Source organism: Bacillus sp. SRL543, assembly GCF_984799205.1.
In genome coordinates this window covers 432,672-546,169 of the sequence record NZ_OZ481794.1, presented here as the reverse complement: position 1 = coordinate 546,169, position 113,498 = coordinate 432,672, and the positions used below count along the sequence as shown (strand labels likewise).

Sequence of the window (113,498 nt, the reverse complement as noted above, 5' to 3'; positions counted from 1 at the left end):
CAGATCCAGCCTTCTCTGCAGCTGGTTCTCGATCTGCGAATACGCTTTGTCCACATCTTCTTCTGCATTTACAAATCCATTATAGCTGGATCCCAGCATCATAAAAATGATAACTAAGGCCACAACGGCAATCGCTATTCCTGCAAAACCCTTTTTCAAGTTGTCCACTCCCACTTCGTAGATGATTTAGTCTGCTTGGAGGTTATTTTTCCTTCTTTTACAGAAAGCTAAACTCTCCTGCTGAGAATGGACGATGGCATATTCAGGATAATCCTTTTCCAAGCTGGCGAAAAAAAGAAGCAGCCCCTTTTTCAGGACCGCTTCCTCATATCTCTTTTGATGAAAATGGCAGCAGTAATTTAATGCCGCGTTTATTAAAAGGGAGAAATTTCATATCGGTGACAAGATGGCTGACGTAGGCTGCCATACAGGTCTTAAAAACGCCTTCGATGCCAAGGGAGGCATCAAGCTGATAGGCAATCACTCCGAAGAAAATCAGGCCTGCCGCTGAATGTGTGTAGGTCCTGTGGGAGACAAATGATGCTGCAATGATGTATATGCCCAAAAGCAAAAGCCAGCTTTCCTGAAGAGATAAGCCGCCGGCCGCTAGCCCGATTCCGGTAACCGTCAGCATCCTCCGCTTCGTAATAAAAGAAGCAAGGACAACAATGGCTGCACCCGCTCCCATCCCGAGCCAGCGCTCTTTGCTTCCGCCTTCCAGGAAGCTGTACAAGCACATCAAAAGCCCAATTGTCTGGGCAATCGAGCGGATCGCTTTGTGTGATATGGTAATTTTATTGCTGAGCTTGCCGTCGATATCAGCATCCGGCAAAAGGGCCGAAGCTGTGCCGATACCCACTAGCAATAGAGTTTCCGCCGGGCTTGATTGCACGGCATTAGCTGCCATAAAGCCAATTACGGCCCCGACTGTCATATGCGCTGTTCCGTTCATGCTGTCATCCTGTCTAGTTTTAATATTAATTAATATACTAACATAATAGAACATATGATTGCATGGGGAATTAGTTCTTTTCAGGAAAGCTGTGTTAAACATTGTTGCCGATTTTGGGCACATGCGAGTGAAATTCGTTTTCACACGCATGATTCTAAACTCAGCGTGGAACACTAACAGAGCCTTCAGAAAAAATATAACCTTATTTTCTATAAATAAATTTACAGCTTTCATTCTTTTAACGTATATTTAGAATAGTATAATTATGGCCGGGCCAGACATCGCAGCTTCTATTTCCCACCTCCCTCGGCTGAATATTTCAAAGGAGGAGGACATGACAATGCTAAAAGATACCCGAACCGGGCTAGTGATTTCAAGGATATTCGATGCACCGCGCGAGCTTGTATTCAAAGCATGGACAGAAGCAGAGCACCTCAAGAACTGGTGGGGCCCAAAAGGTTATGCCATGAAGGTCACCATGCTGGAACTCCATCCAAAAGGAATGTTCCACTACAGCCAGAAGTCTCCCGAAGGCTATGAAATATGGGGACGGTTCATATATGATGAAATTTCCCCTCCTGATAAACTGATATTCATCAACTCATTTTCAGATGAAGAAGGCAGTGCGGTCCGCGCTCCTTTTAATTCAGGATGGCCCCTTGAAGTGGTCAACCAAGTAAACTTCATCAGTCTGGAAAATAAAACAGAGATAGAGCTGCTGGCATCCCCTCTTAACCCTGAAATCCATGAGCAGCAGAGCTTTGAAGCTGCATTGGATGGATTGCACCAGGAATATTCCAGCACCTTCAGCCAGCTTGATGAATACTTGAATATGATTAATTAAACCGGCATTCTCTCCATTCACAATAATGGGGAGTTTTTTTGCTGTAAACGATGTTGCCGGGATTCAGAAGTTTCTATTAAATAAACTTAAGCCCAGTGTTTAACCTCCTGCAAATAGTGAAAAATAATACAATACAAATGCAGGTAATAAAGGAGCAGATGCTGATGGCAATAAACGGACAGATTCCGCATGATAAAAGTCTGGATAACAGCCTTGCTTTAATGAACGAAGGCTATGAATTTATTCCTAACAGGAAAGAACGGTACGAATCGGAGATATTTGAAGCCCGGCTGCTTGGGCAAAAAGTGATCTGCATGAGCGGACAAGAAGCGGCGCGGCTATTCTATGATACAGACCGTTTTCAAAGAAACGGTGCCGCTCCCAAACGGATACAAAAAACATTGTTTGGTGAAAACGCCATCCAGACGATGGACGGTGACGCCCATATCCACAGGAAGCTTTTGTTCATGTCCCTGATGACCCCGCCCCATCAAAAAAGGCTTGCCGGGATGGTCATGAATGAATGGAAGGCAGCGGCCGCCAAATGGCAGGAAGACGGAAGTGAAGTTGTCCTGATGGAAGAAGCCAAGGTCATTCTGTGCCGCTCAGCCTGTGCGTGGGCGGGTGTTCCGCTGAAGCCGGAGGAAGAAAAAGATAGAGCGGAAGAGTTTGCCGATATGGTAAACGCCTTCGGGGCGGTCGGCCCGCGCCATTGGAAAGGCAGGCACTCGAGAGGCAGCTCAGAAGACTGGATACGGGGTATCATCGAGGATGTCAGGGAAGGTAAGCTGGCTGCAGAAAAAGGTTCAGCCCTGTATGAAATGACCTTCCACAAAAATCTGGATGGCACCCATCTGGACTCACAGATGGCCGCTGTCGAGCTCATTAATGTCCTCCGGCCGACTGTAGCCATTTCAACTTTCATCGTCTTCTCAGCTCTTGCGCTTCACGGCCATCCCCGCTATAAAGAAATGCTGCAAACAGGGAACAGCCGCGAGCTCGAAATGTTCGTCCAGGAAGTGCGGCGCTTTTATCCTTTCGGTCCGTTCCTTGGGGCGATCGTACGCAAAGACTTTATCTGGAATGAGGCGGAATTCAAAGAGGGCATGCTTGTCCTTCTCGACATTTACGGAACCAACCACGATTCCCGGCTTTGGGAGGAACCGTTCGAATTCCGGCCGGAGCGCTTCGAAGATTGGGACGGCAGTTTTTTTGACCTGATCCCTCAAGGCGGCGGCGATGCCTCGAAAGGCCACCGCTGCCCAGGAGAAGGCATAACTATTGAGATCATGAAAGCAAGCCTTGACTTCCTCGTGAACGAAATTGACTATTCTGTCCCGGAAGACCAGGACCTGAGCTTCAGCCTTTCAAGAATGCCGACTTTTCCAGAAAGCGGCTTTATCATGAGCAATATAAAAACAAAATGATGCATCAATAGGAAAGGACATCATTCCCCCCGGGTGATGTCCTTTTATTATGGGGCATGTAATGAGAGTTTGTTTAATTTTTTCCACAAAAAAACAGGCACTCGATCGAGTGCCTGTTTTCAGCTTTTCACGTAATTATGCTTTAACTACGTTAGAAGCTTGAGGTCCGCGTTGACCTTCTTCGATGTCGAAAGAAACTTCTTGACCTTCGTCAAGAGTTTTGAACCCTTCGCCTTGGATAGCTGAGAAGTGTACGAATACATCTTGACCTTCTGAAGTTTCGATGAATCCGAATCCTTTTTCTGCGTTAAACCATTTAACTTTACCTGTAGCCATGTTTGTTGCCTCCTTGCGTGTAAACACACATTGTATTACTATTCTTGCTCAAAGTTATCAGGCGAAAAGTATCAAAACTGTTCTTTCCTTATATACCGAACAAAAATAATTTCACTTTATGATAACAGATATAGGTAAGATACGCAAATTTATTAGTTAAATAAATGAAAACGGTGACATTCCGATAAATCTCGACAAATTTCCCGATGCACCAGGCACGCCAGATGTACAAATGTCCATCCGGCGTGCCTGACACCCTTCTGGTCAAGTTGGGAAAATCATGAAATATTTGTTTTTTTTATGTTCTGAATTTTTAAATTGCTATATAATTAGGAAATAGGTTTGTGGCAGTTAAGCTGTTTGACTTTTTAAGACAGGCATTTTATAACAATCGCGGGGAAGGGGTCCAAATACCAATTATGCAAAAGGCGCGATTATTTATCTTTTCTATTTTTTTCACTTCACTTGCTGTTGCTTTCCAGGCGGAATGGACGGTCCCTGACTGGAATGTGTATCTTCTTGCACTTGCTTTTTACTGGGTGTTTTCCAGTTCTTATTTCCACTTGGGGACACATAGCAAGCTGGGCAGCTCGACCATTGACTACGGCATTACCTACAGCCTTTCAATCGGGCTTTTCGCCGGGCCGGCGGGACTGCTGATATTTGAATCTCTTTACCGTCTTACGGTTTACTTTACAAAAATCAAGACAAAAACTGCAGATCCCGATGAATTCATCCACACCTTTTACAACATCGGCGCCTTTACACTGAATAACAGCATTGCCTATTTCATCTTTCAATCTCTATATCCCCGGATGGAAGGCATCCCATTCGGCTTCTGGCTGCTGATGCTGCTTCTTATAACAGTTACAGCGGCACTGTCCGACCTTTATTTAATTATTATCTTCTCGTTCTACGGAGAGATCAATACACTCAGGAAGGCAATCGACTTTATTAAAAGCAGAAGTGTCCTTGATATGGGCAAAATTGCCTTCACGAATGGATTTCTCCTTCTTTTCCTCCAGCAGGGGAAGTGGGATATGCTGCTTGGCCTGTTTCTGCTGAATTACCTTGTAAGCCGGTCATTTCTGTCCAAGTCCCAAAGCGCACAGCATAAGTATGAGCGCGATAAATTTGAGCAGATGGCTTATACTGATTTCCTTACCGGCATCCATAACCGGGCCTTCATGGACCAGAAAATGAAAGAGATCGACCAGGCACAGGAGACGGTCGGAATCATTGTGGCTGATATAGATAAATTCAAGCATATCAATGATTCCTATAATCACGCTGTAGGAGACTGCGTCATCAAGCATTTCGCAAATGCCCTGAAAGTGGAGCTTACAGAAGAAGATATCCTCATCCGGAGCGGCGGAGAAGAATTCACCCTTTTCCTCCGCGGAAGAGATTTTAATCAATGCAGCAAGCTGATTGAAGATATTAACCGGGGACTTGTGGACAGGCCCGCAGAGGCGGAATTCCACGGAAAAAAAATCCAGATCGTCTATACAGCCTCTTTCGGTCTTTATTATGGAAAAGTAAACGCAGAAACCCCGATGGAAAAAGCATATATCCTGGCAGACCAGCTTCTTTTTCAGGCCAAAGACCTTGGAAGGAACCGGGTTTCGGCCAAGAATGGCCTGGTCAGTCTGGAAGCCATAGGATCTTAGATATACAAAAAAGGCAGCGGTACAACCCCGCTGCCTTTCTTATTAAATAAGCTGCCTTTCCCAAAAGCGGTGCTGGGCGACTGCCCGGATGAATTCCTCTGTAAAGCTTTCCGCTCCATCTCCTATTATGACTCCCGCAGCCTTATTTTTGCCGCTGTTTTCAAGCCATTTCCTGCCTTCATGAGTCGCGCCGATCGGCTTAAAGTGAGAGAAGGCTTCATGGATGAAATAAGCTGCGTCCTGCTGGAATTTCTTCGTCTCTCCCTTGCCTCCAACGGCATATAAAGCATCAACTAAGACCGATTCTGTTGTCAGGAAGGTATCCTGGACTTCGAGCTCACTTCCATCGGATCCTTTGATCATGCCCTGCCGGTCGCTGATGATTACAGGCATGATGCCTTGTGCCTTCATAGCCTCCAGCACTTTCACAGCCTCCCCGTCAAACCCATCGGCAGCGATGACACCGACCTTCCGGGTCGCAGGAAGTCTCTTCGTATTTTCCTGGCTGAGCGCAGGAGAAGACTTTGTTACAGAAGAACCGCCCGCTTCAGGAGGGACTGCCCCGATGTTCTTTGCAAATTCCTTCGTCATTTCAAGGTCCACATTGGAGAACATATCTACAACCTGCTGCTTGATCGACTTGCTCTTCACTTTGCCGAGCTCAAAGCTGAACGCATCGATGATATGCTGCTTTTCCGGTCCGCTCATGCTGTTCCAGAATAACTTTGCCTGTGAGAAGTGGTCTTTGAAGCTGTCGCTCCTCGCCCTGACCTTGCGCCCCTCGACCTTCTCCTGGTAATGGGCATACCCGCCCTCTGCCTCCGACGCTGGCGATGGGGTATTATGGGCGATCGAATTATTATGGTAGCTCACTGGCCCCTTATTGATGGTCTGGCGGTGGAAGCCATCCCGCTGGTTGTTGTGGAAGGGACAAACCGGACGGTTGATTGGGATTTCATGAAAATTTGGCCCGCCCAGGCGAAGCAGCTGTGTGTCTGTGTAGGAAAATAAACGCCCCTGCAGAAGCGGATCATTGGTGAAATCGATCCCAGGCACCACATGGCCCGGATGGAAAGCGACCTGCTCTGTCTCGGCAAAGACATTGTCCACATTCCGGTTGAGCGTCATTTTCCCAATGATTTGGACAGGAATTTCCTCCTCCGGCCAGAGTTTCGTCGGGTCAAGAATGTCGAAATCAAAAGCGAATTCGTCTTCTTCTTTTATCACCTGGATCCCCAGCTCGAATTCCGGGTAATTGCCCTGTTCAATGGACTCCCAAAGATCCTTGCGGTTAAAATCAGGATCCTTCCCGGCTATTTTCTGCGCTTCGTCCCAGACGAGGGAATGGATCCCAAGCACCGGCTTCCAGTGGAACTTAACAAAATGAGAGATCCCTTCCTCATTTACAAGCCGGAATGTATGGACGCCAAACCCCTCCATCATGCGGAAGCTTCTTGGCAAAGCGCGGTCCGATAAGGCCCACATGATCATATGGGCTGATTCCTGGTTGTTGGCGACAAAATCCCAGAAGGTGTCGTGGGCAGCAGAGGCCTGCGGCATTTCATTATGCGGCTCCGGCTTGATTGCATGAACAAGATCCGGGAACTTGATCGCATCCTGGATGAAAAAGATAGGCATATTGTTGCCTACCAGGTCATAATTGCCTTCTTCTGTATAAAACTTTGTCGCAAACCCGCGCACATCCCTGACAGTCTCGGCTGACCCGCGGAAGCCGACGACTGTTGAAAACCTTACAAACACAGGCGTTTTCGCACCAGGATCCTGCAGGAACTTTGCCTTTGTATACTTTTTCATAGATTCATACACCTGGAATTCCCCATGGGCTGCAAAGCCGCGTGCATGGACGACCCGCTCCGGGATCCGTTCGTGGTCAAAATGAGTCATCTTTTCCCGGAAATGAAAATCCTCCAGCAAGGTTGGCCCCCGGACACCGGCTTTAAGAGAGAACTCATCCTCTGATACCTTGACTCCCTGATTGGTTGTCAGCTTTTCCCCGCGGTCATCTGTCCTGAATTGCTCAAGCTGTTCGTTTTTGCTGGATCCATTTACATTGCGGTTTTCTTTCATTCAGTCTCCTCCTTAGAATGGCTCATGCTGACTGGCAGCTATGTACAAGTCCCTTACCCATTCCCAGAAGAAGAGAGAGCTAAACAGAGAAAGCAGAACTAAATGTTTCAATTTTTTGAACAGTGATTATTTTAATGTGGATATGGAATGACGACAGCCCTGCTGCACGCCACTCTCCAGCCGTTCTCCTTCTGCCAGAAGGATGATCCTTTTCATGCGGTCTGTCATTCTCATTTTTCATATCCTCCTTCTGTTTTTAAAAAATAGGGAACCTTTTTCCATCTCCTCCGTATTAATTAGTAAAGCAAGAAGCAAAAATCTTGGACAATGAGAGGACGGAAAACTATGTGGCTTGACCTGTTATTTATCATCATGTTCCTCATCGGATGCTACTACCTGCTGCAGCTCCGCCTTCGTGTAAAAAAAGCGGCCGACCTGTCGGGACAAGCATTATTCCCACGCACGCAGGAAGAATACTCAGGCATCCTGCTGCCAGGCGAGTGGAAGGAAATGGAGCCAATCACGAAAAATACTAAACCCTATCAGTATATAAAATGGGGAACGCTATATGCTTTTTTCCTTATGGCAGGGTTCCTCTTGCTCCTGCTCACAACAGATTGGTTTGACCCAGCCTTCCTCAGTGCTGCTTATATATTCCTGGCGATTGCCAGCTTCATCCGCCAGCCGCAAAATCTCTTTATCATGAAGGACGGCATCATATTGCACGGAAGATTTTACAGCCAGAGCGAAATCCGCTCTTATGAAACAGAGAAAATTGTCCGCTGGCATCCTCTTTACGGGCTGGACTCCCGCGCAGACAATGGCTATCAATTAAAGCTCAAGGTGAAGAATCGTTTGTTTCAGCCAGGTCTCATTGCTGTGCCGGACAAAAAGCACTTAACAGCAATAGAAAATCTGCTTGAAAATATGGGAATAGAAAGAATCAGTTCAAGTGAATATGAAGGAAAAAAAGAATCCTCCAGCAGGGCATAATGCTGGAGGATTCTTTATGGTTCCTGTCACCGGACACTCTTTTTCCACATCATCACTGCTCCAAACAGGCAGGCGCCGGCTGCGAAGGTCACAGCTGCTGACCAGGGGGAAGGCGCCGGCCCAAATGCAGCCGAGGCCGGTGCTGAGGCAGCTTCATCCCAGGCCTTGTCCATATCAGGTACATAGTTTTTCGTTATGATATAGCCTTTGACAATAAAATAAGCAGCAAAAATCAGATGGCATGACGCTGATAGGATACATGCCTTTATAGCCAGCTTCATCGCTTCATCTCTCCTCATCTTGATTTTCCTGCTGCATAAATGCTGAGCTATAATCATCCCACCCATACACACAAAGCTCCTGCTCCCGGCCGGTGCCGATTTTCATTGTGAGAGCATCCTTCAGCAGTCTTGCACCCGTATGTTCATAAAAGCGGCAGGCATCATTTTCCTTCAGCACTTTGACGACAGCAGAACCTATTCCCTCTTTTTGAAAAGCATGAAAAAGCTCATGCAGAAGTGCCTTTCCAAGGCCAGTTCCCTGATGCTCTTCAAGCACATAAAGACAGGTGACATTCCCCTTAAAGCCCTCATACTCGCCTGTTTCCTCCCGGCTGCCGTCCGCAAAGCCAACTATCCCGCCATTTTCCTCTGCCACAAGTACGATGTTCCCGGATTTTGCTATATTCCTGTGCCACAGCTCGGTCCTGCTTTCCACGGAAAGGGCTGCAAGATATTCATCATCAATAATGCCTTTATATGCAGTCCTCCACGTTTCCACATGGACTTTGGCGATTCCTTCTGCATCCTGGTCCTCTGCTCTCCTGATTTTCAATCCGATTCCCCCCTTGTCTGTTATGCTTCTGGGTAGGTGTCCCTTAGAAATTGCATCGATTGGAGAATTAGCTTCCTTAAAACGGCTTCATCGACATCTGCCAGCTTATTTATGTACACACAGGCCTTGCCTGCTGTATGCTTGCCAAACCGTTCAAGCAGCTCCCCTCTTTTGCTGTCCCCAGTGGCAAAATACAGGCTGATCTTCGCCTTCCTCGGTGAAAAGCCGACAAGCGGGGCATCTCCTTCGTGGCCGGTTTCATACTTATAATGATAGGAACCGAACCCGATAATACTGTCCCCCCACATCTTTGCCTTGAATCCGCTCGTTTCTTCAAAAATCTCTATCAGTCTGTATGCATCTTCCCGTTTCTTTGGATTATCCACATTTTCAATGAACTCTTCTACACTCTTATCATTCTCTTTCGTCTTTTGCTCGTACATCATTTCCCTCCTAATGTCCCTATATTTATTAATGTACATTTCTACAAGAGGAGATAATCTCCTTCCTGAAAATGCTTATCAAAATACAAAAGGCCCCGCCGGCAGCCGGCAGGGCCTTACCTTTTCATTATTCACTTGAAGAATTGTTGCTGGATTCGGAGTCTTTCTTCTTTTCAGCTTTATAGGCTTTCTTGAAATCACTGCTGTAGTTCACTTCCTGGGTATCGGAGAGCCCGTTATTCTGCTCTGTGTTAAATCCTTTGTAAGGTGCTTTCTTGTCTGCCATTTTAGCATTCTCCTTTCCAATTTATATTCATTATTCTTTTACCCTCCGGACATTCCTGCAAACGGAAAGTTTAGAATCCCCCTCTAATTAGGTAAACAGAGAACAGAGGTGATGAAGATGACATTGAAAAAGATAGGAACGCTTCCCGAATTGGTGAAGGCGGCAGAAAATGCGGCCGATGCCCGTTTATACATCAGCCAGGAGGAATCCTCTCATCCAGGTGCTGTTCTCGGAGACGAAGACAGTCCCAGCGGCTCCTCGATGGGTCTGGAGCTTAGTCTCCTTCTCCAGACTGGCTCTGAACAGCTTTACTACAGCAATAAATACGATGAAGAGGACCTTTATGAAGCCGATCTTGGTTTCCTGGAAGGATTGAAGAAGCATACAGATTATACCCTCCTCTCCCCCTCAGATTTCAGGAAAAGGCTGGACCGGGCTTAATAATAGGCTCGAATCAGCTGTTTTAGCGGTTATGACATGATCATAACCGTTATTTCCGGGTGTGTTTGTGAATCTTTTCACAAAACTGCAACAGAGTTTGTGATTTATTTCACATTTTTAATATATAATAAAAGTATCTTAAATATCCGCCTCGCGAAATATAAGCAGACATATGACTTTTACAATTGAAGGGAGAAATTCAGGATGAAAACAAATAAAGTGAACAGGGTTGTTGTAATCGGCACTGGAGCTGTGGGCTGCAGCTATGCATACTCAATGGTCAACCAGGGTGCAGCAGAAGAAATTGTCCTGATTGATGTAAACGAAGCTAAGGCCGAAGGTGAAGCAATGGACCTTAATCACGGGATGCCGTTTGCACCTTCACCAGTCAGGCTGTGGAACGGAACTTATGACGACTGCAGGGAAGCTGATCTTGTTGTCATCACTGCAGGCCTGCCTCAAAAGCCAGGCGAAACCAGGCTTGACCTTGCAGCGAAGAACACCGGCATTTTCAAAACTATTGTCAAGCAGGTTATGGCGAGCGGCTTTGATGGCATTTTCCTGGTCGCAACAAATCCGGTTGACATCCTGACATATGTGACGTGGAAAGAATCCGGCCTCCCGAAGGAAAGAGTCATCGGATCCGGCACCGTCCTTGATTCAGCAAGGCTGCGCTTTAAGCTGGGCGAGTATTTCAAAGTGGATACAAGGAATGTCCATGCAGCCATCATCGGCGAACATGGAGATACGGAATTCCCTGTTTGGAGCCATAGCAGCATTGGCATTGAATCTCTTGGCAGCTTTTTGAAGCGCAAAGAAGACGTGAACCCGGACTGTCTTGAAAAAATATTCGTCAATGTACGTGATGCAGCCTACGATATCATTCAAAGAAAAGGTGCGACCTATTATGGGATCGGAATGTCGCTGGCCAGGATTACGAAAGCAATCCTCCATAACGAAAATTGCATCCTGACCATTTCTGCTTATTTGGACGGCGAATATGGAGAAAAAGACCTTTATATAGGTGTTCCCGCCATCATCAACCGGGAAGGCATCCGTGAAATAATTGAAATCGACCTGAATGAAAAAGAAAAAGAGCAGTTCAGCACCTCTGCGAAAGTATTGAAGGAGATTATGGCCAATACACTTTAATCAGAATGACGGAAGCCGGATGTGCCCCATGCTGGCTTCTTCTCTTTTGGAATCATTCTGCCTGCTCTTCTTCCTTCTTACCTTCTTTAAGCAATTCAATAATTTCCTGATTTTGTTTCACTGTCTTCCTCAGATTCACCTCAATGGACAACAGTGAGATAATAGCGGCAATCATGATTAATAGGCCCATCAGATCCCTCCTTCCATAATATCATGTTAGATACCCTTTATTTACCATATTATAACTCATTCTTAATACAAGACTTTGCAAATAATAGACCATATCATTAGAGATGAGATGAAGGAGGCCACAGCATGGACAGCGAAATGGGCAAAAAAGTAAGCACACTTGATTGGGAGGTACTTCATCAATCTTTGGATGAGGATGGATTTGTAAAATTAGGCACCCTCCTATCCCCTGCGCAATGTGAATCTGTTATCGAAATGTATCATGAGGAAAGCCTTTATCGAAGCACCATCAATATGGAACGCTACCGTTTTGGGAAAGGTGAATACAAGTACTTCGCGGATCCGCTTCCCCCTCTTTTGCAGGAGCTGCGCACGGCTTTTTACCCTGAACTTGCGAAAGCTGCCAACCGCTGGCTTGTTATGCTTGGCAAACAGCCGGCCTATCCCGGCACATTGGAGGAATTCCTGGAAGAGTGCAGGCAGCATGGCCAGGAACGGACAACCCCGCTTATTTTGAAATATGAGCAGGGGGGCTACAACTGCCTGCACCAGGATCTTTACGGAGATGTGTTTTTTCCTTTCCAGGTATTATTTACATTGAGCAGAAGAGGGCAAGACTACACCGGCGGTGAATCTCTTCTCTTCGAACAGCGGCCAAGGGCGCAAAGCCGGGGTCATGTGATTACGCTCGAACAGGGCGAGGCATTGATTTTCCCAACAAGCAGCAGGCCGGTCCAGGGGAAAAGAGGCTATTACAAGAACACTGTCCGCCACGGTGTCAGTACACTCTCCTCAGGTACCAGGTATGGATTGGGAATCATCTTCCATAATGCAAAATAAGGATGATTAAAATGAAAGCGAATATAGCTTATAAAACACCCAGAACGATTTTGACAAAAGGCACCGGGTTCCTTTCCGGCTACAGCCACTCGCTTAACCCTTATACAGGCTGTGCCTTCGGCTGCTCTTACTGCTATGTCAGGGAAATGCCCGTCTCCATCTTCCGCAGCGAAGAATGGGGCAGCTGGGTCGACGTAAAGCAGGGTGCCGCAGAACTGCTGGACAAAGAAATAACAAGAGCCAAAAAGAAAGGGCCAGTGACCATTTTCATGTCTTCCAGCACAGATCCCTATCAGCCGGCTGAGCATTCAGAAAGGATCACCCGCTCCCTCCTTGAAGCAATGGCAGAAAACCAGCCGGATTTCTTGTTTGTCCAAACTAGAAGCCCCCTTGCTGCACGGGATGCTGATCTGTTTCAAAAGCTTGGAGAAAAGGTGCGGATCAGCATGACAGTCGAAACGGACAGCGAGACAATTAGAAAGCATTTCACGCCCTCCGCCCCGCCGATCCCGGCAAGGCTGAAGGCCCTGCGGGAGCTGAAGGAAGCAGGCATACCCGTCCAGGCTACCATTGCCCCTTTGCTCCCCAGCAGTGAGAGTTTCCCGGAATTGCTTCTCCCCATTGTAAACAGGATCTGCATCGATGATTATTTTATGGGAGATGGAAGCGGAGGAAGACGAACGGAAAAGATCGGCATCCCTGCTCTTTACGAAGAGCTGAACCTGAAGGAATGGTACAACCGGACCGCATACAGGAAAGTATATAAAAGATTTACAGAAGTATTTCCGCCTGGACAGGTTCTGATCAGCAAGGAGGGCTTCCTTCCGGGATGAGGCTTTTCAGCCGCTGCTGACCCCAGAAAATAGTTGCGATCTGTCCCTGAAAGATTGCCTGAATTTCTGCTAATCTTAGCTATGAAAATAGACGGATGGAGGGCTTTCTATGGGTTTGGAAATGAGAAAAGCATGTGAAAAATGTGATGCACCATTGGCCTTGGATGGCACAGCTTTTATCTGTGTATATGAATGCACATTTTGCCAGGAATGCACTGAGGGTATGAATAGAGTCTGCCCCAACTGCGGCGGCGAGCTTGTTCAGAGGCCAAGAAAGACTGCTGTTGGATGAAGAACGCTGTTTTTCCGGCTTGGACAGCGTTCTTCAAGCCGGTTTTCAGGCATTATGGAGCTGGGAGAGCCGGCAGCCGGCCCCTTTTTGGGCTCATTCTATTAATCGGCGTGATAATCTACCAACTTCGCCGGTTATTCTACCGATTCAGAGCATAATCTACCAACTTCATACGTTATTCTACCAACTTCACGAATTATTCTACCAACTGCCTCTTTTTATTCTTTCCCCTCTAAAAACTTCTGTGCCTCTTCCACCTCATTCGTTTCCAGCACAAGCTTTTTCATTTCGCCTCCCCCGGTCTCAAAAACGAGTATCGCCGGAGTTTCTTCAAAAGAATACTTCGGAAATTCTTTACGCGCTTCCTCAGGATCTGCAATATACCGGAGCTCGCCAACCGGCCCGCCATTGCCGGTAAAATCGCTGAATGCTCCGCTCAATGTCTCATCTCCCCCGATGATAAGGACTTGATAACTTCCGGAGGATTGGCCGGATGCCCCGCAGGCGCCAGCCAGAACGGCAGCGGCCGCCAGAAAGAGAAACAGCACTATTTGCTTCATATTTTGCCTCACTCCTTTTTGTTAGGTTTCAGCAGGAATACCATACAGATTATGGAATTGTTATAAGAGATTAATGTTGAGGAGAATTTCTTTCATGAAATATAAAAAAGAGAAACTGGTTCTTGCCGGTATTGTGATCATTTTCCTGCTGCTGCATTCAACCCCTCACCTTGCCCTCAGGACCCATGTTTTGATAAGCGGCTATCCTGGTGCTGCTTTGACATCAGGGATTATCGAGGATCACTATCATAACAAAGCAGATTCAGAGAAATTTGCCAGACTAAACGGCAAAGCTTATACCCTTACCGAGCCTCCCCTTGAAAAAGCAACTGCCGGGCAGTTAAGAAACTATCTTGTAAGGAAATTCGGTTTCCTTTATTTTGCTGAGTATTATGGTGAAACTTAATGCCCTGCCTCATTAAGGTACGATAAAAAAAGGCAGGATCCCGCATCCTGCCTTTTTCTTATGCTCTAAAATGCTGAATGATGCTTCCATTTCCATCCCGGGCTTCAATCTCCGCGTATGCTCCGTTGATCAAAGTGACCTGCGGAGGGACATGGCCGCAGTCGATGTCATAAATAACAGGAACATCGAGCTCAGCTGACAGCTCCCGGTATACATCCTCTGCAGTATACCCGCCAACTGCTGTGTTGGCGCTGCTGCGTCCAAACATGATTCCCGCACAGCCTTCAAACCAGCCGGCCAGCTTCATATGGACCAAAGTCCTGCGCAGGTCGGTTGTCGTCATTTCACAGTTCTCAAAATACCAGACAATAGGATCCCCGCCAAGGTGCTCCCGCTGAAATTCACGGACACGGCCGTAAGGGGTGCCGATCAGATGCCTGATAACATCAATGCATCCGCCAAGCAGCCGGCCTTCCATCCTCTCCGGACTGCCGGATATGGTTTTCCAGCTCGTCGGCTCTGTTAAATGAAATACATATGGTGAAGGATTCTCATGCTGCCATTCTTTCTGATAGTTGCTGGAAGATTCCTGTTGGACCGATCCGCCCTCTTCTGTTTTCAAAACATCCAGCCACCTGGCTGTTGTTTCATCCATTTGCTCACCGCGCAGGTCGGCAAGATTGGTTCCATGGGCTGTCGCCATCCCGGTCATCAAAGTAGCGGACAACAGCAGCAAACTCGTATCTGAGTAGCCTAATATCCACTTTTCCTCCATACTCGAGAAATCCACTTTATCCAATATTTCTACTAAAAGCTCCCCTCCCCACGGAGGAATGATTAAGTCTATCCCGCTGTCTGCCATCATTTCATTAAATTCATCCGCTCTGACCGAAGCCGGGGCCGACTTTGCTTTTTCCTGTGTCCACAGTGTGTCGCCGCATTTCACACGGAATCCCCTTGATTCCATTCGGCTGCAGGCAGACCGGATCATATCGTGAAGCTCCTCCGGCACCCCGGACGATGCTGCTGTTACGCCAATTACGGCGTCTTCCTTTAAAATCGGATAACTGATCATGTTTTCATTCCCTTTCTAAAGCTGCATGTGAAGCACATACTGCTCGCCCTTTTTTCCGGTGAGTCGAAGTCCCTGGTCAATAAAACCAGCTTTTTTATAAACATGCTGGGCTGCCCGATTGCTGTGATTCACACCCAGGACGATTTCATTTTTATCCGGAAAATGCTTCCTTGCAAAATCAGGCAGAAGCCTTAATGAGTCGCCCGCAATCCCTTTCCCCTGATAGCTGGAGCTGATCGAGTAGGCGCGAAGCAGAATCGCCCGGTCATTCGGGCTGTATTTGATGGCCCCGCCCTTGCCATGAAGGACGAAGAAGCCAGCTATATCCTCTCCGTAATTAATGATAATAGGATGCCGGTCATCCTCCTTCAGACAGGCCTCAATTGCCGGAATCGGCAAGCTGGTAAAAGCAAGCTGCTCTTCCGGGAGCTGATAGCCTTGAAGCCGCACTTCATCTTCGTTTTTATAAAATGCCAGGGAAACTTGTTTTTTCACTGCTGTTTTTTCCATGTAAGATCACCTTCTATCTTTCAGGCTCTAATGCCGCAAATTACCTTTGCTATTCAGCCTTTCAATAAAGAACGTATATTCTATTATGCAGGCTCTTATTCCTGCCTGGTCCTCTATATTTTTCAAAAAGTAAAACCTCCATTCAGCTATGCACGCAAGAACCAGCATCGTTGTGTGGCACTGAAAAATGCTATAAACAGGAGTAACTTTTATGAATGCAGAAAGAGCCTAAAATAAGAAAGCATATTTTAGGCTCTTAATTTAATTACTTTTTAAAGCCCCCGTTTATTCAATAAGCCAAATGTGCGGTCATTCAGGAAAAGCTATTTAAGTCTCCCACGCCCAGCCATAAAAGAGCGGACCTTCCCGGACCTGAATGAGGGCAGTGACAGGTTGAAAAATAAGCGGAGGAATTCCCCCTAATTACGAAAAAACTCTAATAATAGCTCAAATAGACGGAGAAATTCCGACTATCGACTCAAAAAACAGTAAAATGGGCAACTTCGCTCCGCTTACCCGGAAATTCTCCGCTTATTTACACCCATTCGGGCCATATTCAGCATCCTAACCGGAAAATCTCCGCTTATTATAAGGCTTGCTGGCCACTAGGAATACCTGTTTTTTTAAAACCATTCCTTCACTATCCTGTCTCATTTTCGGAATAAGAAAAGCCGCCTGGTTTTTGGCTGCTGCTTTGAACATAGGGGTTTCTACCCATAAATACAATTATTGTTTAATGGTTAAAATAGAAGCATTACTTTTAAAGGGAGATATCGATGAGTTATCCCACTAAAGATGAAATTAACAAAGTAGATAATCAGCTGACAGAATTGAGGCTAGAAAACTTTATTCACGAGGATTTTTTAAGTCCTCAATGGTGGTTTCTATTAGCTCTTACTATTATGCCTTGGATATTGTGGTGGATATTGGTAGACAAAACAAGAATCAAACAAATTTGGCTTTATGGTGCATTAATAACCATCCTTATTATCTATTTGGATGATATAGGAAGTGAACTGAATTTATGGAATTATCCATATAAACTCGTCACCATTGTTCCACGGCTAAATCCAGTAGATATAAGTGTACTTCCTGTAATGCATATGCTTGTTTATCAATATTTCTCTAAATGGAAGCCTTTCATAATTGCTAATATTATCGTTTCACTTCTCAATTCTTACATAGCCGAACCCCTTTTTGTTAAATTTGGCATTTACGAATTAACTCATTGGAAGTACTCATATTCAGTTCCAATCTACATTATTAAGGCAGCTGCAACTAAATTTGTCCTTGAAAAAGTTATACAAAAAAGCAAAGGATATTAGTAATCCTTTGCTTTTTAATGTATAAAAAATAATGGTTTTTTTATTATCATGTGTATGCTATACCATTTTCTCTATTCTGGTATAGATCCTTTCTGTCATTGTAATCCAAATGCTATTTTGGCGGCTTCCTGCACATATTTCCTTTTGCCCCGCTAGTTAAGAAGAAAAGCTGCCTGGTTTGGCAGCAGGTTGGAACAAAGCACCGTTAAAAATTGTGTTTAATGACTGCAGTAACTAACTCACCCCGGAGAAATCAATTAGTGTTGCCACTCAGTTAATGACTGCCTTCATGCCCCGGAAATGTGATGCTTGTTATGACGGGATCTTTATTTCCATACCATTCATACACAATGTCATACGTTCCACCCGCTTCGATCAGATTCCAGACATTTTCGTCCTCAACCACCAGCTTCCGCCCATCAAGGAGAACATAAAATTCTGTGCCCTCTTTTCCTTTATCTTCAACTGCCGCCGCTTCTGCTTCTTCTGTATGTATGATGAAATGGTTTCCGGCAAGCAGGAAAGTGATGATCAGAATAGCAGCTATAGCCAGCACTTTATACCTTTTCATTTAAAACCCTCCCATACCTTTCCTTAATATACGGGCAGAGCTCAACGAAGGTTTCAGCCTGTACACTCAACGTGGAACCTTCTCCTGTTTTAAAATACAATGAAAGATATATATGGCCGGCAGGAGGATCTATTATGAAAATAATTATTAAGATTGCATTTATCATTGTTTTAGCTGTTATCCTCGCGGGTGCCGCAGGATTTTACATTTGGTCCCAGGCAACGTATAAACCGTCAGAAGAACTCTTTGATTTAGTCGGGGAGGAAAATATCCGGCATGAGAAGGATTGGATTGTCTTTAATCCGGGTGAGGTGAAGAAAGCCGGCATCATCATTTATCCTGGAGCCAAGGTCGAGCCAGAGGCGTACAGCTATGTGGGCAAGCGGCTTGCTGAGAATGGGTACCTGGTGCTGGTGCCTGAAATGCGCTTGAATTTTTCTATTCTCGAAGGAGATAAAGCAGACGAGCTGATCTCCCAATATCCAGAAATAGAGAGCTGGTATATTGGCGGGCATTCCCTCGGGGGAGTATCGGCGGCTTCTTATGCGTTTAACCATACGGACCTGATTGATGGAGTCATCCTTCTCGGCTCCTATCCAAGCAGCGGCTCTGACTTTTCAGGTTCCACGATGCCTATGCTTTCGATTTATGCGGAAAATGATGGACTGACCACACCCGGGAAGATTGAAAAAACGCGGCATTTGCTTTCTGATGCGGCAGACTTATATGAAATAGTAGGTGGCAACCATGCACAATTCGGCATGTATGGTGCACAAAAAGAGGACAATCCAGCGGCTATTCCGCCTCAAAGACAGCAGGATTTAATAGTAAATGAAATTTTGGGTTGGCTTGCAAATTAAACGGTTCAAATAAAAAGGGCACCCATGCCCTTTTTATTTATATAACACCATACTCCTTCAGCTTCAGCCGGATTGCTTCTTTATGGCTGTCCGGATCGAACATTGTATTATTCATCACAGCCTTTTTCATATCCAGATGCCGGATAATATTCAGCTCCATCTGCCGCCTTGCCTCCAGCACCTTCACTGTTCCTTCAAGTCCCTTCAAGCCTTGGCTGAGTCCGTACCCTTGGCCAGTATAATAATCGGTAAATCCCTGATACCACTCTGCGGGCCTCTCTTTCACAGCATTTCTGAAGGCTGACTCAGGATCGTCCTGCTCCAGATAGATCAAAAGCGGATCAAGTTTTTTAATAGTCTCTGCAAGCCGCTGCACATATGCCGTTATTTCTTCAGCCGGCTCATTGTACTTGATCATTCCGATGCTCATGGGATTTTGGATGAAGCAGCATTCAAATATGTATACAGCATCCTCATTGGCGGCTCCCTCTGCAAAGCTGCGCCAGCTGGTCTCCATCAGCTCCATATGCAGCTTCATCGGCAGTTCGTAAATATCAGTCCGGATAATAGGTTCCAGCAGGCCTTCAGGAAATGCAGCAGGATATTTCCGCTTCATTTTTTCATATTGAACTAGATAATAGCCTTCTTTTTCAATTGTATATTGTTTTATAAGGTCTGCCTGGCCGCCAGCTTCCTTCAGCAGTTTCTCTATCTCTTCTTCCGCTGCATAAGCGACTCCATCATAGTCGGCAGGATGGTCGAGATTGCCTTCAAGGAATAACCTTGCCTCAACTCCTGCCTCCTCGAGTATCTCTTTTGCATATTGGGCAGTTGTTGACTTGCCGAAGCCGGGAAGCCCCTCAACGAGTATTAGTTTGGTTTTCATTCTTTGCACCTCTGTTGTCTTGAGATAAACTTTTGCTTTCTCCTATTCGCCGCCAGCTGACATTTTTCCTTTTCAGCAGGCCATTGGGGGCAGGTTATTTTTCCGCCGGCTGGATAACCTATCCTTATATCAACTTATAAGAGGGTTAAAGAGATGCAGTCTTCATTTGTGTTATTCTTCATTATTATTGGCATCGTTTTTGGAGTTTGGAGAAGTTTTGCCCAGTATTATAGCACGCTTTTGTACTGGATCATTGCCAATCTGATTTATGAACTGCTATTATCCAGCTTTCGGGTCTGGGAATTTAAGCCTGTCGGAATCGACCATGTTCTTCTGCCGACTCATAACGCTATTTCCATGGCCATTGCTTTTATAATCTACCCTTTTGTGCTGCCTGTCTTTCTTGGAAGGCTTCCGGAAAAGCTGTGGGGCAAGGCAGGGTGGATACTGGCCTGGTCAATTCTTTTTACAGGTGTGGAGCTCATCGCCTATATAAATGACAGCATTATCCATCATCATGACTGGTCCTTCCGCTGGTCCTTTCTGTTCAATATTGTGACGTTCACACTTTTGATTGCCCATTATCGCAAGCCGTGGACCGCCTGGCTCATGGGTGGGATTTTTATAGCAGCTCTCTATCTTATATTTGATGTTCCGAACCCCTATTAAGGAAGACCGCATGCAGTTTAGTTTATTAATTGTAATGCTGAGGTTATAGTATACATACAGACTATAACGATAAAGCGGTGAAATAATGACAAACGAGTCCAGCCATTTAAAGCTTGAAAATCAGCTTTGCTTTCTTCTTTATGCTGCTTCAAGAGAAATGACGAAGCAGTATAAGCCACTATTAGATAAGCTTGAAGTCACCTATCCTCAATACCTTGTCCTTCTCCTTCTTTGGGAAAAGAAAAGCCTGACTGTAAAAGAACTGGGGGAGTTTCTCTACCTCGATTCCGGCACCCTTACACCCATGCTGAAGAGGATGGAGCAGCAGGGCCTTCTGAGCCGGAAGAGATCTGCTGAGGATCAGCGCTCTGTTTTTGTGACACTGACACAAAAAGGGATTTCCCTTCAGGAACAGGCAGAATCCATCCCCGGGAAAATTTTTGAAATGAGCGGCGCCAATGAAGAAGAATATAATTCACTGAAAACCTCCCTTTTGCAGCTCCTGCAAATCCTTCATCATAAAGATGAGCAATAAGAAAGGATGCCCAGCCAAGCGGGCATCCTTTTTTACTTTATTGAATGATTTCGAGCTGAACCTCAATATTCCCATTCACAGCTTTTGAATATGGGCAGACACCGTGGGCTTTCTCCACCAGTTCATTCAGAAGGCTATCTTCTATGCCTGTTCCTTTCACCTGCAGAACAACCCCCAGCTTAAAGCCCTGGTCGCTTTCATCTTTCAAAAGACTCACATTTGCAGTCACTTCCGATTGAAAAGAAACTTTTTCTTTCCTTGAAACCATCTGCAGCGCACTGTCAAAGCATGCTGCATAGCCTGCCGCAAACAGCTGCTCTGGATTTGTTGCTTCAGGAACTTCTTTTTTCCTTGGAGTTCCCGGCATGGCTACATCCAAAGCTAAATTCCCTTCTGCTGATGATACTCTGCCTTCTCGTCCGCCGATTGCTGTTACTGATGCAGTGAATAGTGGTTTTGTCATGTGAATCACTCCTATATATTAATTGTGCACAATTTAATTTTATAAAACCAACTATAAAACAGCAATATTTTTGCTCAAAAATAAAAACCACAGCAGGCACTGTGGCTTTGGGATGATATTAATCAGCAAATCTTTTTACAAGTACATATTGGATGATCGGATACGTAATATAAGCGATGCACAAAGCGATGAACAGTGTGTAATTCTCTCCCTTGCTCACAAGGAAGAAGTCGATGATCCATAACAGCAGAAGTGCAGTTAATACAACATAATAGCTGACTCTGGCACTGTCCTTAATGATCTGCCTGCCCATCTCATCTTTCTGAACTTCCTTCCTCGTTCCCCATGTAATGAACTGGACCCATCCAATCAGCAGGGCGATGATCACGAGCAGCTCTGCTGACCCAATGGATGCTTCATCGATTTTGATATAGCTGATGAAGGTTCCCCCAAAATAAAGTGTTGCCGCTATCAGAAACACAAGCGCTGCTATTTCTTTTCCTTTCATCTCTCATTCCCCCTGCTCCTAAAATGAAATAACTGATCCACTGTCATGCCAAGGGACTCTGCCAGCTGAAAGGCAAGTGCAAGGCTGGGATCATATTTGTTGTTCTCGATTGCATTAATCGTCTGGCGCGAAACGCCGCATGTTTTGGCCAGCTCTTCCTGAGAAAGGCCGCTGCTTTTTCTCACTTCTTTGATTTGATTATCCATTCACACCACTCTGCCGTATTTTTGTCAAACATGTTTTACATCCATAGCATAACATGACATTTATTTACATGTCAAACATGTTTTACATCCATCTTAAAAAAACTGCAAAGATGAATGCTCTTTGCAGCTGTTTATCCATTAAGGGCTTCTTCTTCCACTTTTTTCAGGAATTCCTGCACCACTTGCTTATTGCTGGTCTGTCCTCCCAGCTTTAACATCGCTCTTCCTACAAAATTAACTCCTTTATTATGGCCCTCATAAATGAACCTTGTTTGTCCCTCGTTCAATTTCACCAAATTAAATGAAAGGGATATCTCAAATGCCTTGCCCAGCACAAATTGAATCTGCTTCCTCTTTTCACTTTCTTCATCTTCGTATACAAGTGTTTCAACCATATAGGTTTCAGTCCTCTTTCCTTCCCTGTAAGTCTGGCGGTGCCTGGCACCTGCTTCTTCTTCCGTTTTCTCGATCAGCACATGTTCCTCCACCTTTGGCATGATCCTTTTGATATTCTTGTCCTTAAATAAATCCCATACTTTTTCAATATTAACCGGGATAACTATTTCTTCCTTCCATTCAATCATTCTTCATTCCTCCCTGCCTGAAAGCAGAAACTGATCGATCTCCTCCTCTTGCTCCCGAAGATCATCTATCTGCTTCCTGATTTTAGCTTTTTTCTTGAGGAGCAGCTGCTCCAGATTCTGAAAAGATTCATCCTCCATCACCAACACCATTTCCTGGATGGTGAATCCCAGCTTCCTGAGCTTTATTAACAGGACTGCCAAAAAGTAGCTTCCATCGTCATAATAGCGATAGTTGTTTTTCGGATCTATATAGGCCGGTTCAAGCAGCTTCACCTCAGCATAATACCTGAGTGTTTCCCTGCTCAGCCCCGTTAATTCAGCAAATTCGCTAATTCTATACATGCTTTCCTCCTTCCTGCATCATAAACCAGGGGGTGCACTGCATGGTCAATCTTTATTTAGTTATTTTAATGGTTTTTATTGGCGGAGCAAAATGGATGCAACAAAAAAAGAACCGTGGCGGCTCTTTTTATTAGAAAATATTCATATGCACTCCTAAAATTAAAGCTAGAATTGGTTAATATCAGAAATGATATTCCTCAATACATCTATCGATTGGATAGGATCACCGCTAAGTTCCAGCCTATGATCGCCACCCTCCACCACCTTAATTGAAAGATTGGGATTCTCTTTAACCTTTTCAATGCGTTCCCAAGTGAAATAAGGATCCTGATCCCCAATGATACAGAGCCCCTTATGGCTGCCAGCCTCCATGCTAGTCAATACAAACTCTTTTTGAAGCAAAGGGGTCATCCATACTGCTTTCGCATCCAGAAAGCTTTGATCCTTCAATAGATAAGGCAGCGCCATGGTTCCAATGGATTTAGCAACGATATAATAATGGTCATACCCTTTATCTTTCAGAGCATCCGCAATAGAAAGCCGGATAGCCTCAGCCAGGCCTTCTCCAGATAAAGCCGACTGCTCTTCACGATTAAAGCTGTAGTTGAGATGAAGGACATCAAAGCCCTTCGAGTAAAATAAACCTGTACAAAAATGAAGCAGCGGAGCCTGTGTCGTATACCCTGCTCCCGGCAGAATAATGGCCAGGCTGTCTGCCGTTTCTTTTTGCTCTATCAATCTGGAAGAAATTTTAGCATGATTTACTTTGTTTGCTGATGTCATATTGACACTCCTCCGCAAGCTATGATATTTACATAAAAAACTGCTCTGAACTGTCTGCTGACTATCAGTAGAACAGGCTCTTTTTAATATACAAAGAACGCCAGAATGATGAAAAATAAAACAGTAAGAATGATCCCAAACAACAGCTGCCATAATAATTGTCTAAACTTATTATCGTCGGTTTGAGCTTCTTCCCCGTCCTTAAGAAGAGATAAAATACCAGAGGTGAACATGGCATCCCAGAGCTTCCAGGTTTCCCGCTTTTTCTCTCTCAAGAGCTTCCCCTTTCTTAACACACAGATTCTCTGCCCGCTGATTGCAGTGCTGCTATATTATCTGCAAATTCATTTTTTCCATATACCCTATTCTATAAATACTTCTTAAAACCCTTGCTCACTGCCCCATCATAACCCTCACTTTCAAAAAACTGATGGGCCATCTGTCTCTTTGAGCTGCTTAACAGCATAATTCTATGGCAATCCAGTGATCTGCAATACTCCTCTGCATATTTCAGCAGCTTCTGCCCAACGCCGCGGCCACGATGATGTTCATGAACCACAATATTCTCAATTACTCCATAAGGCTTTAGCCCATGCAAGGCTTGCAGGCATATATTGAGTGTCAGTGTTCCGAGAATTGTTCCTTCTTCATCGTAAACAAGCAAGAAATTGCCGGGGTCCATTTTGATTCTTTCAATTTGCTCCACTAACACATTCCTTTTCCGGCTATGGGGAACCAGCATTCGATAAAGTTCGGAAATTTGCTTCTGATCGGCTGCTCCGGCTTCACAGATCAACGAAACTCCACACCGCCTTTCCAAGGTTTTACCAGTCGGGCTGTATAATTGTTTCCATAATTATACATCCGTTACTTTCACTGTGTAAACCCATAAAAAAACGAAGGCTGCCTCTTCAGCAGCCTTCGTTTTTTCGCACATTATTCAGGAATATATGGCAGCTCCAATGTCTTCGGAATATTGATGACATGCACTTCGAGATAGGATTTCAGCCCTTCTTTGCCGTATTCGCGTCCAACCCCGGACTGCTTGACGCCTCCGAAAGGAAAGCGGACATCAAGTCCCTGTACGGCGGCGGTATTGATCATGGTGGTGCCGGCCTCAATCCTGCGTGCAACCTTAATCGCTTCTTCTTCGTCTCCCCAGACAGAGCTGGTCAGTCCATAAATGCTTTCATTATGAAGCTGGATCACCTGCTCTTCGTCATCATAGGGAATGATCGGGACAGTCGGGCCGAATTGCTCTTCCACTACAATCGGATCGTGCGGATCTGCACCGAGTACCAGTGTTGGCTGCAGGAAATAACCGTTATCCATCAGGTCTTGATCAAGGATCTTCCCGAGCTTTATGACTTCTGCCCCTTTGCTTTTGGCATCCTCAACCAGGCTTTTCACATATTTGACTTGTCCCGGATTATTGACCGGCCCGACGGTTACTTCCGGGTTGAATGGATCGCCCACCCGGATCCATTTATCTGCTGCTTCTCTGTATTTCTCCACAAAACCTTTATAAATGGATTGATGCACATACACTCTTTTGGCAATCATGCAGATTTGGCCTGAGGTCAGAAAGTTGGAGATGACCATGCGGCGCATTGCTTTTTCATCGTTTACATCAAAGCTTGGCAGCACGATTGCTGCATCATTCCCGCCCAGCTCAAGCGTCATTTTTTTTATCGTCTCAGAGGCAGCTTTCATAATGCTTTTAGCTGTTTTGGTTCCGCCAGTAAATGCGATTTTCGCCACCTTCGGATTGGATGTAAGCTCAACCCCGACATCTGCCTCCCCATGAACAAGATTAAGGACTCCCGGCGGAAATTCGGAAGCAATGATCTCCACGACCTTGCTGACTGCAAGAGGCGCAAATGGGCTTGGCTTCAGTACCATTGTATTTCCGGTCAGGAGGGCAGGGGCGATTTTAATGGTTGATAAAGAAATCGGATAATTCCAAGGTGTGATGGCGGACACCACTCCGATGGGATCATATGTAATAAGGGTCCTTCCGTTATCATGCTCCTTTATCTGCGGCTCGGTTACCTCTTTTACATTCTGGCAGGCGAATTCCATCCACATCAGGGAAACGGCAATTTCTCCTTTAGAATCCCACAATGCCTTTCCATGTTCGCGGGATAAAAGCTCTGCAATTTCCGGAGTGGCATCTTTAATTTTCTGGATGGCGCGCTCCATCCGCTCCACCCGGTCTTCTACCTTGCTGACTTTCCACACGCTGAATGCATCATAAGCCGCATCAATGGCCCTGATAGCTTCTTCCTTTGTATTCACTGGTGCATATCCTGCAGTTTCTTCCGGGTGTGCAGGATTTTCACGGGGAAAGTTTTTCTCAGTCGGTGCTTTCTCTCCATTGATGATTGCGTCAATCTTTACTGGCTCCCTGTTCATCAAAGCTTAACCTCCCATAATCATAGATAAGCCTTAGTATGATGAAATCGGCAAAGATATATTCCAAAATTTGAGAAAGCAAGGAACCGGAGTCCCTTGCTGTTATTCCTTTGTTTTCAGTTTCTCCAATTCAAGCTCCACTTCATCTGCCAAATGCGGGCTGACAGCCGGTTTATAGGCATTTGCAGAGAGCAGCTTCCCTGCCTTTATATAAGATTCCTGTTCAAGTACCTTTTCTTCCATTCTGGCAAACCCGCTGAGCGCCTGGTCCGCTTTAAAGGAAACCGTGCTTTCCTGGATGTTCTTGATGGCCGCTGCTGCCTGATAGCGGGCTGCCAGCTCATTTTTCTTCAGCTTGAGCTCTTCATATTGCCTGTGGAGCGCTTCAAGCTGCCCTGCCAGTTCATTGGTTTTTTCCTGGATCATTTCATATTGCTGGATGTAGACCGAGAGCTTCCGTTCGCTGACGATCTTCTCCTGAAGGGCGAGCCTTGCGATATCTTCCTCACCCTTGGATACAGCCAGATCCGCCTGTCTTTTGCGCTTCTCTGCCGTTTCCTGCTCTGATGCAATCAGCAATGAATATTTCTGTTCAACAGCATACTGCTGGGCCAGTGCCTGCTTTCCTTTTTCCAGCTGTTCCTCCACTTCCCTTATATACTGCTTCAAAAGACTTATTGGGTTCTCCATTTTATCAACTGCATCATGCAAGTCAGCAGTGACGATGCGTTTCATTCTTTTTAATACGCCCATTTTTCCTATTCCTCCATTTTTGTTTTCTTTTCCCACTCATCCAGGAAGTCTCTGTTTCCCTGAAAGCCGGGGCTTGTCCAATCATATGAAAAGGCGGCCGGCTCCTCATTGCTGCGGATTTTATAGATCGTGTACAGTCCGATGAGCGCCATTGGAATAAAAACAATCTTAGGAAGGAGCAGGAACAATCCCAGACCGGCGAGAAATATGCCCGCCCATTTCTTCAGCCCCCCATTTTGAGCCGTTTTCCATAAAAGGAAGCCTGCTGCAATCAAAAGCAGCTGCAGGATAACCGCCATAAAACTGCCTGCCTGCATCCAGGAATGAGGGTGCACGGCTGGTGTAAACTCGATCACATTCTGGTGGAATCCTCTGCCCCGGTGATGGGGAGCAAAGTGGATCTGCCCCTCTGCTGCCATCGGCCTTGAAGCTTGTCCATAGAACCCTTCTGCTGCTTTATAATTGGCATATACCGCGGCAGCGCCGATAGCGCCTCCGATAAGCATCTTCATTTTCACTTTCTTCACCTCCCTGTTAGTTGATGGCTGCAAAGAGAATATTATAGTGCTAAGGAGAAAATCTGGTGAAAAAACAGGTTTTTTCAGGTGATATAAAAAAAGACCACTCTGGTCCTTTTTCTGCCGCAAAAGTGATTTGCCTTTATTATCCTTGCGAACGCCTAAATACAAGATATATTTTCCTAGAGCAATAGTCTTATTTGTTAGTCTCAGGAATATCTTTTTCCCAAAAGGAAGAGAAGGAGGCACAAAAATGAAAGCCATCATATGTGAAAAATATGGCTCGCCCGAAGTACTTAAATTAGCAGAGATTGATAAGCCTGTTCCTGGAGATGATCAGGTCCTGGTTAAGATACACGCTGCTTCCATCAACTTTGGCAATTTGGTTTTATTGAAAGGGGATCCGTTTCTTGCGCGTTTTGCCTTTGGGCTTTTCAAGCCGAATTATCCCATACCAGGCGGGGATGTGGCCGGGGTGATAGAAGCAGCCGGCAAAAATATTAAAAAGTTCAAGCCAGGCGATAAAGTGTTCGGCGACCTTTCCGGGAGCGGCTGGGGCAGCTTTGCTGAATATGCTGCTGTTCCGGAAAGTTCATTAGCCTCGATGCCTGCAGGACTATCCTTCACAGAAGCAGCCGCTGTGCCAATGGCAGCTGCCACTGCCCTGCAAAGCCTGCGTGATAAAGGAAAAATAAAAAAGGGGAATAAAGTGCTGATATACGGAGCATCCGGGGGTGTCGGAACTTTTGCCGTACAGATTGCCAAGTCCTTCGGAGCTGAGGTGACCGGAGTATGCAGTACAGGGAATATAGACATTATACAGTCGCTCGGCGCTGACCAATGCATCGATTATAAGAAGACGGACTTTACTGTACTCAATAATCAGTACGACTTGATTCTTGGCGTTAACGGATCTAATTCAATAAGAACGTACAGGCGTGCATTGAAGCCAGAAGGGCAGTTTGTCCATGTCGGCGGATCTGGCAAGCAGATGTTTCAGGCTCTGATGATGGGACCATGGGTTTCCTTAACAGGGAAACAAAAAGTGGGCAGTTTTCTTCAAAGGCACAATCAAAAGGACCTGATATCTTTGGCCAAACTTATTGAAGAAGGCAAGGTGCAGCCAACCATTGACCGCACCTACAGTCTTGAAGACGTTCCGGAGGCATTCCGGTATTTTGCTGAAGGGCATGCCCGGGGAAAGGTTGTCATATCTATTTCCCAGTCCCCCAGTGCATGATTTCTTTCAAAAAGTGCAGGGCTTTCCATCTACTGAATGGAAGCCGATATTTCTTTCATTTTCCTCTCTACCAGCGGGTAAAAGCTTTTCTTGGCATCCTCAGTGGAATTCCCGCCGAAGAATTCTGTCCCGGGACAAGTCTTGACTGCATGTCCGCTGCTTTTATCCAGCACTTTCTCACCGGTGTTGATGTCCCACCAATGATGATAAGTAATGGTGTTCACTGATGGAGAGAGGCCGTATTTCAGCATAAGGAGGGCAGTGACTGCTGTGATGGTCTCCTTTTGCTCTTTTGTCATTTTGTTTTTGTCAAAATTGCCGACATTTTCGATTGCTATGCTATCTGCCTCAATCCGGTGCATGGCGGCTTCATTCTGCAGTCCGAATGACCCTTCAGGTGCAGTGTTGAATGAGCGTCCGACAGCTACCTTTCCATCCGGGAAGGTGGTCAGGTGCTGGCTGATATCACTCCAGCCCATCCCTGTCACATGGTACTCCTTCATGCCTTTCAGCATGGAAAAATGATTACTGCCGTTGAATTGCTCGTAGGAAGGCTGAAATGTGTGATGCTGCTGGACCTTGCCGACCTTCCTTGTGAATTTCTGATTGAAAATCCAATCCTGGAATTCTTCTCTTGTCATGAGGACAAACTGGCCATTCATCGTAAGGTTTTTCGGCGGTATCCTTAATTTCTGCCCCACAGTAATGTGGTCGCCTGATAGCCGATTCGCTTTTTTCATGCCCATGACAGTGGAGCTGAAGCTCTGGGAAAGCTTCCATAATGTGTCTCCTGATTTCACTTCATACATAATGGGCACCCGCAGTTTTTGGCCCGGCAAGATCAGAGCGGTCTGCAGCCCATTGATTTTTTTCAATTCTTCCGGTGTCGTCTTATAGGTGCCGGCGATTTTCCACAAGGTATCTCCCCGCTTTACATCGTACATGTTTCGGGGATTATTCGCTGCACTGGCCGGGACAGCCAATGCCGCTGCCAATAGGAGGCAGCTGATTAAAACAGCTAGTTGTTTTTTCATCTGTGATGTCCTTTCATTGTGATTCCATCCTTTCATTAGTTTGGTTGTCAGCAATGAAATTATTCCCCAGCCTGTGACGCTGCTTTATACACAAATAAACCCCCGCCGCAGGCGGCGAGGGTTTTATTCTCTATTGTCCAATTTTGACAATCGGCTTGATCGCAAGGCCTTTTTTAGAATCTTCAAAGGCCTGGTTGATGTCGCTGAAGTCATAAAATTCCACTAGTTTATCAAATGGGAACATGCCGTTTTTATAATAATCGACCAATTGAGGGATGAATAATTGAGGCACAGCATCTCCTTCGATGACGCCGACCATTGTTTTGCCTTCTGCCATGATTTCTTCATGAACATTGATTTCCATTTCCGGTGTCACACCGACAATTGCCAGCGTGCCAAGCGGACGGAGAGCCCTAAGCCCCTGGCGCACCACAATCGGAACCCCGGTGGTTTCAAGTCCGTAATGCACTCCGCCCTTTGTAATTTCTTTAATGCGTTCAACAACATCTTCATTTTTGCTGTTGATGACGTGTGTAGCACCAAGCTCTTTTGCTTTTTCCAGGCGGCTGTCATGGATATCAATGGCGATGATATGCCTGCATCCTGTAATCTTAGCTGCCATAACGCCGCTCAAGCCTACTGCTCCTGTTCCGTAAACGGCGATGGATGTTCCAAATTCCGGCTTCAGCCGGTTCAATACCGTTCCGCTTCCGGTTTGGATGCCGCAACCTAGAGGCCCCAGCAAGGCTAGATCCACATCTTTGTCTACCTTTACCACATTTCGCTCATTGGCAACTGCATATGTACCAAAAGAAGATTGCCCAAAGAACGTGGAAAGATCGTGATCATGCTGGTGCAGCCGGTGGGTTTCATCTTCCATTTTTCCGCCGAAGTTAAGATCATTGAATTCGGTGCAGACCGTTGGGTGGCCTGTCAGGCAATTTTCGCAATGTCCGCAGGATGCAAAAGACAGTACAACATGGTCTCCCGGCACGATTGTTTTTACGCCGGCGCCTACTTTTTCAACAACTCCGGAGCCTTCATGCCCCAGTACAACCGGATAAGGTGTCAGGCCCAGATCACGCGCCACTGCATCTGTATGGCAGACGCCGGAAGCAACGATTTTAATCAGGACTTCATTTGCCTTCGGTTCAGCCAGTTCTACTTCTTCAATCTTGAAGTCTTCTCCCTGGCCATGGGTGACAGCTGCTTTGATCTTCATAAGATGTTCATCTCCTAAATAAATGGTATATTATTTTAATATCTCCACTTCAAAGTATCCAGCTCAGACTATTTACTTTTGTCACGTCTGTATTTTAAAGTACCCAACACCCAACCATAGTTATATCGAAATACTAAAAAAGCAGGTACTCATGTACCCGCTTTTTAGTATGGCAGTTAAAGAACCATTTCAATCATTACTTAATTGTTTTATTCGCACGGTATTTCGACCCGGAATTCGGTTCCTTTCCCAGGTTCACTTTCCACAGTGATCCGCCCTTTATGAACATCTGCAATCCACTTGGCGATTGAAAGTCCGAGCCCATGTCCGCCTTCCTTGCGGCTCCTTGCTTTATCAGCCCGGAAGAAGCGGTCAAATACCTGGTCCTGCTCCTCCCTGCTCATTCCGATCCCAGTATCTTTCACTGAGAGAACAAAAATGCCGGACTGCCTATCCATCTTCACACCGAGATTCACGCTGACTTCTCCTCCAGAGGGGCTGTACTTAATCGCGTTATCCACCAGTATATATAAAAGCTGGACAATCATCCCGCTGTCGGCATGGGCCATCACCTGTTCAGGAGCGTGGAGTGAGAGCCTGATCTGTTTTTCAGCCGCAAAGCTTTCAAAAGAATCAAGGACTTGTGCGCTCAATGGACGCATGTCCTCCCATTTCCGATCCAGCACCGCAGCTTCAGCAGAATCTGAACGGGCCAATGTCAGGAGGTCATTGATCAGCTTTGTCATCCTTTTTACTTCATGCTTCAGTCCATTCATCATTTTCCTTGTAAAAGGATCAGGATCCTCAAGCTCCATTTCAATCGCTTCAACCGAAGAAAAGATAACACTCAGCGGGGTCCGGAGTTCATGGGAGGCATTCGCCACAAATTCACGCTGCTGATTATAAGACTTCTCAATCGGGATGAGCGCCCTCCTCGACATCATCCGGCTCAGCCAGATTCCAATGCCGATAAAAACGGCGGCCAGGCTGCTTAAAACGATGACCACCCATTTAAAAATGGTATTTAAATTAGATATATCCAATCCGATATACATCATCCCGGCTGTCTGTCCATTTATAATGACCGGCCTGGCAAGCATAAGGACCCTGATGTCAAAGTCCCTGAACTGGCTGTAGCCGGCATCATCCCCGGGAATCTGGAGCGTCTTCTGCCTGATTTCACTCTGGCCGGGTGTCCAGTTTTTTACAAGGTCCAGAAACAATGGCCGCAGCGGGCCAAAGCTTTCACTGGCACTGACCAGGCTGCCATCCCCGGCAGCAACATAATAGAACAGCTGATTCTCGCTGAGAAACACCTGCTTGTCTCCTTCTCTTAGCTGAGGCCTGTGCCGGCGGAAGCCCTCTTCCTGAAACTCATTTGTTTCCCGGTTAGCCAGCTCCGTAATTTTCCGTTCCTGGTCGGCATAGATGACACCGTATAAAATAAAGAGGACAATGATCACAAATATAATCAGAAAAAGAGTGATGATGCCGCTGTAGAACAGTGTCAGGCGAAGGCTTGTCTGGCCAAACACCTCCTGAGGCAGCTTCTTTTTCCATCTATCCAGGAAACGTCTAGGCTTCAATTTTATACCCCGCTCCGCGAATGGTTTCAATCATGCTATCTGTGCTGTGCTTATCAATCTTCTTTCGCAGCAGCTTGACGGTCGCATCGATCGTTTTCATTGAAACATCTGATTCAATGCCCCATATCCGGTCTAAAATCATCTCTCTTGTCAGGACCTGCCCTTTATTGCGCAGGAGCATTTCAAGAAGCTGATACTCCCTCGGGGTCAGGAAGATTTCTTCTCCGTTCAGAAATAGCGTATGACTCGTCCGGTTCAGCTCAAGACTTTTCCATCGGATGATATCCTCCTGAAGCGGAGCAAGCATCCTCCGTGATAAAGCTTTCAGCCTGGCTGCCAGCTCATCAATTTCAAACGGCTTGATCAAATAGTCGTCAGCACCGGCTTCGAGCCCTTCGACCCTGTCAGATACGGCATCCCTCGCAGTCAGCATCAGGATGGCCCCGCTGTATCCTTCCCGGCGCAGCCGGCGGCAGACGGAAATGCCATCACCGTTCGGCATCATCCAATCCAGGATAAGCACATCATAATAGGAAGCCTTTGCATATTCATAAGCATCCTCGCCTTCCATCACCCAATCTGCTTTCCCAAACCCTTTCTTCTTCAGCAAGTGGACGATCAATTCACCCAGATATTCATCATCTTCTGCAAGCAGTATTTTCAATATATCCACCTTCCCGCATTTCGTTATGATTAAGATACCATACGCTGGTGAAAATCGAGTGAAAAAACCAGCCTCCTTCTGCCTTAATGTCCAAAAGAAAAAAGACTCTGCTGTGTTTGAGCCTTTTCTGCTTTCAACCATTATTATTTGCCCTAGCTTAACAGCTTTCCGATAAAAATGATATAAGCTAAGACACCGGAAAGTCCCACTGTTATTACAAGCGAAGCAATACTCCTCGCCAGGCCCTTCCAGTTCTGGATGCCGCCAAAGCCCAGTACAGCAAAAACAAAGGCCGACAGGGCCAGGTATAACAAAAATCTGAACGGGTCAAGGCCGATGATAGAATAATCAATCGATCCTGAAAAAGCAGCCTCCGTAAACAACAGGATACAAATGATAGAGAAAATGAAGGACCAGACATTTACTTTTTGCATAGAAACCTCCCAATTAAGAAAAGTGCAAGCTTGCAAGCTATGAATTAGTACGGAGTAACACATATCCTTATATTACCAAAATTCAAGAAGCAATAAATCCTCTAATATTTTATTCTTTTTTATTTTCACCTGTTTTTCACCAAAGCCCCCTATAGTGAAGCATGTACACAGCTTGACGATCAAAAATTTTAATAAAAACGGAGGTATTTATTGATGAAGAAAAAATGGGCTGGATATGCACTTACAGGAGCATTGTCGCTAAGCATCATTGGCGGCACGGCATTCAAGGCAATGGCCGCAGAGGAGAGCGGGACAGGAACTGCACCTGCTTCTCTTTTAGAAAAGGCCGGACAAGTATTGGATGACAGCACCAGGGCTAAGGTTCAGGATATCATGGACAATATGAAAGAAGAACTGGCTGCGATCGGTGTTGAGCTTCCTGCAAAAAGGGAAAAAGAGGAACTTTTTGCTAACCTTGATGAAAAGGCAAAAGCAAAAGCTCAGGCCATTCAGGATCAGGTCAAGGATGGCTCCCTTACCCGCGAAGAAGCTGATGAGCAGTTAAAGGCTCTCGGCATCACTCTTCCTGAGAGGCATGGCAAAGGAGATCCGTTCGCTGACCTCGATGAAGAAACGAAAGCTAAAGTGCAGGCCATTCAAGATCAGGTCAAAGATGGCTCCCTCTCTCGTGACGAAGCTGATGAGCAATTAAAGGCTCTCGGTATCACTCTTCCAGAGCGCCATGGCAAAGGAGATCCTTTCGCGGATCTGGATGAAGAAACGAAAGCTAAAGCCGACAGCATTATGGACTCTGCCAAAGAAGAATTGGAAGAGCTTGGTGTAGACAAGCCCCTGATGGGCGGACACAAATTTTAATAGTACAGGGACCTTCATGCGGAGGTCCCTCTTCTTTTTAAAAGCAGGAATTTACTCTGGTCAGAAAGAAGAGAGAGGGTGATAGCTAATTAAGGGGGCAGCTTATGAGAAAAGAAGAGATTATTGAAGAAAAATCGGCATTCATTGACTGGGTGCAATCGCTGGCACAAATGGAGGATGAACTATGGTTCCTCCCTTTCCGTGAAGGCTCCTGGGGAACAGCTGATGTGGTTTCCCACTTTATCACCTGGGATCGATTTGTCATCAGCCGGCGCATGCCTGCCCTGCTGAGCAAAGGAGAAATTCCCTCCGAAAATATTGATGCAGATGCAATGAATATGGAAGCGAGACACTACGCGAGGTCAGGAATCAGCAGGCAAATGCTGATCAGTGAGTTTGCTGAGGCAAGAAGAGAGCTTCTCTCACTATTGGAAAAACTGGAGCCGGAAAGATTTCAGGAGCTGTACCCCGGGAGAGACATGACAATCGGCCAATACTTTGCCGGGCTGATTGAGCATGACCACAAGCATAAAAAGGAAATTGAGGATCATTGGGACCGTTATGTGAAGCAGACCAGCCGGCAATAGGCCAGTCTGCTTTTTTATAATCCATTTTAATTTCATTAAATCTGTTGCTGGAATTTTAGATGTCTATAAACTTAATCACTCTCGCCGGGTTACCGCCGACTACCGCATTGTCAGGCACATCCTTTGTTACAACTGCACCTGATGCGATGACGGCATTATTCCCGATTTTAACACCCGGATTAATGACGGCCCTGCCGCCGATCCAGACACTGTTCCCGATGGTGACAGGCTTCCCGAACTCAGGGCCGGCATTCCGCTCATCCGGATTCAAGGGATGTCCTGCCGTATAAATATGGACGCCCGGGGCCATAAAGCAGTTATCGCCGATTTTCACTTCACAAACGTCCAGGATGACACAGTCAAAATTGGCATAAAAATTCTCGCCAACCTTGATGTTATAGCCATAGTCACAGCGGAAGCTTGGTTCAATATAAAACTTCTTTCCAGTCGATCCCAACAGCTCCTTTAATAGCTCTGTCCGTTTCTCATCTTCTGTTTCTTCTGTCAGATTGAACAGCCGGGTCAGTCTGCGTGCATTCGTCCTTTCTTTTATAAGGATTGGATCTGCCGCATCATATAGCTCACCTGCAAGCATCTTTTCTTTTTCAGTCAGCATTTTGGTTATACCCCTTTCAGATTAAGAGCTTACCCTTATTCTACCTGCCTTTGGGGCAAGGTGCCAGATGCATCCTGTTGCGGAATAGCCAATTTTCCCAGTGTATGCTACCATTTATCCAACAAACTGATAGTGTGGTGATGCAGGATGGACAATGGGCAGCCTACAAAGGATTCTAAATATATCCAGCAGCATTTGGCCAATGAGCGGACCTATCTGGCCTGGGTCAGGACAAGCATCACAATCATAGGAGTCGGCTTCCTTATCACAAACCTTCACTTTTCCACCCTGCCTGCTGCTTCGATGATAGGAGACGCCCTGCGCAGATCATCGGACTTGCTTCCATTATTGTGGGTATATTGACGATCATCATGACCACAATCGGGTATTTCAGAAAAGGGCATGAAATCAACAGCCAATCATTCATGTTTTCTAAAAAGATGATAATTCTCCTCTCAGCTCTTTTGCTGCTCATCTTCGCCGTGTTCGGGTTTTATTATATGTTCGTTTGGGGAATCCTTTGATGCGAACTTGGTTTGAGTTGCCAACAAGAAATTAATAAGCGGAGTTTTTCCGGTTAGATTGATAACTTGCCTCGAATGGGTTCAAATAAGCGGAGTTTTTCCGGTTCAGCGAAGCAAAATGGTCCATTTTGCTTTTTTTCGGGTTGATAACCGGAATTTCTCCGTCTATTTAAGCTGTTTTTAGAGATTTTTTAAAATTAGCCGGAATTTTTCCGCTTATTGGTTAACCCGAACAGAACCCCATCCTGTCCTTGGAAGCTCGGCTCTTTTAGGCCAGGGTGGACAGGGGAAAAATTGCTCTTTTAGCAGGCAGTCTTGACTCACAGCCAACACACTGGTGCTTATCTTCAACAACCTGCTATCTCTATAAAAAGCTCAGAGCATAATGGCCCTGAGCTTTTTTGTGTGCTAATTTCATGCTAAGAGTCTGCGAAAAGCACTGCCAATCCGCACTTGGTATCTTAAAACCGAACCCGTTAATCACCTTGTGCCTGGCTTTTTGTTTATTTTACCCATTTTTCAAGCAGAGGGCCTGTATCGCCATAAACCGGATCAGTGGCAGGCACCGGTACACTGCGGATTTCTGAGAGAGATTGTGCACGCCCTCCCGGATCCTTCTTTTTCAAATCATGGCTCATTCCGTCCGGGTAGGCTCCTACAACCTCAAAGTCTTCTGAGCTGTCAACATTCTTATGGCCTGTCCCTGCTGGCAGGACAATGACATCCCCTGCTTTCACTTCAACTCTTTCTCCGCCGTCCCCGCCCAGCAGAATCGTAGCGCGGCCCGATCGGACTCCAAGGACTTCATGAGAGTTGCTGTGATAGTGATGGTAGTCGAACACCCCGCCCGTCCATGTGCCGAGCCAGTTGTGGCGGGTGAATGTCCCTTCTATTGTATTGGCATTGTCACTGAATATTCCTTCATAAATGATGACAGGCAGTTCTTGATTGTTCGGGATATCACCATTGTCCTGCAGGAAAAAAGATCTCACTTGCGTACTCATGTGCATCCACTCCTTCTTAAGTTAAAGATTGCGGGCGCTGAACGTATCGCCGCCCTCTATCGTTCCATTCTGGAAGCCCCTATTGAACCAACGCTTCCTCTGTTCAGAGGTGCCGTGGGTGAAGCTTTCCGGCACTGCATAGCCCTGCGCCCTTTTCTGGATCGTATCATCGCCGACTGCATGGGCAGCCTGGATCGCTTCCTCCAGATCACCTTGCTCTAGATAACCCATTCCCTGTGCATGATGTGCCCAAACGCCGGCATAATAATCAGCCTGAAGCTCAAAGCGGACCTGATATTTATTGAATTCCTCCTGGCTGAGCTTTTGGCGGAGAGGCATGACCTCATCCGTAGTGCCCAGGAGCGTCTGGACATGATGGCCGACTTCATGGGCAACCACATAGGCCATGGCAAAATCGCCAGGCGCCTGGAATTTCTCCCGCAGCTCCCTATAGAAGCTTAAATCAATATAAAGCTTCTGGTCTCCCGGGCAATAGAATGGCCCGACCGATGCTCCTGCTGCACCGCAGGCAGACTGGACGCTGCCAGTATACAAAACAAGGGTCGGCTCCCTGTACTCCATCCCCCGCTCCTGGAAGATCTCACTCCAGACTTCCTCCGTATCTGCCAGCACCACTGACACAAAATCCGCCAGCTCCCTTTCCTCGGCAGTTTCTTCATAAGGTGCAGGCGACTGCTCCTCCCCGGTCATGCCCAGGCCTCCGAGGAGCTCGCCGGGATTGCCTCCCAATAATGTGATAATGAGGACAATGACTATTCCTCCGAGGCCTCCCCCGACGAGCGTTTTGCCGCCCATTCCCCTTCTATCCTCAACATTGGAGCTCGCTCTTCTTCCCTTCCATTTCATGGTTTATCCTCCCTGCTGCCATTTTCTTACGTTGAAATCATATCTTTTAGTCATATACCCGCACAGGACAGGAATTATCTTTAATTAGAGCCGGAATTTTTTACATATAGGAAAGGCATGATCTTCCTGTTTCTTACATAAGAATGGATATTTACCGATTCAGGAGGCCCTTTTATGCAAAAACCTTTCGTAAGGCCCTATTTGACCACCCATAGCCTGCAGCCAGAGAATCAGGAATCACCCATTGCGTTCATTTCAGGCAGAATGGTGGGAAATTCCCTGTTTTACCGGCGGAATCATTTTACTTATCCTTCGCTTTCAGCTTCTGCCTTTTGGCTTCCTGTCAAAGGCAAAGTTTCTTCACCCCTGCTTTATTCCCTGACCGATATAATGAATCTCCCATCAAGGACCGTGACCGCCGTTTTGGAATGCGCCGGTAACAAGAGGAGTTTTTTTGAACCCCTAACGTTCGGTGAGCAATGGGAAAAAGGTGCGGTCAGCCAGGGAAGCTGGAAGGGTGTTCCGCTTGCCTCCCTCCTCGAGGGTGCGGGCATTCAGAACGGAGCGGCGGAAATCGTTTTTGAGGGATATGATTTTGGAGAAAGTACCGATCTTGATGGAGTTTATTCTTTTACAAGAAGCCTTCCCCTGGAAAAAGCCCTGCACCCGGATACACTGGTTGCCTACGAATACAACGGAAAGCCGATTCCCTTCAAGCACGGCTTTCCATTAAGGCTTATCGTTCCCCAGTGGTACGCGATGGCTTCCGTTAAATGGCTCAAGAGTATCACCGTTGCAGATGCTCCGTTTACAGGGCCTTTCCAGACAATTGATTATGTCTATTTTCCTTATAAAGAATCCGATGAAGAAGCAGTGCCAGTAACCAGGATCCATGTCAACAGTTCCATCCGACACCCATTGGACGGCCAGCTCCTTCAGGCCGGCAGCCATCCTGTCAAAGGCATCGCCTGGACAGGTAAAGGGGGAATTGAAAAAGTGGAGGTAAGCATTGATGGGGGTGAAAACTGGAAGGAAGCACGGCTTGAGGATCCGGGTGCTGGCTTTTATGAGTGGCAGCCATGGACGTACGATTGGGATGCAAGCGAAGGAGAATACATCCTGATGTCCAGAGCATATGATACACACGGACGCACACAGCCCGCTTCCCCAAATTGGAACAGGAAGGGATATGGGTATAATGCGATTGACCGGGTTAGTGTTAAGGTAGAATGAATCATAGCCAGGCACCTTGGAAGGTGCCTGGCTATGATCATGGCAGTTCTACTGTAAATGCTTCAAACATTTCCGGCTCCGGCATGATAAAGGCTTTGAATCTCAATTTCTTGCTTCCTGATGCCTTAAATACTTGTTTATATAGGTTTCCTTCTACCCTTTCAGCAAACGGTGCCTTCTCGATAGTGAGGTCTTCCCCATCAGCCGTCTCAAGGATGGTTGGATTTTTCGTCAGCTGATCATCATAGGCAAATTCACTGTCCACTTTAAAAAACACGGTGGTGCTTTTCTTTGTCCTCTCTATGTCCGTTACCGTTATTTTGTCTCTGCCTCCCTTCCCGAGTATAGCTGGAAGACTGCCCTCATCAAGAGGAATCATCACTTCTTCGGGAGCACTATGCTGATCCGGCAGCTTATAGGGGATAATGCTCAAGGATTTTGTCCCCTTTTTTACCGGGGAGTATAACATACTAAGCGTTGCTTTCTCCTTGCCGTCCACAGTATCACCATGCCCGCTGCCAGACAGCTGCCTGAGCGCGAACCCCCGGTCATCGACAATATTGAAATGCAAATCTGTATAAGGATCCAGCTTTGTTTGTTCCAGATCGGCTGTCAGACTGACTGAAAGATCCGTTCCTGCAGGGCCGAGCTTAACCGACTTCACATTCACTTCCAGCCCATTAATATTTTGGGTTTTTTTCGGCCGGATGACCGTCACTTCCCCCGACTGTTTGACCGGGAATTCAAATTCCCATTTCCCTGGCATAAGGCCGACCGCATCTACCCTGAACTTCATGGTGAACTCCTCAGGAAGCTCTTCTGTCGGATTGATATCCAGGATCCCCTGGTATTTTGCCGGTGTAACAAACTCCCCTGACGATCCTGAGCTAAAATTGATTTCCTTGCCATCCACATAAATGGCCGGCCGCTCCATTTCTCCGATTGCCAAAAGCGATTCATGTGTAAACCCAAAGGCCAGCCTTGTTCCATCATAAAAAACCTCATTGATGGTCAAAGTGATGCCTTTATCTGTTGCCGATTTGCCAACCTTCTGGGTAAGGCCTTTTGCACCGGCGACTTCCAGCCCTTCATCTCCCGAACCGCTGAAAAAGGTGCCCACAACCGGGATTTCTGAAGCAATTTTTGCGAGAGCAGGAGAATATATAGCCGAACCGATAAATAAGGCAAACCCTGCAGCAGCTGCACTGATTGTGTAAAACGCTTTCCGCCTGAAGGTTCTTTTCGTCTTGGTTTCGCTTATGGCCCTGCTTATAATTTGATCCAGCTTATCCTCCGGCACAGCTATCTTTTCCATTTCTTCCTTGAATTGAGGGAATTCGCTATTCATTGACACACTCCTCCTTCATCTTCTCCCGCAGGAGCCCGATTCCGCGATGAATATTTGTTTTCACAGTTCCTTCCGGACATTCGAGGAAATCCGCAATTTGCCTGACTGAATAATCGCGATAATACCGGAGGATCAAAACGGTCTTATATTTCTTCTCCAAGCCCTTTATCAGCTCCAGTAATTCAGAGCCGCCGTCTCCCGGCACATAGGGGGAAGTTCTATCTTCCAGCGCTTCTCTTTCCATCGGGATGACCCTGCTTTTCTTTTTCAGCTGGTCCATGCACGTATTAATCAGGATCCGCGCCAGCCAAGTTGAAAAATACTGTTCTTCCCTTAGGTTTCGAATGGATATGAGTGCTTTATATACCGTCTCCTGAAAAGCCTCCAAGGCATCCGCCTCATTTTTCATATATAAGTAAGCCATCTTATACAGCTTCTCTTTTTCAGCCTCCAAGAGGTCCTGGAAGGCCTTCTTATTTCCCTTTTTCGCCTGCTTCACTTTTTTTATATCCATGCCTGCCCCTCCTTTCTTTCTGCTTGTTAGAGTGCTGGGAGATGGGAAACGTTTCAAATATGGAAAATTTATTGCCCTCTCAATTAAAATAATTGATGTCGTGAATTGCCAGCAGAGTCTTTAAGATTGTTCCTGGACAAAATAAACCGGCAGGATACCCCTGCCGGCCAGCTGCCGCTATTCCTGCGGCTCTTCTATTTTTTTGTTGATTTCGACGCGTTCTTTCCCCATAAAGAGGATGGTCACTGCCGCAATTCCGATCGGGATGAGGGCCAGCATAAATATGATGGTGATGCTGTCTGACATCCCCGCAATGATTTTTTCAAGAACCGGGGCCGGGATTTTTGCCCGCTCCGCCGGTTCGAACAGCTGCTGCGGGTCGCCCATCGGCATTGCCCCGCTGCCCTGCATGCCTTTAAAAGCATTCTGCAATTTATCAGCAAACACATTCTGCTGGACGATTCCGAAGATGGTAATGCCAAGCGTCATGCCAAGCGAACGTAAGAATGAGTTCGTTGAGTTGGCTGAACCGCGGTATCTCGGATCCAGGTTATGGATGGATGCTGTCGGTAGCAGTGAAAACGAGAACCCTACGCCAAATCCTGTGAGAACCATGAAGATGGTCAGAGCCCATCTGGCTGTATCCGGCGTCATATTGCCAAGCAGGAGCATCCCGGTAAAAAAGGAGATGACCGAGATGACCATCAGATTACGGTAGCTGGTTTTCGTCTGGAAAATACCGCCAATGGCGCTGCCTGCCACAGATCCAAGCATCATCGGCGTCAGGATCAGCCCTGCGTTTTTAGCTGATCCGCCGTACACTGCCTGGACAAAAATCGGGATGTACACGGCCAGGACAACAAAAGTGCCTCCATAAAGAAAAGCAAGGATCTGGGAGGTTGCGAAAAGGCGGCGCTTGAACATCCAGAAAGAAATGATCGGTTCATCCGCTCTCGTCTCCACCCATAGAAATGCAAAGAAGAAGATGACGAAGCCGGCAAACAGGCCGATGATCTGGAAAGAATCCCAGGCGAATTCCTTTCCGCCAAGCTCAAGGCCGAACATAAGGCTGACAACTGCAGCCACCAGGGTGAAAGCACCGGCCCAGTCGATTCTCTGCTTTTGATAGTCATTGGATTCATGATAGTACTTGATGATCAGGAAGAAAGAAACGATCCCGATCGGTACATTTATGTAGAAAACCCAATGCCAGCTGATCCAGTCGGTAATGAATGCTCCGAGCAGCGGGCCCAGGACACTGGCTGTTCCGAACACAGCCCCCAGCAGACCGGTCATTTTCCCCCGTTTTTCAGGCGGGAAAATATCAAATACAATCGTAAATGCAATCGGCATGAGGGCTCCTCCGCCAACCCCCTGGATGGCCCGGTATACGCTGAGCTGGACCATCGACTGGGCAAGCCCGCAAAGGGCAGAGCCGATCAGGAATACGGCCAGTCCAAAAATAAAGAAGCGCTTGCGGCCGTACATATCGGAAAGCTTCCCAAAAATCGGCATGCCCGCCATGACGGTGACCATATAGGCTGAAGTGACCCAGACAAACTGTTCGAATCCGCCCAGGTCTGCCACAATGGTTCCCATCGCTGTGGCAACAATCGTGTTGTCCATCGCTGCCATCAGGATGCCCAGCAGAAGCCCGGCCACTACCAGATTTATATTCTTTTGTTCTGCCACGTTAACCCTCCGTTAAAACTGAATTAGTATAAAGATGAAATCTATTCAATTTTAATTTTTATTCTACTAAACATCAATACTGCCCGTTCGACAAACTCTTCCATCGGGGCACTGCGGCATCTTATTCCCCGTTAAGAAACAGGGTTGCACTCACATATTTCTTTGTGAGTGTCTTATAGTAGGCTGACAGCACGGTAAGGGCTGCGGTTGTCAGCACATTGGATACAAGCTCCTTTTGAGATCCGGTCAATTCTGTTAATACTTCCACCGCTTCCGCTGATTCTCTCCGGATTTCCTGCTCGACCTGAAAATGTGCAGTGCCTTCAGCCAGCTTCCGGGGATGCACTTTTTCAAAAATGCCGGCGTATCCAGCATAGAAGACGATCGGGTCGATGACATCATCTGACCTATCTTCCGGATTATTAAAAAGAAGAGTCAAAATCTTGCGGATCGAACCGAAATCCAAAGCCGACTTCAGATCCTCCACAATAAAAAGAATGGCCGCCTGGTCTATGGTATATTTCTTCCCCGCCTGGGGCGCTCCGACCAGCTCGCGCATTTCCCTCTTCACCCAGTTCTGCACAGCTGTGGATGAGAGGCTGGTATACTCGATCTGATTTCCGAGCGAGACAATCTCGTTGACACTGAAGCCCGGAACCGGCGGAGTTTTCCTCATAATTTTTTCAAAAACCGCCGGCAAATCCGCCTCTGTGAAAATCTCCAGCTTCTTCCCATATATATTGGTCAGGCGGCCCGACTTCCACGCTTCCTGCAAAACTGCCTTCGGATTCTTCTCCCCTTCCCCTCTGAGGGCAAACAAAAGCTCCGCCATCCTGGCCCTCGACAACTGAAACAACTCCATACTCACTCAACTCCCGACCGATACTTTGTAACCCTATCCTAAATCTTTCCTCTGACACCGTCAACGGTGCTTCAGCGTGCCAGGCACCCTCCGTGGACAAAAATGGCGGTTTTGTTTTTTTGCGGTGCCTGGCACGAAGTTTTTGGCAAGGTGTTTTATACTTGCTTATTTGCGCATAATCATATAAAATAAGGTCAAGTTACAAGTTCAAATGACCTTAAAATTTTATATAAAAAGGATGAGAAAAATTGGGTAAAAGGATATTTTACTTTTTATTGACCAATGTGCTGGTTCTGTTGACCATCTCGATTATTTTTTCACTGATCGGCGGCGGAAATTACATCAATGCACAGGGCGGGATTGATTTTGCTTCCCTGCTGATACTCAGTGCTGTCATTGGTTTTTCCGGATCCTTCATCTCTCTGGCAATGTCGCGCTGGATGGCAAAGCGGATGATGAATGTCCAGGTGCTGAAGCCTGAAGGGTCTTTATCTCCTTCTGAAAGGCAGATTGTTGAAAAAGTCCACCGCCTCTCAAGGGCAGCGGGACTCACACATATGCCGGAGGTCGGAATCTATCATTCCCCTGAGGTTAATGCATTTGCGACCGGACCTTCCAAAAAACGTTCATTGGTTGCAGTATCGACTGGCCTGCTTCAGGAAATGGATGACGATGCCATTGAAGGCGTCATTGCCCATGAGGTTGCCCATATTGCGAATGGCGATATGGTGACCATGACCCTCCTTCAGGGTGTAGTGAACACTTTTGTCGTCTTTCTGGCGCGTATTGCTGCCTGGGTGGCATCACGTTTCGTAAGAGAAGAAATGGCGCCGATTGTCCACTTCATCGCCGTGATAATCTTCCAGATTGCATTCTCGATTCTTGGAAGCCTCGTCGTATTCGCCTACTCAAGGCATCGCGAATACCACGCTGACCGCGGCGGCGCAGACCTTGCCGGCAGGGATAAAATGACTCATGCCCTGCAGATGCTGAAAGCCTACTCTGCCCGCATGAAAGGCGAAGAGCAGACAGCGATATCCACCTTGAAAATCAATAATAAAAGCAAACGATCTATATTCTCTACTCACCCTGATCTGGATGATAGAATTAAACGTTTAAACAGCTGATATACCTGATGCTGGCTCGTTAAAGGCCGCCCTTCCCCCGGCGGATTTAGCGGGCCGGCATTTTTTGCTTTCCGCTTCCCTCAAACAGAAAAAGCACTGCTGCTGCAGTGCGTCTCCTATCCTTCCTTTCAACTGCACATTTATTATTGCGTTCCCCGCTTAAATTTTTTTAAAAGAGAACCCGCTATAAGAAAGATACGGAGTTTTCTTCTTAATCAAACGTTTGATTAAAGAGGCTTAAACACTTGGGGCATCTGCATTCTTCGGTTCTGAAGCCTGGATGGGGAATTGCCGGATGACTTTCCTGATAAAAACGGAAGAATATCATAGTACCTTTCTTCAGGGAGAAATTATTTTTGTTTGCCATATAAAAAAGTTCACAAAATGTTCACTTACGAGGCGGTTCCTTCTCTCCCTATAATAACTGGGTATCAAAAGAAGGGATGATGAAAGTGCCGACAACGAAAAAAGAAAGCCTGCAGTTCGGGCTGATGATGTGCCTGGGAATGGTGGCAGCTATGACCACTTATAATCTCGTAATCAATGGAATGATCGGTGAAATACCGTTCTCTTCGTTAATCTTTCAGTATATCACCGGCTTTGCTGTGGCGATTGTACTGGAAATATTCATCGTAGGTCCTGCTGCCGGAAGGATTGCTTCTATGCTGCCATATGACAAATCTAATAAATTTTTCAGCATTGTTTCTATGTCATTATGCATGGTAGCGGGAATGGTTCTCCTTATGTCTTTATATGGACTCATCACTGCCTATTTCACCGGACACCTGGCTGGGGGATCATGGGTGCAAAGCTACGGATCAATCGCTCTTAAAAACTTTATCTTCGCCCTGCCCCTGCAGCTTCTTATCATGGGGCCGCTTGTCCGTTTTCTTTTCGGGAGGTTTGTTAAAGGCAAAGGGATGGCTGGTTCGGCAGTTTGATAGCTTGGCCAATAGAAAAAGGGCGGTGAATCCGCCCTTTCTACTTTATTGCCTTTAGATGAAACACACAAGATTGGTAATCTCCGCCGCGCTCGGCAGTCCTGCCGTTGGCCCCGTTGAATTCAACGGGAAGCTGCAGTCCTGACTGCATAAGCTCATCGCCATAATACCTTATGCTGCTTCCAGAGACCTGGTACATCACTGAAGGCTCCAGCCCTGAAAGCTTCAGGGTCTGCTGCTTTGGAGGGTTCGCTGTTGCCAGTACCTTATACCAGCCCACAAGCGCCTCTGTCTTGTCTTCATTGACTGTCAGCCAGGCTGTTTCGTTCCCTTCAAAAGGACTCAATAATCTAGTAAAAATGCCATCCCGTATTAAGCTCCGATGCTGCTTATAAAAAGAAACCTGCTCTGAGACACTGACGCGCTCTTCTTCTGATAGATTGAGCGGATTCAGCTCATAACCGAATGTTCCGAAGAAGGCCGCATTGGCCCTGGAAGATAGCGGAGTCTCTCTTAAGGTCTGATGATTCGGGACTGCTGATACATGTGATCCGATGCTGTACAGAGGATAGGCAAGAGAGGTCCCATACTGGATCTTCATTCTTTCCACTGCGTCTGTGTCATCGCTCGCCCATGCCTGCGGGGCATAAAACAGCATTCCGGGATCGAACCTGCCGCCCCCGCCTGCACAGGACTCAAATAAGACCTCAGGGAATTCTGCTGTCAGCTTTTCGTACAAGCGGTACACTCCAAGAATATAACGGTGGAAGAATTCTCCCTGCTGTCCGGCAGTGAGCTTCCCCGAAAAGGCTTCCGTTATATTTCTGTTCATATCCCACTTTATATAGGACAATCCTGTTGTTCTTATGATGCCTGACATTTTTTCATATAAGTATTCAACAATTTCCCCGCGGGAGAAATCCAGCACCAGCTGATTCCGCCCCAGCGTATTGCCTACCGCCCAATCAGGATGCTTATCATACAGGCGGCTGTTCGGACTGATCATTTCCGGTTCGAACCAAAGCCCGAATTTCATCCCGGTATCTCTTATTCGTTCTGCGAGCTTACTCAGCCCATTCGGAAGCTTGGCTTCGTCTGTTTCCCAATCACCGAGAGAAGTGGTGTCATCATTCCGCTTGCCAAACCAGCCATCATCCAGGACGAACAGCTCGATGCCCAGATCGGCGGCTGATTTTGCGATATTCACGAGCTTTTCTTCGTTAAAATCAAAATAGGTGGCTTCCCAGTTATTGATCAGGATCGGCCTTTCCTGGGTACGCCATTGCGCGGGGATCAAATGCTTCCGGTAAAGGTCGTGGAAGGCCTGAGACATTCCGTTCAGCCCGCTGTCAGAGTAAACCATCACCATCTCCGGAGTCTGAAAGGACTGACCTTCTCCAAGCGACCAGTGAAACCCGAAAGGATGGATGCCTGCCGTCAGCCTGGTCACATCATAATGGTCCACCTCTGCCTGGATGATGAAGTTGCTGCTGTAGACAAAATTGAAGCCAAACACCTCGCCGCTATGCTCCGTTGCATCAAGCCGCGCTAATGCGGCAAACGGATTATGGTGATGGGAGCTTGCCCCCCTAATGCTTGATATCGCTTGAATTCCGGCCTCCAGCCTTCTTTCCTTAATATGGCGCTCCCTTGACCAGGTACCTGCCAAATGGAGGAAGCGGAAGCTGCTATCAGGGAAATCAATCGATGCACCCATCAATCGGTCTATTCCGAGTGGCTCTCCCCCTTCATTTATGAGCATTGCGCTTCTTGTAACCACCGGCAGATTCTTGAAAATAGTGTAATTCAGTACAAGCTCGGCCTGCAGCTTTTCATCCCTTAAAAAGATCTGGAGTGTGCCCGCTTCCCCGCTCTCATCTGTATAGGTGGCCGGAAGCCCCTCAAGCCGGGGCTTTCCTTCCATCACCTGAAACCGGTCAAAGCGAAAATCCGGAATATGATTCAGGCCATCCTTTTTGACAAGGATCGCAGGCTCCCTGAAGTCAGAGCTCCCGTATACTGGATATTCCTGGCGTATTGTTTCCAGTGAGAATGCCGGATCATCCTTATAGGGATGGCAGCTCGCCGGGGTCGGGACATCATAGACCTGAAGGTGGGAAAAATCCTCCCGGTGCCGCAGCGCCTTTCCATAATATAGATGGCCAAGCTGGCCGTTTTTCATGACGTGGAAAATATAGCTGACCTGCCCATTTGTCAGATGGAACTGTCTGGTCTCTTTATTTGCATGTATTAGCATAAAATCACCTGCTTCAAAAAATTCTTACACCCGCTCAATGACAAACTCGAATACCATGTCTTTCTCCGGCTGGATTATATGTTCGCTGTGGACAGGAGCCCCCCAGCTGTCATCGCCGCCCACACCCATCTGGCGGCCGGCAACGGTCACCACTGTATAATGGATATCAGGCAATTCATAGTGATGGTTTGCATGCTCCAATTCAAATGCCGTGTATGGAGAGACTGTACACTCAACCGGCTCCCCTTCTGCTGAGATCCTGATGCCTGAACCGTTATGATTGGTTATGTCCACTGTGCGGACGCCGGTCCGGTTTCCGGACTCCTGCGGCATCACATAGCCGGAGACATTATCCTTCACTGTGTTCTGGAATCTTCCAAGCCTGGCTCCCCGATTACGGTCATCATAATTTTCTTCCGGCCCAAGGGCGTACCAGTCAAGCTTTTCATATTCAGCCGGCACCTTGAAGGAAAGGGCGAAAATTGGCATTTGCGGGAGGTTGTCTGCCCCGCTATAAACGGATTTTACATGCAGTGAGCCATCACCGCGGACTGTATAATGGACCGCTGTGTTCATTTCTTCACTGATGGAGAATTGATAGCGGAATACGATTTCCGCATAGCCCGCTTCTTCCTTCACTTCAACCGCTGTACACCGCCTTGCCAGGCTGGCCGCATACCACGCCCCTGATGTAAATCCTTGTGCAAATCCCCTGTCATTGTCGGTAGTGGCTCTCCAGAACAGTGGGAAGACCGGATAGGAAATCATTTCTTTTCCGGCATATTTCAGCGAGACAAGTGTTCCAGCCTGCTTAGAGAATAAGATGGAAAAATCGCTTCCATGGACACCGATATTTACGTCTCCTTCTACAACCCTTAGTTTCCCAAGCACTGCTTCAGCTTTTTGCTCACCTACCACCTCAAAAATATATTGGCCGAATGCAGTTTCATGCCCCTGCTCAGCCCATTGCTCCGGCTCTCTGAGGAGAAGAGAAGCTGTAATGCAGTACTCACCAGCCTTCTCTCTGATAGATTCAGGCCATTCGAAGGCTGCATATCCTTCTTCTCCTGGATTTGCGGACAAGGACGAAAATCCTTTGAAAATCTCTTGTCCCTCATGCTGCAGTGTATATTGCAGGTCGTACCGATCCAGATTCGTAAACAAGCTTTCATTTTTAATCCTGGCACCGGCCCATTCTACTTCCAGCTTAAAGTCCTGATACAGGAATTTCACTTCCTGCATTTTCGGGGACAGCTCGCGGTTGGCATATACAATGCCGTTCGTGCAGAAGCCATAATCGGTCGGCCGGTCGTCAAAGTCCCCGCCATAGGCCAGGAATTCTTTGCCGAAACGGTCTTTTTTCACCAGTGACTGATCAATATAATCCCAAATAAAGCCGCCCTGGTACATCGGGTATTTATTTTCCAGATCAGTATATTTGTACATGCCCCCAAGCGAATTGCCCATCGCATGCATATATTCACAGCTGATGTATGGCTTTTCAGGATCTTCGGTCAAGTATTTTTCAATATCAGCCGGCTTGGCATACATCCGGCTTTCCATGTCGCTCGTTTCGCTGTAATTGCGGTCATAAAATACCCCTTCATAATGGACGAGCCTCCCGGGGTCCTTTTCCTTGAAGTATTTTGATACATTCAGGATTACGTCACCTGCATATGATTCATTCCCGCAGGACCAGATCAGGATGGATGGATGGTTTTTGTCGCGCTCATACATGGAATTGGCGCGGTCCATGACGATATCCTCCCATTCCAGCAGATTGCCCGGGATATTCCAGGAAGGCTCGACTTTGCCCATCTTCTGCCACGACCCATGCGTTTCAAGATTCATTTCATCAATAACGTAAATTCCGTATTCATCACAAAGCTCATACCACAGGCTCTGGTTTGGATAATGGGAGGTGCGGACTGCGTTGATGTTATGCTGCTTGAGCGTCTTTATATCCCAAAGCATATCTTCCCTGGTGATGGCCCTTCCCGTGCGGCAATTGAATTCATGCCGGTTGACGCCCTTAAAGACAATCCGCTGTCCGTTCAGGGTCATGATTTTCTGTTTCATTTCAAACCTTCTGAAGCCGATTCTTTCCGGCACAACCTCTTCTACGCTTCCGTCTTCTCCATATACCGTAAGATAGAGCTTATACAAGTTAGGCTGCTCCGCACTCCATAATGCAGGAGAGTCGAGCCCAATCGTGAATTCCCAGCTCCCGCCGCTTTCAACTGCCTCTCCTGAGGAAACCAGGTTCCCAAGGTCGTCATATAAATCTGCTGCAATCCGTGACGGTACATCACTGCCCTTCAGCAGGTCCAGCCTTCCCTTGAGCGTCCCCTTGGTAAAATTGTCATCAAGCTCTGTCCTGACATCCAGGTCGCGGATGTGAGTGCCAGGCACCGTATACAGATACACATCCCGGAAGATGCCGGAGAAGCGCCAGAAATCCTGGTCCTCCAGCCAGCTTCCTGTACTGCGCTGGAATACTTCAACAGCCAGCTTGTTTTCCCCATCCTTAAGGTATGATGTCAGCTCAAACTCGGCCGGAGTAAAGCTGTCCTCGCTGTAGCCGACGAATTCTCCGTTCAGCCATACATAAAAAGCGGACTCCACTCCCTGGAATGAAATATAAAGAGGCTTGCCCTCCATGGTGCCAGGAACAGTGAATTCTTTTACATAGCTCCCGACAGGATTAACGTCCTGCGGAATTTCCGGCGGACGGACATCAGCAAGCCCGTCCCATGGATACATCGTATTTGCATACTGAGGCTTGCCATAGCCCTGCAGCTGGATATGCCCAGGGACATTGATATAATCCCAGCCATCACACGAAAAGCCTTGTTTATAAAATTCGGAAGGCCTCATAGCAGGATTGATTGAGTAATTGAACTTCCAGCTGCCATTCAAGCTGTGTCGCATGCTCATGGATGAACCAGCCTTGGCTTCTTCCAGCGTTTTGTAGTATTTATGATCTGAGTGTGCGGGGAGGCGGTTCACCGCAAACACACTTACATCTGAAAGCCAGTCTATAGTAGGAATTGAAGACATTTTTCCGTACACTTCCTTTTATAAAAAGTTTATTTAACCGATCCCATCATCCCTGCCACGAAGTGCTTCTGCATAATGAAGAAAATCAGTGCAGACGGGAGGGTCGCAATGACGATGGCTGTCATGATTACACCATAGTCAGGCGAATAGCTTGAGCCTAAGTTTGAAATCAAAAGCGGTATCGTCTGGTTCTCTGGCGACTGAAGGACAACCAGCGGCCAAAGATAGCTGTTCCAGCTTGCCATGAAGGTGATGATCGCAGCTGCAGCATATGTTGTTTTCATGGTTGGCACATAAATGCGGAAAAAGATGCCCAGCTCAGAAAGACCATCGATCCGCCCGGCTTCGAGAATATCACGCGGAAACATCTTTGTGCTCTGCCTGAAGAAAAAAATCAGGAAAGCCGTTGTAATTGTCGGCAGGACGGCTGCCGTCAGGGTATCGATCCCGATCATCGGCATGGTCTGCGAAATGGTTCCGAACATGCGGAATAAAGGCACCATTAAAGCAGCAAATGGAATCATCATGGATAAGAGCAGGATGTTGAACACGATATCCTTCGCCTTGCTTCGGTAAATCTCGAACCCGTAGCCTGCAAGTGAAGCAATCAGAAGGGCCAGCAGGGTCGTAGAAATCGATATTTTCGCTGAATTCATCAAAGCCGGCACTAAATCAACCGTATTCAGGAGATTTGTAATATTTTCTATAAGATGGCTGCCTGGAAGCAATTTGCCTTTCGTCACATCGGCTGACCTGTTTGTTGAACTGACGATCATCCATAAAAATGGAAATATAGAGATGATAGAAGCCGCCACCAGCACGGTATACGCTATTATACGATTCGATTTACTCATTCTTATCACCTGCCACTCTAAACTGAATGATGGAGAAAATGACGATCAGAATGACAATGGCATATGAAACCGTTGCAGCATAGCCAAAGTCAGGTGTGTACTTAAAGGAAAGATTATAGATATATTGAGAGATTGTCATTGTTGCGTTTGCAGGTCCGCCCGCAGTGATATTCATGACCTCGTCAAACAGTTGCAGTGTCCCGATTGTCGATGTAATAGATGTAAAGAGAATGATCGGCTTCAGCATGGGCACCGTTATTTTAAAGAACTGCTGGAAAGAAGAGGCGCCGTCCATTTTGGCTGCTTCATAGATTGACTGATCCACGTTCTGCAGAGCCGATAAATAAAAGATCATATTATATCCCGTCCACCGCCAAGTGATTGCCACAATGATCGTCACTTTTGCCCAGAAAGGATCGGTGAGCCACGAAATCGGCTCTGCAATGATCGCCATCTTCATCAGCATAATATTGATGATTCCGTCCTGGCTGAAAAGGTACTTAAAGATGACCGAGTAGGCAACCAGTGAGGTCACACACGGCAAAAAGATCGCTGTCCGGAATAATCCCTTCCACTTAAGCGTTTTATTATTCAGCAATACAGAAAGGAATAAAGCCAGGATAATCATCACCGGCACCTGGACGATCAAGAAAATCACTGTATTTTTAAGCGTCGTCAGGAAAGTAGGGTCCTTCAAGAGCCGGGTATAATTATCAATTCCGGTGAATTGAAGGTTTGCGCCTGTCCCTGACTGAAACGATAGAAGCAATGCCTGGATCATCGGATAAAAGTAAAATAAGCAAATCAATACCGCTGCAATTGTGATAAACGACCACCCAACTGCCCCATTCTTTATTTTAAGCCTTCTGCTTGGCCTTGCTGTGCCAGGTCCCTGCCCTGGCTTTGCTGCTGCCGCTGTCTGGCTGGCTTTTGCCGGCATCATATTCATCAGCTCCCAACCTTTTTCTAGTAGGAAAAAGCCCCGTTCATCCGCCTGATAATCAGTTCGCTCCATTAAACCGAAAGGAGTAGCCGGCGAATTCCCGAGGCTTAATTTTATTTAGTTTTATTGAATCTGCGCTTCTGCCTGTGCCTGTGCATCTTCAAGTGCCTTATCCAAATCTTTGCCCTTCAGATAATTCTGCATTTCAACTGCCAGGATATCTTCAATGGCATAAGTGTGCAAACCATAGTTTACTTGAGGAATCTGCTCTGTCCATTGAGCAAAGTCAGAAATAACCTCCTGGCCGCCGAAGAAGTCGTCGCCTGATTTATACGCCTCTCCCTCTGCTGCCGGCTTGTAAGTTCCGATTGCACCGATCTCCGTGTTCAGAGTCTGATAAAAATCAGCATCGGATCCAAAAGTCTTTGTCAGGAATTCTGCTGCTTTCTCTTTACCAGGGATATTCAGAACGTACCATGAGCTTCCCCCGAGATTTGAGGCATTTACTGATCCTGAAATGCCTGACTGCTTCGGCTGAGCCGCTACAGTCCATTTTCCGGACTGGTCTGCTTCGGCTTTAATTGATGCCGTGATCCAGTTGCCTGAAGGCACTGTTGCCACATCCCCGCTGTTAAAGCCTGCAACAAACTGGCTCCAGTCTGAAACCGGCTTAACAAGGTCCGCATCCAGGATTGCCTTGTATGTCTCAAAAGCTTCTTTCAATGCTTCATTGTCTGCCAAATCAGGTGTCTTTCCATCTTCTTTCAAATACCATGATCCGCTTGACTGAATCATTGTGCGGATCAAGCCCAGATCTTTCGGGTCTTGAGTCAGCATATGCTTGCCTGTAGCTTCTTTCACTTTTTTGCCGATTTCAATATATTTGTCCCAGTCAATGTCTTGAATATCTTCAGGTGTATAGCCGGCCTGCTCCAGGTAATCTGTCCTGAAATAGAGCCCTGTTACACCTGTATCAAACGGAAGTCCATAATTCTTGCCATCAAGGCTTGTCGGAGCGATTTTATATTGTGCGAAATCATCTGCACTGAATGAATCTGTCATTTCGTAGAACATATCAGGATAAGCCTGCAAGAAGCTTTGTGCGCGATAGTCCTCAATCAGGACGATGTTCGGAAGGCCTTTTGTCGTCCCTGAGCTCAAGCTTGTGTTCAGCTTTTGGATGATGTCAGCCTGTGCATTTTCAACAATTTTGACATCAAGCTCAGAGTCCTCTTTCTGATAGGCTTCCTTTGCCAGTTCAAGTGCTTTGATGTTGAAGTTTGGATCCCATGCCCACACTGTTATTTCATTTGTATCTTTCGATTCTCCTGAAGCATCTTCAGTATCTGACCCGGAAGAACAGGCAGACAGCATCAATACTCCGATTAATAAAAAGGCCAGCAGCTTTTTCATTGATTCCCCTCCGTCCATTTTTTGTAAGCGTTATCTTTCTGTCTTTATCCTAGCATTTCGAAGGAAGGAAGTATTAGGAGGATTTTTCTTAACATTTGTAATATCTTTGTTTTATGAATGCGTTTTCATTTACAGATCCTTGGATTTTTTTTAGAAACTTGGACGATTTCAAGCTTTTAAGAGCGGTATCATAATGCGAATGGTTGTCCCGTCTCCCGCTTTACTGGAAATAGATACACCTGCATCATCCCCATAAATGAGCTGCAGCCTTTCATGAACATTCCTCACGCCTATACCGGTGAAAAGCTGCTGCTTGCTTTTAGCAGGCATTTGCTTATCTTCCTCAATCTCCATTCCATCACCGTTATCCACTACCTCGCAAATCAGGCTGCCGTTCTCCTTCCAGATCAATACATTGATATAGCCTCCGTCCTTCCGATTGAACGCATGGAAAAATGCATTTTCCATAAAAGGCTGGAGGATAAGGTTGGGAATAGGCTCATCCAGACAGTCCGGAGAGGCAAAATAGTTGGTTTTGATTCGGTCCCCATAACGCTTTTGGTTAATAAAAGCATAGTTTTTAAGATTTTCGAGCTCCTGCTTGACTGTTACCGTTTCACTTGGAGAGCCGATTGTATTTTGGAGCAGCGATATAAGCGCCATGATAGTGTTTTCCGCCTCCTGCCTGCCGCCCTGCTGGACCATAAATCTGATTGATGTGAGCGTATTATATAAGAAGTGCGGGTTGATCTGCTGCTGAAGCGCGGCCAGCTCGGCGTTGCGCTTTTCCTTCTGCGTCTGCATCAGTTCCTCGACATAGTCATGAAGCTCGTCCAGCATACTGTTGAAGGCATGGGCGATTTTCTTTGTTTCATAGGTACCTCCCACAGTCACATACTGGACAAAATCATGCTTGGCAGCTCCTGAAATCTGACTTGCCAGGGTTGAAAGAGAATTTGTCAGCCTCCGGGAAGCAAAAAATACAATAAATAATATGATGATTACAATTAAAATAACAATCTGGGCAATGTCGCTTTTATCAACCAAATCTCCGAACGCCACTTCTTTATCAATGATATTGAACAGGTATAAGTCAAAGGAAGGCAGGTATTCCATCAGGATAATGTGTTCCTTTCCCATGAAATCTCCTACTTTATAAGGCTCAGTTCCTTCCAATTCCTCAGTATAGCGGCGGAGATCAGCCGATGTCCGGCCAATCAAATCCGATCTGCTGCTGGAAAAAATAACGCCCGATTTATTTGTGACGAACACATTATTTCCCGGGCTTGTATAGCTGGCATAAAACTTCTTGAATTCTTTTTCCTGGATGGCAAAATACAGCTCCCCAAAATCCCTTCCTGAAATCGGCTCCCTGATTGCCCTTGATGCGACGATGAAATTCCTGTCATCCGATTCAATGTCCTTTCCGGGCCTGTAGTCATACTGATACATAAGCCTCTTAGGATTCCGGAGCGTATTCTTCCGGATCGCGCTCCTTCTCAGCTCCTCGTCGGTTATGGGCCAGTAGGGCCGGTCGGTTGCATAATCCATCCCATTTTTGCCCGTCACCACAATGCCTATCTCATAAGCATCCAGATATGATGTAATCCGGTTCATCTGCTGATACATATTAAAAAAGGAAATCATCTGTTCATATTCCGTTTCTCTTTCACTCAGTATCCGTTTGACAGCCCCATTTTGGAGCACTTCATTTGAAGTATTAACGATAGAATAGTGAAAAGATTCAAAGCTGTCCTTCACCTGGTTCATTACCTTTGAATTAGTGATGCTGAACCTGTCGATAAAGAACTGTTCAGACATCCGGACCACTGTCACAGTCAGCACAGCCGAAACCGAAATGATAATGAACACTGTGAAAAGGAATTGTTTCATAAAAAGTCCGTTAAGTCTCATAAACTCTCATCTCTTATCCCATAAAGTATTTTCGTTTATATTGGCTCGGCGACAGCCCCGTCCTTTTCTTAAACACCCTGCAGAAATAGCTGTGATCAGAGAAACCGACCAGCCCGCTGATTTCTGATATTGTAGCCTCCCCCTTCAGCAGCAGCTTTGAGGCTTCCTCAATCCTGATTTTATTCAGCTGCTCAATAAAGCTTCCCTCGTTATGGGCGGAAAAGTAGCTGGATAAATAGGAAGGATTAAAATGAAAGTGCCTGGCAGCTTCCGTCAGGGTGATAGGCTCTGCATAATGTTTTTTCATATATTCAATGATTTTTTTAATAGTGATGCTGTTTTGTTTCTCAGCAGGAATAAGGGAAGCATCCACCTCTCCGATAAAGCGCTCCAGGACATCAAGCGCCTCCTTTGCAGTTCCTGCATCTTCAACAGCCTTAAAATATTCATATTTTTTCTTTTGGAGATCTCCGGCTTCAACATCCATATTCCCAAGAATGACCGTAATATTAAAAATGATATTTCCCAAAAATGCTTTAAACTCAAAAGGCTCGATAGATCTGCCCTTTGCCAGGTAAGCCGCATGCTCACTCAAGTGGGCCAGGGCAGAATGGACATTTCTGCTTTTGAATTCCTCTGTAAACCACTCCAGGCTGAACTCGATCCTGCCGGAAGAAGCAGCAGGCAGCTCTTCTTCCTGTAAGATCCCCTTATCGGGAAAATAAAAATAATAGGGAAGCAGCTTCAGGATGCTGCCCTTCCACACAGCACCGAGCTCGGAGAAACTCTCAAATTTACGGCTGAGCGCGAAGGCAGCTGTATTTTCGGAAGCAGCAGCTTCCTCAATCGCAAGGAGAATCACTGCCTCATCTTCCTCTTCCATATTGATTAAAATCCCTGCTATACTTTCGTCCGTGAAAAATGGCACTGCAGCCGCATTAAATGCCTTTTCATGGATACCTGCTTTGACTTGGCGGGCAAGCTCTGCTGCAGTCTTCGCTGCACGCTTAGCCTCTATTCCCAGCAGATAAAAGGCCGGGAAGGGAAAATTTTCTTCTATAGCCGGCTGGTCTAACTTCACTTCATAGCCGGCAGCCAGCTTTTCTATCACTGATTCTATCGAATGGCCTCTGGTTCCCTCTGGCTGCATGAGGGAGGGAATTTTGCCGGCAGCTGTCTGGAGCACTTTCAGCAGTGCTTCCGCATCGAGCTTTGGTTTTAAGATATAGTCAACTGCCCCATTCTGGAAGGCCGTCCTTACATAATCGAATTCCCCATAGCTGCTCAATACAATAATCTTTATATCAGGATAGCGCTCCGTCACTATCCTTGTCAGTTCCTCGCCATCCATAATCGGCATAACAATGTCTGTCAGAATGATATGCGGCCTTACTGCCTCAATCATGGCCAGCGCCTCCTGCCCGTTCGAGGCTTCACCCGCAATCTTAAAGCCGGCCTGCTCATAATCCATATAATGCTTGATTCCCTGCCTTATCAAAACCTCGTCATCCACGATAAGTACTCTGCACAGCTCTTCCTTCAGCATAATTGACCCCTCCATGCAGGAATTTGTGTTTTTCTTTATTATAAATTATTACCGGAAACGTTTTCATATTTATTGAAGTTAGTTTTGAATGTGTCAAAGCGATAGATTATCTGAAATGAATATGATTCCACCAAATTTTTTAAAGTTTCTACATAAAAACTGAATTATTCTACATAAATTCTGCTTTTTTCTACATAAAAACCGCTGGATTCAACAAAAGTACATTTTAAGGAAAAAACTAAAAAGCGCCGGTCCTCTCAGGACCAGCGCTTCCCTACGTTCATTTTTATTTATCTTCCGCAACCTTCACCAGCTGCTTGCCCATATTCTTTCCTTCAAAAAGGCCAAGGAAGGCATCAAGGATATTATCAAATCCTTCTGTTATGGTTTCTTCGTACTTGAGCTTCCCTTCACTGACCCATTTGCCAAGATCGGCAGCTGCTTCTTTGTAGCGGCTGGCATAATCTCCGACTGTGAAGCCTTTCATGAGGGCGCTCGTTTTGATCAGCTGGCCCTGGACACGCGGACCTGTGTCTTCGCCCTGTTTGTTATACGCTGAGATAGCTCCGCATACCGGCACCCTTGCAAATTTGTTCAAAAGGCTGATGGCTGCATCGCCAATTTCCCCGCCGACATTTTCAAAGTATACATCAATGCCGTCCGGACAGGCCTTTTCCAAAGCCTTGCGGATATCGCCAGCTGTTTTGTAGTTGATGGCTTCATCGAATCCAAGCTCATCCTTCAGATAAGAAATTTTCTCATCGGACCCTGCAATCCCAACAACACGGGCACCCTTGATTTTAGCAATCTGGCCGACCGCCGACCCTACGGCTCCTGCCGCGCCTGAAACAACAACTGTTTCGTTCTCCTTCGGCTGCCCGATGTCTAGAAGCCCAAAATAGGCAGTCAAGCCTGGCATTCCTAAAATACCAAGGTGAGTAGAAATGGGGGCAAACTGGGAATCGATTTTGCGGACTGCCTTTTCTGAAGCGATGGAATACTCCTGCCATGGCAGCATCCCGACAATATAGTCCCCCTCATGGAAATGTGCAGAATTGGACTTTACAACCTTGGCCACTCCTCCGCCGTGAAGCGCCTCATCGAGCTTGAATGGCTCAACATAAGATTTTGCATCAGACATCCGCCCGCGCATATAAGGATCCACCGACAGATAAATCGTCTGAAGCAGAACTTCCCCTTCCTTCGGCTCCTCGACCTTCATATCGATAAACCGGAAATCATCCTTCACAGGGGTTCCCTTCGGACGTGAAGCAAGCTGAATTTGCTGCTGAGTATTCGGTAGCATGGTCATCCTCCTCTTAAATGATAATTGCACTTTACCATAACAGTGAATGGTGATTCAATCTTGAAGGGCCAGCATCCGTACATCCCGACGAAATACCCAGCGCTCCTCCCGCCGTGTCAGGCACCGTAAAGAGACAGTTTCCGGCCTTTTGTCCACGGAGGGTTGCTTAGGCACGGTGAAACCAAATGCCTGCTCGTTCGTATATAATCATAAGGGAAAATATGTAATCACAATCATTCCATCCCCGCGATAACTTTAAATGAGGTGAACCCCTGTGCCGACCTTACTTGTTGTTAATCTTTGTATTGTTTTATTTCTTTCTGCTTTTATATCCTATATTACGAAGGACGGAGAAAAGAAGGACAAGGGATTTAATTTATCTTATTATCAATTGAGCCATAGGAGAAAAGTGATTCGCTCCTTATGGGAGCTGCCTTTCCTCATTCTCCTCCTGACCCTGATGTTCTATCTCACGGATTTTGAGAATATCTATAAGCTGTCCCTTTCCGCCCTGCTGATCTTCGTTTTCATTGGCCAGTTCTGCTACAACTACTATAAATGGAAGCAGCAGGAAAAGGCATGATCGGTTGAGATCATGCCTTTTCCTCGTTCCGCGTGCCTGGTACCGCAAAAAGACAGATACCCGCAATTTGTCCACACACGGTGAATGACACTGGCAGCATCCTTTTAGAAAATGGTCCCCTTAAACTTCTCCGGCTTTGTAACATAGCTTTCAATTATGTACCCGCAGCCAGTGCAGATGATATGCTCAACTGTTGATCCAAAGCTCATCTTATTTTCAGGGCTTATGGCTGCATAGCCGTTCTGCTTGCCTTTCCCCAATTCCTTTTCTCCGCATTTCGGACATTCCCTGGCTATTTTTTTCATCAGGACTCCTCCTTCTTTCATCTTTCTTTTATTAAAATACGAAAGAGGCATGATAAAGTTTCACTATCTGGAGTCACTTCTCTATCCCAAAACGCTTCTCTTCAGGTCCTCCGCCCTTGGCTTCCAAATCATGTGATGGGCACCACCGCCCCAATAATCCTTCATCACAACATCAGGCTGGCCGAATTTCCGCTTCCATATTTCCTGCGCTCTTTTATACCCGCTGTCCAGACAAAACTCCTTTATTCCCTTTTCATGAAAGACTGGGTACAGGCTGCTCAGCAGTCTGCTGCCAATACCCTGTCCCTGACAAGCAGGATGAACAAAAACAGTGCCAACTTCAAATAAATGGCTGTACCCCTGATTGGTGTGCTCCAAAATCAGCCTGCTGGCCGGCCCAAACTCAACAGTCCCAATCAACCTTCCTTCCGCCTCTGCAAGCAAAAAATAACGGCCCTCTCCCCGGCTTGAAAAATCCTGCTGCACGTACTCTTTTTTTGATTCAATCTCTTTTTCCATACCTTCGGAAAGTCCGCCAATGCCTTCCTTGATAAATGTATCGGTGATGACCATTCTGAAAAAATCATTTAACCTTGCTATATCTTCGCAAACAGGTCTCCTAATCTTTATCTCTATCATCTTTTTGATAACCCCAATCTATTGATAAAATGCCGCTGCTGCAAGGCCAAGGCAAACTGCTGATGCTATAAATAAAGCAGCTGAAGCCCCCCGGCTTGCCTTAAGCTTTATCCCCCAGGCACCGAAGAATACCGCAGCCGAAATTTTAGAAGTTCCTTGAAAGAATGCGCCTCCATCTGCAAAAACAGAACTGCTGAATAGAATAGACAAAAGCAGAGAACCTGCAATGAGAATCTTGAACCATAGGGGCTCCCTTAAAAACAGACCAGCAAACAGCTTTATCTTTTTCATTGCTCATAACTCCCTTCTAGAATAGGAAACATTTGTTTTAAAAAGGATTGCATTTGAAGGAATATTTAAGAGAAGTTTAAAGTTTTCGTGATATATAGAAAATCCTTTCAGCCGGATATCTGTCTCTATATTACGTAGAAAATTCGATTAAGTTGCATTCCTACTGGAAAAATTTTCAGAAATCTCTTTGGGTTAGCCAGTTAACACAGCAGCCCTAAATGCTTAACAGATTTCTATAAGAATGCTTTGCTTTTGGTTTCATAAGAAAACTCAGATACACCGATTAATCCAACCTTAGAATTCTCTGCACCAATAGAAAAAACCTGCACAGTTCAGACTGTACAGGCTCAAATCTTAGATTCCCTGCTGCTCTTGAGAGAATTTAAAGGTAGTAGCTGACCGGAAACTTTCTCCCTTTTTCAAAATACAAGATGGAAATTCCGGGTGATGCACCGCATCAGGAAGTCTCTGGGTTTCCAGGCATACCCCCAGATGATTGCTGGCTTTGACGCCTCTTATGGAGAATGGCCCCTCCAGTGTATTGCTTGTATACAGGACAACGGCAGGCTGGTCTGTTTCCACGACAAGGCGCCGGCCGCTTTCTGCGTCGAATAAGGTGATTTCTTCATTCCCGTTTTCAGCAAGCAGGAACGGATGGTCATAGCCGCTGCCGACCCGTATATTCTGCGGGTTTTCCGAGGTATTTCCATCCTTAAGTTTCCGGCCTTTCGTGAAATCAAATACGGTTCCATCGACAGGCAGGAGCTCCCCGGTCGGTATGAGCGCTTCGTTCAGTTCCGCAAACCGGCCGCTTTTAAGCGTCAGTTCATGATCGAGGATATCCCTTTTCAGATCTCCGCTCAGATTAAAATACGAATGATTCGTTACATTGACGATCGTATCTTCATCACTGGTTCCTTCATAGCTGATCTCCAGTTCGTTCCGGTCATTCAATGTGTAAGTAACCTTCATTTCAAGATTTCCTGGATAGCCTTCTTCGCCATCCTTGCTGACGTACCGGAAGATGACGCTTGCTGAATCCGGGCCTTCTGTGACTTCTGCATCCCACAGCTTTTTATCAAAACCTTCCACGCCGCCGTGAAGATTATTTCCGCCATTATTTTTGGCAAGCTTATAGGTTTTCCCGTTCAGCTCAAATTCCCCGCCGGCAATCCTCCCGGCATGGCGCCCGCAAACTGCTCCAAAGTATGGGGAATGCTGCTGGTACTCTTCCAGAGTATCAAAGCCCAGAACAACATTTTCCATCCGCCCATCCCGGTCCGGCACAAGGATTTTCGTGATGATACACCCATAATCGAGGCAGGAAACCTCCATTCCCTGCTCATTCACCAGTGTAAAGATGGAAACTGTCCGTCCATCCGGCTCTGCAAACTTCTCTCTAACTGCCTTCATTTGCAAGACTCCCATTCTTTTAAAAAATGTAATTCAATATTCCAATCAATCAAGTCCCGCCAGGAGATCAGCAAACCTGCGGAATGCCGCCAGGCCCGATTCAGTCTGCTTGAACACGCCTGCATCCTCGAGAACCCTTACAAACTTATACCCGATTTCTTTCCGTATAATAGATCCGGCTGTTTCCCCGGTTAACTTAGCCGCATATTTCTCTTTCATTTCAGCTGCCCACGGCAAATGGTAGTCCTCTACCTCTGCAGGCTGGCCCAGCAGATATTTTTCTATCTCCTGAATTTCCTTTTCCAATCTAGCAGGCAGAACAGCAAGCCCCATGACTTCAATCAAGCCAATGTTCTCTTTTTTAATGTGATGGACATCGGCATGCGGATGGAAAATGCCGATCGGATGCTCAGTGCTCGTGCGGTTGTTCCTGAGGACAAGATCCAGTTCATAGAGGCCATCCCGCATTCTCGCAATCGGTGTAATGGTATTATGCCTGGTCTCTCCTGTAAATGCTTCTATTTCCACAGCTGCATCACTGTACTGTTTCCAGGCTTCAAGAATCATTTCTGCCGCGTCTGCAAGCTCTTCCTGTTTGTTGCCTTTCAGGCGGATAACCGATAACGGCCATCTCAGCATGCTGGCGCTGATGCCAGGAAAACGCCTTAGCTGGAACGAGCCGATTTCATCTGCACCCGCCATAGCAAACTTATAATTGCCGCCCTGATAATGATCATGGCTGAGTATAGATCCGCCAACAATCGGCAAGTCAGCATTGGAGCCAAGAAAATAATGCGGAAACTTTCCTGTGAACTCCAGCAGTCTCGCAAAAGTGCTGCGGTCGATCTTCATGTCGCGGTGCTCCCCGCAAAGTACAATACAGTGCTCGTTGTAATATACATATGGGGAATATTGCAGAAACCACGCTTCATCAGACAGCTCCAGGTCGATGATCCGATGGTTGGAGCGGGCCGGATGTCCCGGACGGCCTGCATATCCTTCATTTTCTGCACACAGCAGGCACTTCGGATAATTCGAAGAAACAACCTTCATCTCCCGTTCGCGTGCTATCTGCTGCGGATCCTTCTCCGGCTTGGAAAGATTGATCGTGATGTCCAGATCGCCATAATCGGTGGCAATTTTATAATTAATATTTCTTGCAATGCTTTTCGTCTGGATATAGTTGCTGTTCCGGCTGAGGTCGTAAAAATACCTGGTAGCCTCTGCAGGGCTTTCCGCATATTTTTCATAGAACTCTTTATTCACATAAGAAGGCTTCGGAACAAGCACATCCATGATCTTGCTTGAAAGAATATCTTTATCGCTTTCAAGGCCGGCTATCCTGCCTTCAGCCGCTGCAAACCCGATAAGGTCTTCCAATAAATCAGGAATGGTCTTTTCTACTGCTTCGGCATGTTCCGGATACTCGACTAGCCCAAGCAAAGACATGATTTGATTTCGTGCATATATTCTGTCGCGCTGCTCAATCATGCCTAATGCAGCTGCCTTATTGACCAGCGTCTCTATGCTCGTATATACATCCATCCCGAGCCCTCCTTAATCGTTATAGCCGTGCGGATGCGCCTGATGCCAGCTCCAGGCATCTTCAATGATCTGCTTGATGCTTGTTCTCTGCGGATTCCATCCGAGAACTGTTTTTGCTTTCAGTGAGGAAGCGATGAGGGTGCTTGGGTCCCCGCTTCTTCTGGGAACAACTTTAGCCGGAATTTCATGCCCGGTCACCTCACGGACTGCTTCAATCATTTCCTTAACAGAGAAGCCCTGCCCGCTTCCAAGATTGATGATCTCGCTTTTACCGCCATTCTGCAGATATTGCAGGGCAAGCAGATGGGCGGCGATCAGATCCTCGACATGAATATAATCACGGATGCAGGTTCCATCCTCTGTATCATAATCATCGCCGAAGATTGAAATATGTTCCCTCTGTCCAAGGGCCACCTGGAGAATAATCGGAATCAAATGGGTCTCAGGCTGGTGATCTTCGCCGATTTCTCCGGTTGATCTAGCTCCCGCCACATTGAAATAACGGAGGGATACATATTTCAAATCATGGGCCGCTTCGCACCATTTCATGATTTTTTCCATCGTCAGCTTGGTCTCGCCATAGGCGTTTGTAGGATTGGCAGGCATCTCTTCCGTAATCGGCATTGTCTTCTGTTCCCCATAAGTGGCAGCGGTCGAGGAGAACACAATATTCTTTACATCGAACTCAGTCATCACTTCGAGCAGCACCTGTGTGCCGTACACATTATTGTTGAAGTATTTCAGCGGGTCTTCCATGGATTCGCCGACAAGCGAATTGGCTGCAAAATGGAGGACTCCGTCAATGCTTTCATCCTTAAAAACACTGCGCAGAAACTCCTTGTCGCGGATGTCCCCCTGATAAAACTTGGCATCCGGGTGAACCGCTTCCCTGTGGCCTGTCTCCAGGCTGTCGACAACCACTGCTTCGTATTTCTGATCGATCAGCTGATAAACAGCATGTGAACCGATATATCCTGCACCGCCAAGAATTAAAATACTCATCCCTGCACCTCCAAAATGATTTCCTTGGTTCCATCACCGACACTTGCTGCGTAAAAATCTGCTGCATAGCCGATTCTTTCCTTATATTTACTGCCAACCTCTTCAATAAAAGAAGCGGCTTTATCTTTCTCAACAATGGCAATCGCACAGCCGCCAAACCCTGCGCCAGTCATCCGGGCCCCGAGGGTGCCTTCCTGCTGCCAGGCCGCTTCCACCAAAGCATCGAGCTCTTTGCCTGTTACTTCATAATCATCTTTCAGAGACTGATGCGACTCATTCATCAGCTTCCCAAAGTCTTCAAGGCGCCCTTCCTGCAAAGCCTTGAATGCCTTTAGAGTCCGCTGGTTTTCATAGACTGCATGCTTCGCCCTTTTTTGAAAAACTTCATCCCCGATCAGGTGCTTATGCTGTTCAAATTCATCCTCTGATAATTCCCCGAGAGATGTTATGGAGAGTTTCGCCTGCAGCCGGGCAAGTGCTGCCTCACACTCGCTCCGCCTCTCATTATATTTAGAATCAGCCAGCTCCCTGCGCTTATTTGTGTTCATGATCATAATCTGATAGCCTTCCAGATTAATAGGGGCATATTCATACTTCAGGGTATTGCAGTCAAGCAGGATGGCACTGCCGTTTTGCCCCATGCCGATGGCAAATTGATCCATGATGCCGCTGTTGACGCCAATGAATTCGTTCTCGACTTTTTTCCCCAGCTTAACAAGATCTGTCCTGCTGATATTGAACCCAAAAAGCTCATTAACGATCACCCCGACCAGCATCTCCAGTGAAGCAGATGAAGAGAGTCCTGCGCCATTCGGAATGTTGCCGTACACGATTATATCCATTCCGGATGGAAGCCCCCATCCGGCTTCTTCTATATAAGCAATCATACCTTTCGGAAAGTTCGCCCAGCCATGCTCTTTTCTGTACTCCAGCCCATCCAGGGAAAACTCGATAATGCCTGCATCCGGGAAATTCTTTGAATATACCCTGACCAGCCTGTCGCTCCGCTTCTTCGCCGCTCCGTAAGTCCCAAAAGTGATGGCACAAGGGAAAACATGGCCGCCATTATAGTCGGTATGCTCTCCAATTAAATTAATGCGCCCAGGGGAGAAAAAAAGCCGGGTATCTCCAGCTCCAGAGTTGGGGTATATCGTCTGAAATTCATTGATGAGTGTTTGATGTTCCATATTGTTGTCTCCTTTTTTCACAAAGTTAAAAGCTGCTGCTCCGGTTAATCAGTTCAGTCGCCAGAAACACCTTCTTCGCAATCTTCCTGCCCTGATTTCTTTCTAATAATAAATCGACGGCCGCCTCGCCCATCGGCTCTGTATGCACCTTCAAGGTGGTCAGCGCCGGAAAAATATATTTGGATACACTGATATCATTGATTCCGATCACATTGACACGCTCCGGAACCTGGATACCGGCTTCATGGAGGGCCCTCAGGCAGCCGATCGCAATAAGGTCATTGCCAGCAAATACCGCAGTCGGGAGACTCTCCCCTTTATCGTCTATCATCTTTTTCATCAGCGTATAGCCGCTGTCCACGGTAAAGCTTCCCTTATAGATATTCCCTTCATCCAGAAGCCCGCGGCTTGCCATATAATTTCTATAAGCTGATTCGCGTGCATCTTCAATTCCGCCCGATTCATCTTTAAACATCTCTTGTCCGCCGATATAGCCAATGAATTCATGGTCTTTGCTTATTAAATAATCAAGTATTTTCACGGCCGCTTTTTCAAAATCCACGACAACTGAATCATACCGGTCTTCATCCGGGCTGTAATCAGCAAAAACAAGAGCTTCGGTGATTTCTCCCAGAGCATCGGCCTGCGCCTTGCTGAACTTCCCGACAGCTATGATGCCTTGAAGACTTTCACTCTTGGCTTTTTCCAAATCATCGTAAAAATAGTTGGCATATTGGATGCCGAGCTGCTGGCACCGCTGCTCAATGCCATAGCGGATCGACATATAATACAGATCTTCCAGCTCTTCTTTCTCTGTATACCAGTGAATGACAGCAATTTTTAAAGCGGCATCTTTTTTAGCCGGCTTTTTCTTGTAATCCAGCTCTTCTGCAGCTTCAAATATCTTTTTCCGGGTATCGTCTGTAACCGACAGGGAAGCATCATAGTTGAGAACCCTGGAAACGGTGGCAATCGAAACTCCTGCTTTTTCTGCTATCTTCTTGATTGTCGCCATATGCAGCCTCCTTCCGCCCAATAAGTAAATCGCTTACATTTATTTTATTACTTTTAGTAAATAAATCAATGTTTTTACTAAAATTTTTACAAAGTTTTAATCTAACCTGTTTTTATTTACAAATAAAGGAGTGACCTCATCAGGATCACCCCTTTCCTTTTATCTGGTTCTTTCTGCTATTTTTACTTCGTACGGGTTCAAAGTGATTTCGCCGGACAGTTCTGACGATTTACTAATGGGATTTGTTAAAATAAAAAATGAGAGATAGCTACACGCATCTCCCATTTTAACCTCTATTCACTTCCACGCTCCTTCCATCTCCTTTTCCTCCTGCCCGGCTTAATGTTCCTGATATGCAAATCCTTCAATATATTCAAAACCGCCCTGGCAATCATAAGGACACTGCCAGCAAGGAAAAAAGAAATGGCAATCCTCTGATCTACATCAGTCAAATACAAGATGCTGCCGATAAAATATAAGACGCCAAGAAAGAAATCATTCAGCCAGGAGAGCACATTATACCTTTTTTCCACAATCATTTTATACTTCCCGACCTGAATATACACATCCTCATCATTGTCATACACCTTTTTTTCAATCTGCAATGATATCACCCTCCAGTTGGTTTGTTCCCTTTTATTCAATAAGGATTCGTGTTATTTACTGGAAACCAAAAGTCGAGCAGATGATAGATTTTGCTAATTTTATGCAAAATAAAAAGCCGTCCGCAGACAGCTGTTAAAGTCCCTTATACCTGCCAGATTCTCTTTGCCTGTTCCAGGTCATTGAAGCGGATGATGTTTTTCTGCATCGGCGGGGGACATGCCATGTTATATTTCCTGATTTTTTCGTTGATAGCAGCAGCATCTTCTTCTGTACTGCATACATGGACCATTTCCGAGATTTCTTTTTGAAGCTTGAGCCACGGCGGCAAATAGCCCGAATCCTTGGCGATTTTCTGGAAGCGCTGGTAGGTATCCTGCTCGAAATACTCTTTAGGCAGCGGCTTGCCTTTTCCATTAAAGTTATCTTTTTCACCTGCATTTTCAAGAATATCTCCGATTAAATCGTTGTATTTCCTGTCCATCGAAGGCCTCCTATAATAGCATTCTTCCACTATAATATCACTAACTTGAAAAAAATAACATATCAGTAAATAGCCTCTTTTGGCTTTGTTTTCTCAGTCCTTCTTGCTGAAATGTTTCCGCTCATGCTCCAGCAGCCACTCTTTTCTCCAAATACCCCCGGCATAGCCGGTCAACGTCCCGTTTGTGCCAATAATCCGGTGGCAGGGAAACACGATGCTCAGCTGGTTTCTGCCATTCGCTGTCCCCACCGCCCTTACTGCCTTTTCATTCTCAATCAGAGTGGCGATATCCTTGTATGTGCCTGTACTGGCGTAGGGGATGCTAGTCAGTGCATTCCAGACACGCTGCTGAAAATCTGTTCCTACCAGCAAGTATGGGAAGGTGAATTCCCTGCGTTCACCTTTGAAATACTCATCCAGCTGCTGCCAGCATTCTTTTATTGCATCAGGATGTTCATGCTCAAGCTGGTATTCTGCTTTTTCACGTTCAGTAAATAAGATTGAGACAACGGCCTGGTCATTGCCGGCAATTTCAATGGTGCCGATCGGCGATTCATAATCTGCATAATATACTTTATTCATATAAAGACCTCCATAAATAAAAGACTGCATAAGCCTGCCAGCCAGCCCACCGGCTTGCGGATTTTTCAATTTCTTCGATGGATGGCTTTCTGTCTAAGCCCATCTGCAGCTTTAAGGCGTTCTGAAGCCCCGCGTCCCCAATCGGAAAAGCGGACGGATCCAGCAGGCATTTCATCCTAACGTAATCAGCAGTCCACGCACCGACTCCTTTAAGAGACATCAACACATCCCTTGCTCCCGGCTGGCCCAACAGATCATCCTTCTTTAACTTTTCTTCTGCCATCAGCTTCGCAATCCCTATGATATATTCTGCTTTCCGGCCTGTAAACTGCAGCTGTTTCAGCTCCTCCGGGTCAAGGGCAGCAATCCTTTCGGGTTCAGGAAATATCCAAAAGCACCGGCCCTCATAAGAAAAGCAAGTCCCATACTTTTCGGTAAAAGCCTTTTTCAGCTTATAGGCGAAGGTGAGATTGATCTGCTGCCCGATGACCGCCCAGACAAGCGCTTCAAATAAATCCGGTATTCCTATGATCCGCAGTCCGGCATAGCGTTCTGCCAGGCCCTTCAGGAGCGGGTCCCCGGCCGCCACCTCTGCAAATCCCCTTGCATCACGCTTTAAATCAAGCCACTCTTCAATAAAATCAGCCGCCTTCTTTCTTCCATTTTCCGATGGAGCCCCAAGCAAAAAGCCGGCATGAAGATGGGTTTCAGTAGAGCTTATTTTAAGCAGGATCACTTCCCCATCAATGATAATCCCTTTATAAACCGCAGAATCTTCAACATCATGGAGGATCTCCTGGCTTGACCTGCCCAGGAAGACGAGGGCCTCCCTGAAATCAAAATTATCCGGGAGCTCAAGTTCCAGCGAGGATTCCTTATGCTCCCACCTCATTCCTGAAGCACCTGCTTTCTTTTTCGGTATTCACTTGGGGTGCAGGCATTCACTCTCCTGAAGCTCTTGTAAAAGCTTGAAGGACTGTGAAACCCTGCTTCAAAACATATCTCCAGGTTCGTCAGCCCGGAGTGAGCCAGCAGATGGGCAGCTTTATCTACCCGGATCTTTTCCAGGTATTCCCGCGGCGTTTCCGATGTTTCCTCTTTAAATAATCGCTCCAGATAGAAGGCACTGACTCCTGCATCCTCCGCAATGTCCTGCAGGGTCACTTTTTCCCCATAATGATTGATAAGAAAGGAAATGACCTTCCGGACCAGCCCGACTTGAGGAGAATGCTCCACTTCCGGCTGGCATCTTTTGCAGGCCCTATAGCCTTTCTGCTCCGCGTCCGCCTTGCTGAAATAGAATTCCACATTGATCTTTTTCGGCTTCCTTGACCGGCAGGATGGCCGGCAATAGATTTTGGTCGTTTTCACTGCTGTAAAAAAGAGCCCGTCGTATGTCCGGTCACAGGACAGGATCTTTTCCCACATTTCTTCAAAAGACAAAGAAACTTTCTCCAACCTACTCCCTCCTGTCACTCTGCTTTGTATTGCCATTTTACAGGATAAGGCTGCAGGTTTCGTCTTCAATCTTGCTGTTATGGTCCCATCATTGAGACAGTTCTGAAGGATTATTAGACATTCAATATCTCCCGGATATCATCCTCTGTGAGCATTCCCGGACTTTTTCCGCCAGGCTCGATGACCTCTTCAATGAGATTCCGTTTCTTATCCTGCAGTTCATTCATCTTTTCCTCAATGGTTCCGCGGGCCAGCAGCTTGATCACCTGCACATTATGCCTTTGGCCCATTCTGTAGGCCCGGTCTGCAGCCTGGTTCTCGACTGCCGGATTCCACCAGAGATCATAAAGGATGACCGTATCGGCGCCGGTCAGATTCAGGCCGGTCCCTCCTGCCTTCAGGGAAATCAGGAAAAAGTCATGCTCACCGCTGTTAAAGCGCCCGCACAAAGTGACCCTCTCCTCTGAGGGAGTCTGTCCATCCAGGTAGAAGAAGCCGATGCCCTGCCTGGCCAATTCTCTTCCGATCATATCGAGCATTTTCGTGAATTGGGAAAAAATCAGCACCCGCCTGCCGGACAAACGTGATTCTTTAATGATCTGCAGCAGCTGCTCATATTTCGCAGAGCTTCCCTTATAGCCGTCCACGAACAGAGCCGGATGGCAGCATATCTGCCTCAGCCTGGTGAGTCCGGCAAGGATCCTGATCTTGTTTTTTCGGAGCGTATCTTTGTCCAGGTGCTTGAGTGTGTCATGGCGGAGCTTGGCCAGATAGGCGGCATACAGCTTTTTCTGATCTGGCAGCAGCTCGGCTGACTCAAGATATTCTGTCTTTTCCGGAAGCTCGGTCAGCACATCCGATTTTAATCTCCTGAGCAGGAACAGGCCGGTCCTCCTGCTGATTGTCTTCCTTTCCAGGAAACTGAATTCGCGGAGCCCCTGGAAGAGCTCCGGGAAGATCACATGGAAAATCGACCACAGTTCCTCCAGCGAATTTTCGATCGGCGTTCCTGTAAGCGCAAACCGGTTTCCTGCCTGGATCCGTTTAACCGTCCTTGCCGTTTGGGTGACAGGATTTTTGAACGCCTGCGCTTCGTCAAAAAAGACTGTGCTGAAATGCTGTTTCTCATAGCTGCTGATGTCCTTGCGGAGCAGCGGATATGACACAATCAGGACATCCAGCTCTCCTGCTTCTCCCAGCATCTTTTCCCTTTCAGATTTACTGCCGTCCATCACCATGCTCTTGATCTCCGGTGCGAATCTCTCAAATTCACTCTGCCAGTTATAGGTCAGGGAGGATGGGCAAACAATCAGGGCAGGCTGCTGCAGCCTCCGGTTTGCCGGAAGCTCGGACAGGATATAGGCGATGGCCTGCAGTGTCTTCCCCAGACCCATATCATCTGCAAGGATGCCGCCGAACCCATAGCCCGCCAGCGTTTTCAGCCACTGATAGCCTTGCTTTTGATAGTCGCGCAGCACAGGCTCCAGGCTTTCCGGTACAGCAAATTGGCGGCTGCCAGGGGTCCGGATTTCCTCGAGAAAGCTCCGGAAAGAATCTTCAAAGCTGAATACTTCCCCTTCCTCCAAGGAGCCAAGAAGGCGGAGCGCCGGGACAATGGGCATGTTCAGTCCCTCCTCCAGATCCTCATCCTGGGCAGGAACCTCATTCAGAAACCGCCTGATTTCATCAAATTCCCTGGATTCAAGGGAGAGCAGCGCCCCATCCCGCAGCCGGTAATATTTCCTCTTTTCCTCAAGGGAAGCCAATAGGCCGCGGATTTCAAGCTCCGGGATCCCATCCATGGCAAATTTGAATTCCAGCCAGTTGGTCCGCTCTTTTTTCACCTTAACGGAAATGCGCGGGTGCATGCTTTCCCTGAAGATGCGGTTCCGGATCGCGGTTGTCGCATATACCTTGACCATCGCCTGGAGCTTTGGAAGCTGCCGGTACAGAAATTCATATTCCAGCTCTTCATTCTGGAGATAGTAGCCGCTGTCGGTTCTGGCAAAGCTGCTCTCTTCCATCACCTTCAGGATGCTTCTTTCCTTCTCTTCATCCCTGATCAGCAGGAAATCTGTATGAAACTCCTTCTCTTCAAGCGGATTAAAGACGACATTTTCATATTGAAATTCAAGGCTTGCAAGGAGCCTGTTTTTCAGGCGGTCCAAGTATAGTTTGGCTGTCAGCGGCGACTGGATGAGCTGAGTCTTGATCCCGCCCGGGAGATGCACTTCTCCCAGCTTCTTCAACCCTGGTACGACCTTTTCCAGCAGAAAGCCGACCTGCTCTTTTTGTATAGGAATCCGGTCCGTGCCTGAGGCCGCAAGCATCCCCTTCAGGTCTGCCAGGCGCTTGCAGTCCTCATTTTCAAGCTGATATATCATACCCCGGTACAAGACTGACTGATATGCCTGCAGAATTAAGATTTTGTCCATGCCTTTCACCACAAGCCGGCCGCCTTTATTTTCGTTCAGCTCAAAACGGAACGACAATGGCAGCGGCTCTTCCGGCAAGCTGATGCCTTCGTATACCTGCCCTTCATTTTTGAGCTGTACCTTCGGGGCAGCTGTGAGAAAGGAACGGAGCCGCCTCCAGGAGGTAGGAGGGATCAGCAGAATAGACGTGTCCGCTTCTATCATCTTCCCTTCTTTATGAGCCTGTTCATCCTCAATGATCCGCGTCAGCTCCTGTAGGACAGCATCATCTTCTTTCCGAAAATAATGCCCGGCAGGTTCATATGTAAAGAAGGGGGAAATCTCGCTCGTCCTTCTGTCTTTTACATCCATAAGAAATATTCTGATGTCCCTCACCGGGTGCAGGGCTATACTGGCTTCCATTCCCAGCATGGTACTGCCATCTGCAAGAGATATCGGCATGCATGTAAAGCAGGCTTCTGCCGGCTGTCTGTCCTCGAAGTGAAGCTGTTCTCCGCTTGAGCGGGAAGGCTCTTTTTCAAAAATCGTCAGCAGCCCTTCCGCCAGCGACTCATGTCCCTCCCCCTCCACGTCCATCAATGGAGCTGTGCCATTTGTCTGATGATCAAGAATGGCCACCAGGACGGCCGCAATATGCTGGCAGTCTGTTTTGGCAGAAGCAAGCCTCGGACAGCTGCACTCCGCATGGTAGCCGCCTTTCCCGTCCCCCTGAATGCAGACATGGAAATCCTCGGCAGCCATCACATCTGCCTCACAGTATTCCGGCTCATAGCGGCTGAACACTACCTTCTTGGAACGGTAGAAAGAATCCCCTTTCCTAAAAGAAACCAGCCCGCACGATTCTTTTATTTTTTTGCTGTCCAATTGAATGTTCAACTATATCCCCTCGTCCATTATTGATATTGAAATTTTATCATAGAGACAAGGAAAACCCTATTTCTCTTTCCTGCCGATCTGCCTTATAATTGTAAAATTATGGCCTGTCCCCTGGACAGGGGCAGACACTTTCTGATATATTATTATAGTTACTTACGGTAACTATTATCATTGATAACTAAATGAATATAGAGGTGTTTGCCATCAAAACGTTTCAGAAATTCTTTCATCAGCTTTTAATGCTCTACCGCCCGTTTGAAAATAAGCTTAATCAGCTTCTTGCACAGCATCAGCTTCAGAGGGCGCAATGGACGATTTTATATTATATCTCCAATTTTGGCTCAGCCACTCTTGTGGAGCTTTCCCATTACCAGGGCGTTGAAAAGCCGACCGTCACACGGACAATCACCAGGCTGGAGGAGCTCGGCTTTGTGGAACAGGTGCCAAGCAAAGACCGCCGCGAAAAAAGGATGCAGCTCACAGAGCTTGGCCATAAAGTGTACAGCGAAGTGCGGCTGACCATTGATGAATTTGAGCAAAGGATTCTAAAAGGTTTTACAGAAGAAGAACAGCTCAAAGCCATCACCATCATGGAAGGCATCCGCAGCAACTTAATGGAACAGGGGGAAACACATTGAACTCAGAAGCAAAACTTTGGACCAAGGACTTCATCGTTGTATCCTCCATCAACTTTTTTTTAACACTGGTCTTTTACTTGCTGATGGTCACCATTTCTGTCTATGCCGTCAATGAATATGATGCATCGACAAGCCAGGCCGGATTAGTAACAGGGATCTTTATTATCGGGACGCTCATCGGCAGGCTGTTCATCGGGCGCTATATCGATCTGGTCGGACGCAAAAGAATGCTGTTCATTGGACTGATATTCTTTACGCTGACGACGCTTTTATATTTTGTCCATGCCGGGATTGCCTTTCTGCTGGCCAACCGCTTTGTTCACGGAATCACGCTTGGCATGGCCAGTACAGCTACAGGTACAATCGTTGCGCAGATCATACCGGCAGCCCGGAAAGGAGAAGGGATTGGCTACTATAGCATGAGTGCAACACTGGCGACAGCGGTCGGGCCTTTCATCGGGATTTATATGAGCCAGCATACAAGCTTTGAAATGATTTTCAGCTTTTGCCTGGCATTGGGGATTATAAGCCTTGCGACTGCCTTTCTTGTCACTGTCCCGCCTGTCACAGGCACTCCGAAGAGCGCAGAAGCAAAAGGCTTCAGGGTTTCGGACTTTGTGGAACCAAAAGCGCTGCCGATTGCGGTCATCACCCTGGCTATTGCTTTTTGTTATTCCAGTGTCCTGTCTTTTATCAATTTCTATGCGATGGAGCTTGATCTTGTGGATGCTGCAAGCTTCTTCTTTATTGTCTATGCAGTCGCCGTCCTGCTGTCCCGTCCGTTTACAGGGCGCCTGATGGACCTGAAGGGCGCCAACTATATCATGTATCCGGCATTCATCCTGTTCGCCGCCGGCATGCTCCTGTTAAGCACAGCAGGGTCAAGCATTATCCTGCTATTATCAGGTGTCCTGATCGGCCTTGGCTTCGGAAATATGCAGTCAAGCACACAGGCGATCGCCGTCAAGCTGACGGCTCCGCACAGGCTGGGGCTTGCCACTTCCACTTTCTTTATTTTCCTTGACGCCGGCCTTGGATTCGGCCCATACCTGCTTGGCCTCATCATTCCAATAACAGGCTACAGTAGCCTGTATATCATGATGGGCGCCCTGATCCTTTTGTCTGCTGTGCTGTATTATTTCCTGCATGGCAGGAAGGATCATGCTTTACGGTCAGCTGCTGATGCAGTGTAATGAGAAAAGCGCAAGCACCTTGGTCCCCCCGACAAGCACCTGTCAATCCTCCCGGAGATGCGTTCTTTGCCTTTTTGGGAGGATTGGCTTGTGACCTCGAGGGGGTAGGGGCTGGAGCTGGACAGTAATCAAAGTAGTAAAAATATACTTTCTTATTTTTTAAGAAAAGGGGTATCCTCCAGATGTGAGGATATCCTTTTTTATTTCTAGATGTTAGATTGGCCAGACTCACAAAAAGACTTTACATTTTAATTTTTTTGTTTAAAGCAAGAAGTTACTGTAAACCCATTCATTAAATTTCAATTCTGTAGTATCTTTAGAGAAACGAAATAATCAGAAACGTGAGGCTGCAGATATGTGGAAAAATAAGAACGTGTGGATTTTACTGACAGGGGAGTTCATTGCAGGGCTCGGCCTGTGGCTCGGAATCATCGGCAACCTTGAATTTATGCAGGAAAAGGTAGCTTCAGATTTCCTGAAGTCTCTTATTCTTGCAGCAGGCCTGCTTGCCGGCCTTGCGGTTGGTCCCGCAGCCGGCAGGATTACGGATCAGGCAAGCAAGAAAACCGTCATGCTTGTTTCCGGCTTCGCCCGCTCTGTGAGCGTTGTATTTATGCTGATCGCCATCCACACCGGCTCAGTCTGGTGGATGGTCGTTTTCCTCGTCTGCCTGCAAATATCGGCTGCATTCTATTTCCCTGCCCTCCAGGCAGCCATCCCGATGGTGGTCGGCGAGAAAGATCTATTGCAGCTGAACGGCGTGTACATGAATGTATCAACCCTTTCACGAGTGCTTGGAACTGCCGTTGCCGGGGTATTCCTGGTCATCATGTCTTTATCCATGCTCTATCTCTTGTCCCTCGCTGCCTATCTGGGTTTATTCCTTCTCACATGCTTCCTGAGCTTTGAGGAGAAAAAGGAGCCGGAGAAGCAGGAAGATGTCAAACAGAAGCCTGCAGGATTTTCAGAGGTCTTCCCTGTCATCAAGGGACTTCCGATTGTGTTTATGACACTCGTGCTTACGCTTGTCCCGCTATTATTTCTTGGCGGATTCAACCTGATGGTCATCAATATCAGCGAGCTTCAGGACAGCTCGGCCATTAAAGGGTGGATTTATACTGCGGAGGGAGTCGCCTTCATGCTCGGCGCCTTTGCGGTGAAAAAGATCAGCGGCAAAAGCTCGCCTTACAGCATCCTGTTTTTCTTTTCCTTTATCATCGGCATTTCGCAGCTGATCCTTTATTTTGCTGATATACCGGTTCTGTCTGTCCTGGCATTCCTGATCTTCGGGTTTTCTGTCGGCTGCTTCTTCCCGACTGCCGCCACCATCTTCCAGACAAGGGTGCCAAAGGATTTCCACGGCCGCTTCTTCTCTTTCCGGAACATGCTGGACCGCCTGGTCTTCCAAATTGTCCTCCTCATGACCGGATTCCTGCTTGATGCAGTCGGCCTGCAGTATATGAGCGTCATCTTCGGAGCCTTGTCCCTGGTCATGACATGCGCCTTTTACCTGAGGTTCAAGAGCCTGAAAAACGGGATGGAGCTGGCTGAGAAAGCCGGATAAATAGAAACGGCACCTGGATGGGTGCCGTTTTTTTGTTTCTTCACTTATGCTATACTTCCTCCGTGCATGGAAAACAGATAGAAATCTTCCTCGTCAGCGAGGGTCCATCCGTCGAAAAAAGAACTTGCATGGAATAAGTCCAGGAACAAGTCCCCGCACTGTACTATGAGAAACGGACACTGCTCCAGCAGCCTGACATCCTCAAGTCTTTTGCCTGCCAATAGTTCTTTGACAGACTTCCATTCTCTTGAATTTGAGCGTATATCTGTTTCTCCCAGCAGGATCCCATCTGCCTTTCGTATCCTCCAGGGACACTCAATACTGAGATATCCTTTTTCAAATTCAATTATAAATTGACCATCCGTATCAATATTAGTGATTATTTGCCCGATGAATCCCCGGAAAGATATTTTGCTGAATTTAGTATGCCAGAGCCTCCTGGCGTTTGTGATGATCAGTTCATGGATTTTATCCATGGTATAGCCGGGGAGATTATCACCGTACTCGTAATCATCAATGGCGTCGCTGACTTCCTGCCAATCCATCTGTTCCCCGGATAAACCATTTCGCGCTGCACAGATATAAATCTCTTTAACCATTTCAATGGCATTCTCTGCAGGCATCAATAACTTTGCATGCAGCTGCTTTAGATGATATTGAAGGCATTCTTCTTCAGCAGGGGGTTCATGACCGATGCTTTTCATTGCATCGGTAAACATAGCTTCAATTTCAAACACATTGAAGGGCGCCCTCATTCCGGCGAGCTTCTTGATCTCGCGTGTATCCAGTTCAAGACAGCTGCTGGCCCACTCAATATAATCCTCCGCCTGCACTGTTTCATTGTATTTTTTATAGTACAATTCAAACAAGTCTATTGAAACCGCCCCTCTCCTCTTTTATCTCCCATTTATTATAGCTCCAGAGGCGAATGAATGGAGAGATTTTTCCTGTCCAGCACCAAGCTGAAGTAAAGGATAAGAGTGCCATTCCTTCAATCTTTAATTTTTTCTGTACCCAGAAGATACATAGAAAAATCCGCGCCTTCCCCGTTTACCACAAGCACACCGTTATCTGTAAACCTCGGTTTGACCAGCCGTTCTTCTACATGATCAAATGCAGGCAGGGCCACTGCACTGTCATCGATGATCCGGTACAGTTTGACCGTATTCGAATCTTCTTTTTCCGGTATACTCAAAGCCAAATAATCTTCGTATACAGCATAAGCATCGAAGGGAGGAGTCTTTACTTTGTGGAGCTTACCGTCTTCCAGGCTCGTATACGCCAAAACCGGAGCTTTACCGTCATTTGACAGCTCCGCATAGATTTTGTCATCCGTCAGTGTAACATTTGCAGCCCGGTCATAAGGAACTGCGAATTCCCTTTCCTCTTCCCCGCCTTTCAAGTCATAGAGGGTAAAAAGAATATTCTTTTCTCCATTTTCCACAATGGTTTCTGGTATGACAATCTGTCCTTCATCCAGGGTTGTCTGGCTGCTTGTGCCTTCTCCTGTGAGCTCATGCAATTTAGATTCAGATAATGTCAGCAAATCCACCAGTTTATATCCCCATGATTGGCCATCAGCAGACAGATAGCTCAGGGTATTCTCTTCAATCTGAAAATCACCTGCAGCAGCACTGCCAGGAATCTCTTTAACCTCTTTCGTCTTGAGGTTCATTGTGTACACTTTGCTCCGGCTGTCCCACACAAGCCAATCACCATTCACAGCAAATTCATACAAACCTGCCCCCTCTTCCGGCTTGACCAGCGTCTCTGTTGTTTTTGTTTCCTTATTAAAGGAATAGAACCCTTTTCCGTCTGTGTAGACCAGTTCATTCGTTTCCTCTTTATATTGGGAGTTGATGAGAGAAGGATAGCTCGCCTCTGGAACGGTCATTTTTTCTAATGAGGCGTCAAGCTGCTGCTGGACCTCATTCTCTTTTAGCTGTTCCTGGACATATGGTGCGGCGAGTATGCCCGACAAACCCAGGATGGCGGCTGCACTGACAAGGGGCAGAATGAGCCTGCCGTTACGGCGGGGCTTGCGTTCAAGGCGTTTGGCTGCCTCTGTTAAAATTGTCTGCTTCTGCCTGCCTGACATGGTGATATGATCCGGGATGCTGTCCTCAAGCTCTTGTTTAATATCCTTTGGCATCTTCAATCTCCTCCTCTCCCATTGTCAGCCGCGCCATCTTCCTTCCCCTGGCCAGCCTGGTTTTCACCGTATTGGCCGGGCACTTCAAAATATCTCCGATCTCCACTACAGAAAGTTCAGCATAATAATGAAGCCACAGCACTTCCTTATATTTGACCGGCAGCCTGTCGATCAGCCGGAAAGTCCAGTTTTCACCCTCCCGCCTCAGCACTTCCTCCTCAGGGGTAAAATTGGATGAAGGCATCACACTTTTTTTATTAAAGAAATCTATTTTTCGGAAAGACCAGCTTTTCAGGTAGTTTTTGCATTCATTCACTGTCATTCTGTATAAATACGTTTTCACACTTGACCGTCCTTCAAATTGTTCCAGCTTCAGATAATAGCGGATATATACTTCCTGGATGATATCCTCGGCTTTCGCTTCGTCTTTTACAAAGGCATAAGCAAGCCGGGTCAGGTAATGCCCATATTCATCCATGGCTTTTGTAAGCAATACGTCTCTTTCTTGTTTCTCCAATTCCTTCCCCCCTTCTTCCTGGCAGTTAGACAATTCCGAATATGTTCTAGTTTCAAAAAAGTCCCTTTTATTTTATTTTTATCCTATGAATGCAGAAAAAAACCGCCTATCCAGGACAGGCGGCTTGCTGATTAGTATACTTTATCTCCATTGAAGATGGAGTTCTTGACTATCACATAATCCACATTCTTGATGGCGGACAGCTTGTTTCCTCCCGCATAGGAGATGGAGGACTGAAGATCCTGTTCCATTTCGATCAGCGTATCTTCTAAAGCACCTTTGTATTCTACGTGCATTTTCTTGCCTTCAACGTTCTTCTTTTCGCCTTTTTGGAACTCAGAAGCAGATCCGAAGTACTCTTTGTACAGCTTTCCGTTTACTTCAACTGTCTCACCCGGCGATTCTTCATGCCCTGCAAACAGGGAACCGATCATGACCATGGAAGCGCCGAAACGGACTGATTTAGCAATATCGCCATGTGTGCGGATGCCTCCATCCGCAATGATCGGCTTGCTCGCTGCCTTGGCGCACCATCTTAATGCAGCCAATTGCCAGCCGCCGGTTCCGAAGCCGGTTTTAATTTTTGTAATGCAGACCTTCCCTGGCCCGATCCCAACCTTTGTTGCATCGGCACCTGCATTCTCAAGCTCACGGACTGCTTCAGGCGTGCCAACATTGCCTGCGATGACAAAGCTTCCAGGCAGGAGCTGCTTGATATGCTGAATCATTTTGATCACTGCATTGGAATGGCCATGGGCGATGTCGATTGTAATATATTCAGGAACCAGATTTTCCTCAGCCAGCTGCTGAACGAAAGTGTATTCTTCCTCTTTAACACCGACGCTGATTGACGCATATAATCCGCGTGATTTCATATCCCTTACAAATGCAAGGCGCTTCTCAGGCTGGAAGCGATGCATGATGTAAAAATAATTCTTTTCTGCTAATTGAATGGAAATGCGCTCATCAATAATGGTCTGCATATTGGCAGGCACAACCGGCAGCTTAAAGGTGCGTCCTCCAAACTCAACCGTTGTATCACACTCTGTCCTGCTGTTCACAATTGATTTTGCCGGAATTAATTGAATATCCTCGTAATCAAATACATTATCCATGAGTAACACTCCTTATATGTGTATAAAATCAAGTCCTGCTTCCTCGGAAGCATCCAGAGTCAACTATTATTATTCGGCGGGCATTTCCTGCCCCAACCCATTAAAGAGTTTAATATACGAACGATAAAAAGTCAACTCAAATTAATGTTCGTATTTTGCAAGGGAAATATCCTTTGAAAACAGATACATTCTATTTTTCATGTGAAACAGGCTGTAAATCAGAAAAGCCCCTCTTATCCTCAAAATTAAATGAATCTTTATGAAAACCTGCGACGTAAATAATATAAGAACTTAATTTTTCTATTAAATTGTTTTCAGGAGTGGTATTTTTGGAATCGCGGATTGCACCGCCTCAAAGCAGATTATCAAAAAACGCGGTAAAAGTTTGGATTACGGCCGATATGATCGGTGACATTATTGCCTTCGCCGTTCTCGGCATACTATTTTATCTGGATCATTATTTTGCATGGAAAGAGTGGATCGGCTGGATTCTGATCGGGTTAGCGGTGATTACAGTTCTCTCTATTCCCTGGTCTATCATCAGGCCGATGCTGCTTTATAAAAATTGGCGGTATGGAGTGGACGAGGAATTCCTGAAGCTGAAATTCGGGGCGATCACCGAGAAGCACCAGCTGGTCCCTATGACAAAAATCCAATCTGTATCTGCCAGCCAGGGGCCATTGATGAGGAGATATGGACTCTATTCCATCTCGATTGAAACGATGGGCTCGTCCCACAGCATCCCTGCATTGCCTGAGGAAGTGGCAATGGAGCTGAGGGACACGATTGCCCGGTTCGCCAAGATAAAGGAAGTGGAACAATGATAGAGGAAAAACGCTATCACCCGCTCATCATGCTGATGAATCTCTACCAGCTGGTGAAGGGTTCCATATTCATCGTTTTCTTTCTATTTGTCATCAAATTTGGCTCTGATGCTGCGTATGTTAAATACGGAAGGCTGGTATTCTTCCTTTTTATGCTGGTATCAGCTGTTTCAATTGTCCTGAAGTGGCTGACAAGCACTTATAAGCTTGATGGCAGCTCCTTTCACTTAAAAGAAGGGATTTTTACCAAATCGAATCAGACCATCCCTTTCTCAAAGGTGCAGAATGTAAATTACCGCACCTCCCTTTTTCACCGGATATTCGGGTTAACTTCAATCCGGTTTGAAACAGGAATGACAGGCGCAGATTCAGCGATTGAGTTCAAGGTGATCAGAAAAGAAGAAGCGGAAAAGCTGGAAGCACATGTTTCCCGTCCGCAGGAGGAAGCTGTCCCGCAGCCGGGGCCGGCTGACATTCCTACAGCTGGCAACGAAACCGCAGGCGGGCCCGATGATCAATCTGCACTTCCTGCCCGGAGGATCGTCCATTTTACCCCTGGAAAAAAGGACATCCTCAAAGCATCATTCACTTCCTTCAGCTTTCTTGTCCTGTTTTCCGCCATTTTGTCCATTTATTTTAAAATTGATGAAGTCTTTGATCTGGATGAGCAGGCACAGGGGCTGTTTGCCGCATTGATGGGTTCAAGTTTCCTTCTTGCCGGCATCCTTATCCTTCTGCTGCTCGTATCGACCGGAATCGGGGTGGCAAGGACTTATCTTAAATACGGGAAGTATGAAATTTCCTCAGACCAGGAACGGATCTATATCGCTCAGGGAGTACTGGATGAATCAAAATTCTCCATTTTAAAAGAGAGGGTACAGGCTATTGAGGTGAAACAGCCGCCGATCAAAAGGCTGCTGGGACTTGCAGAAGTAAAGCTGACAAGCGCAGGCGGTGTGAGCCTGGGTGAGGATTCGCCTGAAATCAGCACTTTGTATCCGTTCCTCCCTGTTAAAAGGGCCTATGAAATGATTTCTGAAATCCTGCCGCAATACGAAGTCACCAGGGAAATGAAGAGGCTGCCAGGTAAGTCCTTCTGGATCCGCCTGTTAAAGCCAAGCTGGGTGTGGATTCTGGCAACGGCAGGGCTGGCATGGTTCAAGCCTGAAATCCTTGATACGGAGAGAGCCTGGCTGTTCGTTTCTGCAGGTCTCCTGATCATCATCGGCCTGTTGAGGGTTCTGGATTACTGGAATACAAGATACACCCTGAACAGCCAGTTCATCCAGATAAAATCGGGCAGCCTTTCCACTTCACTGTTCATTTCCAAGCGAGAAAAGGTAATTGAAATCAGTGTAACAAGCAACCTTTTTCAAAAATGGCTCGGCCTCGCTTCAATCGAAACCGTCAACAGGGCAAAGCCGGTCCTGCATTCCAGCCTTGATGATGTGCCAAAAGAGATGGCGGCAGACTTTTATGAATGGTATGTGGGAAGAGGAACGGAAATCAGGTATCAAGAATACTAAAAAAAGGCAGGCTCCCACGTCCGGGTACCTGCCTTTATCTCTATTATTTAATCATCTGCTGGACAATCTTGCGGTTGCGCTGCTTAAATACATCATTATGGGACGAGACCATCGCGGCCCTGCCGGCGTCCGGCTGGATGTATTGCTTTGCTTTGTTCACCGCATTGGCAGCATCCTGGAACGCGCCTGCAATCAGATTGAGCTTGCCTTCATGCTGAAGGATATCCCCTGCTGCATAGAGACCCTCAATGGATGACTCACTGCAGCTGTTCCCGGAAATATAGAAATCCTGGGCAATATCAATCTTCAATCCGCTATTCTTCAATAATGAAGCATCCTGCTCATAGCCATGGTTGATGATGACTTCATCCACATCCAGATAAGAAACTTCTCCTGTTTCACAATTGGTCAGCTCGACCTTTTCAATCATCTCATGGCTTTCACCTGCAATCAGCTTTGTAATCGACGTGCAGCCAAGGCAGATGGCCGAGCTCCCAAGAAGCTGGGACACCTGCGCCTCATGTCCGGAAAGATTCTCCTTCCGGAAAGCGATATACACCTGGCGTGCGACCGGCTCCAGCTCATTCGCCCAATCAATCGCAGAATTGCCGCCGCCTGAAATGATAACCGTTTTATCCTTGAAATGCTGCAGTGATTTTACCGTATAATTCAGATTGGAAACCTCAAACCGTTCAGCGCCCTCTATGTTCAGCTTCTGGGGATTCAGAATTCCGCTGCCTACAGCGACAATGATTGTCCTTGAATAATGCAGCCTTCCCGAAGATCCGGAAAGGACAAAAATTCCATCCTCCCCGCGGGAGATCGCTTCCACCTTTTCATTAAGCACAACCTCCGGATCAAAGGTCAGCCCCTGCTCTACCAGCTGTGTAATCAGCTTTGCACCTGGAGTTGGCGTCAGGCCGCCGACGTCCCAAATCATCTTTTCCGGATAAACATGTATTTTTCCGCCAAGCTGCGGCTGAAATTCAATCAGTTTTGTTTTCATTTCCCTCAGGCCGCTGTAAAAGGCCGAATAAAGGCCTGCAGGCCCTCCGCCGATAATGGTAACATCAAAGATTTCCTGCTGACTCATTCCGCTCACTCCTCATAACCAATAGAATTGATTATCATTCTCATTTAAATATACTCCTTTTTATCACTCAGCACAACAATAAACTTATCCTAAATAGCATAGTTCCTCTTTTTCCTGTCTCACCAGGCTGATGCACAATTGATAGGCCGGAATCATGGCCGTTCAATCGGTGCATCATTCTCCTTTTTAAAGAAGGCTGTTAAAGTTACATGTTGATATTAAAAATAAAATGGAACTTCCTGATTTGTGGAAGTTCCATTTTTGTGATATTTGCTTGGTAAACTAAAGCACCCGTTTGTTTAAGTACATTTATTCACAAACTTACTTCGCACTCTTATTCATTACAGGAATGCTGCCCCTTTTGTTTAATAAGGAATTCAATAAAAAGGTGCCCCAATCCTTTCTGGAACAGGGCACCTATAGTTGAATATGCAGAAAAACATTTTTATTACAGGATCATTTCATAGGCTGAATACTTTAGTTATTAATATCAGATATATGAAATGGTATCAATTTTTTGTCTCCGTGAATTTTCACAGTGATATCATCAGTTGATACATTTTCATTAATTAAAACAGACTGATCAGCTTGAACAGTTCTCTGTATATCAAAAATGTTAAAAAGGCTAAACGACCAATTTGTTTGTAATGCTAAATTTCCATTATCATTGAATACTAATAAATCACCCGATACAGGTTTAAAGAACACATTTTTTGATTTCATATCTAAATTAATTGTTGTATTCCAATCTCTGTCTGGATTTTCTCCGTTGTAACTTAAATCCCGAATCATACTTACGTTACTTATCTCCAAACTCTTTGGATTAGCTTGAAACGATGTAGAGCTTACTACTGTATTGATTAACAATACTGTTAAAGTAACTACTAGCCCTATCAACAGTCTTTTTTGTTTGATTCCAAAATTTAATTTCTTCACCATTTTCTCATCCTCTCTTAGTAGAAAATCTAAAGAAACATTAAAACAGTCGCAAATTCCGATAACCATAACTAAGTCAGGATAACTTCTCCCAGTTTCCCAACTTGATATAGTGGACCTTGACACTTTCAATTTTTCAGCTAATTGTTCTTGTGTTAAATTATTTTCTGCTCTTAGCTTTTTGATTTTTACAGATAAGTTCATAATTTGTCCCCTTTCTTAAATAAGAATATTTTAGATTCCTTCAAATGACTAGATAAGCTTCTTCACATCTTAATTTTCTAGTGACAAGAATCTTGTCATTGCTGAAATATCAACGGTTCTTTAGCTTTTTAAAAATAAAATGCAAACACATTTTTTATGGAAAAGAATATAAATTTCTAATGATTCCCAGGAAATTAAATTTAATCTATCTTCATTTATGTTCGTTATAATATATAAAAACAAAATTAAAGAGCACCATCCTTAAATATGAATAGTGCTCCTCTAAAAACCCAAAAACTTATTGTAAGTTCACTTTGATTATTATAAACCTGTTAATAACGAAAATAAGTCTAATTCTATATCGGTTTTGCTCGATCTCATTCAATTAACCTGCCCCATTTGTGCAATAAGCCAATCGTGGGGCCATTCAAGAAGAGCTATTTAAGAGCAATATTTTCTTCCCAGTCCAGCCATAAAAGAGCTGACCTGAACCTGAATGAGGGAATCAATGACAGGTTGAAAAATAAGCGGAGAAATTTCCCCTAATTTCAAAAAAACTCTAAAAATAGCTCAAATAGACGGAGAAATTCCGGCTATCGACTCAAAAAACAGGAAAATGGGCAATTTCGCTCCTCTTTACCGGAATTTCTCCGCTTATTTACACCCACCAGTGCCATTTTCAGCAGTTTAACCGGAAATTCTCCGCCTACTTTTAAGGCTTGCTGGTCACTCAAATAAGGAAAAGACTTCCTGTTTTTATATTTTCATTTAATCAAAATTATCAACAGCAGACTTTAACAGAGCCTTAAAATAAAGAAAAGCACCCGGCATCCCAGGCGCTTTGTTTTAGTCTTCATCCTTTATATCCCGGTCTTCCGGAATCGGTTCATTCAGTACTTCCTCTACCAGCCTTTTATACTTCTCCATTTGTTCGAGATGGGTCTTGAATTGCTCTTTATAGATAAGATATTGCTCTCCGTCGAAAATGGCGCGGATTTTCTTCTGCCGCACAAGCTTTTCGACAGCACCAGCTGGCATTGACAGATATTCTGCCGTTTCTTCAATGGTTAAATACATGGACTCAGCCCTTCTGTTCTTATGATCTTATTTACAGAATAGCATGTTTTGATGGAAATGAGGAGCTTACCGCGCCTTCTCCAGGGCAAGCTTAATTCCGAACCCGATGAGGATGGTCCCGGTCAGCCCTTCAATTGCCTTCTGAGTTTTCGGTTTTTTCATGAAAGAACTGATTTGCTGGATTAAGAGTACATATAAGAAAAACCAGACAGCAGTCAAAACGGTATAGACTGATCCCATCATGAGGAACGGGAAAAATGCACATCAAAGTAAATAAATAGAATTTCACCATACGCTTTCCCGCATTCTTTTATATACCAAATTATACCACTGTCATGTGAACGTAATAAAATTTTGCATAGAAAAAACAGCCAGCAAAATGCTGGCTGTTTCGCCGTGATCACTATCAGATTAGAAGCGGCCGCGATCGTCCATGCGGTCTGCCAGACTATCGTCGTGATCGCTGCCCAGGTAGGCGGCGCCTGAATCACGATCATCTTCATCAAGATCATCCGCCCCATCCACATGGGCTTCTTCACGCTTGACTGTATCTCTCACAGTCTCTGTATCCTCTACCTTCCGCTTGCCGACAACAAGCTCTTCAGTCACGACAGGCTTCTTCGTCACTTCCAGCCGTTCTTCTGTAATGGGAATTCTTATATCATCATTGTCATCGACAATCGGCCTTGTATCTCCGTCAGCTGCCTGTCCATCGACTTTGCGCCGTTCTACATATACTTCATCATGGCTGACATTCACATCAACAGAACGATCTTCTTCTACAACATCTTTTTCAACATGAACCTCACCGGTCTGGACGCGCTCTTTGTCAACCTGCAGGCGCTCCTCACGCAGGCGCAGGCGCTGTTCGTCCGTCAAGTCATCATCATCAGCATAGCCGTTCACTTTATCTGCCTTAACACCCTCTACATAGCCGTCCGGCTCGTCGGTCAGGCTGCCTGTACGCATTCCTGCAGTATTTGCCATGCCGGCTGTACCTGCTGTACTATTCGGCCCGGTTACTGCACCATAGCCTGTTGCATCAAGGTTCGGGGAAGCAGGTCTTGCAGGATCAGCTTCATTCCCAAGTGTCCGGTCACCATAGAATTGATCATATTCCTTATCAACGTACAGCAGGATCTTCCCTGCCTGGATATCACTGTAATAGCGGTCAGACTCTTCATCCGTCAAGCCCATATTCTGCATTCCTCCGCGGACCTCATCCTCGCCGGTCAGGAATGACATGAACTTGTCCAGCCATGTACTGCTGTCCGCATCCGTTCCTTCCACTTCTGCCCCGGTGCGGCCTCTTACCATAGAGATATCATCGGCATCCTTCGCAACGGCATAAATATCCGATTCTCCGTAGCCCTGGAGCTTCAAGTCATCAATCTTCTTAATTGCTTCTTCCTGCGTATCAAATACTCCAATGAACTTTTTGTTGTTATTCATCATGATTACCTCCTGTAATTTTTTATTTCGGCTCTAGTTTTCAATTACCCGATGGACCCTGCTGGAAACATATAAAAAACAGCTCTGTATGCTCCAGCTTTTCCAAGAAGTTCCCATATTCAACTGTAGTTAATATCTACCCGGACTATGTCCGGATTAATATATGGAAATAGAGGAATAGTAAGCAATATTTTCCACCACCTCTGGTTCTGCCGAGCCGATTCCATGAATTAAAAAAGTGATTATGGTAATTTTAATGATAGTAAAATAGAAGGAGTTGACGAGATGCGCAATAAAGAAGAATTAAAGCAGGAGATTCTTGACGCTTACCATTTCCGCCATGCAACAAAGGAGTTTGATCCAGATAAAAAAATCCCGGAGGATGACTTCCGCTTCATCATGGAAACAGGCCGCCTGTCTCCAAGCTCATTCGGATTTGAGCCTTGGCGCTTTGCTGTCATTGAAAGCCCGGAGCTTCGGGAAAAAATCAAAAATGCTTCCTGGGGTGCCTACAGCAAACTTCCCGACGCGAGCCATTTCGTCGTAATCCTGGCGCGGACCAAAATGGATACGAAGTACGACTCTGATTATTTGAAAGATCAATTCACCAATGTTCTCAATATGCCTTCTGACATACTCGAAAAATATCTGGGCCGGATTGAAGAATTCCAGAAAGATGATTTTAAGCTTCTTGACGGAGACCGCCCGCTGTATGACTGGGCATCCAAGCAGACATACATTGCCTTAGCTAATATGATGACTGCTGCTGCCCAGATCGGCATCGATTCCTGCCCGATTGAAGGCTTTAATATTGAAAAAATGAATGAGCTGCTCCAGGAGGAAGGCATCCTTGAAGACGGCCATTTCGGCATTTCAGTCATGGCTGCATTCGGCTACCGTACAAAAGATCCGCGTCCGAAAGCAAGAAGGGCTTTTGATGATGTGGTAAAGACATATTAAAAGGGAAAAGGAAGAGATTCTGCTCTTCCTTTTTTTTATATATTAAAAAAGGAGAATGCCCTTGGACATTCTCCTTGTCTTTATTAGTTTTCAGCCAGTTTCGGCGAAACCTTTTCCTGTGGAGCCTTTGCTTCGGCCGGTTCTTCGGCTGGTCTGGCCCGCTTGATGAAGAAGGCAAGCACAAGGGCAACAGCTGCAATGAAGGTTGCCACAAGGAAAGCATCATTGATGCCTTCAAGCATAGCCTGAATGCCGATCTGCTGCTCCATTTGCGCAAGTGCAGCTTCTGTCGGCTGAACGCCGGCATTAGATCCCGCCGCCTGCTGCAATGCGTCAGCAGCAATTTCTTCAGCATGGGTTTTCGTCCGGGTTGACATGATTGTCACAAGCAATGCCGTACCAATCGCACCAGACACCTGGTTCAATGTGTTATTCATCGCTGTCCCGTGCGGATAAAACTTGGCTGGCAGCTGGTTAAGGCCATTAGTGGAAACCGGCATCATAACCATGGACATCCCAAGCATGCGGACAGAGTAAAGAATGATGAGATTTGTATAAGTCGTATCAAGTGTTAGCTTTGAGAACAAGTAAGTCGTTACCACCGTGATGGAAAGGCCGATAATCGCAAGCACACGCCCGCCAAACTTATCGAACAATCGTCCTGTAATAGGCGACATAAATGCCATGATGATGGCTCCAGGCAGAAGAAGGAGCCCTGCATCCATAGGCGAGATTCCGCGGAGTGTCTGCACATAGATCGGCAGCAGGATCATCCCTGAGAACAGTGCCATATTGACGACCATCGTGATGGCTGATGATAAAGCAAACATCGGATATTTGTATACCCCAAAGTTCAGCATCGGGCGCTCCTGCTTTGTCTGGCGCAGGATGAAAATAATCAGCGAGATAACACCCACTGTAATCGTCACATACACATGCGGGCTATCCCAGCCTTTGTCCCCCGCGGAGCTGAATCCGTAGAGGATGCCCCCGAAACCGATGCTGGACAAAATAAGCGATAGCAAATCAAGGCGGATATTCACTTTTTCCTTCTTATCCTTCAGCATGAAGAATCCGACGAGCAAGACCACAACCGCAATCGGAGTAATGAAGTGGAACAGCATTCTCCAATCGTAATGCTCTATGATCCACCCTGACAGCGTCGGGCCGATTGCAGGTGCGAACATGAGGATCAGTCCGAATACACCCATCGCCGTTCCCCTTTTTTCAACCGGGAAACTGATCAGCATAACATTCATCAAGAGCGGCATGAGAATAGCCGAACCTGATGCCTGAAGCATCCTTCCGGCAAGCAATACAGGGAATACATGCGCAGTACCGGCCAGCACAGTTCCGGCCGTAAATAAAAGCATAGCTGCAAGGAACAGCTTGCGTACAGAATATTTTTGAATAAGGAAAGCAGTTGTCGGGATCAGAATTCCGTTGACAAGCATGAAACCGGTTGTCAGCCACTGAACTGTGGATGCCCCGATTTCAAGCTCCTTCATGATGGAAGGCAGTGCGATATTCAAGAGCGTATTATTCAAGAAAGCAATAAAGGCACCGATCATCAAAACCGCTATCAAACCGTACGGCGGCCTGCCTGTTTTATTTATTGTTTGTTCCATTTTTTCCTCCTATACTTTAAGTCCAATATATTATACTCCTGTTTCACAAAACATATCATATACCATCGGTACAAAGATTGCAATCCAAAAGTTTCGTTGAAATAACTGGATTTGTTTTGGCATAATAAATGGTGTACTATAAAAATTATACAGGCAGTATACTACTAAAAAAAGGTGATTTTATGAATGACAGAAAACAGCATGTGATCAAAATGGCACACCAGCTGTTTATCGATAAAGGCTTCCAGGCCACCAGCATTCAGGATATCCTGGATTACAGCGGAATCTCCAAAGGGACCTTCTATAATTATTTTCCATCCAAGAATGAACTCCTGATTGAGATGGTCAGAAGCATCTATTCCCAGCTGGAAAAAGAACGCAATGAACTGCTCATCGGCCAGGACCCTGCCGACATAGATATATTCATCCAGCAGATTGAGCTTCAGCTGGTGACGAACCGCGCGAACAATCTGATTGCCCTTTTTGAAGAAGTCCACATCTTAAACGATGAAGATCTGAAGGAATTCATCAAACGCGGCCAGCTCCGCATGCTGCGCTGGCTGTACCAGCGGTTCATCGACCTGTTCGGAGAAGAAAAGAAATATTATCTCCTTGACTGTTCGATCATTTTTCTCGGGATCCTTAACCAGAACCTGAAATACCACACCATTGCCAATGAAGTGAATGCCAGCATCCACCAGGTGGTGCAATACAGTGTGAAGAGAATCGTGAAAATGGTTGAAGAGGTGTCGGGTACAAAAGACCAGCTGTTTCAGCCGGAACTTCTTGATAAATGGGCGCCAGACTGCAGGCACCCAAACCCCGGCTTCCAAAAGGACCTCCACCACACGGTCCTCACGCTGAAAAAGGCCATCAACAAAGAGGAACCTAAATATGTGGAGCTTCTTGATTTTATCCAGGAAGAACTTCTTAGATCCAAGAGTCCGAGAAGGTTCCTGATCGAGAGCACAATGCTCTCTGTTAAAGGAAGCGGCCTGTTCAATCCGCTTCACATTGAAAAACTGGAGGAGCTCATCTCATCCTTCTTTGATCAGATCATGGAACCCGCGTAAGCCAGAAACCCGCTGCATCACAGCGGGTTTTATTCTGGATTAAAACATACTCAGGCTGTAATTCTTCGACAGCAGTTCCAGGAGCCGGATGCCTGCAATGCTGTTTCCCCTTTCATCTAGAGCCGGTCCGCAAATGCCGATGCCAAAGCGGCCCGGGACTGCGCCCATGATCCCTCCTGAAACACCGCTTTTCGCCGGGATCCCGATTTTGATCGCAAATTCGCCTGAAGCATTATACATGCCGCAGGTCACCATAAAGGTTTTGCAGATCCGGGCGATATCCCTTGGCATGATTTCCTCGCCTGTACGGGGGTCTTTTCCATCCATTGCAAAAACCAGGCCGATTCTCGCAAGGTTCAGGCAGTTCATCTCAATCGCGCACTGCCTCGTATATAACTCGAGCAAATCTTCCACATCTTCCTTGATAACATCATGCTGCTTCAGGAAATAGCAAAGCGCCCTGTTCAGGTCGGCTGTCCTCAATTCTGACTGTGCCACCTCCCGGCAATAGCCGATCGTTTCATCATCCGCGAGCTTCCGTACAAAATCCAGGAGCTTTCCAAGGCGCTCATCTGCGGTATCTCCTGCCATCATATGGGTAACCACAAGCGCCCCTGCATTGATCATCGGATTCAGCGGTTTGGCAGGCGCAGTTGTCTCAAGCTTTGCAATTGAGTTGAACGGATCACCCGTCGGCTCCATCCCGACACGGTCGAATACATATTCAGGGCCTTTTTCTATTAAAACAAATGCCAGGCTGATCACCTTTGACACACTCTGAAGTGTAATCTTTTCTTCCACATCACCGGCGAAGACGCATTCGCCCCCAGGATATTGGATCGCAATGGATAAATCCGCCGGATCTGCCTTCCCAAGCGCCGGGATATAATCGGCCACCCTTCCGTGCACCGTCTCCTTACGCGCTTCCTCAACCAATTTCTTCAATTCATCACTAGAACGGCATGCCATTTTTCATCACCGGTTTTAGTATGGGTCAGAGTGTTTGGAAGTATGTGAAAAGGCAGCCTGGTTGGGGGCTGCCTCGATTACATTATTTATTGATCTTCTTTTTGGGGCCCTTTGCTGCTCCAATCTGTACAGACTATATGCTGAATGGCCAGCAGCACTAATCCAAGTTTCCGCCGGTCATTCTAAAAATCCTGCTCCCGGCAATAAGAACTGACAGAAAGGACACAATAGAGAATAATAATATTAAATAACTTACTTGTAATTGCTCATTTAAGTAAGGTTCACTTCTCACATCATTCTTCAGGAATTTATCTATTATGCTTTATAATTTCCTCTGCTTCCTCCATGCCCGGCATGCTTAACATTGCACCTTTCCTTGTAGCAACTATTGCGCCGACAGCATTTCCAAACAATATCATTTCTTCTGTATCATGGAAAGATAAATCAGCTACCGCTTTATTTTTTTCCAAAAACTTAAACAATACTCCACTTAAAAATCCATCGCCTGCCCCTGTTGTATCAACCGGCTGAACTTTGAAGGATCTGATCCTGCCAGTGTCCGTGCCTTTTCGAAAAAAACAGCCATCAGCTCCTAAAGTAACAAATATTAAATCCGTGGCGTACTCTTCAGCAAGTTGTTTTGTTCCTTCATCTAAGTTTGCCGTTCCTGTAATGAACTTTAATTCCTCTTCTGATAGCTTTACGATGTTTGCGTGCTTTAACCCTTCTTTGATCATATGTTTCGCATGATTTAAATCATCCCAGAGCAATATTCTTATATTAGGATCATAGGAAATTAGTTTCCCCATGGATTTAGCCAATTTAACAGTTCTCAGAGTAGTTGTGGCGGAAGGTTCACTAGTGAGTGTAAGAGAACCAAAATGAAAAATTTTTGTTTGCATAATGGTATTTTCACTGATGTCATCCGCTGTTAATTGTGTATCTGCACCAGGATTACGGTAAAAGCTGAAAGAGCGGTCGCCAGATTCGTCCAAATGGACAAATGCGAGCGTTGTCTTTGCCTTATCAGTAAAAGACAGACCTTCACAGCTTATGTTTGCATCAAGTAGCACTTGCTTTAAATAATGGCCGAATTGATCATTCCCTACTTTACCAATGAAGCAGGTTTTTTTTCCTAATTTAGATAATCCAGCTAATACGTTTGCTGGGGCACCACCTGGATTTTGTTCATAATTAATCTTTTCTGACTGATAAGAACTATAAGGGGTTAAATCAATCAATAATTCACCAAGGGCAGTGACATCATACATACGGCTCTCTCCTTGCTTATGAAATTCAGAAGCAGATCAAAGGACCGGACTCTGCTTCTATAAAAAGCAAGAAATCCAACCCTTTATGTTGACGCCCTTCTGTCAATGGAAGCAGCCTTCGCCGGCTATCTTCCTTAATGCGATAGACCAGTCCGCCAGTCCTCTCTTACAGGCACAATTCGTTTTTTCAGGTCCCGGTTCCTAAGTCAGGTTCTCCCCCGCAGCCTATCAAGCAGTACGGCAATTACAATGACGGCTCCTTTTACAACTTGCTGCCAGTAATAATCGACATTAAGCAATGTCATTCCATTGGTTAATACAGCCACAATTAAAACCCCAACAATCGTCCCTTGTATCCTTCCGCGTCCGCCTACAAAGCTGGTACCCCCTAGAACAACAGCTGCTATTGCATCTAGTTCAAACGCTATTCCTACCATTGGCTGGCCGGAGAACAAACGTCCAGCCATTACAACACCGCCGATGCCTGCCAGTAAGCCACTGATTGAATAGACGTTAATAAGTGTACGGTTCACCTTTATGCCAGTAAGGTGCGCTGCTTCTTCATTTCCGCCAATGGCATAAACATGCCGTCCAAACATGGTATATTTCAAGACTATAAACATGACGATATAAACAATGGCCATAATATAAATCGGGGCCGGAATACCCAGGATTGCACCTGCTCCAATAAATTTGAACTGTTCCGAAGCCAATACGACTGGATATCCCCCTGTAATCACATATGCCAAACCTCTCAGATAGGTCATGCTTCCAAGAGTAACGATAAAAGCAGGCAGCTTTGGCACAGCTGTAAAAAACCCATTAATAGCCCCTGCAGCAAAACCTACAGCAGCACCGGCTAACATAGCAAAAACTGGCGGAACTCCTGCGTTGGAAAGCATTACAGAAATTACCCCGCTTAATGCCAGCGTTGACCCTACCGATAGATCTATCCCTCCTGTTAAAATAACAACCGTCATCCCGGCTGCCAGAATGGCTGTGATTGAACTTTGCTTCAATACATTTAAGATATTGCTTGAGTCAGTAAAATTTGGAGCTATTATTGTCATGATTATAATTAACAGAGCAAGAATGATTACCATGCCCAAGTGGTTAAAAATCTGTTTTGAACGCTCCTTGGCTGAAACTATGGACGGACTAGAAGTTTGTATATTAGTATTCATTATTTAACCTCCCCTGTAGCATAGTACATAATTTTTTCTTGCGAAGCTTTGTCACGAGGAAGCTCAGCTCTTATTTTTCCTTCATGCATTACAAAAATCCGGTCACTGACACCCAGAATTTCCGGTAATTCAGACGAAATCATTAATACAGCAAGCCCTTGATCAGCCAATTTGCTTATAATCTTATGGATCTCTGTTTTGGCGCCAATATCAACCCCGCGGGTAGGCTCATCCAGCAGCAGCACTTTAGGTCCAATGGATAACCATTTAGCAATAACCACCTTCTGTTGATTACCGCCGCTGAGACCCATTACATTTTGTTCTTTGGAGGCAGCTCTGACGCCCAGCTCTTCCATATACCGATCTGCATCCTGATTCATTTTTTTATACTGCAATATTTTAAATTTCCGATAGGAAGACAATCTTGCCATCAAGATGTTTTCCTTTATAGATAAGTTAGGCAATAATCCTTGTTCCTTTCGGCTTTCAGGAACATGTGCTATGCCGAGCTTCATGGCATCAATCGGACTCTTTATATGAACCTGCTTGCCATCTATCATGATTTGTCCCTCTGAAAGCTCTGATAAGCCAAAAATGGTCCTCACAAGCTCAGTCCTGCCGGCACCGACAAGACCTGCTAAACCCACAATTTCACCAGGATAAATTTTCATCGATACATTCTGCACAAACTTTTTGTCTGAGACTCCTATTAACTCAAGTACTGGTTTGTGTTCCTGCCTTGAAGATTTTTCGCTTCTTTCCCTTACAAACAGCTCATTTAACTCTCTTCCGACCATTAGCTTTACTAAGTTCTTGGGGTTAGTATCTGAAATTGGCCCACTTGCTACCCACTGCCCATCCCTGAGCACTGTGAATCGATCTGAAATTTTAAAGATTTCGTCCATACGATGAGATATATATACGATTGCGACTCCTTTTCGCCTCAATTCTTCAATGATGCCGAAAAGCTTATCTATTTCTTTATCCGTTAGTGATGCTGTAGGTTCGTCCATAATCAGAATTTCAGAGTTGAGCGATAGAGCACGGGCAATCTCAACCATCTGCTGCTGAGCCACACTAAGAGTTGAGACATCCGCCCGGGGATCTAAAGTTGATCCAATAGATCTTAATACCTGTTCAGCTTTTTCGTAGATTTCATTCCACTTTATAAGCCCCATCTTATTTTTCTTAAAAGATGTACCCATCAATATATTTTCGCCAATGGACAAATTAGGAGATAGACTTATTTCTTGATGAATGACACTAATGCCCTTATTTCTGGCCTCCATTGGATTATTCCACTGAACTTCCTGTCCTTTATAGTTAATCGTGCCGCCATCCGGCTGGTAAACACCCGCCATAATTTTCATCAAGGTTGATTTTCCCGCACCATTCTCCCCCATTAATGCATGAACTTCTCCCTTATGGAGTTCTATATGGACGTTCTGCAATACTTTGACACCGGAGAACTGTTTTGTCACCGCCTCCAGCCTCATGATTGGCAATTGTTCTGACAAGCGGTTTGTTTGCTTTTGCATTTGAGATACTGCCATATTCGCCACTCCCTATGTTACTTTTTAAACCTGTTAACCAGGATAGAAATATAGTGCTCTGACAGAGCACCATATTTCGTTTAAATCACATGAGGATGTCTATTACCAGCCGCTGTAGGAATCAACATTATCTTGAGTAATAAATTCAGTTGGAATAAGCACTTCTGAATCAACTTTTTCTCCATCAATTACTTTTAATGCCAAAGCAACACCATCAATGACCATTTGATTAGGAAACTGCGCTGAAGTACCTGCAAAGCTTCCGCCTTTTTTCAATGCATCAACCGCAGCAGGCGCTCCGTCTACACTTACCACAAAGAATTCTTCTTGCCGTCCAGCTTGTTCTTGGGCAATTTGGACGCCGACTGCTTCTTCATCATTGATTGTAAATACTGCGTCAATATCCTTATTCGCAGTCAGTATGCCTTCCATAACTGTAAGTCCTTTTTCGCGGTTGCCCTCGCCATTTTGATTTGCAATAACCTTAATGTCTTTATGTTTACTGATTACTTCATTAAAGCCTTTAATCCGATCTGTTACTGCTGATACAGGAGGACCATCTATAATGACGATATTTCCTTTTCCGTCAAGACGTTCAACTAGATATTCCGCTGCCAACCTGCCTGCCTGAACATTATCAGACATGACTACCGTGTCTATCCCGCCTTCTGCAAAACCATCAAGAGCAACAACTGGAATGCCTGCTGCTTTTGCTTGGCTGACAGCACCGGCGATACCCGCGGAATCAAAAGGGCTCAACAGGATTAAATCAACTTTCTTTGTGATGAAATCTTCAATTTGAGCGGTTTGCTTGGCAAGGTCGTGATCTGCACTTACTGTAATCACATCAGCATCATATTTAGAAGCTACTTCCTCTGCCCCTTTGGACATTGCTACGAAGAAGGGATTTCCTAAAGTCGGGACTGTCAAACCGATCTTAAGCTTTTTCTCAGTATCATCTTTTTTATCAGCGTTAGAAACACTGTCATTACTGCTGCAGGCAGTTATAAAGAATACAGCCAGAATTAAAAGTAGCATCTTTACAGCTTTTAAGTTTTTCATAGTTTAGAAAACCCCCGGATTTTAGTTTTGAAGAATAAGAGTTTAATACGTAAAACACAAATCTTGATAAATGATTTGTTATACTCTACTATGAAAATGAGTGCTAAAATTTTTATAATTTTAGCCATACTCAAGCAGAGGTGTGATTTAGGGCTATTTCCATTTGGTCGTGGGCAGCCTAAATCGCATCTTTTTTTTCGTTCTCATAATTCCTGGACAATCAATAAACAAATTGGACCCTCTTATCAGCCTCACCCCCTAAAAAATCTGATCAAAACGCTAATCAATTTAAGCGCTTACAATATTCAGGGCACTAACCGCAAAAATTTCCATGATTACACCAGACGGACATGAATACCTTCTTCTTCAATTTCCTTCACAACTGACTGTGCTGCAGCCCTATCTGTTATTAAATAATCTACGTCATGTATATCCCCAAATTTAGCAAAGCTCACCTGGCCTATCTTGGAATGATCTGTGACCAGAAAAACTTTTTTGGAATTTTCGATCATATGTTTTTTTGTAGTTGCCTCATTCAAATTAGGCGTGGTTAGCCCAGACTCAACATTTACCCCATTTGTAGCAATGAATGATTTGTCCACATGGATTTTACTCAAACACATATCGGCAAAAGGACCTACCAGGGCCAAAGTTTCGGAGCGTAAAAAACCGCCGCATAATACAATTTCAATTCCGGGGACATCTTTTAGTTCGTTGGCACAAGGAATTGAATTGGTTACAACCTGTAAGCTGGTGAAATGCCTTAGCTCTTTAGCCAGATAAAAAGTAGTCGTTCCAGAATCGAGTAAAATACTTTCACCGTTTTCAATGAATTTTACAGCTTCCATTGCAATTGCTTTTTTTTCCTTTTGGAGCTGCACTTCTTTCTCTATGTAAGTCGGCTCAAATGCCACACTTTGGTATAATACAGCACCGCCATGTGTCCTTTTTAACAATTGAGCTTCTTCCATTTCTTTTAAATCTCTTCGTATTGTCGATTCTGACAGATTAAAGTGCTGGCTCAGTCTCTGCACATCTACTCTGGCATTCTTGTTGAGTAATTCTAGGATGGCTGACTTTCTTTCTATACCGAACAAGAAATCATTCCTCCTCAACTATTTGCAGATATATGATCAAATTCATTCATTTTTTGAGTGAATTTGAACTTTTATGCTCTTTTTTGATTATATGTGATTATTTACCATAACACAATAAAAATTCTGAAAATTAAAGTTTTTTCACAAGGAGAAGTCTGTGATTGAACAAAGAAAAGACTGAATCATGATCGATTCAGTCTTTTAGGGGATATAAACATTATTAGAAGTTGATGCAGCATATTACAGTTTCAACATGAACTATATTTTTGCACAAGAAGAAATGAGTGTGTTCTTGGGCATCAGTGTACAAGGATTGAAGCATCCTACCAGTACCAAAGAGACTTATAGAAGATAAAATCCTTCTGTTTATGCTAATACGATCTTTGCCACGGCTTCACAATGCATCGTCTGCGGGAACATATCAACCGGCTGGACTTCTTCTGTTTTATAGCCGCCGTCTTCGAGAATCCTTAAATCACGGGCCATCGTTCCCGGGTTGCAGGAAACATAGACCACTTTTTTCGGCTTCATGCTCAAAATCGTCTGCAGCAAGGCTTCATCACAGCCTTTGCGCGGCGGGTCAACAACCAGCACATCAGCCTGGTTTCCTTCTTTATACCAGTCAGGAATGACCTTTTCCGCTTCCCCTACGGCAAACTCGGCATTCGTGATCCCGTTAAGAGCCGCATTGCGTTTGGCATCCTCAATCGCCTCTGGCACAATTTCCACACCAAAGACTTTCTTTGCTCTTTGGGCGAGGAAAAGAGAGATAGTGCCGATGCCGCAATAAGCATCAATGACGCTTTCTTCGCCTGACAGATCTGCATATTCGAGCGCCTTCTCGTAAAGCACCTTCGTCTGCTCCGGGTTGACCTGGTAAAAAGAGCGGGCAGAGATGGCGAACTTAATATCGCCAATATAATCGTAAATCACTTCTTCGCCCCAGATTACACGGGTAACGTCGCCAAAGATCACATTCGTTTTCTTCGGGTTCACATTATGGACGATCGACTTGATCCCTTTTATGCTGGCCGCAATTTCCTCGGTGAGCTTTTTCCGGTTTGGAAGCTCGTTGGTCCTGGTAATCAGCACAACCATCACTTCTCCGGTCACAAGGCCATGACGCGCCATGATGTGGCGGAGCTCACCTTTATGGCGCCCTTCATCATAAGCCCTGACTCCATACTTGGCGCAGATTTCTTTGACCGTCTGGACAACTTCATCATTTTTTTCCTGCTGGATCAGACACTCTTTCATATCGATGATCTGATGGGAGCGCTGCTGGTAAAAGCCGCCGATCAGGCCGCCTTCATGCTCGCCGATCGGCACCTGTGCTTTATTCCGGTACCGCCACGGCTCACTCATCCCGAGAACTGGATGAACCTTCACATCCTCAAGCTTTCCGATCCTTGTGAGCACATCACGCACCTGCTTTTCCTTTGCCAGCAGCTGGCCCTGGTAGCTGAGATGCTGCAGCTGGCAGCCGCCGCACTCCTTATAGATCGGGCATGGTGCATCCACACGGTGGGGGCTCTCCTCATAAATCTCCATCATGCGGCCAAACCCGTACCCTTTATTCACCTTCGTCACCTTCACCTGGGCCTTCTCGCCAGGCAATCCGTTCGGCACAAACAGAGGATAGCCGTCAACCTTAGCAACCCCCGCCCCATCATGCGTCAAATCTTCAAATACTACATCTATATAATCATTCTTCTGAACTGGAACAGTACCCTTCATCACGTTCGTCCTTTGCTGTGTTAATTTCCGTGGCTTTATTGACTAGCAAGATTGTACCATAAAGGGTGGGGGAAAGCGAAGGTGGGGGAGATTTTGGGGAGTTCGGGGCTGGCATTGAGCTGGGATGGGTTTGGGGGATGGGCGGAGTGGAGTTGCTAATATATTGTGGGAGTTGCTAATAAAAACGGAAAGTTGCTAATATATGGAGAAAGTTGCTAATAAAACGGGAAAGTTGCTAATATATGGAGAAAGTTGCTAATAACCTCGATTTGCTGCTGATTGCTGAAGACCTCCAGCCTGGGGACAGTCGCAAATACATGCCGAAACTCGCAAATACATCCCAAAACCTGCAAATAAACCGCCCCCATTATCTCTCCTCTTACCAGACAAAGCCGGTATCATCACATCCACCATCACAAAAAAAATGCAAAATTCCCCCCACCCTTGATACAGCAGCAAAGTAAACCTTTTCATCTCCAATTCGCGTCAAAACTGGGGATTTTGTCAAAACTTTTTTGTTTTAAAACATGAACAAAGGCGATATGATGGTAATATTCTATTTGGCGAAGGGTGTGAGAAGATGAGAAAGGCGAGAGCTGTTTCAGCACTGCTGCTAATGACAATACTGTCATTTTTGTTCGTCCATTATCAGCCAATCCATCAGGATCACCAGCCCGTCCACGAAAGCAAGGCAGCCCTTCTTCTTGGAGAATCCGGGGAATCATTCCAGCTGGCTGCAGATGAAAAACACGAACCTGCTGCATTACCCGGCAGTTCCTTCTATATCGTGCTTGCAGGCATCCTGATATTGCTTGCTGTCCGCCATCTTGCTTTCGCACTGCATCATTTTTTCCTGAAAAGTGTCTTTTATCAATCCAATTATGTGGATCGTTCTCCTGTATTGTTCAGCAAAAAGCTAAACAAACAATAAGGAGGACAATATTATGTGGATTCGATTCTTAATGATCGGCGCTTTTTCATTAACGGCTTCTACTCTGTTTCTTTACCAGGGGATGGAGATTTACCACGCAATCACTGATCTAATCAAACATAAAGCTTAAATAAATGAGACAAGGCGCGGGAGGTTATCCGCGCCTTTTTATCATGGGAACCAGGACCAGCTGCATACAATTTGAACAAGAGCCTCTCCTTCTATGTCCGGGGGAGTTTTTCGTTCGGAACAGCACTCATATACAGCTGCAGCACCAGATCAGCAAATAAGATGGCGATGGAATTATAAGAGGTAATATGATAAGAAACATCCAGCGGCTCGCGAGATCCATATAAGGGGAGAATCAAATCGGCCAGGCTGCCCAATGTGCTTTCCCTGCTGCTTGTTATTGCGGCAATCTTAATGCCCTGCCTTTTGGCAATCTCTGCTTTTGCTAAAGCATAAGAAGATTCACCCGATCTGGAGAATACGACCATAAGCTGTGTTTTTGCCAGCTGATTCATGTAGATGCCGCCGGGAGCGCTAACGTTAACAAGCCAGGTATTTTTTCCAATGATTTGGAACCGCTGAGAGAAATAGTTTGCAATAATTTCTGAGATGCCTGAGCCGCACACACCGATGGTATCAGAATCGATCAATAGCTGGAGAAACTTCTCCATTTCTGCTTCTTCCATGCGCTCAATTGTTTTTGCATAATTTTCCTGGAAAGCTCCAAGCAGGACGTTCGCTGTCTTTTTAATAGAAGAATGGCGTCCCTCCTGATTCTCCTTCAAAAAGTCGTATTGCGACTTTAAATAATACTTCAGTTCGCTGTATCCGCTCAGCCCAAGCTTAGTACATAAGCGGGAGACGCTGGAGGTTGAGACAAAGCTGTTTTTCGCTGCTTCCCGGATGCTGTAGCTCTGCAGGTTTTCGATACGGTCGATAAGGTCCAAAAGAATGGCATATTCAGTATCATTGATAGTGTCACCGACAGTCGCCAGAATTTTATTCATCAGCAGTTTCTTCATTATGTATACCCTCCCTTGTCATTTAGCATTATAAACAGAAAAGCAGGCTTTATGCCAGCCTCCATTGTAAGCGGACGCAAGAAAAAAACAAAGAAAGGGCTAAAAGCAAATGCTCTTAGCCCTTTAGTCATTATTTTAGGTTTGGCCAATATTCCTTGTTGGCTTCTATTAATTCATCCAATACAGTCTGTGCGACTTCTGCAGAAGGGAATGTTTTATTAAGGGCGAATGCCTGCAGGGACTTTTGATAAGAACCTTCAAGTGCTCCCTCTACCAGCAGCTTTTCAGAGGCGAGCTGCTGTTCGATGAGGCCTTTGTAAAACCAGCCGATTGGCTTAAGCCGGACAGGTTCCGGACCCCTGCTCGTTACATAAGCTGGAATCTCAACCATCGCTTCATCAGGGAGATTCGGGATCGCGCCGTTATTTTCGACTATCAGCAGGAATCTTTCCCGTCGGTCGTACGCAATTGACATGGCTACATCGACAATGAAGGTGCCATGGACGCCTACATTGAATCCTTCCTTGAATTCTCCTGTCTCTTCAAGATGGCCAATAGAATCAAACAGGTTCTTTTCCCGATTATCCATTACACGGTTAGCCCTTGTGTAAGATGAATCTGTTTGCCCGACAACAGTATTTGGAATTAAGTAGTATTGAAGATAGGAACTTGGCAGATACTCAGGGAACAGCTGCAGCATCTTGGCCACATTTTTATGAGCCTTGATCCAATCTACATCAGAGTGCTGAAGATCTCTTGACTGTTCAGGTGTTACGAGTCCGTGTTCACTCATGTATTCGCGCAGCTCCGCCATCCTGCTCTCGCCTTTCACATATACATCAGTGAACCAGCCGAAATGGTTCAGGCCGAAATAATCCACTTCTATTTCATCTTTTTCACAGTCCAGGATCTCAGCCATTCTCAGCATCATCCCGATCGGCATATCGCAAATATTCAGGATCCTCGCATTAGGCCTCTCTTTGCGGATCGCTTCCGCCACAATGGCAGCAGGGTTGGAATAGTTGATGATCCAAGCCTGGGGCGCATATTTTTCGGCATAATCACACAGCTCAATCATTGGCCCGATCGTCCTCAGCCCATATGCCATGCCGCCTGGCCCGCATGTTTCCTGCCCTACCACACCATGGCTGAAAGGAATTTTCTCATCTTTTTCCCTCATCGCATTCCCTCCGACACGGAGCTGGGCAAAAATGAAATCCGCGCCTTCAAATGCATTTTGAGGATCAGTTGTTGCTGTTACTTTCACTTCAGGATCAAATTCCTGAACTACTTTTTCCGTAATGAGCGCCACTTTGTCCTGGCGCTCCTCATTGATATCATACAGCCGGATTTCACTGACCGGGAATTCATCCTTTTTAAGCATTAAAGCTTTCGCAATTCCTGGTGTATAAGTAGATCCTCCGCCTGCTACCGCTATTTTAAATGTCTTCATGATATTCCGCACCTCATTCAGCTGTATTTTTAATTCTATTTCTGCTGCCTTATGCTCCGATCTGATGATCAACCGCCTGGCGGTATTCAGATACTTTCATTCCAAAGACAATATGGAATTCTTCTTCAGAAGGCTGTGACGTACCGAGTGAATCAGGCAGTCTCTTCAATGCTTCTTTATCGACCTTTTCCGAATCATGAACAAATACCCGCAGCCTTGAAATACAATTCGTATAGTCCCGGATGTTCTCTTTTCCGCCTAGATGCTCAATAAGCATCTTCGCCACTGCATCCTTGTCCGTTTTTTGCTTTAGAAGCTTTGATGCTTCCAATTCAGCCTTCAAGACATCCTCAGTGTCACCCTCAGGTTCACGGCCAGGTGTCATGATATTGAATTTTTCAATATACCATTTGAAAACAAAAAGATAGATAAAGAACATGGCAATCCCGACTATTGTGACAGGAATCCAGGTTGATTTATGCCCTTGAAACACCCCATTAAAAATCAATTCAATTATGTTATTCCCGCCAAGATACGAGGCATTGACCAAATCCAGCACTGCAAAAGAAAGGCCGGTCAGTGCTGCATGGATAACAAACAATCCTGGAGCCAGGAACATGAATAGGAATTCAAAAGGCTCTGTCACTCCCGCAAAGAAGGAGGCACTTGCAGCCGAAATGGCGATGACCTTTGCCCTGTTTTTGTTTTTCGCTGCCAGGTAGATTCCTAAAAGGGCTCCCGGCACCCCGAATACTTTAATAGGTGTAGCCCCCTGGCCCAGCCAGACACGAGTTATATCAGAAAGATCTCCTGTAAATTCGCCGCACCCTAGAGCAGAGGTAGTAATGGCTTTCGTACCAGTGAATATTTCACCGCAAATTTCCTTTGTCCCTCCAACAGGTGTAAAGTGGGCAAGTGAATACCAGACATGATGAAGCCCAGTCGGAATGAGGATTCTTTCAATAAATCCGAAAAGGAACGATCCAAACACTCCTGCCCCTGTTACAAGCTGTGCCGCCTTATAGATGCCCCCGCCAATGATAGGCCAGACAAATGGGATGGCGATCCCAACGAGCATGAAAATTATGCCTGTTACAATTGGAGGAAAGTGCTTGCCTTGATAGAAGCTGAAAATCATTGGCAGTGATTGATTACGGAACCTCCTGGTAGCCCAGGCTGCCGTTGTACCAACAATGACCCCGCCCAAAACACCTGTGTCGATCGTCTGGATTCCCAGTACCATCGTCTGCATGCTTTTTCTCATATCCAGAGTCTGCATAATACTGACCATATTGTTATCGCCGATGGCAACGTCAGGACGGATTGTCATCCCAAAGCTGCTCATCGCTAAGCTTGAGAATGTGATCATAAATAAATAACCAATCAGTGCAGAAAAAGCTGCCAATTCCTTATTGCCTTTCTCAGACATCCCGATGGCAATCGAGACGGCAAATACGACTGGCATGAACCGGATAACAACGAGTCCCGACTCACTTAGCACATTCGCTATGAACTGGATGGCCGGACTACCCAGAAATGGCGCAGCCTCAATAAAGTGAGGATTTTTCAATACAGCGCCCAGGGATAATAGCAAAACAAAGAATGACATAACCGCGACTGCCAGAAGAAATGATCTCCCCAGCATGGAAAAATAGCTTTGTAGCTTCTTTTTCATCCATAGAACCCCCTTTATAAATCAAGCAATCATCTGTATACGCTTTCAACATCGATAACTATATCACAAGTTTTTTGCTGCTCACGGATAGTTGAAACATGTTTTTTGTAAGCGCTTTTCACTGAAACATGTTTCAACTATCCTCAGAAACATAGAAAGCCCTCTTAGGTTAGGCTAGTATAATGGACATAAACAACAAATTTCTCAACAGGAGGAATCAAACATGAATATCCATTATGATATCGTCGTTGTCGGCGGCGGGCCTGCAGGCATCAATGCAGCCATAGCTGCCGGGCGTCAAAATAAATCCGTTCTATTAATCGAGAGGCATGGTTTCCTTGGCGGAATGTCCACTATTGCAGGTGTTTATCCATGGATGACATTCCATACAGAGAATGGGACCCAGGTGATTAAAGGAATCGCAGAGGAAATTGTACAGAGGCTGAAAGACAGAGGAGCTTCACCAGGCCATCTGCGTGATACCTGTGGCTTCGTTTACAGTGTTACACCTTATGACCCGGAGGTCTATAAGGTCCTTGCGGCAGAAATGCTTGAAGAAGCTGGTGCCGATTTACTTGTGCACAGCTTTGTCGACCATGCGATTACAGAAGATGGGAAAATTGAAGCACTTGAGATTTCTTCAAAATCAGGCAGACTGAGGATAACAGCAGAAATGTTCATCGATGCATCAGGTGATGCAGACCTCGCCTTCCTGTCAGGAGCTTCTACGCTAAAAGGCCGGGATGCTGATCAAAAAACACAGCCGCTTACCATGAAATTCAGGATGCGCGGAGTCGATCTGGAAAAAATTAAACAGCATATGATTGATAACCCTGATAATTTCTTCAGAAAGACGCCATTCTCTGAACTCCCTGTCCTTCCGTTGACTGCTGTCCAAGGCTTCTATAAAGAATGGAAAGAAGCCAATCTTCCGATTAACCGGGATCAGGTGCTTTTTTTCACCGGACCTGCCAAGGATGAGGTTCTTGTTAATATGACCCGTGTCCAGGATCTGGATGCAACTAATATCCACGACCTGACCAAAGCAGAATTCGAGGGGCGAAAACAGGTGCTGATGGTAGCTGATTTTCTGACTAAATGGATTCCCGGCTTCGAAAATGCCTCCATTTCTAATACAGGTGCCCAAATTGGGGTAAGGGAATCAAGGAGAATAGAGGGAGAATATATCCTTTCTAAAGAAGATGTAACTGCCGGAAGAAAATTTGACGATGTTATTGCCAAAAGCGGCTATCCTATTGATATACATGCTCCAAGCGGCAAAGGAATGGAAATAGCCTGGATTGAAGGGGATGGTTCTTTTGATATCCCGTACAGATCTCTTGTACCGAGGAATGTTTCCAATCTTCTGGTAGCAGGGCGCTGCCTGTCAGCTTCACACGAAGCACTTGCGACTACCAGGCTTACGCCGAGCGCAATGGCTACTGGCCAAGCAGCAGGCACAGCAGCCGCTCTGGCCGTAAATGCATTATGCAGCCCTTCTGAAATAAACATTAAAAAGCTCCAGGCAATCCTGGTTCAAGATGGCATGGTGCTGTAAAACAAAAAAACAGGGAAGAGACACCCAGTCTCTTCCCTGTTTCTTATTCCTCCACCGTTTCATACGGCCGGTCTTCCTTGCGGATTTTATCGATCGGCACGAATACTTCAAGGTGGCGGTAGAGGTTGACGAATTCAGCTGGAAGCAGTCCGCCGAATTCCCCGTCCAGGTTCAGCTGGACCTTTTCTCTTGAGGTTACTTTTATGCGGTTGGCCTGCGTATAAATGACATGGGGATCATGGATATGCTCTCCTCTTACTGCCATGGAGGCAATCCGGATGAAGTCGGCGAGGTTCGTCTTTTTCAGGATCAGCAAGGAAAACAGCCCGTCGTTGATCGATGCATCCGGGGCCAGGCGTTCAAAGCCTCCAACCGAGTTGGTGAGCCCGACCAAAAAGAGCATGGCTTCACCTTCATACAGCTTCCCATCGTACTCAATGCTGACTTCCGTAGATTTGATGGACGGCAGCATTTCAATGCCCTTCAGATAATAGGCGAGCTGCCCAAGCATTGTTTTCAGCTTGCTCGGCACTTCATACGTAAGCTCGGTAAGCCTTCCCCCGCCAGCTATGTTAATAAAATATTTATCATTGAACCGGCCGATATCAACAGGAATGGTATCTCCCTGTATGATGATATCAACTGCGGTCTGGACATCGCGGGGAATATGGACCGCCCGGGCAAAGTCATTGGTCGTGCCGCACGGAATGATGCCAAGCTTCGGCCGGTACTCCTGCTCGGCCATCCCATTGACCACTTCATTGATTGTTCCGTCTCCCCCTGCAGCAATGACCAGATCGTATTTCCGCTCTACTGCTACACGGGCCGCCTTAGTCGCATCTCCCTCACAGGTCGTGGCGTGGCACGATGTTTCGTAGCCGGCTTCCTCGAGCCTCTGCAGCACCTCAGCCAGATTTTTCTTGAAGATTTCCCGTCCAGAGGTTGGATTATAAATGATTCTTGCTCTTTTCATACCCATCATCCTATTATTAAAATTGACGCTCAATTCAAAACTGTCCATTACTTTTTCCTTATTATAGGAAATAAGCTTCCTTACCAATTTTAACACCATACAGTTTGAAAAGCATAATTTTACCCTTTATTTTTTCGATTATGCACCTTGGCATTATACCCCTTTTGGCGGTAATTATCCTTCTTCTGCACTGCAGCTGAAAAAATAAAAACCTGCACGGCGGCAGATTTTCAGGAATAATCCGGTGAGGTGTCTCTGATCCTCATCCATTTTTAATATAGGACATCATAAACTGCTTAAACGTCTGAAATACTTTATCCGAAGGAAAATCTTCGAAAAGGATGCGCTGGATATTCGTACCGTCCACCACAACCCAGAACATGTTGGCAATAAGGCGGGAATCTGTTTCAGCAGCAAACTCTCCCGATTGCTTCCCATCTTCCACAATTTTGAGGATGAGGTTAATAAAGAATTGATTGCCGCGCTGTTTCAGCACTTTGCTGATCTCCTCATTCCGCGAAGAATGGAGTGTGAATTCATAGTGGACGACAATATAATCCTTCATCTCTTTATCAGGCCTGGAGCGGCTGTAGCGGTCAAAAAGATAAGAGAGCCTTGCCCCTGCAGAATCAAGCGCCTCGATTTCCTTTAGAAGACGGCCATTGGCTTCCTCTGTCTGCTCCATCATAAGGGTTATATATATATCATCTTTGCTTTTAAAATAGTTGTAGATGGCACCCTTGCTGATGCCTGACTCAGCAACAATATCGTCGATGGATGCCGCCTGGAAGCCTTTCCTGGCAAAGCATCTCAGCGCACTGGCCAAAATTTCCTTCTTCTTATTCCGTTTATACTCTTCTGATACAATGGGAGGCACTCAATTTCCCTCCCTGTTTGTCCGCATAGGCCTGAACTCATGCCTGAGGATGCCCATGATCAGATTATCGTAATAGACGCCATTCCACAGCAGCTCTCCCCGGAAAGCCCCTTCCCTGGCAAATCCCAGTTTTTCATAAGCCCTGATGGCGCGGCTGTTATACTCATACACATTGAGATACACGCGGTAAAGGCTGAGCACTTCAAAGGCATATTGAAGCAGAAGCGACATAGCCTCCGTTCCAAGCCCCTTTCCGTAATGCTCTTTTTTATATAGGGCGATCCGGAGGCTGGCATTTTTATTGATATGATCAATTTCCGTCAGAGCCAGATCCCCTATAGCAGCTCCTGTCTCTTTGTCTGTTATCACAAGATCGATCCGCGATTTGTCTCCATCAAAATTCTTATAGGCTTTTTCAAGGCTGTCTTCTGTAAAAAAGGTCTGTGTCCCTGTAAGCTTCCTGAATTCAGGATCGAGGAGGGCCTGATAAATATGGGTGCTGTCTCCTTCTCTAAAAGGCCGCAGACTGACCCGCGGCCCTGTGAAATAGTTTTCCATCACGCAAATTCCTTTCTATCCGCAGCTTTTCGCACGCTTCTCCATCAGCAGTGCAAAAATTTCCCCATGCTCTTTTGTAATTTCAGCATCTTCACCGATCAGTCCTTCTTTTACCAATTCAGCCCTGATCCTATCAAAGAAAAGCTCCTTAATCGCCCCCGACCGGCAAGGCTGGATATGGGCAGAAAGCTCCCAGATCCATTCTTCCATATGGATGCTTTTGCTCGTCTTCTTCATCTCTCTTGAGATTGTTCTTCTGCTCATTCTTCTCACCCGCTTTTCTTGAAAAACCGCATATGTATCTAAAAATTCATGTGCCGCACAAAAATAAACTAGTTAGTTTATTTAATTATAAGCAGATATTTTTAAAAATTCAAACATTTTATTGTGTTTATTTTGAACCGTGCAGCGGGTACATCGGCCACTTTTATATGCGCTTGTTTGCCCTCAGATTTTCCGGACGAAACTTTACTCTCTTTTCAACGTATATAAAGTTATAAATGAAGAGCGGCTGGAGGTCTAATATGAAGAAAAAGAAACTGAATCTCAAAAAAAGGCTCATACATAAGCCGCAGTCTGCCTCAGAATGGCTGATCGCTATTACAGGGGCTGGGTGCCTCATCTTTTTAATAGTTTCGTTCTTACTGTGGGGTGCATCTGAATGGACAAACGATTTCATCTGGTCGGAAATCTTAGGATTGATAACTGCTGTATCAATGTGTTTATGCTTTAGCCTTGCATTTCTGACTGGGGTATGGGCAATGGAGAGCTGGTTTTGGAGAATTTTTATGCTTCTTTTTACAATAGTCTTGTTCTCAACCGGCGTGCACTTTGTAAAAGAGGCCCATTTGCTCTACAAGGATAGAGATGCATACGAAAATAAAGAATTTGAATTTGTGGAAGGCATTCCTGCCGGGGCAGAATACGATGACCCCGAAACAGGGCCTGAGTTTGTCATGGAGTTTATTTTTGACGATGTGATGGTGAACGTCTACTCCATGGATATCAGCCGAAGTTATTATGAAGAACGGCTGGAGGGAAGGAAGCTGAAGATCGCCTACCTCCCGAACAGCCATTATGCGGTAAGATGGTGGAATTTAGAAGAGTAGGCCGTCTTCATTCTCCAAACAGCTTTTTAAAACGGCGGACCGCCTCCTCCTGCTCCTGTCTGTTTGAATCGGGGACGTATTCCCAGCTCTTTTCCTTAATCAGTTTACTGTATCTGTCCTGCAGCCCTGTCTGCTGGAGCGCCATCTGTATATGGATGCGGCGGACATTCGGGGTTTTCATATCAAGCGCCGAGCTGAAATTGGTGCCGGCCATCGACTTGGCGGTATTTCTCGCCTCAAGGGCCATTTCCTGATCGCTCATTCTGCCCGCTGTATGATTGCATACGATTTCTAACGGTTCCAGCTCCTGAAGATCGGCTGCAGTCACACCTTCATTTGCAGATGGATCCATCAGCCTGATCATGACTTTCACATGGTTATTCATGATAACGGCCTGTTCATACAGGAGCTGCTTCAGCCTTTCATCTTCTGCCAGGCAGAAATACAGCTGCAGCTTTCCAAGGACGCCTTTATGCACCACTAAATGCTCCGACATCAGCCCAAGATCTATCGCTTTTATGATCATCCTAATCCCCCCCATTGCTTTATATAGTTATATATTGAAAAGATAGCCGATTCATGAACAAAAAAAGGCAGCCCGCTTTTGCAGAAGGCTGCCTTACTTTATCCTATAATGATTTTTTCCTTCGGATAATGATATTTTTCCTTGTTCGGGGTTCCCCTGATCAGGAACAGGAAGGACAGGATGCCGATCCGCCCGATAAACATCAGCAGTATGATGATGATTTTCCCTGTAACAGTCAAGTCCGCTGTTATCCCCATGGAGAGGCCGGTTGTCCCGAATGCCGAAGCAACCTCAAATGCAACCTGCAGAAAGGTGAATTTCGGATCGGTGAAGGTGAGCAGGATGACTGCAATGCTGCAAATCAGGATAGCCGTAGTGAAGACGATGTATGATTTGATTACATCCTCCTGCAGGATTTCCTTTCTGAACACTTTGATGTGCGTATTGCCCTTGGCATATGTGTAGATGCTCAGCACCATAATGGCGAACGTAGTTGTCCTGATCCCTCCTCCGACACTGCTCGGAGAGGCGCCGATGAACATCAGGATACAGATGAAGAACAGGGTCGGCTCTGAAAAATCGCTGATATTCATTGTTGCAAGCCCGCCATTCCTGGTTGAAACCGATTGGAACAGCGCGTAGAAGAAGGATTCATGCCAAGATTTGTCAGCAAAAAAATGTTTATATTCGAAAAGGCAGATGAACGCGGTGCCCAATACTACAAGCAGGAAAAAGGTCACAGACGTTACTTTGGTAAACAGTGTGAACTTATAAGGAATTGACCCGCGATGCCGGATGAATTCCCTTATTTCTATCAATACCGGAAATCCGATGGCTCCGACGATCAGCAAAATGATGTTGATAATCTGCACAAAATAATCATTGGCAAACGGGATCAGGGACTGCCCTGTGATATCGAATCCCGCATTGGTCGTCGCACTGACAGACGCAAAGAATCCCTGGAGGAAGGCCTCCTGCCAAGTGGGGAAATATTGCAGAAAATAGGTGCCAAGGATGATGGCCCCGATCAGTTCGATGGAAATGAAAATCACCAGAATGCGCCTGATGAGGACTACCAGCCCTGCAAGATTATATTGATTTTGGTCAGTCATGATCAGCTTTCTTTTTCTTAAGCCGATTTTCTTTCCGACAAGCAGCCAGAAAAAGGTGCCAAGTGTCATGATCCCGATTCCGCCAAACTGCAGGATAAAAGCAAAAATAAAAGTGCCAGGGACGCTGAGGATCTCGCTGATATTAACTGTGGAGAGCCCGGTCACGCTGATGGCGCTGACAGATGTGAAGAAAGCATCAATAAAGGATAATTCGACGCCTTCCTTAAGGGTAATCGGCAGCTCCAGCAGTACAGCTGAAAGAACAACGGCAAACAGGTAGAAAAGAACGATCAGCTGTGCGGAAGATAACCGCTCCAGGATTTTTTCAATAAATGTCTTCATGCTTCACCAACGTTATGTAAGTTTATTAGTATCTTCAGTATACCCAATTTTCACCCTGCTGTTAATTCCGTATTGTTAAGGTTCCCGTAAGGTTCTGTTCACAGGGCTGACAGTTCCAGCTTGTATACTGGTGAAAAAGACATTCTGGGAGGAATTGATTTGCACCATTTGTTGCTTGCGGCACTTATTATCCTGGCGGCTGCTTTTAGCTATATTTTCCGCGATGGGCTGTCAGACCGTTCTTTGATGATTTCCAGCATCCTTGTTATCCTGAATATCGGCATGTATATGAGAGCAAAGGCCAAAAAGGAAGAAGCGGTCAAAGGTGTTCAAGAAATAAGAGGTTAAGAAATAAGATGCCCGGCCGATTGGCCAGGCATCTTATTCTGCAGCTGTGTTCAAGCTTACGCTATAGCTATTGGAAATGCTGATCCGATGCTCTCCGCCGCCGGATTGATAGGTTGCATCCTTCCCGCTGCTTTCAGAATCAGCATATTCTCCTTCAGCTGAGGATTTTTCTTCTTCCGCAACCTTCCAGTCCCCCTCGCTGCCCTGAAGGTGCTGGATGTCAAATGCATCCACCTTCAGGCTGCTTTTTTCCTGGATATAAAGGGAGACATGGGAAACTTGTTCGACACTCCAGTCACTCATCAGCTGCCTCGGCTTCATGGTCACCGTGTTGTCGCTTCCTGTCACTTCAAGCTTCACGCCCATAGGAATAAGGAGCGTGGCATCCATGGAGGCATAGCGTTCAAACGGACCCGCTATTTCATTTGGGAGCTCTTTGACTGTAATATAGAGCGAGTCGCCGTTCCGGTGGGAGCTGACATAATCAGAAGACTGTGAAATCAGGCTTT

121 protein-coding genes and 1 pseudogene (2 of these 122 cut by a window edge) are annotated in these 113,498 nt (G+C 46.0%); 36 read left to right on the top strand and 86 right to left on the bottom strand.

Annotated elements, in window-relative coordinates:
* Together AC4E8B_RS02935 and AC4E8B_RS02930 are read right to left on the bottom strand one after the other, a co-directional pair.
* Positions 1-159 carry the beginning of a LemA family protein gene (locus AC4E8B_RS02935; RefSeq protein ID WP_490216913.1) on the bottom strand. 417 nt of this gene lie to the left of the window's left edge, so the window shows 159 of its 576 coding nt (coding positions 1-159); it begins with the start codon at positions 157-159; its stop codon lies off the left edge, out of view.
* A 166-nt stretch (positions 160-325) separates the two neighbouring features.
* Positions 326-952 carry a metal-dependent hydrolase gene (locus tag AC4E8B_RS02930; protein WP_490216911.1) on the bottom strand — a complete coding sequence of 209 codons (627 nt, stop codon included), beginning with the start codon at positions 950-952 and terminating at the stop codon, positions 326-328.
* Positions 953-1,286: 334 nt separating this feature from the next.
* Between AC4E8B_RS02930 and AC4E8B_RS02925 the strand changes: the two genes are divergently transcribed.
* Both AC4E8B_RS02925 and cypC read left to right on the top strand, forming a co-directional pair.
* On the top strand, positions 1,287-1,796 hold the full coding sequence (locus tag AC4E8B_RS02925; protein WP_490216910.1) for an SRPBCC family protein: 510 nt from the start codon (positions 1,287-1,289) through the stop codon (positions 1,794-1,796).
* Positions 1,797-1,966: 170 nt separating this feature from the next.
* Positions 1,967-3,223 (top strand): CYP152 family fatty-acid peroxygenase CypC, encoded by a 1,257-nt coding sequence (gene cypC, locus AC4E8B_RS02920; protein WP_490219474.1) that lies wholly within the window; start codon positions 1,967-1,969, stop codon positions 3,221-3,223.
* 135 nt (positions 3,224-3,358) lie between these two features.
* Here cypC and AC4E8B_RS02915 read toward each other — a convergent pair whose 3' ends face one another.
* Positions 3,359-3,559, bottom strand: a complete 201-nt coding sequence (locus AC4E8B_RS02915) for a cold-shock protein (protein ID WP_129613661.1) — start codon at positions 3,557-3,559, stop codon at positions 3,359-3,361.
* A 344-nt stretch (positions 3,560-3,903) separates the two neighbouring features.
* Here AC4E8B_RS02915 and AC4E8B_RS02910 point away from each other — a divergent pair, with 344 nt between their 5' ends.
* The gene (locus AC4E8B_RS02910; RefSeq protein ID WP_490216909.1) at positions 3,904-5,229 is read left to right on the top strand and encodes a GGDEF domain-containing protein; all 1,326 of its coding nucleotides are present in this window, start codon (positions 3,904-3,906) and stop codon (positions 5,227-5,229) included.
* Positions 5,230-5,271: 42 nt separating this feature from the next.
* On the opposite strand, the gene AC4E8B_RS02905 is transcribed toward AC4E8B_RS02910, so the two are convergent.
* Positions 5,272-7,317, bottom strand: a complete 2,046-nt coding sequence (locus AC4E8B_RS02905; RefSeq protein ID WP_490216908.1) for a catalase — start codon at positions 7,315-7,317, stop codon at positions 5,272-5,274.
* 345 nt (positions 7,318-7,662) lie between these two features.
* On the opposite strand from AC4E8B_RS02905, the gene AC4E8B_RS02900 reads away from it, so the two are divergent.
* Positions 7,663-8,310: a hypothetical protein gene (locus AC4E8B_RS02900; protein WP_490216906.1), complete on the top strand. Its 648-nt coding sequence runs from the start codon at positions 7,663-7,665 to the stop codon at positions 8,308-8,310.
* A 26-nt stretch (positions 8,311-8,336) separates the two neighbouring features.
* Here the strand turns inward: AC4E8B_RS02900 and AC4E8B_RS02895 are convergent, their stop codons facing one another.
* From AC4E8B_RS02895 to AC4E8B_RS02880, 4 genes are all read right to left on the bottom strand, one after another.
* Positions 8,337-8,591, bottom strand: a complete 255-nt coding sequence (locus AC4E8B_RS02895) for a hypothetical protein (protein ID WP_490216905.1) — start codon at positions 8,589-8,591, stop codon at positions 8,337-8,339.
* 4 nt (positions 8,592-8,595) lie between these two features.
* The gene (locus tag AC4E8B_RS02890; protein ID WP_490216904.1) at positions 8,596-9,144 is read right to left on the bottom strand and encodes a GNAT family N-acetyltransferase; all 549 of its coding nucleotides are present in this window, start codon (positions 9,142-9,144) and stop codon (positions 8,596-8,598) included.
* A 20-nt stretch (positions 9,145-9,164) separates the two neighbouring features.
* Positions 9,165-9,587 carry a DUF1801 domain-containing protein gene (locus AC4E8B_RS02885; RefSeq protein ID WP_490219472.1) on the bottom strand — a complete coding sequence of 141 codons (423 nt, stop codon included), beginning with the start codon at positions 9,585-9,587 and terminating at the stop codon, positions 9,165-9,167.
* A 127-nt stretch (positions 9,588-9,714) separates the two neighbouring features.
* Positions 9,715-9,873, bottom strand: a complete 159-nt coding sequence (locus tag AC4E8B_RS02880) for a YfhE family protein (RefSeq protein ID WP_490216903.1) — start codon at positions 9,871-9,873, stop codon at positions 9,715-9,717.
* Positions 9,874-9,990: 117 nt separating this feature from the next.
* Between AC4E8B_RS02880 and AC4E8B_RS02875 the strand changes: the two genes are divergently transcribed.
* Positions 9,991-10,314, top strand: a complete 324-nt coding sequence (locus AC4E8B_RS02875) for a hypothetical protein (RefSeq protein ID WP_490216902.1) — start codon at positions 9,991-9,993, stop codon at positions 10,312-10,314.
* Between the two features lie 204 nt (positions 10,315-10,518).
* A complete protein-coding gene (locus tag AC4E8B_RS02870; RefSeq protein WP_490216901.1) occupies positions 10,519-11,466 on the top strand; it encodes an L-lactate dehydrogenase in 948 nt (315 codons plus the stop codon).
* A 52-nt stretch (positions 11,467-11,518) separates the two neighbouring features.
* On the opposite strand, the gene AC4E8B_RS02865 is transcribed toward AC4E8B_RS02870, so the two are convergent.
* Complete coding sequence (locus tag AC4E8B_RS02865; RefSeq protein ID WP_490216900.1) at positions 11,519-11,656, bottom strand: hypothetical protein; 138 nt, start codon at positions 11,654-11,656, stop codon at positions 11,519-11,521.
* A 125-nt stretch (positions 11,657-11,781) separates the two neighbouring features.
* On the opposite strand from AC4E8B_RS02865, the gene AC4E8B_RS02860 reads away from it, so the two are divergent.
* The 3 genes from AC4E8B_RS02860 to AC4E8B_RS02850 all read left to right on the top strand — a co-directional run bounded on the left by AC4E8B_RS02860 (position 11,782) and on the right by AC4E8B_RS02850 (position 13,620).
* Positions 11,782-12,495: a 2OG-Fe(II) oxygenase gene (locus tag AC4E8B_RS02860; RefSeq protein WP_490216898.1), complete on the top strand. Its 714-nt coding sequence runs from the start codon at positions 11,782-11,784 to the stop codon at positions 12,493-12,495.
* Positions 12,496-12,506: 11 nt separating this feature from the next.
* Positions 12,507-13,328: an SPL family radical SAM protein gene (locus tag AC4E8B_RS02855; RefSeq protein WP_490216896.1), complete on the top strand. Its 822-nt coding sequence runs from the start codon at positions 12,507-12,509 to the stop codon at positions 13,326-13,328.
* Between the two features lie 109 nt (positions 13,329-13,437).
* Entirely contained in the window at positions 13,438-13,620 is a 183-nt protein-coding gene (locus AC4E8B_RS02850; protein WP_490216894.1) for a DUF1272 domain-containing protein, read from the top strand.
* A gap of 218 nt (positions 13,621-13,838) precedes the next feature.
* On the opposite strand, the gene AC4E8B_RS02845 is transcribed toward AC4E8B_RS02850, so the two are convergent.
* Positions 13,839-14,180: a hypothetical protein gene (locus AC4E8B_RS02845; protein ID WP_490216892.1), complete on the bottom strand. Its 342-nt coding sequence runs from the start codon at positions 14,178-14,180 to the stop codon at positions 13,839-13,841.
* A gap of 94 nt (positions 14,181-14,274) precedes the next feature.
* Here AC4E8B_RS02845 and AC4E8B_RS02840 point away from each other — a divergent pair, with 94 nt between their 5' ends.
* On the top strand, positions 14,275-14,586 hold the full coding sequence (locus AC4E8B_RS02840; RefSeq protein WP_490216891.1) for a hypothetical protein: 312 nt from the start codon (positions 14,275-14,277) through the stop codon (positions 14,584-14,586).
* A 58-nt stretch (positions 14,587-14,644) separates the two neighbouring features.
* Here AC4E8B_RS02840 and AC4E8B_RS02835 read toward each other — a convergent pair whose 3' ends face one another.
* Together AC4E8B_RS02835 and AC4E8B_RS02830 are read right to left on the bottom strand one after the other, a co-directional pair.
* Positions 14,645-15,661, bottom strand: a complete 1,017-nt coding sequence (locus AC4E8B_RS02835; protein ID WP_490216889.1) for a S66 family peptidase — start codon at positions 15,659-15,661, stop codon at positions 14,645-14,647.
* Positions 15,662-15,676: 15 nt separating this feature from the next.
* A complete protein-coding gene (locus AC4E8B_RS02830) occupies positions 15,677-16,171 on the bottom strand; it encodes a GNAT family N-acetyltransferase (RefSeq protein WP_490216888.1) in 495 nt (164 codons plus the stop codon).
* 776 nt (positions 16,172-16,947) lie between these two features.
* Between AC4E8B_RS02830 and AC4E8B_RS02825 the strand changes: the two genes are divergently transcribed.
* A complete protein-coding gene (locus AC4E8B_RS02825; RefSeq protein WP_490216886.1) occupies positions 16,948-17,496 on the top strand; it encodes a CBO0543 family protein in 549 nt (182 codons plus the stop codon).
* A 274-nt stretch (positions 17,497-17,770) separates the two neighbouring features.
* Here AC4E8B_RS02825 and AC4E8B_RS02820 read toward each other — a convergent pair whose 3' ends face one another.
* Positions 17,771-18,067: a hypothetical protein gene (locus tag AC4E8B_RS02820; RefSeq protein WP_490216884.1), complete on the bottom strand. Its 297-nt coding sequence runs from the start codon at positions 18,065-18,067 to the stop codon at positions 17,771-17,773.
* A gap of 134 nt (positions 18,068-18,201) precedes the next feature.
* Between AC4E8B_RS02820 and AC4E8B_RS02815 the strand changes: the two genes are divergently transcribed.
* A complete protein-coding gene (locus tag AC4E8B_RS02815; RefSeq protein ID WP_490216882.1) occupies positions 18,202-18,927 on the top strand; it encodes an alpha/beta hydrolase in 726 nt (241 codons plus the stop codon).
* A gap of 37 nt (positions 18,928-18,964) precedes the next feature.
* Here the strand turns inward: AC4E8B_RS02815 and AC4E8B_RS02810 are convergent, their stop codons facing one another.
* Positions 18,965-19,813: a P-loop NTPase family protein gene (locus AC4E8B_RS02810; RefSeq protein ID WP_490216880.1), complete on the bottom strand. Its 849-nt coding sequence runs from the start codon at positions 19,811-19,813 to the stop codon at positions 18,965-18,967.
* 153 nt (positions 19,814-19,966) lie between these two features.
* Here AC4E8B_RS02810 and AC4E8B_RS02805 point away from each other — a divergent pair, with 153 nt between their 5' ends.
* Both AC4E8B_RS02805 and AC4E8B_RS02800 read left to right on the top strand, forming a co-directional pair.
* Positions 19,967-20,482, top strand: coding sequence for a CBO0543 family protein (locus tag AC4E8B_RS02805; protein WP_490216878.1), 516 nt, complete (start codon positions 19,967-19,969; stop codon positions 20,480-20,482).
* 85 nt (positions 20,483-20,567) lie between these two features.
* A complete protein-coding gene (locus tag AC4E8B_RS02800; protein ID WP_490216876.1) occupies positions 20,568-21,017 on the top strand; it encodes a MarR family winged helix-turn-helix transcriptional regulator in 450 nt (149 codons plus the stop codon).
* 37 nt (positions 21,018-21,054) lie between these two features.
* Here AC4E8B_RS02800 and AC4E8B_RS02795 read toward each other — a convergent pair whose 3' ends face one another.
* The 11 genes from AC4E8B_RS02795 to AC4E8B_RS02745 form a co-directional block, all read right to left on the bottom strand.
* Positions 21,055-21,480, bottom strand: a complete 426-nt coding sequence (locus AC4E8B_RS02795; protein WP_490216874.1) for an organic hydroperoxide resistance protein — start codon at positions 21,478-21,480, stop codon at positions 21,055-21,057.
* A 118-nt stretch (positions 21,481-21,598) separates the two neighbouring features.
* The gene (locus AC4E8B_RS02790; protein WP_490216872.1) at positions 21,599-21,988 is read right to left on the bottom strand and encodes a hypothetical protein; all 390 of its coding nucleotides are present in this window, start codon (positions 21,986-21,988) and stop codon (positions 21,599-21,601) included.
* The gene (locus AC4E8B_RS02785; RefSeq protein ID WP_490216870.1) at positions 21,985-22,194 is read right to left on the bottom strand and encodes a helix-turn-helix transcriptional regulator; all 210 of its coding nucleotides are present in this window, start codon (positions 22,192-22,194) and stop codon (positions 21,985-21,987) included. Before AC4E8B_RS02785 ends, AC4E8B_RS02790 begins: the two co-directional genes overlap by 4 nt.
* Positions 22,195-22,325: 131 nt before the next feature.
* Positions 22,326-22,778: an SRPBCC family protein gene (locus tag AC4E8B_RS02780; protein WP_490216869.1), complete on the bottom strand. Its 453-nt coding sequence runs from the start codon at positions 22,776-22,778 to the stop codon at positions 22,326-22,328.
* A 3-nt stretch (positions 22,779-22,781) separates the two neighbouring features.
* On the bottom strand, positions 22,782-23,120 hold the full coding sequence (locus tag AC4E8B_RS02775) for a MerR family transcriptional regulator (protein WP_490216868.1): 339 nt from the start codon (positions 23,118-23,120) through the stop codon (positions 22,782-22,784).
* 165 nt (positions 23,121-23,285) lie between these two features.
* Positions 23,286-23,903: an alpha/beta hydrolase gene (locus tag AC4E8B_RS02770; RefSeq protein ID WP_490216866.1), complete on the bottom strand. Its 618-nt coding sequence runs from the start codon at positions 23,901-23,903 to the stop codon at positions 23,286-23,288.
* 83 nt (positions 23,904-23,986) lie between these two features.
* Positions 23,987-24,178 (bottom strand): hypothetical protein, encoded by a 192-nt coding sequence (locus tag AC4E8B_RS02765; RefSeq protein ID WP_490216864.1) that lies wholly within the window; start codon positions 24,176-24,178, stop codon positions 23,987-23,989.
* A gap of 92 nt (positions 24,179-24,270) precedes the next feature.
* Entirely contained in the window at positions 24,271-24,609 is a 339-nt protein-coding gene (locus AC4E8B_RS02760) for a GNAT family N-acetyltransferase (RefSeq protein WP_490216863.1), read from the bottom strand.
* Positions 24,610-24,839: 230 nt separating this feature from the next.
* Complete coding sequence (locus AC4E8B_RS02755; protein WP_490219470.1) at positions 24,840-26,318, bottom strand: aldehyde dehydrogenase family protein; 1,479 nt, start codon at positions 26,316-26,318, stop codon at positions 24,840-24,842.
* 102 nt (positions 26,319-26,420) lie between these two features.
* Complete coding sequence (locus AC4E8B_RS02750) at positions 26,421-27,071, bottom strand: PspA/IM30 family protein (RefSeq protein WP_490216862.1); 651 nt, start codon at positions 27,069-27,071, stop codon at positions 26,421-26,423.
* 5 nt (positions 27,072-27,076) lie between these two features.
* Positions 27,077-27,589 carry a hypothetical protein gene (locus tag AC4E8B_RS02745; protein ID WP_490216861.1) on the bottom strand — a complete coding sequence of 171 codons (513 nt, stop codon included), beginning with the start codon at positions 27,587-27,589 and terminating at the stop codon, positions 27,077-27,079.
* A gap of 65 nt (positions 27,590-27,654) precedes the next feature.
* On the opposite strand from AC4E8B_RS02745, the gene AC4E8B_RS02740 reads away from it, so the two are divergent.
* Both AC4E8B_RS02740 and AC4E8B_RS02735 read left to right on the top strand, forming a co-directional pair.
* Positions 27,655-27,783: a hypothetical protein gene (locus AC4E8B_RS02740; RefSeq protein ID WP_490216860.1), complete on the top strand. Its 129-nt coding sequence runs from the start codon at positions 27,655-27,657 to the stop codon at positions 27,781-27,783.
* A gap of 59 nt (positions 27,784-27,842) precedes the next feature.
* On the top strand, positions 27,843-28,829 hold the full coding sequence (locus tag AC4E8B_RS02735; protein WP_490216859.1) for an NAD(P)-dependent alcohol dehydrogenase: 987 nt from the start codon (positions 27,843-27,845) through the stop codon (positions 28,827-28,829).
* 29 nt (positions 28,830-28,858) lie between these two features.
* Here the strand turns inward: AC4E8B_RS02735 and AC4E8B_RS02730 are convergent, their stop codons facing one another.
* The 5 genes from AC4E8B_RS02730 to AC4E8B_RS02710 form a co-directional block, all read right to left on the bottom strand.
* Entirely contained in the window at positions 28,859-29,773 is a 915-nt protein-coding gene (locus AC4E8B_RS02730) for a peptidoglycan recognition protein family protein (RefSeq protein ID WP_490219468.1), read from the bottom strand.
* Positions 29,774-29,993: 220 nt separating this feature from the next.
* Positions 29,994-31,085 carry an NAD(P)-dependent alcohol dehydrogenase gene (locus AC4E8B_RS02725; RefSeq protein WP_490216858.1) on the bottom strand — a complete coding sequence of 364 codons (1,092 nt, stop codon included), beginning with the start codon at positions 31,083-31,085 and terminating at the stop codon, positions 29,994-29,996.
* A 209-nt stretch (positions 31,086-31,294) separates the two neighbouring features.
* Positions 31,295-32,671 (bottom strand): sensor histidine kinase, encoded by a 1,377-nt coding sequence (locus AC4E8B_RS02720; RefSeq protein WP_490216857.1) that lies wholly within the window; start codon positions 32,669-32,671, stop codon positions 31,295-31,297.
* Positions 32,661-33,335: a response regulator transcription factor gene (locus AC4E8B_RS02715; RefSeq protein WP_490216856.1), complete on the bottom strand. Its 675-nt coding sequence runs from the start codon at positions 33,333-33,335 to the stop codon at positions 32,661-32,663. Before AC4E8B_RS02715 ends, AC4E8B_RS02720 begins: the two co-directional genes overlap by 11 nt.
* A 152-nt stretch (positions 33,336-33,487) precedes the next feature.
* Entirely contained in the window at positions 33,488-33,769 is a 282-nt protein-coding gene (locus tag AC4E8B_RS02710; RefSeq protein WP_490216855.1) for a hypothetical protein, read from the bottom strand.
* A 213-nt stretch (positions 33,770-33,982) separates the two neighbouring features.
* Here AC4E8B_RS02710 and AC4E8B_RS02705 point away from each other — a divergent pair, with 213 nt between their 5' ends.
* A complete protein-coding gene (locus tag AC4E8B_RS02705) occupies positions 33,983-34,645 on the top strand; it encodes a hypothetical protein (RefSeq protein WP_490216854.1) in 663 nt (220 codons plus the stop codon).
* Between the two features lie 104 nt (positions 34,646-34,749).
* On the top strand, positions 34,750-35,232 hold the full coding sequence (locus tag AC4E8B_RS02700) for a DinB family protein (protein WP_490216853.1): 483 nt from the start codon (positions 34,750-34,752) through the stop codon (positions 35,230-35,232).
* 55 nt (positions 35,233-35,287) lie between these two features.
* Here the strand turns inward: AC4E8B_RS02700 and AC4E8B_RS02695 are convergent, their stop codons facing one another.
* On the bottom strand, positions 35,288-35,848 hold the full coding sequence (locus AC4E8B_RS02695; RefSeq protein WP_490216852.1) for a sugar O-acetyltransferase: 561 nt from the start codon (positions 35,846-35,848) through the stop codon (positions 35,288-35,290).
* Positions 35,849-35,995: 147 nt separating this feature from the next.
* Here AC4E8B_RS02695 and AC4E8B_RS02690 point away from each other — a divergent pair, with 147 nt between their 5' ends.
* Together AC4E8B_RS02690 and AC4E8B_RS02685 are read left to right on the top strand one after the other, a co-directional pair.
* On the top strand, positions 35,996-36,211 hold the full coding sequence (locus tag AC4E8B_RS02690) for a YidH family protein (protein WP_490216850.1): 216 nt from the start codon (positions 35,996-35,998) through the stop codon (positions 36,209-36,211).
* Positions 36,199-36,372, top strand: coding sequence for a hypothetical protein (locus tag AC4E8B_RS02685; protein ID WP_490219892.1), 174 nt, complete (start codon positions 36,199-36,201; stop codon positions 36,370-36,372). The genes AC4E8B_RS02690 and AC4E8B_RS02685 overlap by 13 nt, the downstream gene beginning before the upstream one ends.
* Before the next feature lie 503 nt (positions 36,373-36,875).
* Here AC4E8B_RS02685 and AC4E8B_RS02680 read toward each other — a convergent pair.
* Both AC4E8B_RS02680 and ypfJ read right to left on the bottom strand, forming a co-directional pair.
* Positions 36,876-37,376 (bottom strand): cupin domain-containing protein, encoded by a 501-nt coding sequence (locus tag AC4E8B_RS02680; RefSeq protein WP_490216849.1) that lies wholly within the window; start codon positions 37,374-37,376, stop codon positions 36,876-36,878.
* 21 nt (positions 37,377-37,397) lie between these two features.
* Positions 37,398-38,243: a KPN_02809 family neutral zinc metallopeptidase gene (gene ypfJ / locus AC4E8B_RS02675; RefSeq protein WP_490216848.1), complete on the bottom strand. Its 846-nt coding sequence runs from the start codon at positions 38,241-38,243 to the stop codon at positions 37,398-37,400.
* A 174-nt stretch (positions 38,244-38,417) separates the two neighbouring features.
* Between ypfJ and AC4E8B_RS02670 the strand changes: the two genes are divergently transcribed.
* Positions 38,418-39,476, top strand: coding sequence for a sulfite oxidase (locus tag AC4E8B_RS02670; protein ID WP_490216847.1), 1,059 nt, complete (start codon positions 38,418-38,420; stop codon positions 39,474-39,476).
* A gap of 37 nt (positions 39,477-39,513) precedes the next feature.
* On the opposite strand, the gene AC4E8B_RS02665 is transcribed toward AC4E8B_RS02670, so the two are convergent.
* The 4 genes from AC4E8B_RS02665 to AC4E8B_RS02650 all read right to left on the bottom strand — a co-directional run bounded on the left by AC4E8B_RS02665 (position 39,514) and on the right by AC4E8B_RS02650 (position 43,892).
* Positions 39,514-40,824, bottom strand: a complete 1,311-nt coding sequence (locus tag AC4E8B_RS02665; protein ID WP_490216845.1) for a DUF4179 domain-containing protein — start codon at positions 40,822-40,824, stop codon at positions 39,514-39,516.
* On the bottom strand, positions 40,817-41,338 hold the full coding sequence (locus AC4E8B_RS02660; protein WP_490216843.1) for a sigma-70 family RNA polymerase sigma factor: 522 nt from the start codon (positions 41,336-41,338) through the stop codon (positions 40,817-40,819). Before AC4E8B_RS02660 ends, AC4E8B_RS02665 begins: the two co-directional genes overlap by 8 nt.
* 177 nt (positions 41,339-41,515) lie before the next feature.
* Positions 41,516-43,030, bottom strand: coding sequence for an MDR family MFS transporter (locus AC4E8B_RS02655; protein ID WP_490216842.1), 1,515 nt, complete (start codon positions 43,028-43,030; stop codon positions 41,516-41,518).
* 121 nt (positions 43,031-43,151) lie between these two features.
* Entirely contained in the window at positions 43,152-43,892 is a 741-nt protein-coding gene (locus AC4E8B_RS02650) for a DUF1836 domain-containing protein (RefSeq protein WP_490216840.1), read from the bottom strand.
* 248 nt (positions 43,893-44,140) lie between these two features.
* On the opposite strand from AC4E8B_RS02650, the gene htpX reads away from it, so the two are divergent.
* Together htpX and AC4E8B_RS02640 are read left to right on the top strand one after the other, a co-directional pair.
* Positions 44,141-45,019 carry a protease HtpX gene (gene htpX, locus AC4E8B_RS02645; protein ID WP_490216838.1) on the top strand — a complete coding sequence of 293 codons (879 nt, stop codon included), beginning with the start codon at positions 44,141-44,143 and terminating at the stop codon, positions 45,017-45,019.
* Positions 45,020-45,471: 452 nt separating this feature from the next.
* Positions 45,472-45,960 (top strand): DUF2798 domain-containing protein, encoded by a 489-nt coding sequence (locus tag AC4E8B_RS02640; RefSeq protein ID WP_490216837.1) that lies wholly within the window; start codon positions 45,472-45,474, stop codon positions 45,958-45,960.
* Positions 45,961-46,000: 40 nt separating this feature from the next.
* Here the strand turns inward: AC4E8B_RS02640 and AC4E8B_RS02635 are convergent, their stop codons facing one another.
* The 8 genes from AC4E8B_RS02635 to AC4E8B_RS02600 form a co-directional block, all read right to left on the bottom strand.
* Positions 46,001-48,217 (bottom strand): alpha-galactosidase, encoded by a 2,217-nt coding sequence (locus AC4E8B_RS02635; RefSeq protein ID WP_490216835.1) that lies wholly within the window; start codon positions 48,215-48,217, stop codon positions 46,001-46,003.
* A 24-nt stretch (positions 48,218-48,241) separates the two neighbouring features.
* Complete coding sequence (gene lacZ / locus AC4E8B_RS02630) at positions 48,242-51,277, bottom strand: beta-galactosidase, LacZ type (protein ID WP_490216834.1); 3,036 nt, start codon at positions 51,275-51,277, stop codon at positions 48,242-48,244.
* Positions 51,278-51,306: 29 nt separating this feature from the next.
* On the bottom strand, positions 51,307-52,131 hold the full coding sequence (locus AC4E8B_RS02625) for a carbohydrate ABC transporter permease (RefSeq protein ID WP_490216833.1): 825 nt from the start codon (positions 52,129-52,131) through the stop codon (positions 51,307-51,309).
* Positions 52,124-53,074 (bottom strand): carbohydrate ABC transporter permease, encoded by a 951-nt coding sequence (locus tag AC4E8B_RS02620; protein WP_490216831.1) that lies wholly within the window; start codon positions 53,072-53,074, stop codon positions 52,124-52,126. The genes AC4E8B_RS02625 and AC4E8B_RS02620 overlap by 8 nt, the downstream gene beginning before the upstream one ends.
* A 123-nt stretch (positions 53,075-53,197) precedes the next feature.
* On the bottom strand, positions 53,198-54,487 hold the full coding sequence (locus tag AC4E8B_RS02615) for an ABC transporter substrate-binding protein (protein ID WP_490216829.1): 1,290 nt from the start codon (positions 54,485-54,487) through the stop codon (positions 53,198-53,200).
* Between the two features lie 168 nt (positions 54,488-54,655).
* Complete coding sequence (locus tag AC4E8B_RS02610; protein WP_490216827.1) at positions 54,656-56,401, bottom strand: sensor histidine kinase; 1,746 nt, start codon at positions 56,399-56,401, stop codon at positions 54,656-54,658.
* A gap of 13 nt (positions 56,402-56,414) precedes the next feature.
* Positions 56,415-57,947, bottom strand: coding sequence for a response regulator transcription factor (locus AC4E8B_RS02605; protein ID WP_490216826.1), 1,533 nt, complete (start codon positions 57,945-57,947; stop codon positions 56,415-56,417).
* Between the two features lie 286 nt (positions 57,948-58,233).
* The gene (locus AC4E8B_RS02600) at positions 58,234-59,253 is read right to left on the bottom strand and encodes an NADP-dependent oxidoreductase (RefSeq protein WP_490216825.1); all 1,020 of its coding nucleotides are present in this window, start codon (positions 59,251-59,253) and stop codon (positions 58,234-58,236) included.
* Positions 59,254-59,644: 391 nt separating this feature from the next.
* Here AC4E8B_RS02600 and AC4E8B_RS02595 point away from each other — a divergent pair, with 391 nt between their 5' ends.
* Entirely contained in the window at positions 59,645-59,836 is a 192-nt protein-coding gene (locus AC4E8B_RS02595; RefSeq protein WP_490216824.1) for a hypothetical protein, read from the top strand.
* Between the two features lie 104 nt (positions 59,837-59,940).
* On the opposite strand, the gene AC4E8B_RS02590 is transcribed toward AC4E8B_RS02595, so the two are convergent.
* From AC4E8B_RS02590 to AC4E8B_RS02525, 14 genes are all read right to left on the bottom strand, one after another.
* Positions 59,941-60,141: a transcription initiation factor TFIIIB gene (locus tag AC4E8B_RS02590; protein WP_490216822.1), complete on the bottom strand. Its 201-nt coding sequence runs from the start codon at positions 60,139-60,141 to the stop codon at positions 59,941-59,943.
* 81 nt (positions 60,142-60,222) lie between these two features.
* The gene (locus AC4E8B_RS02585) at positions 60,223-60,780 is read right to left on the bottom strand and encodes a GNAT family N-acetyltransferase (protein WP_490216821.1); all 558 of its coding nucleotides are present in this window, start codon (positions 60,778-60,780) and stop codon (positions 60,223-60,225) included.
* Positions 60,781-60,798: 18 nt separating this feature from the next.
* Positions 60,799-61,071 (bottom strand): hypothetical protein, encoded by a 273-nt coding sequence (locus AC4E8B_RS02580; RefSeq protein ID WP_490216820.1) that lies wholly within the window; start codon positions 61,069-61,071, stop codon positions 60,799-60,801.
* Positions 61,072-61,425: 354 nt separating this feature from the next.
* A complete protein-coding gene (locus tag AC4E8B_RS02575; RefSeq protein WP_490216819.1) occupies positions 61,426-62,484 on the bottom strand; it encodes an aldose epimerase family protein in 1,059 nt (352 codons plus the stop codon).
* A 45-nt stretch (positions 62,485-62,529) separates the two neighbouring features.
* Complete coding sequence (gene galT / locus AC4E8B_RS02570; RefSeq protein ID WP_490216818.1) at positions 62,530-64,029, bottom strand: UDP-glucose--hexose-1-phosphate uridylyltransferase; 1,500 nt, start codon at positions 64,027-64,029, stop codon at positions 62,530-62,532.
* Positions 64,030-64,041: 12 nt separating this feature from the next.
* Positions 64,042-65,031, bottom strand: coding sequence for a UDP-glucose 4-epimerase GalE (gene galE, locus AC4E8B_RS02565; protein ID WP_490216816.1), 990 nt, complete (start codon positions 65,029-65,031; stop codon positions 64,042-64,044).
* Positions 65,028-66,218 carry a galactokinase gene (locus tag AC4E8B_RS02560; protein WP_490216815.1) on the bottom strand — a complete coding sequence of 397 codons (1,191 nt, stop codon included), beginning with the start codon at positions 66,216-66,218 and terminating at the stop codon, positions 65,028-65,030. Before AC4E8B_RS02560 ends, galE begins: the two co-directional genes overlap by 4 nt.
* Before the next feature lie 25 nt (positions 66,219-66,243).
* Entirely contained in the window at positions 66,244-67,233 is a 990-nt protein-coding gene (locus tag AC4E8B_RS02555) for a LacI family DNA-binding transcriptional regulator (RefSeq protein ID WP_490216814.1), read from the bottom strand.
* A 293-nt stretch (positions 67,234-67,526) separates the two neighbouring features.
* A complete protein-coding gene (locus tag AC4E8B_RS02550; protein WP_490216813.1) occupies positions 67,527-67,838 on the bottom strand; it encodes a YrhK family protein in 312 nt (103 codons plus the stop codon).
* A 143-nt stretch (positions 67,839-67,981) separates the two neighbouring features.
* On the bottom strand, positions 67,982-68,320 hold the full coding sequence (locus tag AC4E8B_RS02545; RefSeq protein ID WP_490216812.1) for a DnaJ family domain-containing protein: 339 nt from the start codon (positions 68,318-68,320) through the stop codon (positions 67,982-67,984).
* Positions 68,321-68,413: 93 nt separating this feature from the next.
* Positions 68,414-68,902 (bottom strand): methylated-DNA--[protein]-cysteine S-methyltransferase, encoded by a 489-nt coding sequence (locus AC4E8B_RS02540; protein WP_490216811.1) that lies wholly within the window; start codon positions 68,900-68,902, stop codon positions 68,414-68,416.
* Positions 68,895-69,794: a DNA-3-methyladenine glycosylase family protein gene (locus AC4E8B_RS02535; protein WP_490216810.1), complete on the bottom strand. Its 900-nt coding sequence runs from the start codon at positions 69,792-69,794 to the stop codon at positions 68,895-68,897. Before AC4E8B_RS02535 ends, AC4E8B_RS02540 begins: the two co-directional genes overlap by 8 nt.
* Positions 69,791-70,330, bottom strand: coding sequence for a bifunctional transcriptional activator/DNA repair enzyme AdaA (locus tag AC4E8B_RS02530; RefSeq protein ID WP_490219467.1), 540 nt, complete (start codon positions 70,328-70,330; stop codon positions 69,791-69,793). Before AC4E8B_RS02530 ends, AC4E8B_RS02535 begins: the two co-directional genes overlap by 4 nt.
* Before the next feature lie 143 nt (positions 70,331-70,473).
* Complete coding sequence (locus AC4E8B_RS02525) at positions 70,474-73,671, bottom strand: DEAD/DEAH box helicase (RefSeq protein WP_490216808.1); 3,198 nt, start codon at positions 73,669-73,671, stop codon at positions 70,474-70,476.
* A 182-nt stretch (positions 73,672-73,853) separates the two neighbouring features.
* On the opposite strand from AC4E8B_RS02525, the gene AC4E8B_RS02520 reads away from it, so the two are divergent.
* From AC4E8B_RS02520 to AC4E8B_RS02510, 3 genes are all read left to right on the top strand, one after another.
* Positions 73,854-74,309: a MarR family winged helix-turn-helix transcriptional regulator gene (locus tag AC4E8B_RS02520; RefSeq protein ID WP_490216806.1), complete on the top strand. Its 456-nt coding sequence runs from the start codon at positions 73,854-73,856 to the stop codon at positions 74,307-74,309.
* Positions 74,306-75,502, top strand: a complete 1,197-nt coding sequence (locus AC4E8B_RS02515) for an MFS transporter (protein ID WP_490216804.1) — start codon at positions 74,306-74,308, stop codon at positions 75,500-75,502. The genes AC4E8B_RS02520 and AC4E8B_RS02515 overlap by 4 nt, the downstream gene beginning before the upstream one ends.
* Positions 75,503-75,857: 355 nt before the next feature.
* A complete protein-coding gene (locus tag AC4E8B_RS02510; protein WP_490216803.1) occupies positions 75,858-77,066 on the top strand; it encodes an MFS transporter in 1,209 nt (402 codons plus the stop codon).
* Between the two features lie 44 nt (positions 77,067-77,110).
* On the opposite strand, the gene AC4E8B_RS02505 is transcribed toward AC4E8B_RS02510, so the two are convergent.
* The 4 genes from AC4E8B_RS02505 to guaC all read right to left on the bottom strand — a co-directional run bounded on the left by AC4E8B_RS02505 (position 77,111) and on the right by guaC (position 80,850).
* Positions 77,111-77,926, bottom strand: coding sequence for a hypothetical protein (locus tag AC4E8B_RS02505; protein WP_490216801.1), 816 nt, complete (start codon positions 77,924-77,926; stop codon positions 77,111-77,113).
* A gap of 131 nt (positions 77,927-78,057) precedes the next feature.
* Positions 78,058-79,218: a hypothetical protein gene (locus AC4E8B_RS02500; protein WP_490216799.1), complete on the bottom strand. Its 1,161-nt coding sequence runs from the start codon at positions 79,216-79,218 to the stop codon at positions 78,058-78,060.
* Entirely contained in the window at positions 79,202-79,735 is a 534-nt protein-coding gene (locus AC4E8B_RS02495; protein ID WP_490216797.1) for a sigma-70 family RNA polymerase sigma factor, read from the bottom strand. Before AC4E8B_RS02495 ends, AC4E8B_RS02500 begins: the two co-directional genes overlap by 17 nt.
* Before the next feature lie 131 nt (positions 79,736-79,866).
* Positions 79,867-80,850, bottom strand: coding sequence for a GMP reductase (guaC, locus tag AC4E8B_RS02490; protein ID WP_094767991.1), 984 nt, complete (start codon positions 80,848-80,850; stop codon positions 79,867-79,869).
* Between the two features lie 329 nt (positions 80,851-81,179).
* On the opposite strand from guaC, the gene AC4E8B_RS02485 reads away from it, so the two are divergent.
* Together AC4E8B_RS02485 and AC4E8B_RS02480 are read left to right on the top strand one after the other, a co-directional pair.
* Complete coding sequence (locus tag AC4E8B_RS02485; RefSeq protein WP_490216796.1) at positions 81,180-81,674, top strand: PH domain-containing protein; 495 nt, start codon at positions 81,180-81,182, stop codon at positions 81,672-81,674.
* On the top strand, positions 81,671-83,200 hold the full coding sequence (locus AC4E8B_RS02480) for a PH domain-containing protein (protein ID WP_490216795.1): 1,530 nt from the start codon (positions 81,671-81,673) through the stop codon (positions 83,198-83,200). The genes AC4E8B_RS02485 and AC4E8B_RS02480 overlap by 4 nt, the downstream gene beginning before the upstream one ends.
* 43 nt (positions 83,201-83,243) lie before the next feature.
* Here the strand turns inward: AC4E8B_RS02480 and AC4E8B_RS02475 are convergent, their stop codons facing one another.
* The 5 genes and pseudogenes from AC4E8B_RS02475 to AC4E8B_RS02455 all read right to left on the bottom strand — a co-directional run bounded on the left by AC4E8B_RS02475 (position 83,244) and on the right by AC4E8B_RS02455 (position 87,965).
* Complete coding sequence (locus AC4E8B_RS02475; RefSeq protein WP_490216794.1) at positions 83,244-84,293, bottom strand: NAD(P)/FAD-dependent oxidoreductase; 1,050 nt, start codon at positions 84,291-84,293, stop codon at positions 83,244-83,246.
* Between the two features lie 477 nt (positions 84,294-84,770).
* Positions 84,771-85,433, bottom strand: coding sequence for a helix-turn-helix transcriptional regulator (locus tag AC4E8B_RS02470; protein ID WP_490216793.1), 663 nt, complete (start codon positions 85,431-85,433; stop codon positions 84,771-84,773).
* Between the two features lie 846 nt (positions 85,434-86,279).
* Entirely contained in the window at positions 86,280-86,510 is a 231-nt protein-coding gene (locus AC4E8B_RS02465; RefSeq protein WP_490216792.1) for an excisionase family DNA-binding protein, read from the bottom strand.
* A gap of 66 nt (positions 86,511-86,576) precedes the next feature.
* Positions 86,577-86,768 (bottom strand): annotated as a pseudogene (locus AC4E8B_RS02460) (LysE family transporter); the annotation flags it as partial.
* Positions 86,769-86,921: 153 nt separating this feature from the next.
* Positions 86,922-87,965, bottom strand: coding sequence for a YsnF/AvaK domain-containing protein (locus AC4E8B_RS02455; RefSeq protein WP_490216791.1), 1,044 nt, complete (start codon positions 87,963-87,965; stop codon positions 86,922-86,924).
* A gap of 282 nt (positions 87,966-88,247) precedes the next feature.
* Here AC4E8B_RS02455 and AC4E8B_RS02450 point away from each other — a divergent pair, with 282 nt between their 5' ends.
* Positions 88,248-88,922, top strand: coding sequence for an NAD(P)H-dependent oxidoreductase (locus AC4E8B_RS02450; RefSeq protein WP_490216790.1), 675 nt, complete (start codon positions 88,248-88,250; stop codon positions 88,920-88,922).
* Positions 88,923-89,005: 83 nt separating this feature from the next.
* Here AC4E8B_RS02450 and AC4E8B_RS02445 read toward each other — a convergent pair whose 3' ends face one another.
* Positions 89,006-90,550, bottom strand: a complete 1,545-nt coding sequence (locus AC4E8B_RS02445; RefSeq protein ID WP_490216789.1) for a DHA2 family efflux MFS transporter permease subunit — start codon at positions 90,548-90,550, stop codon at positions 89,006-89,008.
* Between the two features lie 182 nt (positions 90,551-90,732).
* On the opposite strand from AC4E8B_RS02445, the gene AC4E8B_RS02440 reads away from it, so the two are divergent.
* Positions 90,733-91,623, top strand: a complete 891-nt coding sequence (locus AC4E8B_RS02440; RefSeq protein WP_490216788.1) for a TetR/AcrR family transcriptional regulator — start codon at positions 90,733-90,735, stop codon at positions 91,621-91,623.
* Positions 91,624-91,662: 39 nt separating this feature from the next.
* On the opposite strand, the gene glsA is transcribed toward AC4E8B_RS02440, so the two are convergent.
* The 7 genes from glsA to rlmD all read right to left on the bottom strand — a co-directional run bounded on the left by glsA (position 91,663) and on the right by rlmD (position 100,496).
* On the bottom strand, positions 91,663-92,592 hold the full coding sequence (gene glsA, locus AC4E8B_RS02435; protein ID WP_490216787.1) for a glutaminase A: 930 nt from the start codon (positions 92,590-92,592) through the stop codon (positions 91,663-91,665).
* Positions 92,593-92,900: 308 nt separating this feature from the next.
* Positions 92,901-93,863: a carbohydrate kinase family protein gene (locus tag AC4E8B_RS02430; RefSeq protein WP_490216786.1), complete on the bottom strand. Its 963-nt coding sequence runs from the start codon at positions 93,861-93,863 to the stop codon at positions 92,901-92,903.
* Between the two features lie 206 nt (positions 93,864-94,069).
* Entirely contained in the window at positions 94,070-95,047 is a 978-nt protein-coding gene (locus AC4E8B_RS02425) for an ABC transporter permease subunit (protein WP_490216785.1), read from the bottom strand.
* Positions 95,047-96,600, bottom strand: a complete 1,554-nt coding sequence (locus AC4E8B_RS02420; RefSeq protein WP_490216784.1) for a sugar ABC transporter ATP-binding protein — start codon at positions 96,598-96,600, stop codon at positions 95,047-95,049. Before AC4E8B_RS02420 ends, AC4E8B_RS02425 begins: the two co-directional genes overlap by 1 nt.
* Before the next feature lie 102 nt (positions 96,601-96,702).
* Positions 96,703-97,662 (bottom strand): ABC transporter substrate-binding protein, encoded by a 960-nt coding sequence (locus AC4E8B_RS02415; RefSeq protein WP_490216783.1) that lies wholly within the window; start codon positions 97,660-97,662, stop codon positions 96,703-96,705.
* A gap of 335 nt (positions 97,663-97,997) precedes the next feature.
* Positions 97,998-98,759, bottom strand: coding sequence for a DeoR/GlpR family DNA-binding transcription regulator (locus AC4E8B_RS02410; protein ID WP_490216782.1), 762 nt, complete (start codon positions 98,757-98,759; stop codon positions 97,998-98,000).
* A gap of 366 nt (positions 98,760-99,125) precedes the next feature.
* Positions 99,126-100,496, bottom strand: coding sequence for a 23S rRNA (uracil(1939)-C(5))-methyltransferase RlmD (gene rlmD, locus AC4E8B_RS02405; protein ID WP_490216780.1), 1,371 nt, complete (start codon positions 100,494-100,496; stop codon positions 99,126-99,128).
* A 242-nt stretch (positions 100,497-100,738) separates the two neighbouring features.
* Here rlmD and AC4E8B_RS02400 point away from each other — a divergent pair, with 242 nt between their 5' ends.
* Both AC4E8B_RS02400 and AC4E8B_RS02395 read left to right on the top strand, forming a co-directional pair.
* Positions 100,739-100,960 carry a hypothetical protein gene (locus AC4E8B_RS02400; protein ID WP_490216778.1) on the top strand — a complete coding sequence of 74 codons (222 nt, stop codon included), beginning with the start codon at positions 100,739-100,741 and terminating at the stop codon, positions 100,958-100,960.
* Between the two features lie 116 nt (positions 100,961-101,076).
* Positions 101,077-101,427, top strand: a complete 351-nt coding sequence (locus AC4E8B_RS02395) for a hypothetical protein (RefSeq protein WP_490216776.1) — start codon at positions 101,077-101,079, stop codon at positions 101,425-101,427.
* 221 nt (positions 101,428-101,648) lie between these two features.
* Here AC4E8B_RS02395 and AC4E8B_RS02390 read toward each other — a convergent pair whose 3' ends face one another.
* The 3 genes from AC4E8B_RS02390 to AC4E8B_RS02380 form a co-directional block, all read right to left on the bottom strand.
* Entirely contained in the window at positions 101,649-102,458 is an 810-nt protein-coding gene (locus tag AC4E8B_RS02390; protein WP_490216775.1) for a MurR/RpiR family transcriptional regulator, read from the bottom strand.
* Positions 102,459-102,588: 130 nt separating this feature from the next.
* Complete coding sequence (locus AC4E8B_RS02385) at positions 102,589-103,911, bottom strand: 6-phospho-alpha-glucosidase (RefSeq protein ID WP_490216774.1); 1,323 nt, start codon at positions 103,909-103,911, stop codon at positions 102,589-102,591.
* 49 nt (positions 103,912-103,960) lie between these two features.
* Positions 103,961-105,586, bottom strand: coding sequence for a PTS transporter subunit EIIC (locus AC4E8B_RS02380; protein ID WP_490216773.1), 1,626 nt, complete (start codon positions 105,584-105,586; stop codon positions 103,961-103,963).
* Positions 105,587-105,809: 223 nt separating this feature from the next.
* On the opposite strand from AC4E8B_RS02380, the gene AC4E8B_RS02375 reads away from it, so the two are divergent.
* Positions 105,810-107,144 (top strand): FAD-dependent oxidoreductase, encoded by a 1,335-nt coding sequence (locus AC4E8B_RS02375; protein WP_490216771.1) that lies wholly within the window; start codon positions 105,810-105,812, stop codon positions 107,142-107,144.
* Between the two features lie 43 nt (positions 107,145-107,187).
* On the opposite strand, the gene AC4E8B_RS02370 is transcribed toward AC4E8B_RS02375, so the two are convergent.
* The 4 genes from AC4E8B_RS02370 to AC4E8B_RS02355 all read right to left on the bottom strand — a co-directional run bounded on the left by AC4E8B_RS02370 (position 107,188) and on the right by AC4E8B_RS02355 (position 109,816).
* Positions 107,188-108,117 carry a diacylglycerol kinase gene (locus tag AC4E8B_RS02370; protein ID WP_490219465.1) on the bottom strand — a complete coding sequence of 310 codons (930 nt, stop codon included), beginning with the start codon at positions 108,115-108,117 and terminating at the stop codon, positions 107,188-107,190.
* A gap of 262 nt (positions 108,118-108,379) precedes the next feature.
* Positions 108,380-108,994, bottom strand: coding sequence for a TetR/AcrR family transcriptional regulator (locus AC4E8B_RS02365; RefSeq protein ID WP_490216769.1), 615 nt, complete (start codon positions 108,992-108,994; stop codon positions 108,380-108,382).
* The gene (locus tag AC4E8B_RS02360) at positions 108,995-109,552 is read right to left on the bottom strand and encodes a GNAT family N-acetyltransferase (RefSeq protein WP_490216767.1); all 558 of its coding nucleotides are present in this window, start codon (positions 109,550-109,552) and stop codon (positions 108,995-108,997) included. It abuts the gene before it with no gap.
* Positions 109,553-109,567: 15 nt separating this feature from the next.
* A complete protein-coding gene (locus tag AC4E8B_RS02355; RefSeq protein WP_490216766.1) occupies positions 109,568-109,816 on the bottom strand; it encodes a hypothetical protein in 249 nt (82 codons plus the stop codon).
* A 260-nt stretch (positions 109,817-110,076) separates the two neighbouring features.
* Here AC4E8B_RS02355 and AC4E8B_RS02350 point away from each other — a divergent pair, with 260 nt between their 5' ends.
* A complete protein-coding gene (locus AC4E8B_RS02350) occupies positions 110,077-110,661 on the top strand; it encodes a hypothetical protein (protein ID WP_490216765.1) in 585 nt (194 codons plus the stop codon).
* 7 nt (positions 110,662-110,668) lie between these two features.
* Here AC4E8B_RS02350 and AC4E8B_RS02345 read toward each other — a convergent pair whose 3' ends face one another.
* Together AC4E8B_RS02345 and AC4E8B_RS02340 are read right to left on the bottom strand one after the other, a co-directional pair.
* Positions 110,669-111,187, bottom strand: a complete 519-nt coding sequence (locus tag AC4E8B_RS02345) for a spore coat protein (RefSeq protein ID WP_490216764.1) — start codon at positions 111,185-111,187, stop codon at positions 110,669-110,671.
* Between the two features lie 98 nt (positions 111,188-111,285).
* Positions 111,286-112,641 carry a TrkH family potassium uptake protein gene (locus AC4E8B_RS02340; RefSeq protein ID WP_490216763.1) on the bottom strand — a complete coding sequence of 452 codons (1,356 nt, stop codon included), beginning with the start codon at positions 112,639-112,641 and terminating at the stop codon, positions 111,286-111,288.
* 159 nt (positions 112,642-112,800) lie between these two features.
* On the opposite strand from AC4E8B_RS02340, the gene AC4E8B_RS02335 reads away from it, so the two are divergent.
* Entirely contained in the window at positions 112,801-112,989 is a 189-nt protein-coding gene (locus AC4E8B_RS02335) for a hypothetical protein (RefSeq protein ID WP_490216762.1), read from the top strand.
* Between the two features lie 33 nt (positions 112,990-113,022).
* Here AC4E8B_RS02335 and AC4E8B_RS02330 read toward each other — a convergent pair whose 3' ends face one another.
* Positions 113,023-113,498, bottom strand: the 3' portion of a protein-coding gene (locus AC4E8B_RS02330) for a LiaI-LiaF-like domain-containing protein (protein WP_490216760.1). 508 nt of this gene lie beyond the right edge of the window; only the last 476 of its 984 coding nucleotides appear in the window; its start codon lies beyond the right edge, outside the window — the gene reads right to left on this strand; the stop codon is at positions 113,023-113,025.

Bases quoted from the DNA above. Each gene is read 5' to 3' on its own strand.
- AC4E8B_RS02930 (WP_490216911.1), bottom strand. From the start codon at position 952: ATGAACGGAACAGCGCATATGACAGTCGGGGCCGTAATTGGCTTTATG.
- AC4E8B_RS02925 (WP_490216910.1), top strand. From the start codon at position 1,287: ATGACAATGCTAAAAGATACCCGAACCGGGCTAGTGATTTCAAGGATA.
- AC4E8B_RS02915 (WP_129613661.1), bottom strand. From the start codon at position 3,559: ATGGCTACAGGTAAAGTTAAATGGTTTAACGCAGAAAAAGGATTCGGA.
- AC4E8B_RS02905 (WP_490216908.1), bottom strand. From the start codon at position 7,317: ATGAAAGAAAACCGCAATGTAAATGGATCCAGCAAAAACGAACAGCTT.
- AC4E8B_RS02900 (WP_490216906.1), top strand. From the start codon at position 7,663: ATGTGGCTTGACCTGTTATTTATCATCATGTTCCTCATCGGATGCTAC.
- AC4E8B_RS02895 (WP_490216905.1), bottom strand. From the start codon at position 8,591: ATGAAGCTGGCTATAAAGGCATGTATCCTATCAGCGTCATGCCATCTG.
- AC4E8B_RS02885 (WP_490219472.1), bottom strand. From the start codon at position 9,587: ATGTACGAGCAAAAGACGAAAGAGAATGATAAGAGTGTAGAAGAGTTC.
- AC4E8B_RS02880 (WP_490216903.1), bottom strand. From the start codon at position 9,873: ATGGCAGACAAGAAAGCACCTTACAAAGGATTTAACACAGAGCAGAAT.
- AC4E8B_RS02875 (WP_490216902.1), top strand. From the start codon at position 9,991: ATGACATTGAAAAAGATAGGAACGCTTCCCGAATTGGTGAAGGCGGCA.
- AC4E8B_RS02870 (WP_490216901.1), top strand. From the start codon at position 10,519: ATGAAAACAAATAAAGTGAACAGGGTTGTTGTAATCGGCACTGGAGCT.
- AC4E8B_RS02865 (WP_490216900.1), bottom strand. From the start codon at position 11,656: ATGGGCCTATTAATCATGATTGCCGCTATTATCTCACTGTTGTCCATT.
- AC4E8B_RS02860 (WP_490216898.1), top strand. From the start codon at position 11,782: ATGGACAGCGAAATGGGCAAAAAAGTAAGCACACTTGATTGGGAGGTA.
- AC4E8B_RS02855 (WP_490216896.1), top strand. From the start codon at position 12,507: ATGAAAGCGAATATAGCTTATAAAACACCCAGAACGATTTTGACAAAA.
- AC4E8B_RS02850 (WP_490216894.1), top strand. From the start codon at position 13,438: ATGGGTTTGGAAATGAGAAAAGCATGTGAAAAATGTGATGCACCATTG.
- AC4E8B_RS02845 (WP_490216892.1), bottom strand. From the start codon at position 14,180: ATGAAGCAAATAGTGCTGTTTCTCTTTCTGGCGGCCGCTGCCGTTCTG.
- AC4E8B_RS02840 (WP_490216891.1), top strand. From the start codon at position 14,275: ATGAAATATAAAAAAGAGAAACTGGTTCTTGCCGGTATTGTGATCATT.
- AC4E8B_RS02835 (WP_490216889.1), bottom strand. From the start codon at position 15,661: ATGATCAGTTATCCGATTTTAAAGGAAGACGCCGTAATTGGCGTAACA.
- AC4E8B_RS02830 (WP_490216888.1), bottom strand. From the start codon at position 16,171: ATGGAAAAAACAGCAGTGAAAAAACAAGTTTCCCTGGCATTTTATAAA.
- AC4E8B_RS02825 (WP_490216886.1), top strand. From the start codon at position 16,948: ATGAGTTATCCCACTAAAGATGAAATTAACAAAGTAGATAATCAGCTG.
- AC4E8B_RS02820 (WP_490216884.1), bottom strand. From the start codon at position 18,067: ATGAAAAGGTATAAAGTGCTGGCTATAGCTGCTATTCTGATCATCACT.
- AC4E8B_RS02815 (WP_490216882.1), top strand. From the start codon at position 18,202: ATGAAAATAATTATTAAGATTGCATTTATCATTGTTTTAGCTGTTATC.
- AC4E8B_RS02810 (WP_490216880.1), bottom strand. From the start codon at position 19,813: ATGAAAACCAAACTAATACTCGTTGAGGGGCTTCCCGGCTTCGGCAAG.
- AC4E8B_RS02805 (WP_490216878.1), top strand. From the start codon at position 19,967: ATGCAGTCTTCATTTGTGTTATTCTTCATTATTATTGGCATCGTTTTT.
- AC4E8B_RS02800 (WP_490216876.1), top strand. From the start codon at position 20,568: ATGACAAACGAGTCCAGCCATTTAAAGCTTGAAAATCAGCTTTGCTTT.
- AC4E8B_RS02795 (WP_490216874.1), bottom strand. From the start codon at position 21,480: ATGACAAAACCACTATTCACTGCATCAGTAACAGCAATCGGCGGACGA.
- AC4E8B_RS02790 (WP_490216872.1), bottom strand. From the start codon at position 21,988: ATGAAAGGAAAAGAAATAGCAGCGCTTGTGTTTCTGATAGCGGCAACA.
- AC4E8B_RS02785 (WP_490216870.1), bottom strand. From the start codon at position 22,194: ATGGATAATCAAATCAAAGAAGTGAGAAAAAGCAGCGGCCTTTCTCAG.
- AC4E8B_RS02780 (WP_490216869.1), bottom strand. From the start codon at position 22,778: ATGATTGAATGGAAGGAAGAAATAGTTATCCCGGTTAATATTGAAAAA.
- AC4E8B_RS02775 (WP_490216868.1), bottom strand. From the start codon at position 23,120: ATGTATAGAATTAGCGAATTTGCTGAATTAACGGGGCTGAGCAGGGAA.
- AC4E8B_RS02770 (WP_490216866.1), bottom strand. From the start codon at position 23,903: ATGACATCAGCAAACAAAGTAAATCATGCTAAAATTTCTTCCAGATTG.
- AC4E8B_RS02755 (WP_490219470.1), bottom strand. From the start codon at position 26,318: ATGAACAGGGAGCCAGTAAAGATTGACGCAATCATCAATGGAGAGAAA.
- AC4E8B_RS02750 (WP_490216862.1), bottom strand. From the start codon at position 27,071: ATGGGCGTATTAAAAAGAATGAAACGCATCGTCACTGCTGACTTGCAT.
- AC4E8B_RS02735 (WP_490216859.1), top strand. From the start codon at position 27,843: ATGAAAGCCATCATATGTGAAAAATATGGCTCGCCCGAAGTACTTAAA.
- AC4E8B_RS02730 (WP_490219468.1), bottom strand. From the start codon at position 29,773: ATGTACGATGTAAAGCGGGGAGATACCTTGTGGAAAATCGCCGGCACC.
- AC4E8B_RS02725 (WP_490216858.1), bottom strand. From the start codon at position 31,085: ATGAAGATCAAAGCAGCTGTCACCCATGGCCAGGGAGAAGACTTCAAG.
- AC4E8B_RS02710 (WP_490216855.1), bottom strand. From the start codon at position 33,769: ATGCAAAAAGTAAATGTCTGGTCCTTCATTTTCTCTATCATTTGTATC.
- AC4E8B_RS02705 (WP_490216854.1), top strand. From the start codon at position 33,983: ATGAAGAAAAAATGGGCTGGATATGCACTTACAGGAGCATTGTCGCTA.
- AC4E8B_RS02700 (WP_490216853.1), top strand. From the start codon at position 34,750: ATGAGAAAAGAAGAGATTATTGAAGAAAAATCGGCATTCATTGACTGG.
- AC4E8B_RS02695 (WP_490216852.1), bottom strand. From the start codon at position 35,848: ATGCTGACTGAAAAAGAAAAGATGCTTGCAGGTGAGCTATATGATGCG.
- AC4E8B_RS02690 (WP_490216850.1), top strand. From the start codon at position 35,996: ATGGACAATGGGCAGCCTACAAAGGATTCTAAATATATCCAGCAGCAT.
- AC4E8B_RS02680 (WP_490216849.1), bottom strand. From the start codon at position 37,376: ATGAGTACGCAAGTGAGATCTTTTTTCCTGCAGGACAATGGTGATATC.
- ypfJ (WP_490216848.1), bottom strand. From the start codon at position 38,243: ATGAAATGGAAGGGAAGAAGAGCGAGCTCCAATGTTGAGGATAGAAGG.
- AC4E8B_RS02670 (WP_490216847.1), top strand. From the start codon at position 38,418: ATGCAAAAACCTTTCGTAAGGCCCTATTTGACCACCCATAGCCTGCAG.
- AC4E8B_RS02665 (WP_490216845.1), bottom strand. From the start codon at position 40,824: ATGAATAGCGAATTCCCTCAATTCAAGGAAGAAATGGAAAAGATAGCT.
- AC4E8B_RS02660 (WP_490216843.1), bottom strand. From the start codon at position 41,338: ATGGATATAAAAAAAGTGAAGCAGGCGAAAAAGGGAAATAAGAAGGCC.
- AC4E8B_RS02650 (WP_490216840.1), bottom strand. From the start codon at position 43,892: ATGGAGTTGTTTCAGTTGTCGAGGGCCAGGATGGCGGAGCTTTTGTTT.
- AC4E8B_RS02635 (WP_490216835.1), bottom strand. From the start codon at position 48,217: ATGCTAATACATGCAAATAAAGAGACCAGACAGTTCCATCTGACAAAT.
- lacZ (WP_490216834.1), bottom strand. From the start codon at position 51,277: ATGTCTTCAATTCCTACTATAGACTGGCTTTCAGATGTAAGTGTGTTT.
- AC4E8B_RS02625 (WP_490216833.1), bottom strand. From the start codon at position 52,131: ATGAGTAAATCGAATCGTATAATAGCGTATACCGTGCTGGTGGCGGCT.
- AC4E8B_RS02620 (WP_490216831.1), bottom strand. From the start codon at position 53,074: ATGATGCCGGCAAAAGCCAGCCAGACAGCGGCAGCAGCAAAGCCAGGG.
- AC4E8B_RS02615 (WP_490216829.1), bottom strand. From the start codon at position 54,487: ATGAAAAAGCTGCTGGCCTTTTTATTAATCGGAGTATTGATGCTGTCT.
- AC4E8B_RS02610 (WP_490216827.1), bottom strand. From the start codon at position 56,401: ATGAGACTTAACGGACTTTTTATGAAACAATTCCTTTTCACAGTGTTC.
- AC4E8B_RS02605 (WP_490216826.1), bottom strand. From the start codon at position 57,947: ATGCTGAAGGAAGAGCTGTGCAGAGTACTTATCGTGGATGACGAGGTT.
- AC4E8B_RS02600 (WP_490216825.1), bottom strand. From the start codon at position 59,253: ATGCTACCGAATACTCAGCAGCAAATTCAGCTTGCTTCACGTCCGAAG.
- AC4E8B_RS02590 (WP_490216822.1), bottom strand. From the start codon at position 60,141: ATGAAAAAAATAGCCAGGGAATGTCCGAAATGCGGAGAAAAGGAATTG.
- AC4E8B_RS02585 (WP_490216821.1), bottom strand. From the start codon at position 60,780: ATGATAGAGATAAAGATTAGGAGACCTGTTTGCGAAGATATAGCAAGG.
- AC4E8B_RS02580 (WP_490216820.1), bottom strand. From the start codon at position 61,071: ATGAAAAAGATAAAGCTGTTTGCTGGTCTGTTTTTAAGGGAGCCCCTA.
- AC4E8B_RS02575 (WP_490216819.1), bottom strand. From the start codon at position 62,484: ATGAAGGCAGTTAGAGAGAAGTTTGCAGAGCCGGATGGACGGACAGTT.
- galT (WP_490216818.1), bottom strand. From the start codon at position 64,029: ATGGATGTATATACGAGCATAGAGACGCTGGTCAATAAGGCAGCTGCA.
- galE (WP_490216816.1), bottom strand. From the start codon at position 65,031: ATGAGTATTTTAATTCTTGGCGGTGCAGGATATATCGGTTCACATGCT.
- AC4E8B_RS02560 (WP_490216815.1), bottom strand. From the start codon at position 66,218: ATGGAACATCAAACACTCATCAATGAATTTCAGACGATATACCCCAAC.
- AC4E8B_RS02555 (WP_490216814.1), bottom strand. From the start codon at position 67,233: ATGGCGACAATCAAGAAGATAGCAGAAAAAGCAGGAGTTTCGATTGCC.
- AC4E8B_RS02545 (WP_490216812.1), bottom strand. From the start codon at position 68,320: ATGGACAGGAAATACAACGATTTAATCGGAGATATTCTTGAAAATGCA.
- AC4E8B_RS02540 (WP_490216811.1), bottom strand. From the start codon at position 68,902: ATGAATAAAGTATATTATGCAGATTATGAATCGCCGATCGGCACCATT.
- AC4E8B_RS02535 (WP_490216810.1), bottom strand. From the start codon at position 69,794: ATGAGGTGGGAGCATAAGGAATCCTCGCTGGAACTTGAGCTCCCGGAT.
- AC4E8B_RS02530 (WP_490219467.1), bottom strand. From the start codon at position 70,330: ATGTGGGAAAAGATCCTGTCCTGTGACCGGACATACGACGGGCTCTTT.
- AC4E8B_RS02520 (WP_490216806.1), top strand. From the start codon at position 73,854: ATGAATATAGAGGTGTTTGCCATCAAAACGTTTCAGAAATTCTTTCAT.
- AC4E8B_RS02510 (WP_490216803.1), top strand. From the start codon at position 75,858: ATGTGGAAAAATAAGAACGTGTGGATTTTACTGACAGGGGAGTTCATT.
- AC4E8B_RS02500 (WP_490216799.1), bottom strand. From the start codon at position 79,218: ATGCCAAAGGATATTAAACAAGAGCTTGAGGACAGCATCCCGGATCAT.
- guaC (WP_094767991.1), bottom strand. From the start codon at position 80,850: ATGGATAATGTATTTGATTACGAGGATATTCAATTAATTCCGGCAAAA.
- AC4E8B_RS02480 (WP_490216795.1), top strand. From the start codon at position 81,671: ATGATAGAGGAAAAACGCTATCACCCGCTCATCATGCTGATGAATCTC.
- AC4E8B_RS02475 (WP_490216794.1), bottom strand. From the start codon at position 84,293: ATGAGTCAGCAGGAAATCTTTGATGTTACCATTATCGGCGGAGGGCCT.
- AC4E8B_RS02470 (WP_490216793.1), bottom strand. From the start codon at position 85,433: ATGAACTTATCTGTAAAAATCAAAAAGCTAAGAGCAGAAAATAATTTA.
- AC4E8B_RS02465 (WP_490216792.1), bottom strand. From the start codon at position 86,510: ATGTATTTAACCATTGAAGAAACGGCAGAATATCTGTCAATGCCAGCT.
- AC4E8B_RS02455 (WP_490216791.1), bottom strand. From the start codon at position 87,965: ATGATGAATAACAACAAAAAGTTCATTGGAGTATTTGATACGCAGGAA.
- AC4E8B_RS02450 (WP_490216790.1), top strand. From the start codon at position 88,248: ATGCGCAATAAAGAAGAATTAAAGCAGGAGATTCTTGACGCTTACCAT.
- AC4E8B_RS02445 (WP_490216789.1), bottom strand. From the start codon at position 90,550: ATGGAACAAACAATAAATAAAACAGGCAGGCCGCCGTACGGTTTGATA.
- AC4E8B_RS02440 (WP_490216788.1), top strand. From the start codon at position 90,733: ATGAATGACAGAAAACAGCATGTGATCAAAATGGCACACCAGCTGTTT.
- glsA (WP_490216787.1), bottom strand. From the start codon at position 92,592: ATGGCATGCCGTTCTAGTGATGAATTGAAGAAATTGGTTGAGGAAGCG.
- AC4E8B_RS02430 (WP_490216786.1), bottom strand. From the start codon at position 93,863: ATGTATGATGTCACTGCCCTTGGTGAATTATTGATTGATTTAACCCCT.
- AC4E8B_RS02425 (WP_490216785.1), bottom strand. From the start codon at position 95,047: ATGAATACTAATATACAAACTTCTAGTCCGTCCATAGTTTCAGCCAAG.
- AC4E8B_RS02420 (WP_490216784.1), bottom strand. From the start codon at position 96,600: ATGGCAGTATCTCAAATGCAAAAGCAAACAAACCGCTTGTCAGAACAA.
- AC4E8B_RS02415 (WP_490216783.1), bottom strand. From the start codon at position 97,662: ATGAAAAACTTAAAAGCTGTAAAGATGCTACTTTTAATTCTGGCTGTA.
- rlmD (WP_490216780.1), bottom strand. From the start codon at position 100,496: ATGAAGGGTACTGTTCCAGTTCAGAAGAATGATTATATAGATGTAGTA.
- AC4E8B_RS02400 (WP_490216778.1), top strand. From the start codon at position 100,739: ATGGAGAAAGTTGCTAATAACCTCGATTTGCTGCTGATTGCTGAAGAC.
- AC4E8B_RS02395 (WP_490216776.1), top strand. From the start codon at position 101,077: ATGAGAAAGGCGAGAGCTGTTTCAGCACTGCTGCTAATGACAATACTG.
- AC4E8B_RS02390 (WP_490216775.1), bottom strand. From the start codon at position 102,458: ATGAAGAAACTGCTGATGAATAAAATTCTGGCGACTGTCGGTGACACT.
- AC4E8B_RS02385 (WP_490216774.1), bottom strand. From the start codon at position 103,911: ATGAAGACATTTAAAATAGCGGTAGCAGGCGGAGGATCTACTTATACA.
- AC4E8B_RS02380 (WP_490216773.1), bottom strand. From the start codon at position 105,586: ATGAAAAAGAAGCTACAAAGCTATTTTTCCATGCTGGGGAGATCATTT.
- AC4E8B_RS02375 (WP_490216771.1), top strand. From the start codon at position 105,810: ATGAATATCCATTATGATATCGTCGTTGTCGGCGGCGGGCCTGCAGGC.
- AC4E8B_RS02370 (WP_490219465.1), bottom strand. From the start codon at position 108,117: ATGAAAAGAGCAAGAATCATTTATAATCCAACCTCTGGACGGGAAATC.
- AC4E8B_RS02360 (WP_490216767.1), bottom strand. From the start codon at position 109,552: ATGGAAAACTATTTCACAGGGCCGCGGGTCAGTCTGCGGCCTTTTAGA.
- AC4E8B_RS02355 (WP_490216766.1), bottom strand. From the start codon at position 109,816: ATGAGCAGAAGAACAATCTCAAGAGAGATGAAGAAGACGAGCAAAAGC.
- AC4E8B_RS02350 (WP_490216765.1), top strand. From the start codon at position 110,077: ATGAAGAAAAAGAAACTGAATCTCAAAAAAAGGCTCATACATAAGCCG.
- AC4E8B_RS02345 (WP_490216764.1), bottom strand. From the start codon at position 111,187: ATGATCATAAAAGCGATAGATCTTGGGCTGATGTCGGAGCATTTAGTG.
- AC4E8B_RS02340 (WP_490216763.1), bottom strand. From the start codon at position 112,641: ATGAAGACATTTATTGAAAAAATCCTGGAGCGGTTATCTTCCGCACAG.